At 71.1% G+C, this 112700-nt stretch carries 110 protein-coding genes (2 of these 110 running past the window's edge); 62 read left to right on the plus strand and 48 right to left on the minus strand.

The genetic code is table 11. The annotated features are described in order from the left end of the window. A protein-coding gene (locus tag BMZ92_RS12385; RefSeq protein ID WP_091506410.1) for a bifunctional metallophosphatase/5'-nucleotidase crosses the window boundary here: on the minus strand, window positions 1-980 show its 5' portion. Its footprint begins 721 nt before the window's first position; the window shows 980 of its 1701 coding nt (coding positions 1-980); the start codon lies at window positions 978-980; its stop codon lies beyond the left edge, outside the window. 178 nt (window positions 981-1158) lie between these two features. On the opposite strand from BMZ92_RS12385, the gene BMZ92_RS12390 reads away from it, so the two are divergent. Beyond that, the gene (locus tag BMZ92_RS12390; protein WP_091506411.1) at window positions 1159-1788 is read left to right on the plus strand and encodes a VanZ family protein; all 630 of its coding nucleotides are present in this window, start codon (window positions 1159-1161) and stop codon (window positions 1786-1788) included. Between the two features lie 178 nt (window positions 1789-1966). On the opposite strand, the gene BMZ92_RS12395 is transcribed toward BMZ92_RS12390, so the two are convergent. Next, a complete protein-coding gene (locus BMZ92_RS12395) occupies window positions 1967-2599 on the minus strand; it encodes a class I SAM-dependent methyltransferase (RefSeq protein ID WP_091506414.1) in 633 nt (210 codons plus the stop codon). A 12-nt stretch (window positions 2600-2611) separates the two neighbouring features. After that, window positions 2612-2965: a VOC family protein gene (locus tag BMZ92_RS12400; RefSeq protein WP_091506415.1), complete on the minus strand. Its 354-nt coding sequence runs from the start codon at window positions 2963-2965 to the stop codon at window positions 2612-2614. Here BMZ92_RS12400 and mug point away from each other — a divergent pair. The 4 genes from mug (at window position 2964) to BMZ92_RS12420 (ending at window position 6865) form a co-directional block, all read left to right on the plus strand. Next, the gene (gene mug / locus BMZ92_RS12405; protein ID WP_091506418.1) at window positions 2964-3518 is read left to right on the plus strand and encodes a G/U mismatch-specific DNA glycosylase; all 555 of its coding nucleotides are present in this window, start codon (window positions 2964-2966) and stop codon (window positions 3516-3518) included. The two genes, BMZ92_RS12400 and mug, sit on opposite strands and share 2 nt — an antisense overlap. A 198-nt stretch (window positions 3519-3716) precedes the next feature. Beyond that, window positions 3717-4493, plus strand: a complete 777-nt coding sequence (locus BMZ92_RS12410) for a response regulator transcription factor (protein WP_091506419.1) — start codon at window positions 3717-3719, stop codon at window positions 4491-4493. 134 nt (window positions 4494-4627) lie between these two features. Continuing rightward, a complete protein-coding gene (locus BMZ92_RS12415) occupies window positions 4628-6469 on the plus strand; it encodes an acyl-CoA dehydrogenase (protein WP_091507041.1) in 1842 nt (613 codons plus the stop codon). Window positions 6470-6589: 120 nt separating this feature from the next. Continuing rightward, on the plus strand, window positions 6590-6865 hold the full coding sequence (locus BMZ92_RS12420; RefSeq protein WP_091506422.1) for a GlsB/YeaQ/YmgE family stress response membrane protein: 276 nt from the start codon (window positions 6590-6592) through the stop codon (window positions 6863-6865). A gap of 64 nt (window positions 6866-6929) precedes the next feature. On the opposite strand, the gene BMZ92_RS12425 is transcribed toward BMZ92_RS12420, so the two are convergent. From BMZ92_RS12425 to BMZ92_RS12440, 4 genes are all read right to left on the minus strand, one after another. Continuing rightward, window positions 6930-7298 (minus strand): hypothetical protein, encoded by a 369-nt coding sequence (locus BMZ92_RS12425; protein WP_245783024.1) that lies wholly within the window; start codon window positions 7296-7298, stop codon window positions 6930-6932. A 110-nt stretch (window positions 7299-7408) separates the two neighbouring features. Then, a complete protein-coding gene (locus BMZ92_RS12430; protein ID WP_245783025.1) occupies window positions 7409-9229 on the minus strand; it encodes a VanW family protein in 1821 nt (606 codons plus the stop codon). 18 nt (window positions 9230-9247) lie between these two features. After that, complete coding sequence (locus tag BMZ92_RS12435; RefSeq protein ID WP_091506427.1) at window positions 9248-9541, minus strand: GroES family chaperonin; 294 nt, start codon at window positions 9539-9541, stop codon at window positions 9248-9250. 61 nt (window positions 9542-9602) lie between these two features. Continuing rightward, entirely contained in the window at window positions 9603-10970 is a 1368-nt protein-coding gene (locus BMZ92_RS12440) for a carboxypeptidase regulatory-like domain-containing protein (protein ID WP_091506429.1), read from the minus strand. A gap of 55 nt (window positions 10971-11025) precedes the next feature. Here BMZ92_RS12440 and BMZ92_RS12445 point away from each other — a divergent pair, with 55 nt between their 5' ends. Further along, window positions 11026-11619: a TetR/AcrR family transcriptional regulator gene (locus BMZ92_RS12445; protein WP_091506431.1), complete on the plus strand. Its 594-nt coding sequence runs from the start codon at window positions 11026-11028 to the stop codon at window positions 11617-11619. Here the strand turns inward: BMZ92_RS12445 and BMZ92_RS12450 are convergent. After that, a complete protein-coding gene (locus tag BMZ92_RS12450) occupies window positions 11597-13393 on the minus strand; it encodes an NHL domain-containing thioredoxin family protein (protein ID WP_091506433.1) in 1797 nt (598 codons plus the stop codon). The genes BMZ92_RS12445 and BMZ92_RS12450 overlap by 23 nt on opposite strands. An 85-nt stretch (window positions 13394-13478) precedes the next feature. After that, window positions 13479-13757 (minus strand): YiaA/YiaB family inner membrane protein, encoded by a 279-nt coding sequence (locus BMZ92_RS12455; RefSeq protein WP_091506436.1) that lies wholly within the window; start codon window positions 13755-13757, stop codon window positions 13479-13481. A gap of 53 nt (window positions 13758-13810) precedes the next feature. On the opposite strand from BMZ92_RS12455, the gene BMZ92_RS38665 reads away from it, so the two are divergent. Genes BMZ92_RS38665 through BMZ92_RS12465 form a run of 3 tightly spaced genes read left to right on the plus strand, consistent with a single transcriptional unit; the run spans window position 13811 to window position 14787 of the window. Then, entirely contained in the window at window positions 13811-14113 is a 303-nt protein-coding gene (locus BMZ92_RS38665) for an alpha/beta fold hydrolase (RefSeq protein WP_342743486.1), read from the plus strand. 14 nt (window positions 14114-14127) lie between these two features. After that, the gene (locus tag BMZ92_RS38670) at window positions 14128-14358 is read left to right on the plus strand and encodes an alpha/beta fold hydrolase (protein WP_342743487.1); all 231 of its coding nucleotides are present in this window, start codon (window positions 14128-14130) and stop codon (window positions 14356-14358) included. Between the two features lie 6 nt (window positions 14359-14364). Continuing rightward, window positions 14365-14787: an FxsA family protein gene (locus BMZ92_RS12465; RefSeq protein WP_091506439.1), complete on the plus strand. Its 423-nt coding sequence runs from the start codon at window positions 14365-14367 to the stop codon at window positions 14785-14787. On the opposite strand, the gene BMZ92_RS12470 is transcribed toward BMZ92_RS12465, so the two are convergent. After that, a complete protein-coding gene (locus BMZ92_RS12470) occupies window positions 14771-15322 on the minus strand; it encodes an SCP2 sterol-binding domain-containing protein (RefSeq protein ID WP_425425805.1) in 552 nt (183 codons plus the stop codon). The two genes, BMZ92_RS12465 and BMZ92_RS12470, sit on opposite strands and share 17 nt — an antisense overlap. 50 nt (window positions 15323-15372) lie before the next feature. Between BMZ92_RS12470 and BMZ92_RS12475 the strand changes: the two genes are divergently transcribed. After that, on the plus strand, window positions 15373-16029 hold the full coding sequence (locus BMZ92_RS12475; RefSeq protein ID WP_091506442.1) for a TetR/AcrR family transcriptional regulator: 657 nt from the start codon (window positions 15373-15375) through the stop codon (window positions 16027-16029). Here BMZ92_RS12475 and BMZ92_RS12480 read toward each other — a convergent pair. Both BMZ92_RS12480 and BMZ92_RS12485 read right to left on the minus strand, forming a co-directional pair. Next, a complete protein-coding gene (locus BMZ92_RS12480; protein ID WP_091506444.1) occupies window positions 15986-16849 on the minus strand; it encodes a MaoC/PaaZ C-terminal domain-containing protein in 864 nt (287 codons plus the stop codon). The two genes, BMZ92_RS12475 and BMZ92_RS12480, sit on opposite strands and share 44 nt — an antisense overlap. Then, a complete protein-coding gene (locus tag BMZ92_RS12485) occupies window positions 16849-18192 on the minus strand; it encodes a 3-oxoacyl-ACP reductase (RefSeq protein ID WP_091506447.1) in 1344 nt (447 codons plus the stop codon). The genes BMZ92_RS12480 and BMZ92_RS12485 overlap by 1 nt, the downstream gene beginning before the upstream one ends. A gap of 79 nt (window positions 18193-18271) precedes the next feature. Between BMZ92_RS12485 and BMZ92_RS12490 the strand changes: the two genes are divergently transcribed. After that, window positions 18272-19543, plus strand: a complete 1272-nt coding sequence (locus BMZ92_RS12490) for an acetyl-CoA C-acetyltransferase (RefSeq protein WP_091506450.1) — start codon at window positions 18272-18274, stop codon at window positions 19541-19543. A 4-nt stretch (window positions 19544-19547) separates the two neighbouring features. On the opposite strand, the gene BMZ92_RS12495 is transcribed toward BMZ92_RS12490, so the two are convergent. Further along, complete coding sequence (locus BMZ92_RS12495; RefSeq protein ID WP_245783027.1) at window positions 19548-20051, minus strand: DoxX family protein; 504 nt, start codon at window positions 20049-20051, stop codon at window positions 19548-19550. A gap of 181 nt (window positions 20052-20232) precedes the next feature. Here BMZ92_RS12495 and BMZ92_RS12500 point away from each other — a divergent pair, with 181 nt between their 5' ends. The 3 genes from BMZ92_RS12500 to BMZ92_RS12505 all read left to right on the plus strand — a co-directional run bounded on the left by BMZ92_RS12500 (window position 20233) and on the right by BMZ92_RS12505 (window position 22927). Continuing rightward, a complete protein-coding gene (locus BMZ92_RS12500; protein ID WP_091506452.1) occupies window positions 20233-21429 on the plus strand; it encodes an ATP-binding protein in 1197 nt (398 codons plus the stop codon). A gap of 185 nt (window positions 21430-21614) precedes the next feature. Further along, complete coding sequence (locus BMZ92_RS37350) at window positions 21615-21764, plus strand: hypothetical protein (RefSeq protein ID WP_177228657.1); 150 nt, start codon at window positions 21615-21617, stop codon at window positions 21762-21764. 185 nt (window positions 21765-21949) lie between these two features. Next, window positions 21950-22927 (plus strand): bifunctional helix-turn-helix transcriptional regulator/GNAT family N-acetyltransferase, encoded by a 978-nt coding sequence (locus BMZ92_RS12505; protein WP_091506455.1) that lies wholly within the window; start codon window positions 21950-21952, stop codon window positions 22925-22927. Here BMZ92_RS12505 and BMZ92_RS12510 read toward each other — a convergent pair. Genes BMZ92_RS12510 through BMZ92_RS12520 form a run of 3 tightly spaced genes read right to left on the minus strand, consistent with a single transcriptional unit; the run spans window position 22881 to window position 25364 of the window. Then, window positions 22881-23441, minus strand: a complete 561-nt coding sequence (locus BMZ92_RS12510) for a peroxidase-related enzyme (protein ID WP_091506458.1) — start codon at window positions 23439-23441, stop codon at window positions 22881-22883. The two genes, BMZ92_RS12505 and BMZ92_RS12510, sit on opposite strands and share 47 nt — an antisense overlap. A gap of 1 nt (window position 23442) precedes the next feature. After that, on the minus strand, window positions 23443-25089 hold the full coding sequence (mctP, locus tag BMZ92_RS12515) for a monocarboxylate uptake permease MctP (protein WP_091506460.1): 1647 nt from the start codon (window positions 25087-25089) through the stop codon (window positions 23443-23445). Further along, a complete protein-coding gene (locus tag BMZ92_RS12520; protein ID WP_091506463.1) occupies window positions 25086-25364 on the minus strand; it encodes a DUF3311 domain-containing protein in 279 nt (92 codons plus the stop codon). Before BMZ92_RS12520 ends, mctP begins: the two co-directional genes overlap by 4 nt. A 172-nt stretch (window positions 25365-25536) precedes the next feature. On the opposite strand from BMZ92_RS12520, the gene BMZ92_RS12525 reads away from it, so the two are divergent. Further along, window positions 25537-27135, plus strand: a complete 1599-nt coding sequence (locus BMZ92_RS12525; protein ID WP_091506465.1) for an alpha/beta hydrolase — start codon at window positions 25537-25539, stop codon at window positions 27133-27135. Window positions 27136-27252: 117 nt separating this feature from the next. Further along, window positions 27253-27495 carry a helix-turn-helix domain-containing protein gene (locus BMZ92_RS12530; protein WP_091506467.1) on the plus strand — a complete coding sequence of 81 codons (243 nt, stop codon included), beginning with the start codon at window positions 27253-27255 and terminating at the stop codon, window positions 27493-27495. Here BMZ92_RS12530 and BMZ92_RS12535 read toward each other — a convergent pair. The 6 genes from BMZ92_RS12535 to BMZ92_RS12560 all read right to left on the minus strand — a co-directional run bounded on the left by BMZ92_RS12535 (window position 27492) and on the right by BMZ92_RS12560 (window position 35092). Beyond that, window positions 27492-28313 carry a TIGR03621 family F420-dependent LLM class oxidoreductase gene (locus tag BMZ92_RS12535; protein WP_091506470.1) on the minus strand — a complete coding sequence of 274 codons (822 nt, stop codon included), beginning with the start codon at window positions 28311-28313 and terminating at the stop codon, window positions 27492-27494. The two genes, BMZ92_RS12530 and BMZ92_RS12535, sit on opposite strands and share 4 nt — an antisense overlap. 64 nt (window positions 28314-28377) lie before the next feature. Beyond that, window positions 28378-30201 carry a phosphoenolpyruvate carboxykinase (GTP) gene (locus BMZ92_RS12540; protein ID WP_091506472.1) on the minus strand — a complete coding sequence of 608 codons (1824 nt, stop codon included), beginning with the start codon at window positions 30199-30201 and terminating at the stop codon, window positions 28378-28380. A 343-nt stretch (window positions 30202-30544) separates the two neighbouring features. After that, the gene (locus BMZ92_RS12545) at window positions 30545-31216 is read right to left on the minus strand and encodes a DUF6802 family protein (protein ID WP_091507051.1); all 672 of its coding nucleotides are present in this window, start codon (window positions 31214-31216) and stop codon (window positions 30545-30547) included. Window positions 31217-31314: 98 nt separating this feature from the next. Beyond that, on the minus strand, window positions 31315-33141 hold the full coding sequence (locus tag BMZ92_RS12550) for a dynamin family protein (RefSeq protein WP_091506474.1): 1827 nt from the start codon (window positions 33139-33141) through the stop codon (window positions 31315-31317). Further along, entirely contained in the window at window positions 33138-33590 is a 453-nt protein-coding gene (locus BMZ92_RS12555) for a nucleotide exchange factor GrpE (RefSeq protein ID WP_177228658.1), read from the minus strand. The genes BMZ92_RS12550 and BMZ92_RS12555 overlap by 4 nt, the downstream gene beginning before the upstream one ends. Beyond that, complete coding sequence (locus BMZ92_RS12560; protein ID WP_245783041.1) at window positions 33587-35092, minus strand: dynamin family protein; 1506 nt, start codon at window positions 35090-35092, stop codon at window positions 33587-33589. The genes BMZ92_RS12555 and BMZ92_RS12560 overlap by 4 nt, the downstream gene beginning before the upstream one ends. A 193-nt stretch (window positions 35093-35285) precedes the next feature. On the opposite strand from BMZ92_RS12560, the gene BMZ92_RS12565 reads away from it, so the two are divergent. From BMZ92_RS12565 to trmB, 6 genes are all read left to right on the plus strand, one after another. Continuing rightward, window positions 35286-36428, plus strand: coding sequence for a sensor histidine kinase (locus BMZ92_RS12565; RefSeq protein ID WP_091506479.1), 1143 nt, complete (start codon window positions 35286-35288; stop codon window positions 36426-36428). Beyond that, complete coding sequence (locus BMZ92_RS12570; RefSeq protein WP_091506481.1) at window positions 36425-37075, plus strand: response regulator; 651 nt, start codon at window positions 36425-36427, stop codon at window positions 37073-37075. Before BMZ92_RS12565 ends, BMZ92_RS12570 begins: the two co-directional genes overlap by 4 nt. Window positions 37076-37498: 423 nt before the next feature. Beyond that, a complete protein-coding gene (locus BMZ92_RS12575) occupies window positions 37499-38440 on the plus strand; it encodes an ABC transporter ATP-binding protein (RefSeq protein ID WP_091506483.1) in 942 nt (313 codons plus the stop codon). 14 nt (window positions 38441-38454) lie between these two features. After that, entirely contained in the window at window positions 38455-39222 is a 768-nt protein-coding gene (locus BMZ92_RS12580; protein ID WP_143249855.1) for an ABC transporter permease, read from the plus strand. Between the two features lie 274 nt (window positions 39223-39496). Then, on the plus strand, window positions 39497-40072 hold the full coding sequence (locus BMZ92_RS12585) for a hypothetical protein (protein ID WP_091506486.1): 576 nt from the start codon (window positions 39497-39499) through the stop codon (window positions 40070-40072). A 20-nt stretch (window positions 40073-40092) separates the two neighbouring features. Further along, window positions 40093-40794 carry a tRNA (guanosine(46)-N7)-methyltransferase TrmB gene (trmB, locus tag BMZ92_RS12590; RefSeq protein ID WP_091506487.1) on the plus strand — a complete coding sequence of 234 codons (702 nt, stop codon included), beginning with the start codon at window positions 40093-40095 and terminating at the stop codon, window positions 40792-40794. 56 nt (window positions 40795-40850) lie between these two features. Here the strand turns inward: trmB and BMZ92_RS12595 are convergent, their stop codons facing one another. Together BMZ92_RS12595 and BMZ92_RS12600 are read right to left on the minus strand one after the other, a co-directional pair. Next, entirely contained in the window at window positions 40851-43064 is a 2214-nt protein-coding gene (locus tag BMZ92_RS12595) for an FtsX-like permease family protein (RefSeq protein WP_091506490.1), read from the minus strand. Then, window positions 43061-43759 (minus strand): ABC transporter ATP-binding protein, encoded by a 699-nt coding sequence (locus BMZ92_RS12600; RefSeq protein WP_091507057.1) that lies wholly within the window; start codon window positions 43757-43759, stop codon window positions 43061-43063. Before BMZ92_RS12600 ends, BMZ92_RS12595 begins: the two co-directional genes overlap by 4 nt. Before the next feature lie 109 nt (window positions 43760-43868). Here BMZ92_RS12600 and BMZ92_RS12605 point away from each other — a divergent pair, with 109 nt between their 5' ends. From BMZ92_RS12605 to BMZ92_RS12615, 3 genes are read left to right on the plus strand one after another with little or no spacing between them, the layout of a single operon-like run. Continuing rightward, entirely contained in the window at window positions 43869-45635 is a 1767-nt protein-coding gene (locus BMZ92_RS12605; protein ID WP_245783028.1) for a sensor histidine kinase, read from the plus strand. Next, entirely contained in the window at window positions 45632-46282 is a 651-nt protein-coding gene (locus tag BMZ92_RS12610) for a response regulator (protein WP_091506495.1), read from the plus strand. Before BMZ92_RS12605 ends, BMZ92_RS12610 begins: the two co-directional genes overlap by 4 nt. Continuing rightward, window positions 46282-47589 (plus strand): amidohydrolase family protein, encoded by a 1308-nt coding sequence (locus tag BMZ92_RS12615; RefSeq protein WP_091506497.1) that lies wholly within the window; start codon window positions 46282-46284, stop codon window positions 47587-47589. Before BMZ92_RS12610 ends, BMZ92_RS12615 begins: the two co-directional genes overlap by 1 nt. Here BMZ92_RS12615 and BMZ92_RS12620 read toward each other — a convergent pair. The 5 genes from BMZ92_RS12620 to BMZ92_RS12640 form a co-directional block, all read right to left on the minus strand. Next, window positions 47586-48095 carry a pyridoxamine 5'-phosphate oxidase family protein gene (locus BMZ92_RS12620; RefSeq protein WP_091506499.1) on the minus strand — a complete coding sequence of 170 codons (510 nt, stop codon included), beginning with the start codon at window positions 48093-48095 and terminating at the stop codon, window positions 47586-47588. The two genes, BMZ92_RS12615 and BMZ92_RS12620, sit on opposite strands and share 4 nt — an antisense overlap. Before the next feature lie 30 nt (window positions 48096-48125). Further along, complete coding sequence (locus BMZ92_RS12625; RefSeq protein WP_091506501.1) at window positions 48126-48809, minus strand: SDR family oxidoreductase; 684 nt, start codon at window positions 48807-48809, stop codon at window positions 48126-48128. 31 nt (window positions 48810-48840) lie between these two features. Beyond that, window positions 48841-50850, minus strand: coding sequence for a PhoX family protein (locus tag BMZ92_RS12630; RefSeq protein WP_091506504.1), 2010 nt, complete (start codon window positions 50848-50850; stop codon window positions 48841-48843). 84 nt (window positions 50851-50934) lie between these two features. Further along, on the minus strand, window positions 50935-52152 hold the full coding sequence (locus BMZ92_RS12635; RefSeq protein WP_091506506.1) for an MFS transporter: 1218 nt from the start codon (window positions 52150-52152) through the stop codon (window positions 50935-50937). Beyond that, the gene (locus tag BMZ92_RS12640) at window positions 52142-52600 is read right to left on the minus strand and encodes a MarR family winged helix-turn-helix transcriptional regulator (protein WP_091506508.1); all 459 of its coding nucleotides are present in this window, start codon (window positions 52598-52600) and stop codon (window positions 52142-52144) included. The genes BMZ92_RS12635 and BMZ92_RS12640 overlap by 11 nt, the downstream gene beginning before the upstream one ends. 66 nt (window positions 52601-52666) lie before the next feature. On the opposite strand from BMZ92_RS12640, the gene BMZ92_RS12645 reads away from it, so the two are divergent. After that, a complete protein-coding gene (locus BMZ92_RS12645; protein ID WP_091506511.1) occupies window positions 52667-53302 on the plus strand; it encodes an HAD family hydrolase in 636 nt (211 codons plus the stop codon). Here the strand turns inward: BMZ92_RS12645 and BMZ92_RS12650 are convergent. The 3 genes from BMZ92_RS12650 to BMZ92_RS12660 all read right to left on the minus strand — a co-directional run bounded on the left by BMZ92_RS12650 (window position 53299) and on the right by BMZ92_RS12660 (window position 55837). Further along, on the minus strand, window positions 53299-53949 hold the full coding sequence (locus tag BMZ92_RS12650) for a TetR/AcrR family transcriptional regulator (RefSeq protein ID WP_091506512.1): 651 nt from the start codon (window positions 53947-53949) through the stop codon (window positions 53299-53301). The genes BMZ92_RS12645 and BMZ92_RS12650 overlap by 4 nt on opposite strands. Window positions 53950-54111: 162 nt before the next feature. Beyond that, window positions 54112-55203 carry an inositol-3-phosphate synthase gene (locus BMZ92_RS12655; RefSeq protein WP_091506515.1) on the minus strand — a complete coding sequence of 364 codons (1092 nt, stop codon included), beginning with the start codon at window positions 55201-55203 and terminating at the stop codon, window positions 54112-54114. Window positions 55204-55273: 70 nt separating this feature from the next. Beyond that, entirely contained in the window at window positions 55274-55837 is a 564-nt protein-coding gene (locus BMZ92_RS12660; protein ID WP_091506518.1) for a PadR family transcriptional regulator, read from the minus strand. A gap of 236 nt (window positions 55838-56073) precedes the next feature. On the opposite strand from BMZ92_RS12660, the gene BMZ92_RS12665 reads away from it, so the two are divergent. The 3 genes from BMZ92_RS12665 to BMZ92_RS12675 all read left to right on the plus strand — a co-directional run bounded on the left by BMZ92_RS12665 (window position 56074) and on the right by BMZ92_RS12675 (window position 60765). Further along, on the plus strand, window positions 56074-56472 hold the full coding sequence (locus BMZ92_RS12665; RefSeq protein WP_091506519.1) for a DUF5318 family protein: 399 nt from the start codon (window positions 56074-56076) through the stop codon (window positions 56470-56472). A 63-nt stretch (window positions 56473-56535) separates the two neighbouring features. Beyond that, window positions 56536-59121: a transglycosylase domain-containing protein gene (locus BMZ92_RS12670; protein WP_091506522.1), complete on the plus strand. Its 2586-nt coding sequence runs from the start codon at window positions 56536-56538 to the stop codon at window positions 59119-59121. A 114-nt stretch (window positions 59122-59235) separates the two neighbouring features. Next, entirely contained in the window at window positions 59236-60765 is a 1530-nt protein-coding gene (locus tag BMZ92_RS12675; RefSeq protein ID WP_091506525.1) for a glycosyltransferase family 87 protein, read from the plus strand. On the opposite strand, the gene BMZ92_RS12680 is transcribed toward BMZ92_RS12675, so the two are convergent. After that, window positions 60758-61531 (minus strand): deoxyribonuclease IV, encoded by a 774-nt coding sequence (locus tag BMZ92_RS12680; protein ID WP_091506526.1) that lies wholly within the window; start codon window positions 61529-61531, stop codon window positions 60758-60760. The two genes, BMZ92_RS12675 and BMZ92_RS12680, sit on opposite strands and share 8 nt — an antisense overlap. Window positions 61532-61600: 69 nt before the next feature. Between BMZ92_RS12680 and BMZ92_RS12685 the strand changes: the two genes are divergently transcribed. The 12 genes from BMZ92_RS12685 to dnaB all read left to right on the plus strand — a co-directional run bounded on the left by BMZ92_RS12685 (window position 61601) and on the right by dnaB (window position 71082). Then, a complete protein-coding gene (locus BMZ92_RS12685; RefSeq protein WP_143249856.1) occupies window positions 61601-62320 on the plus strand; it encodes a hypothetical protein in 720 nt (239 codons plus the stop codon). 78 nt (window positions 62321-62398) lie between these two features. Continuing rightward, a complete protein-coding gene (locus tag BMZ92_RS12690) occupies window positions 62399-63277 on the plus strand; it encodes a hypothetical protein (protein WP_091506530.1) in 879 nt (292 codons plus the stop codon). Window positions 63278-63349: 72 nt separating this feature from the next. Beyond that, window positions 63350-64222 (plus strand): hypothetical protein, encoded by an 873-nt coding sequence (locus BMZ92_RS12695; RefSeq protein ID WP_091507060.1) that lies wholly within the window; start codon window positions 63350-63352, stop codon window positions 64220-64222. Window positions 64223-64302: 80 nt separating this feature from the next. Then, window positions 64303-64626 (plus strand): 30S ribosomal protein S6, encoded by a 324-nt coding sequence (rpsF, locus tag BMZ92_RS12700; protein WP_091506533.1) that lies wholly within the window; start codon window positions 64303-64305, stop codon window positions 64624-64626. Window positions 64627-64636: 10 nt separating this feature from the next. After that, window positions 64637-65119 (plus strand): single-stranded DNA-binding protein, encoded by a 483-nt coding sequence (locus tag BMZ92_RS12705; protein WP_091506535.1) that lies wholly within the window; start codon window positions 64637-64639, stop codon window positions 65117-65119. A 36-nt stretch (window positions 65120-65155) separates the two neighbouring features. Then, window positions 65156-65404 carry a 30S ribosomal protein S18 gene (rpsR, locus tag BMZ92_RS12710; RefSeq protein ID WP_027941586.1) on the plus strand — a complete coding sequence of 83 codons (249 nt, stop codon included), beginning with the start codon at window positions 65156-65158 and terminating at the stop codon, window positions 65402-65404. 13 nt (window positions 65405-65417) lie between these two features. After that, on the plus strand, window positions 65418-65876 hold the full coding sequence (gene rplI, locus BMZ92_RS12715) for a 50S ribosomal protein L9 (protein ID WP_091506537.1): 459 nt from the start codon (window positions 65418-65420) through the stop codon (window positions 65874-65876). 150 nt (window positions 65877-66026) lie between these two features. Next, a complete protein-coding gene (locus tag BMZ92_RS12720) occupies window positions 66027-66437 on the plus strand; it encodes a hypothetical protein (protein WP_091506539.1) in 411 nt (136 codons plus the stop codon). Continuing rightward, window positions 66434-67048 (plus strand): DUF3558 domain-containing protein, encoded by a 615-nt coding sequence (locus BMZ92_RS12725; RefSeq protein ID WP_091506541.1) that lies wholly within the window; start codon window positions 66434-66436, stop codon window positions 67046-67048. The genes BMZ92_RS12720 and BMZ92_RS12725 overlap by 4 nt, the downstream gene beginning before the upstream one ends. A 14-nt stretch (window positions 67049-67062) precedes the next feature. Then, window positions 67063-68439 carry a PPE domain-containing protein gene (locus tag BMZ92_RS12730; protein WP_091506543.1) on the plus strand — a complete coding sequence of 459 codons (1377 nt, stop codon included), beginning with the start codon at window positions 67063-67065 and terminating at the stop codon, window positions 68437-68439. Window position 68440: 1 nt separating this feature from the next. Continuing rightward, window positions 68441-69223: an ESX secretion-associated protein EspG gene (locus tag BMZ92_RS12735; protein WP_091506545.1), complete on the plus strand. Its 783-nt coding sequence runs from the start codon at window positions 68441-68443 to the stop codon at window positions 69221-69223. 455 nt (window positions 69224-69678) lie between these two features. Next, complete coding sequence (dnaB, locus tag BMZ92_RS12740; protein ID WP_091506548.1) at window positions 69679-71082, plus strand: replicative DNA helicase; 1404 nt, start codon at window positions 69679-69681, stop codon at window positions 71080-71082. A 7-nt stretch (window positions 71083-71089) separates the two neighbouring features. Here the strand turns inward: dnaB and BMZ92_RS12745 are convergent, their stop codons facing one another. The 3 genes from BMZ92_RS12745 to BMZ92_RS12755 are packed head-to-tail and all read right to left on the minus strand — an operon-like array spanning window position 71090 to window position 73169. Further along, window positions 71090-72082: a HEAT repeat domain-containing protein gene (locus tag BMZ92_RS12745; RefSeq protein WP_091506551.1), complete on the minus strand. Its 993-nt coding sequence runs from the start codon at window positions 72080-72082 to the stop codon at window positions 71090-71092. 4 nt (window positions 72083-72086) lie between these two features. After that, window positions 72087-72746, minus strand: coding sequence for a HEAT repeat domain-containing protein (locus BMZ92_RS12750; protein ID WP_091506553.1), 660 nt, complete (start codon window positions 72744-72746; stop codon window positions 72087-72089). Window positions 72747-72785: 39 nt separating this feature from the next. Continuing rightward, window positions 72786-73169 carry a hypothetical protein gene (locus tag BMZ92_RS12755; RefSeq protein ID WP_091506556.1) on the minus strand — a complete coding sequence of 128 codons (384 nt, stop codon included), beginning with the start codon at window positions 73167-73169 and terminating at the stop codon, window positions 72786-72788. A 126-nt stretch (window positions 73170-73295) separates the two neighbouring features. Between BMZ92_RS12755 and BMZ92_RS12760 the strand changes: the two genes are divergently transcribed. Continuing rightward, window positions 73296-74069, plus strand: a complete 774-nt coding sequence (locus BMZ92_RS12760) for a dioxygenase family protein (RefSeq protein WP_091506558.1) — start codon at window positions 73296-73298, stop codon at window positions 74067-74069. Window positions 74070-74123: 54 nt separating this feature from the next. Here the strand turns inward: BMZ92_RS12760 and BMZ92_RS12765 are convergent, their stop codons facing one another. The 3 genes from BMZ92_RS12765 to BMZ92_RS12775 form a co-directional block, all read right to left on the minus strand. Continuing rightward, window positions 74124-77120, minus strand: a complete 2997-nt coding sequence (locus BMZ92_RS12765) for a beta strand repeat-containing protein (protein ID WP_091506561.1) — start codon at window positions 77118-77120, stop codon at window positions 74124-74126. Window positions 77121-77288: 168 nt separating this feature from the next. Beyond that, the gene (locus BMZ92_RS12770) at window positions 77289-78206 is read right to left on the minus strand and encodes a hypothetical protein (RefSeq protein WP_091506563.1); all 918 of its coding nucleotides are present in this window, start codon (window positions 78204-78206) and stop codon (window positions 77289-77291) included. Window positions 78207-78475: 269 nt separating this feature from the next. Further along, window positions 78476-78724: a hypothetical protein gene (locus tag BMZ92_RS12775; RefSeq protein ID WP_091507063.1), complete on the minus strand. Its 249-nt coding sequence runs from the start codon at window positions 78722-78724 to the stop codon at window positions 78476-78478. 469 nt (window positions 78725-79193) lie between these two features. Here BMZ92_RS12775 and BMZ92_RS12780 point away from each other — a divergent pair, with 469 nt between their 5' ends. Genes BMZ92_RS12780 through BMZ92_RS12795 form a run of 4 tightly spaced genes read left to right on the plus strand, consistent with a single transcriptional unit; the run spans window position 79194 to window position 82813 of the window. Next, complete coding sequence (locus tag BMZ92_RS12780) at window positions 79194-80366, plus strand: AI-2E family transporter (RefSeq protein ID WP_091506565.1); 1173 nt, start codon at window positions 79194-79196, stop codon at window positions 80364-80366. Next, entirely contained in the window at window positions 80363-81508 is a 1146-nt protein-coding gene (gene macS, locus BMZ92_RS12785) for a MacS family sensor histidine kinase (protein WP_091506567.1), read from the plus strand. The genes BMZ92_RS12780 and macS overlap by 4 nt, the downstream gene beginning before the upstream one ends. Continuing rightward, window positions 81505-82149 carry a response regulator gene (locus BMZ92_RS12790; RefSeq protein WP_091507065.1) on the plus strand — a complete coding sequence of 215 codons (645 nt, stop codon included), beginning with the start codon at window positions 81505-81507 and terminating at the stop codon, window positions 82147-82149. The genes macS and BMZ92_RS12790 overlap by 4 nt, the downstream gene beginning before the upstream one ends. A gap of 52 nt (window positions 82150-82201) precedes the next feature. Next, entirely contained in the window at window positions 82202-82813 is a 612-nt protein-coding gene (locus BMZ92_RS12795; protein WP_091506570.1) for a DUF1707 SHOCT-like domain-containing protein, read from the plus strand. Here the strand turns inward: BMZ92_RS12795 and BMZ92_RS12800 are convergent. Further along, window positions 82749-84143 carry an MFS transporter gene (locus BMZ92_RS12800; protein ID WP_177228659.1) on the minus strand — a complete coding sequence of 465 codons (1395 nt, stop codon included), beginning with the start codon at window positions 84141-84143 and terminating at the stop codon, window positions 82749-82751. The two genes, BMZ92_RS12795 and BMZ92_RS12800, sit on opposite strands and share 65 nt — an antisense overlap. Window positions 84144-84222: 79 nt before the next feature. Between BMZ92_RS12800 and BMZ92_RS12805 the strand changes: the two genes are divergently transcribed. Next, window positions 84223-84528 carry an ArsR/SmtB family transcription factor gene (locus BMZ92_RS12805; RefSeq protein WP_091506574.1) on the plus strand — a complete coding sequence of 102 codons (306 nt, stop codon included), beginning with the start codon at window positions 84223-84225 and terminating at the stop codon, window positions 84526-84528. Here BMZ92_RS12805 and ptsP read toward each other — a convergent pair. Both ptsP and BMZ92_RS12815 read right to left on the minus strand, forming a co-directional pair. After that, window positions 84525-86156: a phosphoenolpyruvate--protein phosphotransferase gene (gene ptsP, locus BMZ92_RS12810; protein WP_091506577.1), complete on the minus strand. Its 1632-nt coding sequence runs from the start codon at window positions 86154-86156 to the stop codon at window positions 84525-84527. The genes BMZ92_RS12805 and ptsP overlap by 4 nt on opposite strands. 40 nt (window positions 86157-86196) lie before the next feature. Next, window positions 86197-87063 carry a ribokinase gene (locus BMZ92_RS12815; protein WP_091506579.1) on the minus strand — a complete coding sequence of 289 codons (867 nt, stop codon included), beginning with the start codon at window positions 87061-87063 and terminating at the stop codon, window positions 86197-86199. 331 nt (window positions 87064-87394) lie between these two features. Here BMZ92_RS12815 and BMZ92_RS12820 point away from each other — a divergent pair, with 331 nt between their 5' ends. Then, window positions 87395-88141 (plus strand): TetR/AcrR family transcriptional regulator, encoded by a 747-nt coding sequence (locus BMZ92_RS12820; RefSeq protein ID WP_091506581.1) that lies wholly within the window; start codon window positions 87395-87397, stop codon window positions 88139-88141. Here the strand turns inward: BMZ92_RS12820 and leuS are convergent. Continuing rightward, window positions 88138-90969, minus strand: a complete 2832-nt coding sequence (gene leuS, locus BMZ92_RS12825; RefSeq protein ID WP_091506583.1) for a leucine--tRNA ligase — start codon at window positions 90967-90969, stop codon at window positions 88138-88140. The genes BMZ92_RS12820 and leuS overlap by 4 nt on opposite strands. Before the next feature lie 54 nt (window positions 90970-91023). Here leuS and BMZ92_RS12830 point away from each other — a divergent pair, with 54 nt between their 5' ends. Further along, window positions 91024-91425 (plus strand): SdpI family protein, encoded by a 402-nt coding sequence (locus tag BMZ92_RS12830; protein WP_091506586.1) that lies wholly within the window; start codon window positions 91024-91026, stop codon window positions 91423-91425. A 49-nt stretch (window positions 91426-91474) separates the two neighbouring features. Here BMZ92_RS12830 and BMZ92_RS12835 read toward each other — a convergent pair whose 3' ends face one another. Continuing rightward, the gene (locus BMZ92_RS12835) at window positions 91475-92056 is read right to left on the minus strand and encodes a YqgE/AlgH family protein (protein ID WP_091506588.1); all 582 of its coding nucleotides are present in this window, start codon (window positions 92054-92056) and stop codon (window positions 91475-91477) included. Window positions 92057-92345: 289 nt separating this feature from the next. On the opposite strand from BMZ92_RS12835, the gene BMZ92_RS12840 reads away from it, so the two are divergent. From BMZ92_RS12840 to BMZ92_RS12850, 3 genes are read left to right on the plus strand one after another with little or no spacing between them, the layout of a single operon-like run. Next, the gene (locus tag BMZ92_RS12840; protein WP_091507067.1) at window positions 92346-93578 is read left to right on the plus strand and encodes an MFS transporter; all 1233 of its coding nucleotides are present in this window, start codon (window positions 92346-92348) and stop codon (window positions 93576-93578) included. 34 nt (window positions 93579-93612) lie between these two features. Continuing rightward, entirely contained in the window at window positions 93613-94677 is a 1065-nt protein-coding gene (locus BMZ92_RS12845; protein ID WP_091506590.1) for a TNT domain-containing protein, read from the plus strand. A gap of 36 nt (window positions 94678-94713) precedes the next feature. After that, window positions 94714-96552: a TNT domain-containing protein gene (locus BMZ92_RS12850; protein ID WP_091506593.1), complete on the plus strand. Its 1839-nt coding sequence runs from the start codon at window positions 94714-94716 to the stop codon at window positions 96550-96552. Here the strand turns inward: BMZ92_RS12850 and BMZ92_RS12855 are convergent. From BMZ92_RS12855 to BMZ92_RS12865, 3 genes are all read right to left on the minus strand, one after another. Beyond that, window positions 96549-96869 carry a hypothetical protein gene (locus BMZ92_RS12855; protein WP_091506596.1) on the minus strand — a complete coding sequence of 107 codons (321 nt, stop codon included), beginning with the start codon at window positions 96867-96869 and terminating at the stop codon, window positions 96549-96551. The genes BMZ92_RS12850 and BMZ92_RS12855 overlap by 4 nt on opposite strands. 67 nt (window positions 96870-96936) lie before the next feature. After that, window positions 96937-98181 carry a sensor histidine kinase gene (locus tag BMZ92_RS12860; RefSeq protein ID WP_091506599.1) on the minus strand — a complete coding sequence of 415 codons (1245 nt, stop codon included), beginning with the start codon at window positions 98179-98181 and terminating at the stop codon, window positions 96937-96939. A 94-nt stretch (window positions 98182-98275) separates the two neighbouring features. Further along, window positions 98276-99697 carry a CCA tRNA nucleotidyltransferase gene (locus BMZ92_RS12865; RefSeq protein WP_091506602.1) on the minus strand — a complete coding sequence of 474 codons (1422 nt, stop codon included), beginning with the start codon at window positions 99695-99697 and terminating at the stop codon, window positions 98276-98278. A 132-nt stretch (window positions 99698-99829) separates the two neighbouring features. Between BMZ92_RS12865 and BMZ92_RS12870 the strand changes: the two genes are divergently transcribed. The 9 genes from BMZ92_RS12870 (at window position 99830) to BMZ92_RS12910 (ending at window position 110449) form a co-directional block, all read left to right on the plus strand. Further along, window positions 99830-100354 (plus strand): NUDIX hydrolase, encoded by a 525-nt coding sequence (locus BMZ92_RS12870; RefSeq protein WP_091506605.1) that lies wholly within the window; start codon window positions 99830-99832, stop codon window positions 100352-100354. Continuing rightward, window positions 100351-102483 carry a DUF6049 family protein gene (locus tag BMZ92_RS12875; protein WP_091506608.1) on the plus strand — a complete coding sequence of 711 codons (2133 nt, stop codon included), beginning with the start codon at window positions 100351-100353 and terminating at the stop codon, window positions 102481-102483. The genes BMZ92_RS12870 and BMZ92_RS12875 overlap by 4 nt, the downstream gene beginning before the upstream one ends. 305 nt (window positions 102484-102788) lie before the next feature. Continuing rightward, on the plus strand, window positions 102789-104630 hold the full coding sequence (gene murJ, locus BMZ92_RS12880) for a murein biosynthesis integral membrane protein MurJ (protein WP_091506610.1): 1842 nt from the start codon (window positions 102789-102791) through the stop codon (window positions 104628-104630). 59 nt (window positions 104631-104689) lie between these two features. Beyond that, a complete protein-coding gene (locus BMZ92_RS12885; RefSeq protein ID WP_177228660.1) occupies window positions 104690-106291 on the plus strand; it encodes a protein kinase family protein in 1602 nt (533 codons plus the stop codon). A gap of 10 nt (window positions 106292-106301) precedes the next feature. Further along, complete coding sequence (sigM, locus tag BMZ92_RS12890) at window positions 106302-106907, plus strand: RNA polymerase sigma factor SigM (RefSeq protein WP_091507070.1); 606 nt, start codon at window positions 106302-106304, stop codon at window positions 106905-106907. After that, window positions 106904-107641, plus strand: coding sequence for a hypothetical protein (locus tag BMZ92_RS12895; RefSeq protein WP_091506614.1), 738 nt, complete (start codon window positions 106904-106906; stop codon window positions 107639-107641). The genes sigM and BMZ92_RS12895 overlap by 4 nt, the downstream gene beginning before the upstream one ends. A 96-nt stretch (window positions 107642-107737) precedes the next feature. Next, window positions 107738-108730, plus strand: a complete 993-nt coding sequence (gene trxB, locus BMZ92_RS12900) for a thioredoxin-disulfide reductase (RefSeq protein ID WP_091506616.1) — start codon at window positions 107738-107740, stop codon at window positions 108728-108730. 37 nt (window positions 108731-108767) lie between these two features. Further along, the gene (gene trxA, locus BMZ92_RS12905; protein ID WP_091506619.1) at window positions 108768-109094 is read left to right on the plus strand and encodes a thioredoxin; all 327 of its coding nucleotides are present in this window, start codon (window positions 108768-108770) and stop codon (window positions 109092-109094) included. 209 nt (window positions 109095-109303) lie between these two features. Continuing rightward, window positions 109304-110449 (plus strand): N-acetylmuramoyl-L-alanine amidase, encoded by a 1146-nt coding sequence (locus BMZ92_RS12910; RefSeq protein WP_091506621.1) that lies wholly within the window; start codon window positions 109304-109306, stop codon window positions 110447-110449. A gap of 347 nt (window positions 110450-110796) precedes the next feature. Here BMZ92_RS12910 and BMZ92_RS12915 read toward each other — a convergent pair whose 3' ends face one another. Next, on the minus strand, window positions 110797-111444 hold the full coding sequence (locus BMZ92_RS12915; protein ID WP_091506624.1) for a GNAT family N-acetyltransferase: 648 nt from the start codon (window positions 111442-111444) through the stop codon (window positions 110797-110799). Window positions 111445-111616: 172 nt separating this feature from the next. Here BMZ92_RS12915 and BMZ92_RS12920 point away from each other — a divergent pair, with 172 nt between their 5' ends. Continuing rightward, window positions 111617-112700 carry the 5' portion of an aminotransferase-like domain-containing protein gene (locus BMZ92_RS12920; RefSeq protein WP_091506626.1) on the plus strand. The gene runs 230 nt beyond the window's last position, so 1084 of the gene's 1314 nt are visible here — the first part of the coding sequence; its start codon is at window positions 111617-111619; its stop codon lies off the right edge, out of view.

Here is a 112700-nt window from a genome sequence, read left to right on the forward strand (position 1 = left end):
TCCCGCGTCCGCGTGTCGATCTTCAGGTCCACGACCGAAAGCAGGCGCCCGAACGACGAGCCCTGGATGACCGGCCGCGGTTTGCCCTTGGGGTCGTTGATCACGCAGTTGTACTGCTGGTGGCTGTGGCCCGTGAAGATCGCGTCCACGCTCGCCGAAACACCCTTGGCGATCTGCGTCGCCGGACCCGGGGTGACCTTGCAGTCGTCCGGACCGCCGCCGCCGGTGTTGTCGCCCTGGTGCAGCAACACGACCTGGGCCTTGATCCCGAGCCTGTCGAGCCAGCCCGAGGTGCGGTTGATCGCCTCGACCTCGTCGCCGAACTTCAGCCCCTCGATCGCGGTCGGGGTGACGACGGTGGGCAGGTCCTCCAGCGTCGCGCCGATGACGCCGATCGGCACGCCACCGGAGACCTGCACCGTGAACGGCAGCAGCGCGGGCACCCCGTTGTCGAAGTACACGTTGCTGCCCAGGAACGGGAACTTCGCGCCACGGAAGGAGTTCTCGTACTGGCAGCCGTCGGTGGGGTGGCAGCCGCCGAACTGCATGCGCTGCAGTTCCCGGTACCCCTCGTCGAACTCGTGGTTGCCGACGACGGAAGCGCGCACCCCGATCTCGTCGAGGAAGTCGATGGTCGGCTCGTCGTGGAACAGGGCCGAGGTCAGCGGGGACGCGCCCACGTTGTCGCCCGCGGACAGCAGCACCGAGTTCCGCACCTGCGCTTCGAGCTGCTTCACGTGCGTCGCGAGGTACGCGGCGCCGCCCGCGTCGACGGTGGTGCCGTTGGACAGCGTGATGCGCCCGGACGAACCCGACGGCGGTTCGAGGTTGCCGTGGAAGTCGTTGAAGGCGATCAACCGGACGTCGGTGGTGGGGACGGGTCGTTGTGCGGACGCCGGCGTGGCGGTGGCCACGGCGGCGGCGAGCACGGCAGCGGTGACGGCTACCGAGCGTCGCACAACGCGGGATGAAGAAGCCATTTTTCCTCCGTAACGGGCAGAACCCGCAGGATCTTGCCTGCGCGGAGCGACAGAAACCAGAGCCGATAGGTGGAAGGTGGGTGAACGAACACGGATCGGCCATCCGGCCGATGCGGGGCGCGGGCTTCCGGCTGCTCGACCGATCCGCGGCGCCACCCGGCCGACCTAGCGTCGGGGTATGACATCAGCGCAGGTCAACGCACTCCAGGCCGGGTTGCTCGGCTTCCTCGCCAGCTGGGCCGTCGTGCTCGTGCCGCAGCTGATCGTGCACCACGCCCGGTACGGCCGGGTGGTCGTGCGGCGGGTCGTCGCGACGGGAGCCGTGCTCTGCTACGGCTGGCTGGCGTTCGCGGTGGTCTTCCTGCCGCTGCCGGGGCCGAGGGCGCGGCACCTCGTGCAGAGCGTCCAGCTGGTGCCGTTCCAGTGGATCGCGGACGTGCACCGGGACGCGGCCGGCTCCGGGCTGCTCGCGGAACTGAGCACCACGGCGTTCGAGCAGATGGCGCTGAACGTCCTGCTGTTCGTGCCGTTCGGGCTCTTCGCGCGGCTGCTGTGGCGGCGCGGTTTCGCCGGGACGGTGCTGCTGGGCTTCGCGGCCTCGTTCGCCGTCGAGGTCACGCAGCTGACGGCGAACTGGGGGACGGCGCCGTTCCAGTACCGGATCTTCGACGTCGACGACCTGATCACCAACACCAGCGGCGCGGCGCTGGGCTGGATCGCCGCGGCGAGCTACCTCGCGCTGCGGACTTCAGCGGTCCGTGCGGAGACGCGACGGAGCGAGCGGGTCCACCTCACCGAGGCGCGCTAGACGCGCCGCGCGCTGCACAGCGCGGCGATGAGCGGCCCGCCGGTCCTCGAGCGCCACCACGAGCGTGGCGATCGCGAAGAACAGCACTACGAGGCCCAGGACGATCGCGAGTTCCACGCCGCCTCCCTTGGCGTCGTCCTTGTGTGGCAGATCACACAGAGTACGCCTGTGGTGTGCTTTACGCCACCTTTGCCGCGAACCAGGACTCCTCGGGCGAGAGGAAGCCGTCGAACGCGAGCCCCGCGTCGGCGAGCAGAGCTGTGAGCTGCGGTTCGGTGAGCCGCCTCGCGGTGAAGGCCTGCGTCCACGTCGAGGCGCCTGCCTCGTACCGGACCGCCGCGCTCAGCAGGTCGCCCTGGCGCTCGACGCCGGACAGCTCGACCCGCACCTCACCGAAGTAGCCGCCCATCCCGTCCGCGACCGTGTCGAACCAGGACGGGGGGTGCCACTGCACGACCGCCCGGCCCGTCGGTGACAGGTGCCGTGCGACCGCCGCGAGCAGCGGCGCGCCGTGCGGCTGGTTGACCAGGTGGCTCGCGAGCAACACGGCCTCGAACCGCTGGTCCAGCCGCAGGTCCTCGATCCGGGAGAGGACCGCCTCGGTGCGCACGTGCGCGAGCATCTCGGGCGAATCGTCGACGGCGACGACCGGGTGGCCGAGCTCCTGCAGGCGGTGGGCGATCCGCCCGGTCCCGCAGCCGAGGTCGAGCACGGCGGCTCCCGACGGGACCGCGGCGTGCACGATCTCCGCCTCCCCGTCGGGCGGGAGGAGCCGGTAGAGGTCGACGGAACAGCCGTCCGCGGTGGTCATGCCCCCAGAGTGTCACCGCGGGGGCAGCACGCAGAACTCGTTGCCCTCCGGGTCGGTCAGCACGACCCACGGGAAGTCCGGCTCGTCCGACACGACCTCCGCGCCGAGGTCCACGAGGCGGCGCACCTCGTCGGCCTGGCTGCCCTCGTCCGGGCGCAGGTCGAGGTGCAGGCGGTTCTTCACCACCTTGTCCTCGCCGACCGGCTGGAAGAGCACGATCGGCTCGCCCTGGAGCTGGACGTATTCGACGCCTTTCGCGTCCTGCCAGCGCTTCGTCTCGCGGTGGCCGAGCGCCTCGCGCCAGAACGCGGCGAGCGCTTCCGCGTCGTGGCAGTCCACCGCGACGGCTACGATCCGGCTGCTCATGACTTCCTCCCGACCGACCAAGGACCAGCTGGCCGCCGCGCACGGCACGACGATCCCGGACGTCATCGCCCCCGGCCTGCGCGTGCTGTTCTGCGGGATCAACCCGGGGCTGTACTCCGGCGCCACCGGGTACCACTTCGCCCGTCCGGGTAACCGGTTCTGGCCCGCGCTGCACGCGAGCGGCTTCACCCCGCGCCGCTTCGACCCCAGCGAGCAGGCGGAACTGCCGGCACTCGGGCTCGGCATCACGAACCTCGTCGCCCGCGCGACCGCCCGTGCCGACGAGCTGACCGCCGACGAACTGCGCGAGGGCGGCGAGATCCTCGTGCGGAAGATCGAGCGGTACCGGCCGCGCTGCCTCGCCGTCGTCGGCGTCACCGCGTACCGCACGGCCTTCGGTCACCCGAAGGCGCGAGTGGGCCTTCAGCCGGATTCGGTTGGCGAAACCGCCGTTTGGGTACTGCCGAACCCGAGTGGCTTGAACGCCCACTGGACGCCCGCGACGCTCGCCGAGGAGTTCGCTGAACTCCGTTCAAATTTCTACTCAGAGTAGTCCCGTTCTCAGCTGGGTGAACCCGCGTCACACCTGACGGGTTGGCTACTCCCACAATGGACGAGGTGTCAGGCTCGGCCGGTCCCAGCAGGGGGGATCGGACTGTGGCGCCGGTGCAGCCCGGGAGGGCCGTCGAGGGGGCGGCCGTCCCGGGGCGGCGCGCACCCCGGGGACTGACCGTGCGAGACGGAGTTGTTCATGACGCGCAGTAACGAGCCCAGCCGGGCACCGCAGGGCTCGCCACCGGTCCGCAGCCTCGGCATCGCCGCCGTCGACCCGGTGCCGTTCTGCCGCGAAGGTCTGTCCGCGATCGTCCAGCGGACCCCGGGCCTGCACTGGGCCGGGCACGCCGGGAACCCGCACGCCGCGCTCCAGCTCGCCGAGCAGGTGCACCCCGACGTGATCCTGCTCGACTCCGGCCTCGACCCGCACGGGCACCTGACGAAGTTGCTGGTCAACGGCGACGCGTCGCTCCTGGTGGTCCTGCTCGTCCGGGAGTCCCACCGCACGGCGCCGTTCCTGCAGGCCGCGATGCTCGCGGGCACGCACGGCGTCCTGCCGCGGACGGCCGAGGCACGCAGGCTGGTCGAGGCGATCCGCCGGGTGCAGCTCGACCGGCGCTACCTCGACCCGGCGCTCGCCCCGCTCGTGACCCAGCGCCAGGGGCTGCGGCCGGGCGAACCCGTCGTCGCGACGCAGCGGCCGCGGATGCCGTTGTCGCGCCGGGAGTTCCAGGTGCTCCAGCTGGTCGCGGAGGGCCTGGAGAACGCGGCGATCGCCAAGATCCTCTACCTGTCGGTCGAAACCGTGCGCACCCACGTCAAGAGCATCCTGCGCAAGCTCTCCGCGCGGGACCGCACGCACGCCGTCACGATCGCGTTCCGCGGCGGCATCCTCATCGCGCAGCCCGACGACGGCACGGAGGGCCAGACGCCCGCACCCCCGTCCGGGATGGTGGAGCAGCGCGCCCGCTGACGTGCTCCGCCGGTCACAACCGGCTGGATCTCCTTGCCCCAGTTACCCACAGGTAATATCCTGAAGTTACCGGCCAGTAGGGGACACCAGCATGCGCCCAGCCGGAAGACCCGATGACCAACGGAGCGAACGACATGGGCCACTACAAGAGCAACGTCCGAGACCTGGAGTTCAACCTCTTCGAGGTGCTCGGCGTCCAGAACCGCCTCGGCAAGGGCGTACTCGCGGACTCCGACGAGGAGACCGCGCGCGGCGCGCTGCACGAGCTGAACAACCTGGCCGTGGGCCCGCTGGCGGAGTCGTTCGCCGACGCGGACCGCAACCCGCCGGTGTACGACCCGAAGACGTTCTCGGCGAAGCTGCCCGAGTCGTTCAAGAAGAGCTACCAGCAGCTGTGGGACGGCGAGTGGTGGCGGCTGGGCCTGACCAACGACCTCGGCGGCCTCGGCCTGCCGCCGACCGTGCAGTGGGCGGCCTCCGAGCTGATCCTCGGCGCCAACCCGGCCCTGTTCATGTACATGGCGGGCCCGAACTTCGCGATGATCCTCGACCGCAACGGCACCGAGGAGCAGAAGCGCTGGGCGCGGATCATGATCGACCGCGGCTGGGGCGCCACGATGGTGCTCACCGAGCCCGACGCGGGTTCCGACGTCGGCGCGGGCCGCACCAAGGCCGTGCGGCAGGAGGACGGCTCCTGGCACCTCGACGGGGTGAAGCGGTTCATCACCTCGGGTGACCAGGACATGACCGAGAACATCATGCACCTGGTGCTGGCCCGCCCCGAGGGCCCCGGCATCGAGCCCAAGCCCGGCACCAAGGGCCTGTCGCTGTTCCTGGTGCCGAAGTTCCACTTCGACACCAACACCGGCGAGCTGGGTGAGCGCAACGGCGTGTTCGTCACCAACGTCGAGCACAAGATGGGCCTGAAGGTCTCCACGACCTGCGAGGTGACCTTCGGCCAGCACGGCACCCCCGCCAAGGGCTGGCTGCTGGGCGAGGTGCACGACGGCATCGCGCAGATGTTCCAGGTCATCGAGTACGCCCGGATGATGGTGGGCACCAAGGCGATCGCCACCCTGTCCACCGGCTACCTCAACGCGCTGGAGTTCGCCAAGGAGCGCGTGCAGGGCGCCGACCTGACCCAGATGACGGACAAGACCGCGCCCCGGGTCACCATCACCCACCACCCCGACGTGCGCCGCTCGCTGATGCTGCAGAAGGCCTACGCCGAGGGCCTGCGCGCCGTCTACCTCTACACGGCGTCGTTCCAGGACCAGGTGTGGACCGGCGAGGGCGACGAGGAGACGCTCAAGCTGGCCGAGCGGGTCAACGACCTGCTGCTGCCGATCGTCAAGGGCGTGGGCTCGGAGCGCGCGACCGAGCAGCTGGTGCAGTCGCTGCAGACCCTGGGCGGCTCGGGCTTCCTGCAGGACTACCCGCTGGAGCAGTACATCCGCGACTCGAAGATCGACTCGCTGTACGAGGGCACCACCGCGATCCAGTCGCAGGACTTCTTCTTCCGCAAGATCATCCGCGACAAGGGTGTGGCGCTGGGCTACATCGCGGGCGAGATCACGAAGTTCATCGACTCCGAGGCGGGCAACGGGCGGCTGAAGAACGAGCGGCAGCTGCTCAAGCAGGCCCTCGAGGACGTGCAGGGCATGCTCGGCGCGATGATCGGCTACCTGACCTCGGCGCAGGAGGACATCACCAACCTGTACAAGGTCGGCCAGCACACCGTGCGGCTGCTGATGTCCGCCGGTGACCTGCTCGTCGGCTGGCAGCTGCTGCGCCAGGCCGAGATCGCGCTGGCCAAGCTCGACACCGCCTCCGCCAAGGACCAGGCCTTCTACCAGGGCAAGCTCGCGGTGGCGTCGTTCTTCGCCAAGACCGTGCTGCCCGAGCTGACCGCGCGCCGCGCGGTCGTCGAAGCCGCGGACAACGACCTCATGGAGGTTCCGGAAGCCGCGTTCTGACCGGTCCCCGTGGGAAGGGCCCCGTCCTCGTGACGGGGCCCTTTCTCATTTCCACAACAGGAGGTTTGCCGGAGGAACCGCCGCGGTACCCCCTGGGGGCCAGCGACATAAGGAGTTTCGATGACCATTGGCGGAATCATCTCGGCGATCGTCGTCGGTCTGATCATCGGTGCGCTCGGTCGCCTGCTCGCCCCCGGCAAGCAGAGCATCCCGATCTGGCTGACGATCGTGATCGGCATCATCGCCGCGTTCATCGGTACGGCGATCGCGCGGGGCATCGGTTACGCGGACACCGACGGCATCGACTGGCTGGAAGTGCTCACCCAGGTGGTGCTGGCCGCGATCGGGGTCTCGCTGGCGAGCGGCATGTACGGCCGCCGCAACTTGACCAGGTAGAAGGACCAACCCTCCGGTAACCGGGTGGGGAGGGCGCGGCGGGGCGCCCTCCCCACCCTTTTTTTCATTTCCGGAACACCGCGCAGGCCACTGCGACGTAGGACTTCTGCGGCGTCCGCCAGGCCACCTCGGCCCAGCGGTTGTCCTTCACCTGCTTGCCGTCCGCCCCGACGCAGCTGTACTCGCCGCCCGTCACGTACGGCCCGCACGGCACGTCCGTCGCGCTCACGCACGTCGTGTAGTTGTTGCAGGTCAGCGTGCCCAGCAGGGCGGAGCCGGGATCGGCCGCCGCCCGCACGTTGAGCCTGCAGTCGTTCGCCGGCGAGGCGTGCACCAGCGCCGGTTCGGCTTCCGCGGCACCCGCCGCCTGCGGCACGGCCAGCACCGCCCCCGCCACCCCCGCGCACACGACGAACACCTTGGCGGACCTCAAGACACCAACCTCCCAGAAACACTCCGTGACACCAGGACGACGGTGAGTATGGCCCCGCGGGCACCGCGTTCCGCCAGGGTTCCGGGGCGATTTCCCCCGGACGTGCTGCCCTAACAGATGACGGCGGACCTGGCCGAGTACGTCGTGCTGGTGCTGTCGCGGCGGACCTCGGCGCCGGTGGCGGCGTCGTAGAGCACGCGGGTGTCGCTGACGCTGAAGCCCGGCGACCCCGCCGACCACTGGCAGCCGGGCGGACCCGGTTCGACGCCGGGTGGCGTGAAGTTCGTCCGCGGTCCCGTGTCGCTCTCCACCCGGTACTGCCGGGCGCCCCAGATCCGCACCGTGACCGTCGAGCCGGTGACGTTCGCCTGGACGATCACGGCGCCGTTGAGGCTGTTGGTGAACTTCAGGTCCACCGGGGAGCCGTCGTCCCGGATCGCCGCGGCGTCCCGGCCCACCGGGTAGCGGTCGAGGTAGTAGGGCTGCGGCGTGTGCCCCGCGTCGGTCAAGCCCGCAAGGTAGGCGGCGTTGTACAGCGTGGTGGCGAACTGCGAGACGCCACCACCGCGGACCGTGGGCCCGGTGCCGTCGTCGTTCGCCGGGGCCGGCACGAACGCCGCGCCGTAGGAACCCGTCCTGCCCAGCAGGCTGAAGGTCTCACCGGGTTTCACGAGCGCGCCGTCGACCTTCGCGGCCATCGCGCGGACGTTCGCCGCGGAGGGTTCGGCCAGCCCCCCGGTGCTGAACTCGCCGACGACCTCCCTGATACCCAGCGCGTTCGCGGCTTCGGTGGTCAACGCGGGCTTCGTGGTGCGGTACCGCACGGGCAGCTCGCGACCATCGGCCTTGACCAGCACGCCCATCAACGGCGAGAAGGTGCCCGCCCAGTCGACGCGACGCCCGTCCTCGGACGGCCGGACCGTCGGCGCACCGCTGGTGAACACGATCTGCGCGTCCCTGCCCTCCTGCTCGGTCCCCGCGAGCTGCGGCTGCAGGTTCTGCCGCAGCTTGGCCGGGTCGACGCGCACGTCGAGGCTCCCGTCGTCGCGCGGCGTGATGGTCATCGCGGCGGAGATGGCCAGCGGCGTGAGGATCGCGTCCGTGCCTTCTCCGTGCAGGACAACGGGTTTCGCGACCGCCGGGCGCACGATGTCGTCGAGCGCCGCCTGCACCCCCGCCGCGGTCGCCTTCACGGGCGTGAGCGCCATCGGCAGCTGCACCCCGCTCTTGTCGAGCCAGCGGGCCTTCACGAGGTTCACCGCGCCACGCAGGTCGGTCAGCTGCTGGCCCCAGCGGGGCTCGACGGCGTACGCGCCGACGCCGTCCCCCGCCGCGCGGAACACGATGCCGCCCTCCGTGGCGGGGTGGTCGAGCTGTTCCGCCGCGAGCCTGTCGACCGCCTGGGTCAGCGCGTCGGCGTCCACCGTGGTCACGACGTCCACCGTGCGCCGGGTGAAGAACGAGGTGAGGCGGTCGAGCGGGTCGAGCGGCTGGTGCCCGGCCTGGGCGAGGGTGGAGGGCCAGTCCAGGCCGAGCCCCGAGCGCTCCGGGTCCAGCGTCGTCCGGACGTCCCCGGCGAGGACCGGTACCGGTTCGGTGAGGCGGGGTTCGAGCTCGCGGCGCAGCTTCGCCTCGGCGTCGGCACGGCTGAGGCCACCCACGTCCACGCCCGCGACGACGACCCCGCGCGGCACCTCACCGGCGCTGAGCACCAGGTCCACGGTGTAGAGCACGACACCGGCGGCGAGCACGCCGCCGACCGCCATCAGGACCTTCGCCAGCAAGCGCTTTCCGGGCGAGGGCGGCACGGGCGAGACGCGGTCGCCGTCGAGGAGCTCCTCGACCAGCGCGGGCTGCTCGTCGAGGGGTCTGTCGAGCTGTTCCGTGGGCGGGGCCTCGGAGTCCCAGCCCGGCCAAAGCTCCTCCCGCACACACCCCTCCCCGCGCAGTTACAGGTACAGCCCCGTTCCGTGCTCCGTGCGTTCGGTCGCCACCGCGTGGATGTCGCGCTCCCGCATGACGAGGTACGCCTCGCCCTGGACCTCCACCTCCAACTGGTCCTCCGGGTTGAACAGCACGCGGTCGGAGACCTTCACGTTGCGCACGTTACTGCCTACCCCGAGTACATCGCCCCAGGCAAGCCGGCGCGCGACCTGGGCCGTCGCGGGGATCACGATGCCGCCGCTGCTCCGCCGCTCGCCCTCCTCGGCCGCCAACCGGACCAGTACCCGGTCGTGCAGCATCTGAATCTCGAGTTTGGGTCCCGGAGCTGGGACACTGGTGGGTTCGGACACCTTGGTAATGCTACGCACCCGCCACCGCGGACACCGGCTGGCGCCTGCCGCTCAGCTCGAAGTCCTCGCGGCGTGTTTCACCCTCGCGGACGAGGATCCGCCGCACCGTCGAATGCCGACCCGGCGCGGACACGACCAGGTCCACGAACTGGTCCGGCAACCCCGCCACGGCGTAGGAACCGGACTCGTCCGCGACCGTCCGCACGAGCTGCTGGCCACGCCCGTCCATGACCGTCACCACGGCACCGGGCACGGGTTCGCCTTCGCTGCCGCGGACCGCACCGCTGACCACGGGCACCGGCTCGCCGAAGTGGCGGTGGCGCGCCGGAACCGCCGTGGGCTGGGGCATCTCGAACACCGGGTCCTCGACGGGCGGCTCGGCGACGGCCTGTTCGGGGGCCGCCTTCCGCTTCTGCCACAACGCGTGACCGGCGACCAGGGCGACACCGACCAGCACCCAGGCGCACAACATGAGAATGGGCCGCAGGACGCCGACGCCGTTGAAGTAGAAGATGCCGCGGGCGGCCTCGATGAGGTTGCCCATGGGCATGAACGGGTGCAGCGCGCGGAAGAAGCCCGGCACGAGCTGGACCGGCACGGCCCCGCCGCTGGAGGGCATCGACAGCAGCACGAACAGCCCCATCGCGACCCCGGGGAAGTACTGCTTGGCGATCGGCACGAAACCGAACGAGGTCAGCGAGATGCCGAGGCTGAGCAGGAACGCCAGCGGGATGACCGCCGGGTGGTTCGGGATGACGTGCATCGCGAGCCCGCCGAGGTAACCGGCCACACTGAGGAACGCGGCCCAGCCGACGAGCAGCCACAGCTTCGTGCGACGGCTCATGGTGACGGCCCGCAGCAGCATCATGACCACGATGTAGCTGGGGATGTTCCACGCCAGCACCAGGTAGAACATGCCGGTGCCCATCGGGTCGCCGCTCGCGGTCGGGGCGAGGTCGACGACGGCCATCGTGCCGCCGCTCCGCGCGGCGATCGGCGTGAAGGTCTGGGTGAGGATCGACTCGAGCATGTAGCCGTCGGCCTTGGCGACGTACAGCGTCGGGTGGGCCGGGTCGGCGGAGAAGCCGGCCGTCGCGTCGCGGTCCAGGACGGCCTGGCGGGCCGCGTCACCGCTGGCGACGGGGAGGACGTCGAAGGCGCCGGGGCTCGCCTGGCCCAGCGCGGCGTCGATGCGCGCGGCCGCGGCGGGATCGGCCACGGCGACCTTCACGTGGTGCGGCGTCGGCTGGTGGAACGCCAGCAGGTAGCAGACCAGGAAGCCGGTGAAGAAGAACACGGGGAACCACAGCGTCTCCGCCAGTGTCCGGGTCAGGGGCTGCTTCGATTCGTTCGTCTCGGTCTCCACTCCATCCGCCATATGGTCCATCGTACGCTTTTTTGCAGCAGTGCAAAAATGCAGTACTGTAAGAAGTATGACAGCGACGGGGCTTCGCGAGCGGAAGAAGGAAGCGACGCGGCAGGCGTTGCGGCACGCGGCGATCACCCTCTACCGCGAGCACGGGCCGCAGTCGGTGACCGTCGAGGACATCTGCGCGAAGGCCGGCGTCTCGCCGAGGACCTTCTTCAACTACTTCGAGTGCAAGGACGACGCCGTCCTGTCGCTCGACCTCAGCATCGCCACGCTGGGCCGGCGGATCATCGAGCGCCCGGCGGAGGAGAACCCGCTCACCGCGCTGCGGGCGGTGTTCGCCGCGCGCTTCGCCGAGATGACGGGGAGCGAGACGTTCCGGGAGCGCACGCTGCTGCTCCGCGAGTACCCCGAGCTGATGAACCGGCTGGCGCACACCAACAAGACCATCGAAGAGACCGTCGTGCGGGCGATCGCGGACCGCACCGGGCTGCCCGCCGACGACGTCTACGTGCGCACGACGGCGGCGGCCGCGTTCGCCGCGAACCGCACCGCCATCGCGTCCTGGCAGCCCGGCGAGGGTCCCGACCTGGTGACACTCCTGCACCAGGCCATGGACGTCCTCGAACGGGGCCTTACCCCGCCCCCGCCAGGATGAGCCGCAGCTCCGCCGGACCGTCGGCGGCCAGCCGCACCGGCACGCCCCAGTCCTGACGCGTCACCCGGCACACCGGGTGCTCGGCGTCGGAATCGCAGCTCGCGGCCTGCGCCACGACCTGCAGCACACCTTCGGGCACACCCTCGGCGAGCCGGATCGTCCGCGTCAGCTCGGTGCCCGTGCCACCACCGTCGACGAGCAGTTCGGGCGGGGAGGCGCTGATTTCCAGGCGCGTCGACGGACCGAACCGGTCGTCGAGCTTCTCCCCGGGCGGCGGCGTGAACACCACCGTCAGCTCCACCTCGCCCGGCGCGAGCACGCTCGGCGGGCGGCGGACCTCGTGCGCGTCCCCGGCGACCTGCGCGGCGTCCGGCGACAGCGGCAGCGCCGTGAGCCGGTGCCCGGCGGACTCGACGACGATCAGCGCCTCGTCGGTGACCAGCAGCCCGGAGGGCTCGGCCAGCCCGCTCGCGATCGTGCCGACCTTGGTGGTCTCGGGGTCGTAGCGGCGGACCGCGCCGTTGTAGGTGTCGGCGATGGCGATCGTCCCGTCGGGTAGCACCGCGACGCCGAGCGGGTGCTGGAGCAGCGCGTCGGCGGCGTCGCCGTCCCGGTGGCCGAAGGTGAACAGGTCGTAGCCGACGGCCGTGTGCACCTCGCCGTCCTCGATCCAGCGCAGCGCCGACGTCTCCGCGTCGGCCAGCCACAGCCGGTTGCCCTGAACGGCGAGACCGGACGTCTGCGCGAAGAACGCCTCGGCGAGCACGCCGTCCCGCAGGCCCTCGACCGTCGTGCCCGCGTACCGGGTGATGGTGCCCTCGACGGGGTCGAACAGGCCGAGCGTGTGGTTGCCCGCCATCGCGACGACCGCGCCACCGGCGGGTGCGAACCAGACGACGTCCCAGGGGCTGGTGAGGTCGATCTCGCGGGCCGGGCCACCGGTCTCGCCGTCGCGCCACTGCCTGCCCGTGCCCGCGACGGTGGAGACCATGCCGTTGCCGAGGTTCACGCCCCGCAGCAGGTGGTTCGCCGTGTCTGCGACGAGCAGGTGGTAGCCGACGCGCTCGGCGACCTCGGCGGGCAGCAGCGCCAGGCCCGACGGCTCGGCGAAGGTCGCCACGTCGAAGGCGCCGTCCGCGGAGCCGCGCTCGCCGCTGCCGAAGCGGCGCACCACGGTCTCCCCGTCGGAGGCGAACTCGACGATGGAGTGGTGCGCCGTGTCTGCGACGAGGATGCGCCCCTCCGCGGTCGCGATGGCCTTGCTGGGGAACTTCAGCTCGGACTGCTGTTCTTCCACCGGCACGTAGAGGCTGCCGCCGCGGCGGAGCGTGCCCTTGGCTTCGTGCTCGGCGACCAGCCCCGAAATGACGCGGCGCAGCGCCTCCGCGTGCCCCTCCCCGGCGGCGACGTGCACGACGTAACCCTGCGGGTCGATGACGACCAGGGTCGGCCACGCCTTCACGGCGTACTGCGACCAGAGCTCCATCTTCGGGTCGCTGAGCACGGGGTGGTGCACCTCGTACCGGCGCACCGCCGCCTCGACGGACGCGGCCTCGCCCTCGTGCAGGAACTTCGGCGAGTGCACGCCGATCGTCACCAGCACGTCGGCGAACTCGGCCTCCAGCGGGCGCAGCTCGTCGAGCACGTGCAGGCAGTTGATGCAGCCGGACGTCCAGAAGTCGAGCAGCACGATCTTGCCGCGCAGCTCGGCGAGCGTCGGCTGCGTGCCGCCGGTGTTGAACCACCCGTCGCCGGACAGCTCGGGCGCGCGCACCCGGGGCGTGCGTTGCACAGAAGTCACGTCAACGCACAACGAGCGGTTCGCGGCGGGTTGTTCCCGGTGTCCGCCATGTGGAACTTCACAGTGCGGGCTCCTTGTAGGGGTCGTGCTCGGCGAGGAGCTTCTCCAGTCGTGCCTGGTCGACGCGGTTGGTGAGCGCGCTGTCCTCCTGCCGGTCCCGCACGCACTTGGCGAGGGTGAAGGCGGAGGTGACGGTGTAGAGCAGGCCGAGCGCGAGGAAGGCCCGCACCCACCCGCTGACGGGCAGGAACACGATGCCCGCCGCGACGGCGACGAGCGCGACCCCGAAGGAGATCGCGGCCTGGGCGAAGAAGGCCCCGGTGGTCGATTTCGTCATGAGCGCAACCATGCGCCTGTGCAGCGGGTCCTGTCTTGAGTACACCTACTCATATGCGACTGGTGTTCGTGCACGGCGCCCTCGTCCGCGACGGCGCGTGGTGGTGGAGCCGGCTGGCTCCACTGCTCGCGGAGGCGGGGATCGACAGCGTGGCGGTGGAACTGCCGAGCTGCGGCGGGGGCGGTGACCTGCACGACGACGCCGCTGCGGTCCGGGCCGCGCTCGAGGCCTCGGACGAGCCCGCACTGCTGTGCGGACACTCCTACGGCGGCATGGTGATCACCGAGGCCGCGGCTCCTCCGGCACGGCGGCTGATCTTCATCGACTCCTTCCTGCCGGAGCGGAGGCACGGCTGACAGCGCAGTCTTCGGTGGTCTTCGGGCAGTCGCCGCACTCCGTGGGTTGGCGGACGCTGCCCTCGACGTACGTCGTGTGCGCCGAGGACCGCGCGACACCTCCGGCGCTGCAACGCGCCCAGGCACGCCGGGCCAGCGAGGTGGTGGAGCTGGCGGCCGGGCACCACCCGTTCCTGTCCCAGCCCGCGGCGCTCGCCGAGTTGATCATCCGCTGCGGGGAGCAAACGGACCTGCCCGTCCGTTGAACCGGTATGGCTGTCGTGTTCCTGCTCTACGTGGTCGCCGAGGTGGCCGCGGTCTGGGCGGTCGGTTCCGTCGTCGGGGTGTTCGGCACGCTCGGGTTGCTGCTGGCCGGCGCCGTGCTCGGGTCCTGGCTCGCCCGCCGGGAGGGGGCGCGGGCCGCCCGCGCGTTCCTCGACGCCGCGCGGGCCGGGCGTTCACCGCAGGCCGAGGTGACCGACGGGATGCTCGTCGCGCTCGGCGGGGTGCTCATCCTCGTGCCCGGGTTCCTCAGCGACCTCGCGGGCCTGCTCCTGCTGCTGCCCCCGACCCGTGGCGTGGTCCGGCGCGCGTGGCTGCGCCGCGTCGAGAGGCGGACGCCGCCGAGCGTGATCGTGGTGGACAGCGAGGTCGTGCCCGACGACCGCGCGCACCCGGTCATCGAGGGGCGCTAGGGATGTCGAAGTAGCCGGACAGCCGCACGGCGGGGGCGTACTCGCCCTTGACGCGGACCTTGCCCGTCACGAACATCGCCGCCACCGCCGCGTTTCCCGTGGCGATGCGGAAGAAGTCGTCGGCGGCCAGCGTGATCGTGGTGTCCGGCTCGCGGCCGAGATCGGCGCCGGAGACACACCGCCCGTCCTCGATCACGGTCTGGAAGCGGTCGTACCCGCCGTCCCCTTCACCGCCGGAGAACCGCCAGTTCACCACCACCGACGAATAGCGTGCCTTTTCGGGCAGGAAATGCCGCGACATGCGGCGGAAGATCTCCTCCAGGAACACCCTGCGCAGTTCCGGGTGCTCGGCCACCGCGCGCAACTGTTCCTTCGACGCCCTGGCCACGACGTCGACCAGTGTTTCCGTGGACATCTCGCGCATTTCCACGCCCGCGCCCGCGACGCCGAGCATGTGCAGGGTTTCCAGCAGCCGGATGAACTGCCCGGCATCGAGCTTCGCGAGGTCGAGTCGCCGCGCCAGTGCGTCGATCACTTCGGAAGACACCCGATGATCGTACCGGTGGAAAAGGGTAGCGTCTTGCTGTGACCGACGACGTGAAAGCCCCGCCGCCCCGGTCCCGGCGCCTGCCGAGGGCCGTGCGGGAACGGCAGATCTTCGACGCCGCCGTGCAGGTGTTCTCCCGCCACGGCTACCACTCCGCGTCGATGGACGAGATCTCCGAGGTCGCCGGCGTCTCCAAGCCGATGATCTACTCCTACCTCGGCGCGAAGGAGGACCTGTTCGCCAAGTGCGTCCAGCGCGAGTCCACCAGGCTGCTGGAGGCCGTGCGCGAGGGCGTGCGCCCGGAACTGCCGCCGGACATGCAGCTGTGGCACGGCCTGCGCGCGTTCTACCGCTTCGTCGCCGAGTACCGCGACTCCTGGACGGTGCTGCACCGCCACGCGCTCACCACCGGCGGGCAGTTCGCGGACGAGGTGAACCTGTTGCGCAGCAAGGCGATCGACATCGTCGCCGCGCTCGTCGTCAACGCGGGCACCAAGAAGGGCCTCGGCCAGGTCGCCGAGTTCTCCGGGCCCGCGCTCGCCGCGTCGCTCGTCGGCGCGGCCGAATCGCTCGCCGACTGGTGGCTCGACCACTCCGACGTCTCCGACGGCGTGCTCGCGTCGTGGCTGATGAACCTCGTGTGGCTCGGGTTCAACGATCTCGTCGAGGGGCGGGTGTGGCGCCCGGCGGACTGATCGTGCCTTCCAGGTGCGGCTTGGGTTTCCGCGCGTTCCACAGCTCGAACGCCCAGCCCGTCTCGGTTTGCCACGACGTAAAGGCCACCTTCGCCGGAAGCAGCACGGGAAGCTTGAACCGCACGTCCACCGTGTAGGCGTCGGGCAGACGGCCTTCGAACGCGGCGAGCACCCGCGCCTTCGTCCACATGCCGTGCGCGATCGCCGACGGGAAGCCGAACAGCTTCGCGGTCAACGGGTGCAGGTGGATCGGGTTGCGGTCGCCCGACACCTCCGCGTACCGGCGGCCGATGTCGCTCGGCACACGCCAGATCGCGTTCGGCGACGGCGCCGCGAGCTGCTTGCCCGGCGCGGACTTCTCGCCGCCACCGCCACGACGCAGGTACGTGCTCACCTCCGTCCACACCACACTGTCCGAAGTGGACACCTCGCTCAGCACGTCGAACTGGCGGCCCTTTTCGTGCGGGCGCAGGTTCTCCGCCCACACCCGCACGGACACGGTGTCGCCCAGCCGCACCGGCCGGTGCTGCGTGATCCGGTTCGCCACGTGCACCATGCCCAGCAGCGGGAACGGGAAGTCCGGCCGCGTCATCAACGCCATCTGCAGCGGGAACGCGAGCATGTGCGGGTACGTCGCGGGAAGTTCGTCACCGAAGCGGAATCCACACACCTGGTCGTAGGCGGCGACGTGCCGTGGATCGAATTCCACGTCCCGGCGCACGTATTCGGCATCGGGCAGCGTGTCGCCGCCACGGGACGGCAACAACGCCTTCGCGTAGAGCGGCGCCAGTCGCGGCGCGGCCTTCAGTTCCTCCACCATCACGCCCCCAGCAGCGCCTGGCCGCACACGCGGACCACGTTGCCGTTCACCGCGGCGGACGCGGGATTCGCGTACCAGGCGATGGTTTCCGCGACGTCCACCGGCAGCCCGCCCTGACCGAGGCTCGACAACCGCCGCCCCGCCTCGCGGATCACCAGCGGGATCGCCGCCGTCATCTGCGTCTCGATGAAGCCCGGGGCGACGGCGTTGATCGTGCCGCCGTACTCGGCGAGCTTCGGCGCGGCGTCGTTGACCATGCCGATCACGCCCGCCTTGCTGGTGGCGTAGTTCGTCTGCCCGACGTTGCCCGCGATGCCCGCCATCGACGAAACGCCGATGATGCGCCCGTTCGGGCGGAGCACCTTGTCCGCGAGCAGCTTGTCGTTGACGGCGAGCTGCGCGGCGAGGTTGACGGTGAGCACGGCGTCCCACGCGCCCTCGGTGAGGTTGCCGAGCGTCTTGTCGCGGGTGATGCCGGCGTTGTGCACGACGATGTCCACCCCGTCGTGCCGTTCCTTGAGGTGGTTCGCGAGCTTCTCCGGTGCGTCGGCCGCGGTGATGTCGAGCTGCAGCGCCGAGCCGCCGATGCGGTTCGCGACCTTCGACAGGTCCGCACCCTGGGCGGGGATGTCCAGCGCGACGACGTGCGCGCCGTCCCGCGCGAACACCTCGGCGATCGCCTCGCCGATGCCACGGGAGGCACCGGTCACGAGCGCGACCTTGCCGGCGAGCGGCTTCTCCCAGTTCTCCGGCGTCGGCACGGCCGGAATCCCTTCGGTGCCGACGCGGACGACCTGGCCGTCCACGAACGCCGACTTCGCCGACAGCAGGAAGCGCAGCGTCGACTCCGCGGCCTCCTCGGCCCCCGGCGCGACGTACACGAGCTGCACCGTCGCGCCCCGCTTCAGCTCCTTGCCGACCGAGCGCGTGAAGCCCTCCAGCGCGCGCTGCGCGATCCGCTCACGGCCTTCGGCCAGCTCGGGCGGCGTGCCGAGCACGACGACCCGGCCGCACGCGCCGACCTTGCGGATGACCGGGTGGAAGAACAGGTACAGCTCGCGCAGCTGCGCGGGGTCGGTGATGCCGGTGGCGTCGAAGACGAGCGCGCCGTACCGCCGGTCCTCGACCGGGGCGGTGAGCACCTCGATCCCGGCACCGGACAGCTGCGTGCGGACGGTCTTCTCCAGCCGTCCACCGGGCGCGGCGCCGAGGAGTGCGGGACCATCGAGCGGAGGCTGCCCCGGCCGGTAGCGGCGCAGCGTGGCGGGGTTGGGCAGACCGAGCTTCGGCACCAGGAACCTGCCGACGGGCGTCTTGGTGAACTGCTGGTAGCGGTCGGCCATCGGGACCCCTCCTTGCTTCGCACGCAACCTACTCGCGAGTAGGTTACACTGTTCCCAGCGATCCACCAGGAGGCAAGTCATGGACGTCCGCAAGGTCGCGATCCTCGGCGGCAACCGCATCCCGTTCGCGCGCTCGAACGGCCCCTACGCGAGCGCGTCCAACCAGGACATGCTCACCGCCGCGATCGACGGGCTCGTCAGCCGGTTCTCCCTGCAGGGCGAACGCATCGGCGAGGTCGCCGCCGGCGCGGTGCTCAAGCACGCTCGGGACTTCAACCTGGCGCGCGAAGCCGTGCTCGGCAGCAAGCTCTCGCCCGAGACACCGGCCTCCGACGTGCAGATGGCGTGCGGCACCGGCCTGCAGGCGATCGTCAACGTCGCCAACAAGATCGCGCTCGGCCAGCTCGACTCGGCGATCGCCGGTGGCGTGGACACCACGTCCGACGCGCCGCTCGCGGTGAACGACGACCTGCGCCGCATCCTCGTCCGGCTCAACTCGGCGAAGTCCCTCGGCGAGCGGCTGCGGCTGCTGACGAAGCTGCGCCCGGGCCAGATCGTGCCCGAGATCCCGCGCAACGCCGAGCCGCGCACCGGGCTGTCGATGGGCGAGCACGCGGCGCTGACCGCGAAGGAGTGGGGCATCACGCGCGAGGCCCAGGACGAGCTGGCCGCGACGAGCCACCAGCGCCTGGCCGCCGCGTACGACCGCGGCTTCTTCGACGACCTGATGACGCCGTTCCTCAGGCTCACACGCGACCAGAACCTGCGCCCGGACTCGACGGCGGAGAAGCTCGCCAAGCTCAAGCCGGTGTTCGGCGGGCCGGACGGGACGATGACCGCGGGCAACTCCACCCCGCTCACCGACGGCGCGTCCACCGTGCTGCTCGCGAGCGAGGAGTGGGCGAAGGCGCACAAGCTGCCGGTGCTGGCGTACCTGACGTTCGCCGAAACCGCGGCGGTGGACTACGTGCACGGCCGCGAGGGCCTGCTGATGGCTCCCGCGTACGCCGTGCCGCGGATGCTCGCCAAGGCCGGGCTCTCGTTGCAGGACTTCGACTTCTACGAGATCCACGAGGCGTTCGCCTCCCAGGTGCTGGCGACGTTGAAGGCGTGGGAGGACCCGGGCTTCGCCAAGGAGAAGCTGGGCCTGGACGAGCCGCTGGGCTCGATCGACCGCGCGAAGCTCAACGTCAACGGGTCGTCGCTCGCGGCGGGCCACCCCTTCGCGGCCACCGGCGGGCGCATCGTCGCCACGCTGGCGAAGCTCCTGCACGAGAAGGGCTCCGGCCGCGGGCTGATCTCGATCTGCGCCGCCGGTGGCCAGGGGATCACGGCCATCCTGGAGAAGTAACGCCTCAGCCGGGCAGCAGGTCCTTCGCCGCGCCCGCCGTGCTGGCCACCTGCTTGGAGGCCTTCGCGGCGGCGCGGCGCGTGCGCCAGCCGACGGACGGCTTGCCCTCGGTGTCGGCCGCCGCGATGAGCAGCCCGCCGACGAGGGCGAGGTTCTTCAGGAAGTGGATGATCTGCTCCTGCTTGTCGGCGTCCTTGGCCTCCCAGAACGCGTGCCCCGCCACGGTGGTCGGCACGAGGCTGCCCACCAGCGCGAGCGAGGACAGGCGCGGGAACTTGCCGAAGGCGAGCGCCGTGCCGGCGGCGATCTTCACGCCCGCGTCGATCTTGACGAGGCTCACCGGGTCGGTGGGCACCTGGTCGGGCAGCTTGTCCTGCTGTTGCCCGACCGTCTTGTCGATCAGGGGTTTCGCCACCTCGGCGTGCCCTTCGGCCTGACGCAGCGCGTTGATGCCGCCGTAGATGAAGATGGACGCCAGCATGGGGCGGGCCAGTCGACGCAGGATCACGGTCGTCGCCTTCCTAGGTTGCCTTCCGGATGCCGCCGAAGTACCCACTAGCCCCCTCTTCAAAGCTCTACAGCTTTATTGGCTCAACACTAGAAAGCGCTAGAAAGCCGTAGCGACACGCCGATAGCGGTCTCTCGGCAAATATCAGAGCAGCACTAGAAACCCCGATACCGTCGTAGGGATGGACCCCATCCGCAACCCCTTCGCGCCGGGTGCCGGGCAACGGCCGCCGGAACTGGCCGGACGGGAACGCGAGCTGTCCGCGTTCGAGGTGGTGCTGCAACGCGTGGCGCGGGGGCGGCCGGAGCGGAGCCTGATCCTGACCGGGCTGCGTGGTGTCGGCAAGACCGTGCTGCTGGGCGAGCTGCGGTCGATGGCGGTCAAACACGGCTGGGGCGCGGGCAAGATCGAGGCCCGCCCGGACGCGGAGCTGCGGCGGCCACTCTCGGCGGCGTTGCACCGCGCGATCCGGGATCTCGCGGTGCGGCACCGCGCGCCGGACCGCGTCGACGAGGTGCTGGGCGTGCTCAAGGCGTTCGCGCTGAAGGCGAGCAAGCCCGACGCGAAGCTGCGTGACCGGTGGCAGCCGGGCATCGACGTGCCCGCCGCGCAGGGGCGGGCGGATTCCGGCGACATCGAGATCGACCTCGTCGAGCTGTTCACCGACGTCGCCGAGTTGGCCGCGGACGTGGGCACGGGCGCGGTGATCCTGATCGACGAGATGCAGGACCTCAAGGCACCGGACGTGTCGGCGTTGTGCGCGGCCTGCCACGAGCTTTCGCAGTCGGGTGCGCCGCTCGTCGTGGTCGGCGCCGGGCTGCCGCACGTGCCCGCGGTCCTGTCGGCGTCGAAGTCCTACTCCGAGCGGTTGTTCCGGTACGCGCGGATCGACCGGCTCGACCGCGACGACGCCGACCGGGCGGTGATGGCGCCCATCGAGCGCGAGGAAGCCGGAATCGAACCGGAGGCGCTGGACGCGCTGTTCGACGCCTCGGGCGGCTACCCGTACTTCATCCAGGCGTACGCGAAGGCGGCCTGGGACGCCGCGCCCGCCGATCCGATCACCGTGAAGGACGTGCAGGTCGCCGCCCCGGAGGCGGAGCAGGAGCTGGCCGTGGGCTTCTTCGGTTCGCGCTACGAGCGCGCGACGCCCGCCGAGCGTGAGTACCTGCTGGCGATGGCGGAGCTGACGCAGGGCCGCGACGAGGGTGCCGGTACCTCCGACATCGCCGTCTACCTGGGCCGGAAGCCGTCGTCGTTGTCCCCGGCGCGCGACAGCCTGATGAAGAAGGGGCTCGTGTACTCCGCCGAGCGGGGGCTCATCGCCTTCACGGTGCCGCACTTCGGGCACTACCTGCTCAGCCGCCGCGAGGACTGATCGGGGCTTCTAACGCTTTCTAGCTTTTCAGCTAGAGATCGCGATCGTCCGCGATACGCCTTCTCTGCCGATGATTCGTCGGCGAGTGCGCCAAGTCACCGGAGGATCGTTGGCAAGCTTGTGAAAAAAGGTGCATACTGGAGGAGTCACCACGAGAGACTCCACCTGAGGGGATGCGAGAACCCATGAGCAACTTCGCCGCCAAGCTTCGTGCCCGCCGCGCGCAGGCCCGGACCCGTCGCGCGGTGAACCGTGCCATCGAGACCGCCGCCAGCCCGACCGTGCGCCAGGAGCTGATGGCGATCGCGCAGGCGCACCAGTCGCACATGCGGTAAGAAGTGAGCTGGAACACAAACGAGCCCGGGTGTAACGCCACCGGAAGAGTCGGCGATACCCCTTACGACCCCGTGATGCTGGCGGACCCCCGACCTGGCAGCATCACGGGGTTTTCCATTGCCTGAACCCGGTTGACGCGCGCGTTATTCTTTGACGCAGTCAACGAAGTGGTTGAGGTGAGCAAATGAACGATCGCCAGCTGCTCGACCGGGTCTCCCGCGTCCGCGCGTTCAACCGGCTCTACACCGGCGTCATCGGCGTCCTCGACGAAGGGCTCGTCGGCACGGAGCACTCGCTCAGCGAGGCCCGCGTGCTCTACGAGCTGGAGCAGCAGGGCGTCACGGAAGTGGCGGAGCTGCGCCGCCGGCTCGATCTCGACGCCGGGTACGCCAGCCGCCTGCTCGGCCGCCTGGAGAGCCGCGGTCTGCTGGTCCGGGAACGCTCGGAAACCGACGCCCGGCGCCAGCTCATCCGGCTCACCGAAGCCGGCCGGGAAGCCCAGCATTCGCTCGAACAGCGCACCATCGAACAGATCGGCAAGCTCCTCGGCCGGTTCACCGACGAGGACCAGCAGCGGCTCCTGCGCTCCATGCGGGTGATCACCGAGCTCGTCGGCGACCGGCCCCGTGACGCCACCGTCGTGCTGCGCCCGCCCCGGCCGGGCGACTTCGGCTGGGTCGTGGCGCGGCACGGCGCGTTGTACGCGCAGGAGTACGGGTGGGACGCCACGTTCGAAGCGCTCACCGCCCGGATCGTGGCCGACTACGTCGAGAACCACGTGCCCGCGAAGGAAGCGGCGTGGATCGCCGAGGTCGGCGGGGAACGCGCGGGTTGCGTGTTCTGCGTCCGCGGTTCTGACGAGCGCACCGCCAAGCTGCGGCTGCTGCTCGTCGAGCCGGGTGCGCGCGGGCAGGGCCTCGGCAAACGGCTCGTCGACGAGTGCCTCGCGTTCGCCAAGGCTCAGGGCTACACCGCGATGGAGCTGTGGACCAACGACGTGCTCACCGCGGCCCGCCGCATCTACGCCAGCGCGGGGTTCCAGGTCGTCGGCCGGGAACCGCACCACAGCTTCGGCGCGGACCTGGTCGGCGAGACCTGGCGGCTGGAGTGGGGAACTACCGGCCCATCCCGTAGAACTCCGGGTTCGGCCGGAGCGCGGTGAAGTGGGCCAGCCGGTTGGACATCGCGAACAACGCCGTGATCGCGCCGATGTCCCAGATCTCGTCCTCGGTCAGGCCCGCCTCGCGTGCCGCCTCGACGTGCCGCTCGCCGAACAGGTGCGAATCGCGGGCCAGCGCGAGGGCGAGCTCGACGATCGCCCGCCCCCGCCGGTCCAGCTCCACCTGCCACGGGTTGCTCGACACGCGGTCCGCCAGCTCCGGGTCCTTCGCCCGGATCCGCAGGATCGCCCCGTGCGCCACCACGCAGTACGTGCAGTGGTTGGCGCCCGAGGTGGCGACCACGACCAGCTCCCGCTCGGCCTTGCTCAGGCCTTCGGAGCGGTCCATCAGCGCGTCGTGGTAGTCGAGGAACGCCCGCAGCTCCGCCGGACGGTGGCCGAGCGCCCGGAAGATGTTCGGCAGGAACCCCGACTTCTCCGCGATCGCGCCGACGCGATCGCGGAGGTCGCCGGGCAGGTCCTCCAGCTCGACCACCGGGAAGCGGCTGACGGGCACGTCAGTGCGCCCCGATCGGCCGGAGGTCCTCGTCGTGCTCGTCGGCGTGGTAGTCGGTGCCCTCGGTGTCGTCCGTGCCGTTGAAGATCTTCAGCTGCCGGGCGATCACCGTGACGACGACCGCGACCACGAGGTTCGCCACCAGCGCCACGAAACCCGGGTAGATCTGCGTCGCCACGCCGTCGAAGGGGTGCCAGCCGAAGATCGACAGCTTGCCCAGCGGCATCGCCGAGCCACCGAAGTGCGCCTTGCCGTTGGCCGGGTTCGGGATGTTGTAGAGCATGATCAGGCCCCACGCCATGCCGACGGCCCAGCCCGCGATGAGCCCCCAGCGGTGCAGCCAGCGCGTGTACAGCGCGATCGCCACCGCGGGCAGCGTCTGCAGGATCAGCACGCCGCCGATCAGCTGCAGGTCGATGGAGAACTGCGGGTCGATGAACAGGATGAACGCGACCGCGCCGAACTTCACCACCAGCGAGGCCAGCTTCGCCTGGTTCGCCTCCTGCTTCGGCGTCGCGTCCCGCTTCAGGTACTCCTTGTAGATGTTGCGGGTCCACAGGTTCGCCGCCGCGATCGACATGATCGCCGCCGGCACGAGCGCGCCGATCCCGATGGCCGCGAACGCGATGCCCGCGAACCAGGCCGGGAACTGGATGTCGAACAGCACCGGGATGACGGTGTTCGAGTCCGGCCTGCCGGTGGCCGCGTTGGTGATCGGCTTGACGCCCGCCGTGATGGCGACGTAGCCGAGCAGCGCGAGCAGGCCCAGCAGGAACGAGTACGCGGGCAGCGCCATCATGTTCCGCTTGATCACGTTGCGGCCGCGCGAGGCGAGCACGCCCGTGAGCGAGTGCGGGTAGAGGAACAGCGCCAGCGCCGAACCCAGCGCCAGGGTGATGTACTGCAGCTGGTTGGTGCCGGTCAGCAGCACCGAACCGGACTTCTTCTGCGCGAACGTCGCCGCCGAGGTGTCGATGATGTGCGACCAGCCGCCGAGCTTCGCGGGCAGGTAGAACACCGCGACCAGGATGACGACGTAGATCAGCCCGTCCTTGACGAACGCGATCAACGCGGGCGCGCGCAGCCCGGACTGGTAGGTGTAGAGCGCCAGGATGACGAACGCGATCAGCAGCGGCAGGTGCCCGACGATGCCCGAGCCGTTGAGGCCCATCGTGCGCAGCACCGCCTCCAGGCCCACCAGCTGCAGCGCGATGTAGGGCATCGTCGCGACGATGCCGGTGATCGCGATCAGCAGCGCCAGCGTCGGCGAGCCGTACCGGCCGCGCACGAAGTCCGCCGGCGTCACGTAACCGCGGGAGCGGGACACCGACCACATGCGCAGCGCGGGCAGGAAGACGATCGGGTACAGGATCACCGTGTACGGCAGGGCGTAAAAGCCGAGCGCTCCGGCACCGAACACGAGCGCCGGCACGGCGACGAACGTGTACGCGGTGTAGAGGTCACCGCCGACGAGGAACCACGTGATCCAGCCGCCGAACTTGCGGCCGCCCAGTCCCCATTCGTCGAGGTGGTCGAGCGAGGCCGCCGCCTTCCAGCGGGCCGCCACGAACCCCAGGACCGTGACGAACAGGAAGAGCACCACGAAGATGCTCAGCTCGGTCCACTGCAGGCCGTTGCCCGGCGTCATCGCTGCTCCCCCTCGTCCAGCTCGTCGACGGCGAGCCGGTCCGGCTTGCCCTTCACGACGGGCGTGTCCTTCGTGGTCAGGTAGACCACGGCCACCGAGGCGACCCCGATGATCACGTAGACGAACTGGAACCAGTAGAAGAACGGCAGCCCGAACAACCTCGGCCTGTCGAAGTTGAACCACGGGGTGACCAACATCAACAACGGGATCAGCAGGAACAGGTTCCACGGGCGGAACTGCAGCCCCGTGACCTTCCCGGCGGCTTTGCCAGACATCGGACCTCGCTAGCACGTTCGGACGACCGAGCAGCACCTTATGTCCTGCCTCCCGGCTCCGTCACGACCACCCGCGATATCGATTCGGGCAGGGAACGCCCGACTAAGGAGGGTTGCCCGGATCGCCCTCGGCGGATAGGAAGGTGCGACCGCTGAACCGAAGGGGCGAAGCATGAAGTCGAAGCGCTACGCGGTGGTGATCCCGGCACTGGCCGGCGCCCTGCTGGCGGCCAGCACGGTCGCCGCGGCGGCCCCGGCACTGCCGTTGAACTCCACGGGCATTCCCGCCAAGTACGCGAGCCAGACGCTGAGCTGGCACACCTGCACCTCGGACGAGCTGTCCGGCCAGACGCCGCCCGCGGGTGCGGAGGGTATCGAGTGCGCGACCTACCGCACCCCGCGCGACTGGTACCACCCCGGCGCGAACGTCGACCTGACGATCGCCGTCAGCAGGCTCAAGGCGACCGGCGATGCGACCGCGAGCGTCCTGGTCAACCCGGGCGGGCCGGGCGCGCCCGGCCGGATCTTCCCCGCCCGGCTGCGCAACCAGGCGAAGCTGCGCGCACACCAGGAGATCGTCGGGTTCGACGTGCGCGGCACGGGCAAGAGCACGAACATCACATGCGGTGGCGCGATCGGCACGGGCAACACGCTCGACCCGCGTGACCGCAGCAGGCCGAACCTGAACCTGATCCTCGACGCGACGAAGTACGCGGCGGACTCGTGCCAGGTCAAGTCGGGCGAGCTGGGCCCGTTCATCAACACCGACCAGACCGTGCACGACCTGGACCTGCTGCGCGTGCTGCTGGGCAGGCAGAAGGTCAACTGGGTGGGCTACTCGGCGGGCACGTGGCTGGGCGCGCACTACGCGCAGGCGTTCCCGAACCGCGCCGAGCACTTCGTGCTGGACTCGAACACCGAGTTCACCACCACGTGGCAGAAGTCGTTCGACTGGCAGCCGCTGGGCTTCGAGCGCCGGTGGCGCGAGGACTTCCTGCCGTGGATGGCGAAGTACGACAAGCTGTACCACTTCGGCACCACGGGTGAGGCCGCTCGGCAGACGTACGAGCAGGTCCGCGCCGCGCTGGCGAAGCAGCCCGTGGACGTCGACGGCGCGCCGCTGTCGGCCAACGAGCTGGACTCCTACATCGCGTCGAACATCTACAGCAAGCGCTCGTTCCCGTCGCTGGCCGAGTACCTGGTCAACGTCCGGACGCTGACGCAGAACGCACCCGCCGACCAGCAGGTCGCGGCGAAGCGCGAGGTCAAGGCGGAGCACGCGGAGGACAAGGCGCTCGGCCCGCAGCCGCTCGTCGTGCCGACCGACTACGACGACGCCTACGACGCGAGCTTCTGGACGATCCCGTGCAACGAGGGCCCGTGGTTCGGCAACCGCCAGACCGCGATCCGGCAGTCCGACCAGCTCGGCCCGCAGTACCCGCTGCTCGGCTGGGGCTGGCTGATCCAGCCGTGCATCTTCTGGCGCAACCAGCCGGTGCCGCTGCCCGTGCTCAACGGCAAGGGTGTGGCCCCGGTGCTGATGGTCCAGTCCACCCACGACCCGGCGACGCCGATCGAAGGGGCGCAGCGCGCGCACCGGGCGTTCCAGGGCTCGCGGATGATCACCGTGACCGGTGAGGGCGACCACGGCATCTACGCCGGCGGCAACGCGGCGGTGGACAAGGTTGTGGAGGACTACCTGGTGGACGGCATCGTGCCGAACGACCAGACCCTGCCGGGGATGCCGCTGCCGGTGCCGCCCGGCGCCTGAGTCCCCGCAGTTCGAAGGCCCCGTCGCGCGGTCGCGCGGCGGGGCCTTCGTTTTGCCCACAACCTGTGCACAGAGTTGTCCACAGGTTGTGGAGGATTTGGCGGATAGACTGGGGACATGGTGCGTGTCCCGCTGACCGAAGCCGAGCGTGCCCGTGGTGAGCGGCTGGGTGCCGTCCTCCGGGAGGCGCGGGGCTCGCGCAGCATGGTCGAGGTGGCCGCGGAGGCCGGGATCTCGGTGGAAACGCTGCGGAAGATCGAGACGGGCCGCATCCCGACGCCGGCGTTCTTCACGGTCGTCGCGGTGGCCGACGCGGTCGGCCTGCCGCTCGAGGCCCTGCGTGGCGCCGTCCCGGCTTAGCGGAGCAGTTCGATCACCGGGGCGAAGGTCTCGAAGTCGCGTTCCATGACGCTGATGTAGGTCAGGCCCAGCTTTTCGCGCTGCTCGCGCAGTTGCTCGGCGATCTGCTCCGCCGTGCCGACGAGCAGCGTCGGCAGCTCGCCCAGTTCCTCGGCCGACAGCTCCGGCGCGTACGGCCGCAACCGTTCCAGCGAGCCGCGGCGGTCGGCCGTCACGTCGACGAACTGGATCAGGACGTTCAGCTCGGCTTCGCGCTCGCCCAGCGCGGCACGCACGAACTCGACGCGCTCGCGGAACGCCGGCGCCCCCGCCAGCGTCGACAAACTCCCGTCCGGCTGCGCGCCCGCGCCGGTGAAGGCGACGATGTCGGCCCGCTCGGCCGCCAGCCGGAGCATGCGGTCGCCCCAGCCGCCGATGAGCAGCGGGCAGCCGGGCGCACCGAGCGCGTCGAGCGCGGCCACCATCCGGTCGATCCGCCTGCCGCCGCTCTCCCACGGGATACCGGCCTCGTCGAACTCCGGCTTCGCGTAGCCCGCGCCCAGCCCCAGCTCCAGCCGCCCGCCCAGGAAGTCCCGCACCGTCGTGATCTCGCGGGCCAGCAGCACGGGGTTGTAGAACGCCGCGTTCAGCACGAACGGGCACAGTTTCGGGCGCTCGGTGACCTCCGCCGCGAGCACCAGCGCCGGGAACGGCGCCGGCATGCCGAGGTGATCGGCCACGCACACCACGTCGTACCCCAGGTCCTCGGCCCTGCGGCACTTGTCCACCCACCCGGCGCGCTCGCCGGGCGCCATCATGTTGACCCCGAACCGGAACACGCCACTCACAGAAGCAGCCGGTTTTCCCTTCTGTCAAGGGAAAACCGGCTGCCTCCGGCATACCTCAGCCGAGCCGCTGCCTGAGCAACTCCAGCTCATCCCGCAGGTTGGACGGGACCCTGTCGCCGATCTTGGCGAACCACTCCTCGATCAGCGGAATCTCCTGGCGCCACTCGTCGGCGTCGACGTCCAGCGCCGCCTGGATGTCGGCCAGCGGCTCCTTCAGGCCCTCGGTGTCGAGGTCCTCGGCCCGCGGCACGAGACCGATCGGCGTCTCGACGGCGTTCGCCTTGCCCTCGATGCGCTCGACGATCCACTTGAGCACGCGCGAGTTCTCGCCGAAGCCCGGCCACAGGAACCGCTTGTCGTCGCCGCGACGGAACCAGTTGACGTAGAAGATCTTCGGCAGCTTCGTGCCGTCGGCCGACTTGCCGAGCTCGATCCAGTGCTTGAAGTAGTCACCGGCGTGGTAGCCGAGGAACGGCAGCATCGCCATCGGGTCGCGGCGCACCTCGCCGACCTTGCCCGCCGCGGCGGCCGTCTTCTCCGACGACATCGTGGCGCCCATGAACACGCCGTGCTGCCAGTCACGCGCCTCGTTCACCAGCGGCACCGTGGTGGCGCGGCGGCCGCCGAACAGGATCGCCGAGATCGGCACGCCCTTCGGGTCGTCCCACTCGGGCGCGAGGATCGGGCACTGCGACATCGGCGTGCAGTAGCGCGAGTTCGGGTGCGCGGCGGGCTCGCTCGACTCCGGCGTCCAGTCCTGCTTCTTCCACGACGTCAGGTGCTCGGGCTTGGAGTCCATGCCCTCCCACCACACGTCACCGTCGTCGGTCAGCGCGACGTTGGTGAACACCGTGTTGCCCTGCTCGATGGTGCGCATGGCGTTCGGGTTGGTGTGCCAGTCGGTGCCCGGCGCGACGCCGAAGAAGCCGAACTCCGGGTTCACCGCGTACAGCCGGCCGTCCTCGCCGAAGCGCATCCACGCGATGTCGTCGCCGAGGGTTTCCGCGCGCCAGCCCGGGATCGTCGGCTGCAGCATCGCGAGGTTGGTCTTGCCGCACGCACTGGGGAACGCCGCGGCGATGTAGTACGCCTTGTCCTCCGGCGAGATCAGCTTGAGGATCAGCATGTGCTCGGCCAGCCAGCCCTCGTCGCGGGCGATCACCGAACCGATGCGCAGCGAGTAGCACTTCTTGCCCAGCAAGGAGTTCCCGCCGTAGCCCGAGCCGTAGCTCCAGATCTCACGCGTCTCCGGGAAGTGCGAGATGTACTTCGTGTCGTTGCAGGGCCAGGGCACGTCCTGCTCACCCGGCTCCAGCGGCTTGCCCACCGAGTGCAGCGCGGGCACGAACGGGCGCTCGGTGCCGTCCTCGGTCACGAACTTCTCCAGCGCCGCCTTGCCCATCCGCGTCATCACGCGCATCGACGCGACGACGTAGGCGAAGTCGGTGATCTCGATGCCCAGCTTCGGGTCGTCCGCACCGAGCGGGCCCATGCAGAACGGGATCACGTACATCGTGCGGCCCCGCATGCAGCCCCGGTACAGCTCGGTCATCGTGGCGCGCATTTCGTCCGGGTGCACCCAGTTGTTGGTCGGCCCGGCGTCCTCCTCGCGCTCGGAGCAGATGAACGTCCGCTCCTCCACGCGCGCGACGTCGCTGGGGTCCGACGCGGCCCAGAACGAGTTCGGCTTCGCCTCCAGCGGCACGAACGTGCCCGCGTCGACGAGTTCGGAATTGATCCGCGCGGCCTCTTCCTCGGAGCCGTCACACCACACCACTCGGTCAGGAGTGGTCAGCTCGGCGACTTCACGAACCCACGCGAGCACTCCGCTGTGTGAGGTCGGCGCCTTGTCCAGTCCCGGGATGGCTACTGCAGTCATTCCTTCTCCTGACTTCGACGGGAGGAGCCCGCACCCGGACGCGACTGGTTGTCCGGATGCGGGCTCCATCGCCGGCGACCGAATGGCTTCGCGCACCGGCTGGCGACCGGTGTGCTGGGAAATGGGATTCCTTGAGGGTAGCCAAGGCGAAGGCCGGTAACCGAGCCCTGAGCTGTCGGTTCTCTCACAAGAACGATCAGGGAATCGATTCAGATATCGCTGAGACGGCGTAGCCGAGAAATTTTTCCGGCGTCACCGTGATCTGGCCGATACCCGATTCGCGCGTAACGGACAGCAAAAAGCCGGCTCCCCCGCGGGGAAGCCGGCTTGGGGTGCCGGCCCCTCAGTTCTGCGAAATCCACTGCCCGGTGCCGGAGTCGATGCGCGCGACCCCTTCGACGGTGTCCCGGCCCGGCGTGCCCCACAACGCGTCGCTGTCGGCGCGGACGCCGTTCACCTCGGTCCACTCGCCGGTGCCGCTGTGGTCGTACGTGTGCGACTCGCCGCCCGGGGTGATGACCGTCTGCACGTCGGCACTGCCGTCACCGTCGGTGTCGGTGAACAGGCGGGTGTTGCCGTCGGCGTCGGTGACGACCGCGGTGTCGGCCGTGCCGTCGTTGTCGCTGTCGACGGTGGCGGGCCCGAGCTCCACCGTGCCGTCCACCAGGTCCGCGGTCAGCTCGCCCTGGTGCCCGGCGTCACTGCCCGAACCGGTGCCGCCGGGCTCGCCGGAGGCGATCCAGTCACCCGTGGTGGAGTCGAAGCGGGCGGCCTCGACGACGTTGCCCTCGGTGTCGGTGTGCAGGTACTCGTCGGCGTGACCGTCGCCGTCCGTGTCGACGTACGCGGTCATCGTGCCGTCGGCGTTGTCGAGGCGGACCGTGTCGTCCTGCCCGTCGTGGTCGATGTCGAAGTTCTCATCCGCGCTGTACGTCTGGCCCTCGACGGAGATCTCCAGCTCGCCGTCGGGTGCGGTGCTCGTCGCGTCGGCGCCACCAGTCTCATCGATCCACACGGCCCGCTCTTCCCCTTCCGAGGTCACTGATCTCGGGAACTTGGACTCACCGTATGCCGGTTCGGTTCCCCGGCACAACCAGCCAGACCCGATCGGCATCAGCCCTGGTCGCGGATGGTGCGGATGTGGGACAACAGCTGTTCGGCCCGGTCACGGCCCTCCGCGGTCTCGCGGATCCGCCGGTTCAGCTCGGCGAGCCGGCGGGACCGTTCCTGGGTGTCCATCTTGATCGCCTTGTCGACTTCCTTCAGCTCGGTCTCGATGGCTTCGATGCGCCTGCCCAGCGCGTCGTCGAGCGCGAGCGACAGCTGCTGCTCGGCCTCGATGAGCTGCTCGGCGACCAGCTGGTCGAGCGTCGAGCGCGCGTCGGCGATCGACTCCACGAGCCACTGCTTCATGTGCTGCTTGTCCGCGGCGTGCCGGCGCGTGCGCGCCATCCACCAGCCCGCGCCGAGCCCGATGACGATCGTCGCGGGCAGCACCACCGGGTTCAGCAGGGCCACCCCGGCCAGCGGCAACGCGGCGATCTTGCCGGCGCCGACACCACCCGAGACGCCCATGAACACCAGCAGCTTGTCCTCCGGCGTCGGCGGCCGCTTGTCCGGCGGGCGCAGCACCACCTGCGGCCCGCCCGCACGCAGGAACTGGGCGCGGATGACGTCCAGCTCCTCGGGCGAGAACAGGTCGGCGAGCGCGACGTCGGTGACGCGGTTGAGCCGGAACGCCAGCGTCGCCGAGACCCGCTGCGAGATCATCCTCAGCGCCGCGTCCACCTGCTGCGGCAGCGCCTGCAGCTGCTCGCGCTTGGCCGCCTCGATCTGCTGGCGGAACCAGGACTGCGCGTCCCGCATCTGCCTGCTCGACTCGTGCCCGAGGTCGACGCGCGCCCGCTGGATCTCGCCACGCAGCTTAAGCTGCCAGCCCCGCGTGGAGGAACGCCGTTCCACCGCGAGCTGGTCACGGCGCTCGCGCAGGGCTTCGGCCTCGGCTTCGCCGGAGGACAGCGCACGCTGCTCCGCCTGCAGCCGCGCGTGCTGCTCGCCCAGTGCCGTGGCGAGGGCGCGCAACGTGTTGGCCTCGCCGAGCATCGCCGACCGGCCGAGCAGCTGCTCCTGCACGGCGGTCTGCAACGCGATGACGCCCGACTGCTCCCGCAGCAGCACGGCCGCCTGCTCGTTCGGCGCACGGCCGGCCATCTCGAACATGCGTGCCGACACGGGGTGGAACGCGCTGTCGGCGAACCGCGGGGCGTGCTCCGCCAGCAGCCTCCGGTCGGCTTCGAGCACCTCGCGCCAGCCGCGGAACTGGTCCGTTTTGGACAGTGCGAACAGGACGGTTTCGACGCGGTCACCCGCCCGGCGCAGGAAGTCCAGCTCGCCCGCGGTGAAGGGGGCCGACGCGTCGACCACGAACAGCAGCGCGGTGGCCCCGGCAGCGGCCTCCATCGCCAGTTCACCGTGTGCGGCGTCGAGCCCGCCGACGCCGGGAGTGTCCACAATGGAGACCCGTTCGAGGATCGGCACCGGGCCCGTGACCTCGACGTACCGGGGCGGGAGCTGGCCCTCGGGCAGCTCGTGCGCGGCCGAGACCCACCGGACCAGCTCGCCGAGCGGGATGCCCACCGGCGCGAGCTGACCGGGGTAGCACGCCTGCGCCGACCAATCCTCCGCGTGGTCGAACACCAGGTACGTCGCCGTGGCCACGTCGGCGTCGACCGGGGACAGCCCCGGCGTCGCGAGCAACGCGTTGACCAGCGAACTCTTGCCCCGGTTGGTCTCGCCGACCACGACGACCGACGGTTTGCGCGGCCGGGCGCGGCGGACGTCCTCCACCCACTGCGCCGCACGCGGGTCGTTCTCCCGCAGCAGCGCCAGCAGGGCTTCGCGCGCCTGCTTGACCTGCGCGGGCAGGCTCGTGACCGTCATCGCTTCGTGTACACCGTGACGACCGGGGCCCGCAGCAGCTGGTCGCGGTCGGCGAACCCGACCACCTCGGTCTCGGCGACCACGCCGTCCAGCGCCGGGTCGTCGGTCAGCACCGCGCCACCCGCCTCGTGCCGCGACGGGTCGAACCGCTGCCCGTCCGGGCGCACCGCCGTCACGCCGATCCCGGCAAGGCCCTGTTCGATGCGCTCGACCACGCCGCCGCTGCGCGCCCGGTCGAGGGCGTAGAGGCACAGCTGAATGAGCGCCTGGCGGTCGGCCAGCGCCCGCTCCAACAGCGAGTTCACGTCGTCGTTCGACGCGCCGCCGCCCGCCCCGGTTCCGTCGGCCTCCTCGATTAACTTCGCCATGTGCTCGGCCGGGATCTGCCCGGTCGGGTCCTCGGTGTCCGGGTCGGGTTCCCGGCGAAACCACGAAGGCACTGCACTCACCCCCGGTTCTCGCGCAGCTGTTGCCAGATCAGGAAGTACGCGCGGTGCACGACGTGGGCGACGCGGCTCTGCGCCGGGGTCGCGCCGAAGGACGCGAACGAACGCCACCAGCCCGCCCGCTCCAGCGCGTGCGCCGCCAGCTCCGCCCTCGTGCCGCCGGGCAGGCCCAGCTGGGCGTCGAGGTCGGCGTTGCTGCCCACCCGCAGCACCTCCTCGGCCAGGTCCTCGGGCAGGTCCACCGCCCCGCCCGCGACCAGGGTCAGCGCCTCCAGCAACCGCAGCTGGTGCGCCTCCGGCCGGGCGAGCAGGACCTCGATCGCGTCGTGGACGCGCTGCCGCTCCGCCGGATCACCCGACGCGTGCGCGAGCGCGGTCACCGAGGCGAGCGCGGCGGCGGCCTTGATGCCGTCGGCGCGGGCGGCGAACACGACGTTGAGCCTCGCCCGCACCGCGGCGAGCCCCGACGCGTCGAGCAGGATGCGGCGCAGCGACCCCGCCGGGATGTCCGGGTCGGCGCGGATCGCGTCGAGCGCGCGGCGCACGCCGTGCAGGTCGAGCTTCTCCAGCAGCCGCAGGCGCGTGCCGGCGGGCACGTCGCACTCCCAGCCGGTGAAGATGTCCGCCGCCATCAGCATGGTTTCGAGCGTCGCCTCGTCCAGCGCCGCCAGCCTGCGCAGCGCCTCGGCGTCGGCGGAGGTGAACTGCCCGGACTCGGCCGTCTCGGCGAGCAGACCGATCACCGGCAGCACGTCGGCGACACGGGGTTTGAGCAGGGCGGCCTGCTTCTCGGCGAGGATCGTGGCGGCCTTCCACACGTCGTCGCCCGCGCCCTCCACGGACTCCGGCGCGATCGTGTCCGCCTTGTTCAGCACGGCGATCGCGTTGACGGGCCCCGCCTCGCGGCTCGCCGTGGCGGCCGTGAACGCCGCCAGCGCCTGGTGGTCGTCGGCACGCACGCCCTGTGTCACGACGTACAGCACGGCCTCGGCGCCGGCGACCGCGTTCCGCGAGGTGTCGTCCAGCTCGTCGGAGCCCTGGTCCTGCTTCGCGGCGCCCAGCAGCTCCTCCGTGCGCGACACCGACGCCGCGTCGAGCGAGCCGAGCCCCGGGGTGTCGATGACGGTCATGCCCTGCAGCACCGCGCTCGTCAGGTACGCCTCCAGGTGCGAGACGGCGGCGATGTCGAGGCCGAGGTCGGCGGGGATGCTGCCGTCCGGCGCGAAGGGCAGCACCTGCTTGCGGCCGTTGCGGAACACCACCTCGATCCGGTCGACCGTGCCGTACTGGAAGCGGGTGACCAGCCGCGTGCACTCGCCGACGTCGGTCGGCGCGACCCGGCGCCCGATCAGGGCGTTGACCAGCGTGGACTTACCGGACTTGATGCGCCCGGCGACCGCCACCTGCAGCGGGGCACCGAGCCTGCGGACCACCTCCGCGAACCCGGCCGCGGTGCGGGCGGACACCTGCGGCTGCAGCCGGCGGCACAACGCGGCCACCGACATCGACAGCGGGCCAGCCAGACGGCCCTGGTCCGGCACGACGCGCCCCCCTCCGCAGTTCTCCGGAACCGGATACTGCCACGCATCGTCCCGGAGTCCCATCGAAGGTGCTACCGCCGGCTGACGCGGGTGCGGCCCGCCCGCGCCTACCGTGGACCCCGTGCGCCGACTGAGTCTCTGGATGCGCGCGCATCCGATGGTGGGCGACAGCCTCCTCGCCGCGCTGCTGGCACTGCTGGACCTGCTGGTGTTCGTGATCGCCGCGAACCAGCAGCAGCCGGACGGCCACCCGTGGTACGTCGCCGTACCGCTGGACCTGGCGATGGTCGTGCCGCTGGCGTTCCGGCGGCGAGCCCCGCTCACCACCGCCTACGTCGTGCTGGCCGTGAGCATCCCGCACAGCGTGCTCCAGCTGGGGTTCGGCAGCCTGTTCGCGAGCGTGATCGCGTTGTACACGCTGGTCGTCTACGTCGGGCGCAGGCAGGGGGCCTGGTACCTCGCGGCGCAGCTGGTCACGATCGTCGTGCAGACCGCGGTGACCTGGTCGACGCAGTGGGTGGTCGCGCTGATCGTGGTCACGGTGGCCTTCTCGTTCTGCTGGCTCATGGGCGAGTTCGTCGGCGCGCGGCGGGCGTACCACGCGGAGGTCGAGGCACGGCTGCACCTGCTGGAGACCGAACGCGACCACGCCAGCCGCATCGCCGTCGCCGTGGAGCGGGGGCGCATCGCGCGTGAACTGCACGACGTGGTGGCGCACGCGGTCAGCGTGATCGTCGTGCAGGCGGACGGCGCGTCGTACGCGCTGCGCTCGAACCCGGAGCTGGCGGAACGCGCCGTGCAGACGATCTCGGCCACCGGCCGGGAGGCGCTGGCCGAGCTGCGCAGGCTGCTGCAGGTCCTGCGCGACGAGGACGCCGGCGTGCCCCGCATCCCGCAGCCCGACGCCGAGTCGCTCGCCGAGCTGGCCGAACGCGTGCGGCAGGCGGGGGTGCCGGTGCGACTGGAGATCGAGGGCACGCTGACCGGGCTGCCCGCCGGGGTCTCGCTCGGGGTGTACCGGATCGTGCAGGAGTCGCTGACCAACACGCTCAAGCACGCCGGGCGCGGGGCGCGGGCGCACGTGCGCGTCGAACGCGGTGAGGACGTCGTCGAGGTCGTGGTCACCGACGACGGGGCGGGCCGGCTGCTGGTGCCCGCGGAACGGCCGCTGCCGGGCGGCAACGGGGTGATCGGGATGCGCGAGCGGACCCACGTCTACGGGGGCTCGCTCGAGGTCGGCCCGGTGCCCGGCGGTGGGTGGCGGGTGCACGCGACGCTGCCCGTTAGGTTGACGCCGTGATCAGGGTGGTGGTGGTCGACGACCAGGAGCTGATGCGGGCCGGGTTCCGCATGGTGCTCGGCGCGCAGGAGGGCATCGAGCTCGTCGGGGAGGCCGGTGACGGCGCGGAGGCGGTGCGGCTCGCCGAAGAACTGCGGCCGGACGTCGTGCTGATGGACGTGCGGATGCCCGTGCTCGACGGCGTCGAGGCGACGAAGCGGATCGTCGCGGCCGGGACCGCCCGCGTGCTCGTGATGACGACGTTCGACCTGGACGAGTACGTGTACGCGGCGCTGCAGGGCGGCGCGAGCGGGTTCCTGCTGAAGGACACGCCGCCGGCGCACCTGGTGTCCGCCCTGCACGCCGTGGCCAGCGGGGACGCGGTGGTCTCGCCGTCGGTGACCCGGCGCCTGCTGGACCGGTTCGTCAGCGCGGGCGCGCCACGGGACGAATCGGTGCTGGACGTGCTGACCGACCGGGAGCGCGAGGTGCTCGTGTTGATCGGGAAAGGCCTGTCGAACGTCGAAATCGCGGAAAAGCTGTTCCTCTCCGAGGCGACGGTGAAAACCCACGTCGGCCGCATTCTGGCGAAACTCGGACTGCGCGACCGCGTGCAGGCGGTCGTCCTCACGTACGAGACGGGCCTGATCCGGCCCGGTCAGGGCTGACGAACCCGGTTCTGATCTGTCCCGCGTGCGGGGCTCCTGGCTGCACCAGGTGTTCGACTGCCTGCACTGCGGTGCGGAAATGAGCGTCCCCGAGCGCGCTTTGGTCCCTGGCCAGGCCATGCACGTCGCTTGTGGCCGCTGCGGCGGGAGCACGGAGATCCCCAGCAGCGTCTGGTGCCCCGAATGTGGCCGGAACATCCGCAAGGAGGGCGTCGCCGCGCATTTGCGGAACATCTCAGGGCGCGGATGACGAAAGCTCAGGGGTCACTCAGGGTCATTCCCGATCGCGGGGGAGGGCCGGGCAGGGGAAGCTACTACCGCAGTCGGGTGGAAGTTCGACCTCCAGGATGACGCGCCGGCACCGCCCGATCCGAAAAGATGTGGCACGAGGGGCAATCGAAGGCCTGACACAGGGGAGCAGTCATGATCGAGGCACAAGGCCTCACCAAGCGATACGGCAAGACGCTGGCCGTGGACAACCTGTCGTTCAGTGTCGAACCAGGCCGCGTCACCGGCTTCCTCGGCCCGAACGGCGCCGGGAAATCCACCACCATGCGGATGATCCTCGGGCTCGACAACCCGACCGCGGGTTCCGTCACCATCGGCGGAAAGCGCTATCACGACCTCAAGTTCCCGCTGCGCACCGTCGGCGCGCTGCTCGACGCGAAGTGGGTGCACCCGAACCGTTCGGCGCGCTCCCACCTGCGCTGGATGGCGATGTCGAACAAGATCCCGATGCGCCGCGTCGACGAGGTGCTGGAGATCGTCGGTCTCACCAGCGTCGCGAACAAGCGGGCGGGCGGGTTCTCGCTGGGCATGTCGCAGCGGCTGGGCATCGCGGGGGCGTTGCTCGGCGACCCGGAGGTGCTGCTGTTCGACGAGCCGGTGAACGGGCTGGACCCGGAGGGCATCCTCTGGATCCGCAAGTTCATGCACCGCCTCGCCGACGAGGGGCGGACGGTGTTCGTGTCCAGCCACCTGCTGTCGGAGATGGCGCTGACCGCGAGCAACCTGGTGGTCATCGGCAAGGGCAGGCTCATCTCGCAGAGCACCACCCAGCAGTTCGTCGCCCGCGCCGCGGACAACACGGTGAAGGTGCGCAGCCCGCACCTCGATCGGCTGCGGCCCGTGCTCGAACGGGCGGGCGCCTCGCTCACGGACAACGACGGCGGCGTGCTCGTGTCCGGAATGGACAGTGACAAGATCGGTGAGCTGGCCGCGGAGAACGGCGTCGTGCTGCACGAGCTGAGCCCGCAGACGGGCTCGCTGGAGCAGGCGTTCATGCAGATCACCGGCGATTCGGTGGAGTACCACACCGGCCTCGAGGCCGAAGCGCAGCAGGTGCTCCGGACGAGCGCCGAATAGGGGAGACGAGAACAATGACTCTGCTCGCAGTGGAACGCATCAAGCTGTTCACCACCCGCTCGCCGTGGTGGTGCGCGCTGATCGCGCTCGTGATCACGATCGGGTTCTCGGCGCTGGTCGTCGGCAACTCCGGCGACGAGTTCCCGGCCACCGTCGCGTCGACCCAGTTCGGCTACAGCTTCGGGATGGCCGTGATCATGGTGCTGGCCGCGCTGTCGGTCACCACCGAGTACCGCTTCGGCACCATCCGCACCACCTTCCAGGCCGTGCCGCACCGGGCGTCGGCGCTGCTGGCCAAGACGACCGTCGTCGCGCTGCTCGCGCTGGTCATCGGGGAGATCAGCGCGTTCGGCTCGTGGGCCATCGGCACGGTGCTCAAGCCTAACGCGGACCTGGCGCTCGACAGCGGGGCCGACTGGATCAACGTGGCCGGGGTCGGCGTGGTCTACGCGCTGGCCGCCGTCATCGCGGTCGCCGTCGGCATCCTGCTGCGGCACAGCGCCGGTGCCATCGCGCTGCTGCTGATCTACATGCTCGCGGTGGAGAGCCTGGTCCGGCTGATCCCCAGCATCGGCGACGACATCTACGAGTGGATGCCGTTCAACGTGGCCAACAAGTTCCTCACCGGCAGCGGCGGCGCCAACGCCGGGCGGGACGCGGCGGCGGGCGCACCGCTGTCGACGTCGCCGCTGGACCAGGGCTGGGCGCTGGTGTACTTCGCCGGGGTGGCCGCCGTCCTGTTGATCATCGCGATCAGCACCGCCAAGCGGCGCGACGCGTAGGAACTCCCACAGGGGACTCCGGCGGACAGGCGCTGAAAAATTCGGGGAGCGCCCAGCCGGACAGGGGAAGAAAGGCCCGGGCCGCCATTCGGGGGGCGGCCCGGGCCTTCGCCATTCCGGGGGGCCGGTCATCGATTAATCCCTGGTGACCGTTAGCCGAATCAGGTTAAGACGTCGTTAATGATCTGTGTTGGGGGCCACAGGAAGCAGACATGGGGGGATTGACCAGGGAATATGGGTGTCACCACGTCAGGAAACCCGATGGAGGTGACCCTTGACGGTGGAAATCGGACGAGAGATCGCCATTCCCGTTCCCGCTCCGCGCACTGCCGCGCACCCCCCGCTTCTCGAACCGCTGGACGGCCTGCAGTGGTCCCACGCGATCGAGCTGCCCCGTGACGCCGCGATGGCGGCCAGACCGGCGGAGATCCGCCGCGCCTGGATCCACCGCGCCCCGGAGAGCGAGGTGCTGAGCCTCTACCGCGCGGTGTCCGCGAGCGGGGAGCAGATCCCCTGTCCGTGGTGGCTGCGCGCGCTGGCCGAGGGCAGGCTCGCCACCCGCGCGGACGGGTTCCGCGTCGAGGACCGCGTGGCGCAGCTGCTGGCGCGGCGCCCGGGCTGGGAGTACGTGCCGTGGGTCGCCGACGGCGAGTCCGGGTACTGGGAGTTCGTGCCCTCCGAGCGCGGCCGGTCGGGGCACCACATCCCCACGACGTTGCTGCACACCAGCAGGCACGACGGCTGGATCGACGTGCTGCCCGCGCACAGCGGCACCACCCCGGCACCGATCGCGGTCGCGGGCCTGGCCGGGCTGCGCTCCCGCCTGGGGGAGTTCGAAGCGGTGCGTTAGGGCCCGGCTAGTTTGGGCCTGTGGAGAGCGAGCAGCAGCCAAGACTCCGGAGCGTGGTCAGCTACGTGCAGCGCGGCGGGCGGATGACCGTCGGGCAGCAGCGGGCCTGGGAGCAGCACTGGCCGGAGCTGGGCCGCGAGGTGGCGGAGCTGCCGCCGGGTCCGCTCGACTTCGCCGGGTGGTTCGGGCGGTCGGCGCCGGTGCTGCTGGAGATCGGGTCCGGCATGGGCGAGACGACGGCGCAGCTCGCCGCCGCCGAGCCGGAGGTCAACTACGTCGCCGTCGAGGTGTACGAGGCGGGGCTCGGGCAGCTGATGCTGCGGGCCGAGAAGCTCGCGCTGCGGAACCTGCGGCTGCTGCACGGGGACGCCGTCGTCCTGCTGAACGAGCACATCGCGCCCGAATCGCTCTCCGGGGTGCGCATCTTCTTCCCCGACCCGTGGCCCAAGAAGCGGCACCACAAACGGCGGCTGGTGCAGCCGCCGTTCATCGAGCTCGTGGCGTCCCGGCTCGCGCCGGGCGGGATACTCCACCTCGCCACCGACTGGGCGCACTACGCCGACCAGATGCTCGAGGTGTGCAGCGCGGAACCGTTGCTGCGCAACCGCTTCCCCGACTGGGCACCGCGCCCCGGCTGGCGCCCCAGGACCAAGTTCGAGCAGCGTGCCGACGAAGAAGGCCGGGTCAGCCGCGACCTGATCTTCGAGCGGCTCCCGGCCTGAGAAAATCCCGGGAGCGCCGCCCTTCCCCCGACGAAAGGCGGCGCCCCCGGCCCCCGTCACTCGTCGGCCAGTGGTTCGGCTCGCACCCGCTTCAGCGCGGGGGTGCACACCGACGCGGCGAGCACGGCCACCCCGAGGCCGAGCACCACCGGAGCCAGCAGCCACGGCGTCAGCACCGCGGACACCCCTTCACGCCCCTCCCGAACGAGTCCGAACAACCCGATGCCCACGAGCATTCCCACCACACCGGCACCGATCGTCGCGGCGAGTGCGGGCAGCGCCGCCTCCGCCCGCAACGCCCGTGACAGCGTGCCGACCCCCGTGCCGGCCGCCATCAGCGCGCCGAACGTGCGGCGGCGGTCCATCACCGATCCCGCGGTGGCGATCGCCGCGCTGCACCCGGCGAGCACGGCCGCCGCGACCAGGCCGATGACCGTCACGCGGCGCAGGTCGGCCAGCTGGGTCTGCTGCTCCGCCAGGTAGATGTCGCGGTTGTAGACGCTCACGCCCTCCGCGACGAGCGCCGTGCGCACGACCTCGGGATCGCTGCCCTCGGTCGGCACCGCCACCCTGGCGTAGGACGGCACGACACCCGGCGGCACCGCTGCCGGGTCGACGACCGCGGACACGTTCACGGCCGCGTCCAGCGAGAACATCGGCGCGCTCCTGGTCCCGGCCACCAACGGCACACCCGGCGAGTCCCAGTCGCCGCTCACGCGGTAGCCGGTCAGCTCGTCGTCGCCGTACACCACCGGTCCCGGTACACAGCTGAGCTGGACGCGCAGCAACCGCACCGCGTCCTCGCACTTCGCCACGTACGCCTGCACCTTGCTGCCGTTGACCGACGTGAGCACCACCGAGTGGATCTCGGTCGCGCGCGCCTGCTGGCCCGAAGCCGCGAGCCGCTCGTTGATCCGCGCGATGGCCGGCCCGGCTTCCTTCGGCGACGTCGAGTAGGACAACGCCGAGTCGCGGAAGTCCCCGCCACCGCCGGACATCCGGTCGAAGCTGGGCAGCAGCGTGAGCGCCATCGAGCCGATCAGCACCGCGAGCACGACCCCGGCCGACGCCCGGTACGCGCCACGCGGGTCGTCCAGCAGCCGCCGCCCGGCGAGCAGGCCCGCCGGTTTCCGCCAGCGCTGCACGAAGACCCGCCCGACCGCGAACGTGAGCCACGGCCCGACGACCACCGCCGACCCGACCACCAGCAGCAACCCGAACAACACCATCGCCACGCTCGACGACTTGCTCGTCACCGCGAAGAAGAACACCCCACCCGCCACCGGCAGTGCCAGCAGCCGCCACGCCCGCAGCGGCTTCGGCGTGTGCCCGGCGACCGCGCCGACCGGGTTGCTCACCACGCGCCGCAACCCGGCCACCGCCGCGACCAGCACGAGCACCGGCATCGCGGCCACCAGCAAGGCCGTCATCACGGGCGGCAGCCCGAAGTCGCTCGCCAGCCACGTCCCGCCGCCCCACGGCACGTACGTCGCCAGCTGGTGCAGCACCGGGCTGATCGCGAGCCCGAGCAGCGCACCGGCCACCGCGGCGACCCCCGTCTCCGCCGCGACGATGCCGGTGACCTGACCCGGGGTGGCGCCGGCGAGCCGCAACGCGGCCAGCCGCCGTTCCCGGCGCGCGGCGGTCAGCCGCGCGGACGACGCGACGAGCACGAGGCTCGGCACGACCAGCACCACGACCCCGACCCCGGCGAGCAGCGACAACAACGGGTCCACCCGCGCGCTGGAGGGGCTGCTGAAGCCCGCGACGTGGTAGGCGTCGCCGGGCATCTCACCGGGCGCGTGCCCGACCACCGCGACGAACTGCTCCGGGTACTGCAGCGCCTCGTCGCTCAGCGTGCCGACGACCCGCCCGGGGAACCGGTCCGCGAGCGCGGGCGCGGGCAGCTCGTGCATGCGCTCGAACAACGCCGGGGACACGAGCACCTCGCCGGGAGCGGGGAACTTCGGCATCCCCTGCGGCAGCGCGATCGCCGAAGGGTCCGAGGTGGACGCCACGTCGAGTCGCGTGATCATGGTGCCCCTGCTGAAGTCCTCCGCCGAGGTGATCAGCATCGACTCGCCCTGCGAGCCGTAGTAGGGCTGCTGCCAGATCGCCCGCTCGGCCCTCGCCTTCGTCGCGTACGGCAGGCTCGCCAGCAGCAGCACGAGCCCGGTCGCGACGGCGACGCCGACGGCCATGAGGATGGTCGACGCCCGGGTGCGCCCGTCGACGCGCAGCACCCGGAACGCCAGGCGCACGGGGTTCACGCGACCGCCTCCACGGGCGACGAGATCTTGCCGTCGCGGATCGTGACGGTGCGCGGCAGTGACGCCGCCAGCTCGCGGTCGTGGGTCACGATCAGCACCGCGGCCCCCGCGTCCGCCGCCGCGACGAGCAGCGCGTCCATCGTCTCCTTGCCGGTGCGGGTGTCGAGAGCGCCGGTCGGCTCGTCGGCGAAGATCACCTTCGGCCGGTGGGTGAGCGCCCGCGCGATCGCGACGCGCTGCGCCTGCCCGCCGGACAGCTCACCGGGCCTGCTGCCACCGCGCTCGCCGAGCCCCAGCCGCCGCAGCCACTCCCGCGCCGCGGTCAGCGCCTCCTTGCGGGAGGTGCCGCCCAGCAGCATCGGCAGCGCCACGTTCTCCTCCGCGGTCAGCTCCGCGACCAGCATGCCCTGCTGGAACACGAACCCGAACTCGCTGCGGCGCAGCTCGCTGCGCTTCTTCTCGGACAGCTGGTCGATGCGCTGCCCGCCGAGCGAGATCTCGCCTTCGTCGGGGCGCAGGATGCCGGCCAGCACGTGCAGCAGCGTGGTCTTGCCGGACCCCGACGGCCCGACGATGGCGATCGCCTCGCCGGGCCGCACCTCGATGTCCACTCCCGCCAGTGCGAACTGCGTGCCGTACCGCTTCACCAACCCCCGTCCGGACAACACGGCCCGGTCGTTCCACTGTGGATTCATGCCGATCAGGTTCACAGCGGGGCGGGGGTGTCCGGATCGGCCGATCGGCCGATGTGGGGTGGCCGCCCGGCCAGGGTGCGCGAGCCCGCGAATCCTCTACCGTTCGGTTGTGCCGTTCTCCGATCGCGCCCGCGCGGCCTGGCGCTGGCTGGGCCTCGAGGGCGTCGTGCTGCTCGCGGCACTGCTGTGCGACGTGTTGATCATGCTCCCCGCCGCGTTCGACGACATCGGCCCGCGCGGGCGCGATCTGCTGTTGCTGCCCGGCATCGTCGCGATCGCCGGCTGCGCGCTGTGGGGGCGGGCGCACCCCGCGCGCGGGGCGTTCGGCGGGGCCGCCGCGCTCGTCGGCTCGACGGTGTTGATCCGGGCCACCGAAACCCCGCCGTTCTCCACGCTGCTGACCGACATTTCGCTGACCGAGACGATCGCCGGGGTCGAGCTGGTGTACCTCGCCGTCCGGTGGCTGCGGCCGGGCCTCGCGTTCGCGGCGGTGACCAACCTGGTGATCGCCGGGCTGTTCGCCTCGACGCTGCGCGGTGACACCAGGTTCGGTTCCGACCGGACGCTGCTGACCCTGCTGATGGGGGCGACACTGCTCGTCGCGGCGGTCGTCGCGGGGATGCGGTTGCGGCGCGAGTCCGCACCGAAGCACACGAACGCGCTCACCCGGCTGGTGCGGGACCAGTGGCCGCTGATCGGCGTGCTGACCCTGCCGCTGTTCCTGGAGCTGACCCAGGCACTGCAGCGCGGCCCGCGGGATTACCTGATGCTGCTGTGCTCGATCGCGAGCGCGGCGCTCGCCGTCTACGGCACGGTGCGGCCGGTCGTCGCCGGGGTGCTGACATCGGGCGTGTTCCTGCTGTCCGGGTTCTTCGGCTGGGTCGCCCCGGTGCGCTACAACCTGCCGTTCCAGGCCATGCCGCTGACCGAGATCGTCGCGGGCATCGTCCTCGTCGTGCTCCTGGTGCGCACGGCACGTCCGGCACAGGCGTGGACGGTCATCGGCGTGATGTCGGTGGCGGTCGCCCTCACCACGGCGGCCAACGTCTACAGCCGCACCGGTTTTTACTCGCTGGGGCTGCGGTCATTCGCGCTGGCCGCGCTGCTCGTGCTGGGCATCTCGGTGGCGATCGGGCTGTACTTCCGGGCCCGTGACTCCGAACGCGCGAAGGTCGTCGAGGCCGCGGTGACCGAGGCGCAGACCTCGGAACGGATGGCGCTGGCCCGCGAGCTGCACGACGTCGTCGCCCACCACGTCACCGGCATCGTGGTGCAGGCGCAGGCGGCGAAGCTGATCGGCGGCAAGAACCCGGCACTGGCACTGGACGCGCTGCAGCGGATCGAGGAGGCGGGCACCGAGGCGCTCGTCGCGATGCGGCGCCTGGTCCGCAGCATGCGCAGCGACGACGGGCAGACCGAGCAGGCGACCACGGACCTGGAAGCCGATCTGCGCAGGCTCGCCGACACCGCGCACCACGGCGTGCGCACGGACCTGAAGCTGGCGCTGACGCCGGACATCCCGCAGGAGGTCGCGCGGTCGGCGCTGCGCCTGGTTCAGGAGTCGCTCACGAACGTCGGGAAGCACGCCGCCGGCGCGACGCGCGTGGTCGTTCTGGCCGAGGTCCACGACCGCGAGCTGCACATCAGGGTGACCGACGACGGGAGGATGGAGCACGTGCGTCCCGCCGGCGGTGGAGTCGAGACAGCGACGCGCAGCGTCTCCGTTGAGGGTGGCGGTGGGTGGCGGGAGGGAGGATACGGTCTCGTCGGGATGCGGGAGCGGGTCGAGTTGTTGCACGGCCGGCTCCTGGCCGGGCCGGTCGAAGGGGGCTGGGCCGTGGAAGCGTGGTTGCCGCTCGAAGGGGAAGCCGAATGATCCGGGTGCTCATCGCCGATGACCAGAGCATGGTGCGCACCGGGTTCCGGATGATCCTGGAGAGCCAGGACGACATCGAGGTGGTCGCCGACGTCGCCGACGGGGTGGCGGCGGTGACGAAGGCGCGCGAGCTGCGGCCGGACGTGTGCCTGCTCGACATCCGCATGCCCGGGCTCGACGGGCTGGAGGTCACGCGGCAGCTCGCGGGGCCGGACGTCGCCGACCCGTTCAAGGTGGTCGTGGTCACCACGTTCGACCTCGACGAGTACGTGCACACCGCGCTGCGCAACGGCGCGAGCGGCTTCCTGCTCAAGGACGCGGGCCCGGCGCTGCTGATCGAGGCGGTGCGCGCGGCCGAGCGCGGGGACGCGCTGGTGTCGCCGCAGGTCACCGTGCGGCTGCTCAAGCACTTCGACGGCACGACGGCCCGTCGCGAGGTCGACCCGCCCAAGGAACCGTTGACGGCACGTGAACTCGACGTCGTGCGTGCGACGGCCCGTGGGCTGACGAACACCGAGATCGGGGCCGAGCTGTACCTGTCGCTGTCGACCGTGAAGACACACCTGGCCGCCGTCCAGGGCAAGATCGGGGCGCGCAACCGCGTGGAGATCGCGGCGTGGGCGTGGCGCAGTGGTTTGATGGACTGATGTCGTCGAGGTACACCGCTCCCGTTGTCCTGCCCTGTGATCCCGCCTGCACCGTCGTGCGCGACGGAGTCCTGGACGTCGACGACAGCGGGCGCATCACCTACTGCGGCCCGGCCGCCCAGGCACCGGCGACGTCGGCCCCCGTCACCGCGTTGACGGGAATCCTGTTGCCCGGCTTGGTGAACACGCACGCGCACAGCCCGATGACGTTGCTGCGGGGCATGGGCGGCGACCTGCCGCTGCTGCGCTGGCTCAACGAGATCATCTGGCCCGCCGAGGCGAAGCTGCGGGCGGAGGACGTGCGGGCCGGGATGGTGCTGGGCTCGCTGGAGATGCTCAGCCACGGCGTGACCACGAGCGCCGAGATGTACTTCCACCCCGAGGAGATGGCGGACGCGGTGCTCGCCACCGGTGCCCGCGCCGTGCTCGGCGGCCCCATCATCGGGCTGCCCGGGATCGACTGGCACGCGATGGTCCGGTCCACGGAACGGTGGATCGACACCGACGGCCTGCGGTTCGGGCCGGGCGAGCGGATCGAGCTGTCCTTCGCCCCGCACTCGGCGTACATGCTGCCGACGGAGGCGTTGCGGCTGACCGCGGAAGCCGCCGCGGCGCGGGGCGCGCTGGTGCAGATCCACGTCGCCGAGGCGGCGGACGAGGACCAGGAGCAGCGGGCGGAGTACGGCTCGGTGCCGCGGCTGCTCGGCGAGGTGGGCCTGCTCGACGGGCGGTTGCTCGCCGCACACGCCGTCCACCTGTCCGATGAGGACATCCAGCTGTTCGCCCGGCACGGGGTCGGCGTCGCGCACTGCCCCGGCTCGAACGGGAAGCTGGCGTCGGGGATAGCGCGGCTGGCGGACCTGCGGGCGGCGGCGGTCGCGGTGGGCCTGGGCACCGACGGCCCGGCGAGCAACGACGACCTGGACCTGTGGGAGGAGATCCAGCTCGCCGCACTGCTCGCCCGTCTGTCCACAAAGGACTCGACGGCGCTCGACGCACCGAGCGCCCTGCTCATGGCCACCCGCGGCGGCGCCGAGGCGCTGGGCCGGGACGACATCGGCGCGCTGGAACCGGGCCGCTGGGCGGACTTCGTGCACATCGAGACGGACGGCTTCGCCTTCGCGACCGGGCTCGACGTGCCCGACCCGCAGCTGCTGTCGAACCTCGTGTGGGCAGCGGGTTCCCGCCGCGTGCGGGACGTGTGGGTCGCAGGCGAACAGGTACTCGCCGACGGCGAATCCCCCCGCGTGGACCGGGAAAAGGCCTACGCCGCCGCGAGTGAGTCGGCCGCCAGGATCCGGGCTTAGCGGTCGAAGGTCCAGCGCGTCGCGCCGTAGGGCTCGACGGTGGCGACGCCGACGACCTTGGTGAACGTGAACCGGTAGACGTGCCACGGCGGCGCTCCGGCGCTGGGGGCGCTGTACGGCGCGGTGAGCGCGTCCCCCTCGACCTCGGCGGGCCAGCCGCCCGCGCGGTACCCCGCGGCGACCGCTTCGAGGGTCTCGCCGTCGGTCACGCGCTCCGCGGTGCCGTCGAGCACCAGGTCGATCCCCGGCAGCCGCGCGGAGATCGTGCAGCGCGGGTTGACCGCGAGGTCGCGGGCCTTGCGCGCCCTGGGGTTGCTGGTGAAGTACAGGTAGTCGTCCAGCCACTGCGCGCCGATGCCCGCCGCGTGCGGGATGCCGTCGCGGCAGGTGCCGAGGAAGTGGGTGACGTCGGGCGTCGGGTCCTGCGCCAGCGCGTCACGCGCCCGGCTCCAGGGCAGTGCGTCGCTGCCGTAGCGGTCCAGGTTCTTGGTCTCGGAAGGAGTCATACCGGTACAGACCGCGGACGCGGCCAGAACTCATCGGCGCCGGGGACGCACCACGACCTCCGTCGGGTGCGCGTCCGGCGTCGCCGTCACCGCGCCGAGCACGGCGGCGGCCACGGACTCCGGGCGCAGGTACTCCTCCGGCCGGTACTCGGTCCCCTCGGCCGCGGTCACGGCTTCCTGCATCTCCGTCGCCGTGCGGCCGGGGAAGACCGACGTGACGCGGACGCCGTGGGGTTCCTCCTCCAGCCGCAGGGTGTCGGCGAAGGCGCGGGCGGCGAACTTGCTCGCCGCGTACGGGCCCCAGCCCGCCTTGGCGTTCATCCCCGCACCGGAGTTGATCACCACGACGTGCCCGCGCGCGGCCCGCAGCGCCGGCAGCAGCAGCCGCGTGAGTTCCACCACCGCGAGCACGTTGACCTCGTAGTCGCGGCGCCACGCGTCGCTCGGCGCCTCCTCGACGGTGCCGAGCTCGGCCACGCCCGCGGAGTGCACCAGCACGTCGAGCCGGTCGATCCCCGCCGCGGCCTCCGCCAGTGCGGCGAAGTCGGTCAGCTCCACCGGCCACGGCCGCGCGTCCCGCAGCTCGGCGGCCTGCTTCTCCAGCGCCGACGCGTCCCGTCCGCCGAGCAGGAGGCGGTAGTGCGGCTGGAGGGCGACGGCGGTGGCGGCACCGATGCCACGCGAGGCACCGGTGACCAGGGCGAGCGAAGACATGCGCCCACGGTAACCGGTGCCCCGCCGGGCTTCAGTCCCGCCAGACGGAGACCACCGCGGGACGGGCGAGCGAGTTCCCGCCGTCCGGCCAGTGCGAGGTCGGCGCGGCCGGCGTGCCGTTCTCACCCGGGTGCTGCACGGCCACGACGACGAAGTCGTTCGTGACCACCGGGCCGCACGTCTCGGCGCCGACCGGCACGGTGAGGAACTGCTTGACGTGCCCGCGTTCCGGACCCGCGACCGGCACCGAGAACAGGCCGTCGTTGGAGCCGAGCGCATTGCCGTCCGTGGAGATCCACAGGTTGCCGTACGGGTCGAACGCCACGTTGTCCGGGCAGGAGATCGGGCTGACCTGGTCCTTCGGGAACCCACCGAAGTACGTGTCAGCCGTCTTCGGGTCCCCGCAGACGAGCAGCAGGCGCCAGGCGAACTTCGTCGACGCGGCGTCGCCCCAGGCCTCCTCCCACTCCAGCACGTGCCCGTTCTTGTTGCCGTTGCGCGGGTTCGCCTCGTCGGCGGCGGCCTTGCCCGCGGCACCGCGGTCGGTGTTGTTGGTCAGCGCGGCGTAGATGCGGCCGTTGACGGGGTTCGGCTCGATGTCCTCGGGCCGGTCCATCTTGGTCGCGCCCGCCTTGTCCGCCGCGAGCCGCGTGAAGACGTACACCTCCTCGGCGGTGAAGCCCTCCACGAAGGACTTGTCGCCGCTGGCGAGCGGGATCCACTCGCCGGTGCCGTCGAACTCGCCGTCGGCGGGCAGCTTGCCGGTGCCGTCGATGTCGCCGGGGTTGTCACCGGTGAACTTCGCGACGTACAGCGTGCCCTCGTCCAGCAGCGCCATGTTGTGCCTGCGGGCCAGCGCGCTGTTGCCCGGCTTGTACTTGCCCTTGGAGACGAACTTGTAGATGTAGTCGAAGCGCTCGTCGTCACCGGAGTAGACGGCGACCCGGCCATCCCTGGTGATCTTGACGTTGGCGGCCTCGTGCTTGAACCGGCCGAGCGCGGTGTGCTTCACCGGCGTGGAGTTCGGGTCGTTGGGGTCGATCTCGACGACCCAGCCGAACCGGTTGGGCTCGTTGGGCTCCTGCGCGACGTCCCACCGCTTGTCGAACCGCTCCCACTTGCGGGTGCTCGTGCCGGTGCCGACGCCGTAGCGCTTGAGCCGCGCCTGCGCGACCGGGTCGGTCACCTTGTCCGCGTTGGCGAAGTACTGGTGGAAGTTCTCCTCACCGGACAGCACGGTGCCCCACGGGGTCACGCCACCCGAGCAGTTGTTCTGCGTGCCGCGCACGCGGCGGCCGGTCGGGTCGGCGGAGGTCTTCAGGTACTTCGAGCCGGCGGCGGGACCACGCACCTCGAACTCGGTGTTCAGCGTGATCCGGCGGCCGTAGCGGCTCGGCACGACCTTCAGCCCGCCACCGCGCTGCTTCTCGACCTGCACGACGGACAGCCCGTGTGCCGCCCACGCGACCTCGACCTGCTCGCGGGTCGGGTTGTTCGCGTCGTACTGCGGGAACATCTGGACTTCGGTCGTGTACTCGTGGTTCACGACCATCAGCCACCGGTTGTGCCCGCAGCCGATGAGGCCCACGAAGTCGTTGTTGTAGCCGAACTGCTTGGCCTGCGCGGCCGCCGTCTGCTTCGCCGGGTCGAACTTCGGCGCGCCGGGCACCACCGGGTCGCCCCAGCGGATCACGACGTTCTGCCGGAAGCCGCGCGGCACGACGAGCGCGTCAGCGGTGTTCGGCGCGACCGGCGTGAAGTCCGTGCCGGGCACGGGACGGCCGGGCCGGGTCAGCGCGACCGGGGACGCGGCGGCCTCCGGGGCGGCGGTGCCGGACAGGGCGGCGAACCCGCCCGCGGCGGCGGCCATCACGGCACCGGCCTTGAAGGCGCCACGCCGGGAGAGCACGTTCTTCGCGACGTCGCCGAAGTACTCGTTGTCGGAGGTGTTCGGCGCCTCGTGGGCACAGGCGTTGCCGCAGCGGTACTCGCAGGTCACCGGCGATCTGCCGGAGTGCGCGAACAGGGGCAGAGACAGCACAAGGCCTCCATCACTCAGTCAGGGGAACGCCCGTGACGTTAAGCAACGAAGGCCAGGTACCGACAAACTCCGGGTAAACAGCTCCTAAAGCTCTTCGCCCACCAAAGCCGCCCCTTCCGGCAGTTCCCGGACGTCAGCGGACTTTTCGCGCACGAACAGCAGCCCGCCCGCGATCACGCACAGCACCGCCGCGACGAGGAACGGCGAGTGCGGCGAACCGAACCAGTCCGCGACGTGCCCGACCAGGGTCGCGGCGACCGCACCACCGAGCCAGCGGCAGAAGTTGTAGCCCGCGCTGGCCACCGGCCGCGGCGCGTCGCTGATCGACATCGCGGTCCCGGTGAACAACGTGTTCAGCAGGCCGGAGATCAGCCCGGACACGATCACCCCGACCACGACGACCGGCTTGCTCGGCACCGCGAGCACGAGCATCAGCACCGCGTACCCGAGCACCGAGACCGCGGTGGCGTGCCGCTCGCCGAGCCGGTGCGCGAGTTTCGGCGCGAGCACCACGCCCGCGATCGCGACGCACAGGCCCCAGCCGCAGAAGACCAGGCCGACGGCCACCGCACTCCACTCGAGCACGAACGGCGTCCACGCCAGCACCGTGAAGAACGCCGCGGTGTAGAGCGCCGAACCGATCGACGTGCGCAGCAACCCCTTGTGCGCCAAGGCGCGCAGCGGGTCGGCCAGCCGGATCTTCGGCCGTTCCTCGTCCGCGTCGCGGTTGAGGAAGATCGAGCACAGCACCAGCGCCGCGGCCATCAGCACCGCGGTGCCCATGAACGGGCCTCGCCACGAGATGCTGCCCAGCAGAGCGCCGAGCAGCGGCCCGACGGCGAGTCCGACGCCGAGCGCCGCCTCGTACAGCAGGATCGCGCCGGCCTGCCCGCCGGTCGCGGCGCCGACGATCACCGAGAGCGCGGTCGCGATGAAGAACGCGTTGCCCAGCCCCCACACCGCGCGCAGCGCGACGAGCTGGGTGATCGACCCGGCGGCGGCACACAGCGCCGTCGCGAGCACGATCAGCACGAGGCCGGTCAGCACTGTCCTCTTCGGACCGAACCGGGCGCTCGCGGCGCCGGTGATCAGCATGGCCAGCACCTGGACGCCGAGGTACGACGAGAACAGCAGGGTGACCTGAGACGCGGTGGCGTGCAGGCCCTCGGCGATGGACAGCAGGATGGGGTCCACCAGCCCGATGCCCATGAACGCGATGACCGCGGCGAACGCGGTGATCCAGACCTGTTTGGGCTGGCCCTTCACCGCGTCCAGCAAGCTTCCGTGAGCGTTACCGCTCATCGAGCACTTCCTCCTTCTTCTTGGCTGGATCGATCAGCCGTCGCAGTGCCGGCAGCGCGGTGTCGATGGCCGCGCGCTCGGCGGGGTCCAGAGCGGCGAGGCGCTCCCGCAGGAACTCCTCGCGGGCCACGATCAGCGCGTCGATGTACTGCCTGCCCGCCTCGGTGGCCTCGACGAGCACCGCCCGGCGGTCCTCGGGGTCGGCGGTCCTGGTCACGAGCCCGAGCCGTTCGAGCCGGCGCACCAGGTCGGTCATCGACGGCTGCCGCACCCCCTCCAGGTCGGCGAGCGCGCTCATGCGCCGCGGGCCGTTCGTGACCAGCTCGCCCAGGACGGAACCCTGGGTCAGGGTGAGCTGGTGTTGCGGGGTGAGGCGCCGGACCATGTAGTACAGGCGGAAGACGAGGGGCCGCAGCTCGTGGGCGAGTTCGTGCACTCCGGATGTCACTTAGCCAGTCTAAGCAATTTTATTTAGGGTGTCGAAGTAATTGGCCTCACAGGTACCGTGCTGGGCATGGAAGCGGTGGTTTTCGACCTCGACGGCGTGCTCGTCGACTCCGAACGGACGTGGGACGAGGTGCGGCGCCACGTCGTCGCCGAGCACGGCGGGCGGTGGACCGAGGAGGCCACCCGCGCCGTCCAGGGGATGAGCACCCCGGAATGGGCGCGGTACCTCGTCGAGGAGCTGGGCGCGAAGCTCACGCCGGAGCGGCTCGCCGAGGTGGTGGTCGACGAGATGGCGCGGCGCTACGCCGACGGCCCGCCGGTCCTGCCCGGCGCCCCGGAAACCGTCCGCGCGGTGGGTGAGCGGTACCCGGTCGCGATCGCCAGCTCGTCGCCGCCGGTGCTGATCAAGGCGTTCCTCGAAGCCACCGGACTGACCGGGCTGGTGCGCGTCGCCGTGTCGAGCGAGCAGGTCGCGGCGGGCAAACCGGCGCCCGACGTCTACCTCAAGGCCGCCGAGCAGCTGGCCGTCCGGCCGGAGACGTGTGCCGCGGTCGAGGACACCACGAACGGACTCCGCGCCGCGATGGCGGCGGGCATGGCCGTCTACGCCGTGCCGAACCCGCACTTCCCGCCGGACCCGGCGGTGCTCGCCGAGGTGGCGTTCGTGCTCAAGGACATCGCGGAACTACCCGGAAAGCTCTAGAAACCCCGGTCCGACGCACGCAGCCGTCCGACCGGCGCGGGCTCCTCACCGGACAGCGTCGTCTCCGGCTCCGGCAGGCCGTACGTGCGGTACAACCACCGCCGCACCTGCTCCACCGGGTACTGCGGGCCGTACACGACAGCCTTGTAGATCACGCCTTCGAGGACGCTGCGCAGCATGACCTCCTCGACTGCCGGGTCCTCGGCGCCGCGCCCCGCGAACAGCTCCCGCAGGCTGTCCTCCAGCAGGCTCAGCCGTTCGTCCTTGCGGGCCTCGACCTCGGCGAAGATCGGGTGCGTCGACGGTTGCACCACGAGGCTGAGGATCACGCCCTGCACCGGGAGGTTCTCGAGCAGCCCGCCGAGCACGCCGTCGATGATCCCGGCCAGCCGCTCGTCCGGCGTCCCCGGCACGTCGACGACCGCCGCGACCCCGTCGAGGTAGGCGTCGATCAGCTCGTCGACCAGCAGGTGCTTGTTGGGGAAGTAGTAGGAGGCGAGCCCGCGCGAGACCCCGGCCCGCCGGGTGATCTCCGTGATCGTCGCGCCGTGGTAGCCCTTTTCCGCGAACACCTCCAGCGCCGCGGCCAGGATCTTCTGCCGCGACTCCGCCCGCATCTCCTCGTTCAGGCTGGCCGACCGGGCCACCGCACTCCTCACACGCGAAAAAACCGGCGCTCGCCGGCAGACCCCCTCTACTCTGCCTGCCGGAGAGCACCGGAACCCGAGTGACTTTGACTGTACGTACATCCAGTCGAGCACGCCGCAGCCCTCCCCCGGCCGGGTGAGGGCCGGAGGAGGAAGCGGGGATCAGCGCTCGATCTCGCCGCGGATGAACGCCTCGACCGAGTCACGGGCCTGCGAGTCGTTGTACTGCACCGGCGGCGACTTCATGAAGTACGAGGACGCCGACAGCAGCGGACCGCCGATACCGCGGTCCAGCGCGATCTTCGCGGCGCGCACGGCGTCGATGATGATGCCCGCCGAGTTCGGCGAGTCCCACACCTCGAGCTTGTACTCCAGGTTCAGCGGCACGTCACCGAACGCGCGGCCCTCGAGCCGGACGTAGGCCCACTTGCGGTCGTCGAGCCACTGCACGTAGTCCGACGGGCCGACGTGGACGTTGGCCTTGCCCATGTCGCGGTCCACCTGGGAGGTGACGGCCTGCGTCTTGGAGACCTTCTTGGACTCCAGCCGCTCCAGCTCCTTCATGTTCTTGAAGTCCATGTTGCCGCCCACGTTGAGCTGCATGGTGCGGTCGAGCTGGACCCCGCGGTCCTCGAACAGCTTCGCCAGCACGCGGTGCGTGATGGTGGCGCCGACCTGGGACTTGATGTCGTCCCCGACGATCGGCAGCCCGGCGTCGGTGAACTTCTGCGCCCACTCCGGGTTCGACGCGATGAACACCGGGATGGCGTTGACGAACGCGAGACCCGCGTCGATCGCGCACTGCGCGTAGAACTTCTGGGCCGCCTCCGAGCCGACCGGCAGGTACGACACCAGCACCTGCGCGCCCGACTCCCGCAGCGCGGCGACCACGTCGACCGGCGCCTCGTCGGACTCCTCGATGGTCTCCTGGTAGAAGCGGCCGAGCCCGTCCATCGTGGGCCCGCGCAGCACCGGCACGCCCAGCGGCGGCACGTCCGCGATCTTGATGGTGTTGTTCTCGCTGGCCAGGATCGCCTCGGACAGGTCGCGGCCGACCTTCTTCGCGTCCACGTCGAACGCGGCGACGAACTCCACGTCGCGGACGTGGTACGGGCCGAACCGCACGTGCATCAGGCCGGGCACGCGGGACGTCTCGTCGGCGTCCTGGTAGTAGTGCACCCCCTGCACCAGTGATGCCGCGCAGTTGCCGACGCCAACGATGGCCACCTTCACGCGGCCGCTGTTGTCGCCCATGCCGGTTTCTCCTTCGGTCGTTTCTTGACAGGTCAGTGCTGCTCGTCAGCAGGAAAAGAGGTGCGGCCGCCTAGTTGTGCAGGCCGCGCTGTTCGGCTTGCTCGTGCGCGATCAGCTCGTTGAGCCAGCGGACTTCGCGCTCGCTGCTCTCGAGGCCGAGCCGGTGCAGCTCGCGGGTGTAGCGGTCGATCTTCTCCTCGGCTCTGGCCATGGCCGCCCGCAGGCCTTCCCTGCGCTCCTCCACGCGACGGCGGCGGCCCTCGAGGATGCGCATCCGGACATCGGCCGGAGTCCTGGAGAAGAACGCGAGGTGCACCCCGAAGCCTTCGTCGTCCCACGTCTGCGGGCCGGCGTCACCGAGCAGCTGGGCGAAGTGCTCCTTGCCTTCGGCAGTGAGCTTGTACACCCGTCGCGCGCGCCGGACCCTCGACCTGGACTGTGGCTTCGCGTGCTCACCGACCTCATCGGCTTCCTCGACGATGAAGCCAGCCCGCTGCAACCTCCGCAGGGTCGGGTACAGCGAGCCGTACGAGAACGTGCGGAACATGCCGAGCGTCTCGTGCAGCCGTTTGCGCAGCACGTATCCGTGCATCGGCGCCTCGTGCAGCAGCCCCAGGATGGCGAACTCCAGCACGGTGCACCCCCTTCCGGGCGACAAACGACGTCATGCCGTCAACCTAACGCCCGATTATATCGAGCCGATACATCGAAGTGGCGCAGATAACGATTCAGAACACCTGGGGTTCACTCGAACAGGGTGGTGAAGTTCACGCAGGAGTTATCGAACCGTCGGCGTGTTCCTCCAGCCCGCCCAGTTCTTTACCCAGAACAGCTCATGGCACCCCCACACGGGCCACGTACTCTGTCAGCGTGCAGAAGCAGCGACACGTCGTGGACTACGGCTTGCAACGCCGCGCGTTGCTGACCGATTTCCGCGCCGGTCGCCTCGGTAGGAAGGACGTCTGCGACGCGGACCCGTACCTGCTCAGGGCGGCGAAGTTCCACGGAGAGCCGGCCACGGCCGAGTGCCCGGTCTGCCTTTCGTCGTCCCTGATGGAGGTGTCCTGGGTCTACGGCGACGAGCTCAAGCACGTCGCCGGATCCGCGAGGACGCCCGCCGAGCTGTCCCGGATGGCCGGGCTGTTCGGCGAGTTCACCGTCCACGTCGTGGAGGTCTGCCGGGCGTGCCGATGGAACCACCTGGTGCTGTCGTACGTCCTGGGCACGGGAACACCACACGGCCCGAGCAAGAGGACCGCCGGGCAGTGACCGCAGGGAAACCGTGACCGCACCAGCGGCGTACCCCGAACCGCCGTTCTGGGAGGCTCATCCGTGAACGACCAGTACAACCGCTCCTGGCCAGGTCAGGAGCCCGACGATCCCCGGCAGGGGCAGTGGCAGGGTGGCGGCGCGCCGCGCCGTCCGCAGGGCCGCCCCCAGTGGCCCGGGGAAGGGCAGCAGCCGCAGTGGCCCGGCGGGGGAGACCCCGACGGCGCGCCCGGACAGCGGCGTGTCCCGCCGGCAGGCCGTCCGGTGCCGCCGCGCCGTCCCGGGCCCCCGCCCGGTCCGCCCAACGGCGGCCACCGCACGCCGCCCCCGTCCTCGGGTCCGCCGGACCGCGAGCCGGGTCTGCTCACGCACAACCCGCTCGGCGGCGGTCAGCCCGAGGACGACTACGACGGGTACGACGACGAGCAGGCCCGGTTCGACGAGTACGGACCCGAGGACGAGCTTCCCGCCGAGGACGAGGGCGGGAAGAAGGGCAAGGCCGCGCTGACGCCCCGGCAGCGGAAGAAGCGCCGGTGGAAGATCGTGCGCCGCACGCTCTACGCCCTGTTCGGCCTGTTCGTCATCGTGCCGGCGATCGCGTTCACGATCTCGTACTTCCTGGTCGACGTGCCCACCCCGGAAGAGGTGCTGGCGCAGCAGAGCCAGGTGGTCACGTACTACTACGCCGACAACTCGGTGATGGGCAAGGAGGTCCCGGACACCGGGAACCGCGAAATCCTGAAGCCCGGGCAGATCCCCGAGACGGTCAAGCACGCCGTGTACGCGGCCGAGGACGCCACGTTCGAGACCAACAACGGGTTCGACGTGCTCGGCATCGCGCGCGCCGTCTACAACAACCTCACCGGCGGTACCGGTGGTGGTTCGACCATCTCGCAGCAGTACATCAAGAAGGCCACCGAGAACGAGGCGCCGACGCTCACCCGCAAGGCCACGGAGCTGGTCAAGTCGTTCAAGATGAACCAGACCCAGCCCAAGGAAGACATCATCACGGCGTACCTCAACATCGTCTACTTCGGACGGAACGCCTACGGCATCCAGGCGGCGGCGCACGCGTACTTCAACAAGGACGCCGCGCAGCTCAGCCCGTCGGAGGCGGCGCTGCTGGCCGGTCTGATCCAGGGCCCGAGCAAGTCGGAGAACACCACGTACGCCCAGTGGCGCTGGAACTACGTGATGGACAACATGGTCAAGTACAACTGGCTGCCCTCCGCGGAGCGGCAGGCGGCGCAGTTCCCGGCCCCGCTGCCGAAGGACCAGACCAAGCCGCAGGCGATCAAGGGCCCGGCGGCGTTCATCCAGTCCGAGGTCGAGGACGAGCTGGACGCGGCGGGCTACTCCAAGGAGAAGCTGCAGGCCGGTGGCTACAACATCTACACGACCATCGACCCCGCGGCGCAGAAGCTGGCCGAGGACATCTCGCACAAGTACATGGACGACCAGCCGGACTCGCTGAAGAGCGCGCTGGTCGCGGTCGACCCGAAGACGCGCGGGGTGATCGCCTACTACGGCGGCCCGAACGACAAGAGCGACCAGCGGGACTGGGCGTCCACACCGCACAACCCGGGTTCGTCGTTCAAGGCCTTCGACATCGCCGCGTTCCTCAAGATGGGCAAGGGGCTCGGCGAGACCTTCAACGGCACGTCACCACGCCAGTTCGGCTCCCGCACGGTCCGCAACGCGGGTGCGTCGAACAGCTGCGGTACGGACTGCACGGTCGCCGAGGCGACGATGCGCTCGACCAACACGGTGTTCTTCGACATGGTCGCGAACCAGACGGGCTGGCAGGCCGTGCGCGACGCCGCCGAGGAAGCGGGCGTGCAGAGCCTGAAGAACAGCAAGGCCGCGCTGGACAACAACATCTCGCTCGGCGGTGGCACCACCGAGGCCACCCCGCTGGACATGGCCTCGGCGTACGCCACGTTCGCCGCCGACGGGATCACGATGGACCGCCACTTCGTCACGAAGATCACCGATCCCGGCGGCAACGTCGTCTACCAGGCGCCGAGCAACCCGCAGCCCGCCTTCGCGGAGAACAACGCCGACAAGAGCAAGCAGATCGCGGGCAACGTCACGACCGCGCTCAAGCCCGTGATCGGCTTCTCGAAGCTGAAGTGCCCCACGGGTCACGAGTGCGCCGGCAAGACCGGTACCCAGCAGTACGACTCGAGCGACCCGGACCTGGCGAGGTTCAACTCGCAGGTGTGGATGATCGGCTACACCCCGTCCATTTCGGTCGCCTCGTGGGTGGGTTCGGATCCGAGCAAGCCGCTGAAGGACAAGAACGGCGAGTCGGTCGGCAGCACCGGGCTGCCCGCCCAGATGTGGCAGGAGTTCATCAACTCCTACCTGCAGGGCAAGCCGAGCGAGAAGTTCTCCACGGTCCAGCCGATCGGGAAGTCGGCGACCGCGGCCGCCAACGACGACTCGTCGAGCAGGAAGTCGACGCCGCCGACCTCGACGTCGTCCTCGGCGCCCCCGCCGCCGTCCACGTCGAGCACGCCGAGCAGCTCGTCGGAGGCGCCGAGCTCCAGCAGGTCGAAGCCGAGCTTCCCGTCGGGCATCTCGTGGCCGCCGTCGGGTCGCGACAACTTCGGCACCGGTGACTCGACGGGGCAGCCGGGCGGCTGATCCGGACGAGGACCGGCAGGGCGGTGGGTATCGGACGATGGCCACCGCCCTTTCGCTGTACCCGACCGGGCGTCTTCAGCCGGAACCCACTCCACTGCCCGTAACATCGCCCGGGTGTCCAGCCCGACCGACCGAGAACCCCTGCCCACGTCCCTGAGCGCGGAGGAGCGGATCGCCCCCAGCCGCACCGAGCCGCTCGTGGCCGCCGCGAGCAGAGCGATCGGCGGGCCGGTGGGCGAGCACGCCGCCGTGGGCAGGCACTGGTTCTGGTCCCCGCAGCGCGTCGGGCTGGCGATGGCGACGCTCGCGCTGCTGCTGTGCTGGTTCGGCAAGGCGAGCTGCATCCAGCAGTACACGGACGACAACGGGCAGAACCAGCTCGACTGGCGGGCGGGCCGCCCGTACGTCGCGATGTGCTACACGGACATCGTGCCGCTCTACAGCGCCGAGCGGCTCGACCAGGCCGGCACGTTCCCGTACCGCACCGGCTGGGTCGACAACGCGGGCACGCCGGACGCGCAGCAGCGGTACATGGAGTACCCGGTGCTCACCGGCCTGTTCCAGTGGGTCAACGCGAAGCTGACCGCCGGGTGGCTGGCGGTGCACGACGCGGGCTGGCTGCCGGGCGCCCTGCCCGTCGCCGTCTACTTCGACATCACCGCGTTCTGGCTCGCGGTCGCGTGGCTCGTCACCGTCTGGGCGGTGGGCCGCACCGCGCGCCGCAGACCGTGGGACGCGGCGCTCGTCGCGTTGTCCCCGCTGGTGCTGGTGCACGCGTTCACCAACTTCGACGCCGTGGCGACGGCGTTCGCCGCCACCGGCCTGCTGGCCTGGGCACGCCGGAAACCCGTGCTGGCCGGCGTGCTGCTGGGCGTCGGGGCCGCGGCGAAGCTGTACCCGCTGCTGTTCCTCGGACCGCTGCTCGTGCTGTGCCTGCGGGCCGGCCGGTTCCGGCAGTGGGCGCAGACGGCCGGGGCCGCCGTCGTCGCGTGGCTCGCGATCAACCTGCCGGTCGCGCTCGCGTTCAACGCGGGCTGGCGGGAGTTCTTCCAGCTCAACGTCGAACGCGGGATGGACCCCGACTCGCTCTACAACGTCGTCTCGTACTTCACCGGCTGGTCCGGTTTCGACGGTGCGCTGCAGCCGGGCCAGGTGCCGACGTGGCTGAACGTCGTCAGCGGCGGCCTGTTCGTGTTGTGCTGCGCGGGAATCGCGTACGTCGGGTTCACCGCCCCGGTGCGGCCGCGGGTCGCGCAGCTGTGTTTCCTCGTCGTGGCGGCGTTCCTGCTGGTGAGCAAGACGTGGAGCCCGCAGTATTCGCTGTGGCTCGTGCCGCTGGCGGCGCTGGCGATCCCGCGCTGGCGGCTGTTGTTCGGCTGGATGCTGCTGGACGCCCTCGTCTGGGTGCCGCGGATGTTCTACTACCTCGGCGTGGACCACAAGGGACTGCCGCAGGACTGGTTCCTCGGCTTCGTCGTGGTCCGCGACCTCGCCGTGGTGGGGCTGTGCGTGCTGGTGCTGCGGGAGATCTACCGCCCGGCGCTGGACAAGGTCCGCCTCGCCGGCGACGACGACCCGGCGGGTGGCGTCCTCGACGGCGCGCGGGACGTCCTCGCCGCCAAGCCGCGCGTCGCGGTCAGCTGAGGGCTTCCCGCAGGTACGCGATGTCGTCGGCCTGGCCCTCGGACGGGGTCTCGACGACGACGGGCGCCTGGGCCTCCTTGGCGACGGCGGCCAGGAGTTCGGGCTCGATCGTGCCGCCGCCGTGCACGACGTTGGCGTGCCGGTCGCGGGTCGAGCCGAACTCGTCCCGCGAGTTGTTCAGGTGCACGAGGTCGATCCGGCCGGTGATGGCCTTGACCTTCGCGACGAGCCCGTCCAGTTCCCAGCCCGCCGCGAACGCGTGGCACGTGTCGAGGCAGAACCCGGCGCCGTGGTCGCCGACGACGTCCCACAGCCGCGCCAGCATGTCGAGGTGACGCGCCATCGCGCCGTCGCCGCCCGCGGTGTTCTCGATCAGGATCGGCACGCCGAACCCGCCCTCGTCGGCCTGCCGCTCGAACAACTTGCCCCAGTTCGCGAGACCTTGCTCCGGGTCCTCGTCCTTGCGCACGTGCCCGCCGTGCACGATCAGGCCCTTCGCGCCGATCTCGGCCGCGGCCGCCGCGTGCTGCGTGACAGCCTTGCGTGACGGGATCCGGATGCGGTTGTTGAGCGAGGCCACGTTCACCACGTACGGCGAGTGGATGAAGACCGTGACCCCGGCCGCCTCGACCTCGGCCGCGCTGGGCGCGGGCACCGGCTTCTTCCAGCCCTGGGGGTCGGCGAGGAAGAACTGCACGACCTCGGCATTCCGCTCGCGAGCGGCGGACAGCGGGTCGTCATCCCGGACGTGGGCACCGATCTGCATGACGCCACGCTAGCGCGTTGCTCCGAATGCAGTAGCGTGAGCGCGAGCCGCCGACGCCCAGGGGGAGTGATGAGGAAGACCGCGCAACGGGTGCTCGCCGTAGGCCTCTTCCTCGGCGCAGCAACGGGTTTCGCCTCCCCGGCCGTCGCCGGTCCGGTGTTGCCGGGGGACTGCGCGGCGACGCTGGGCGGCTCCGGGCACGCGCTCGCACTGGACGTCGCCGGGCTGACGGTCGGCACAGGCCCGTCCTCGCCGGGTGACCCGCTCGCCACCGTCGACGTCGCCGACGCGGCCAAGGCGCTGCACGTCAGCAGGGTCCCGGGCACCGGTGCGGTCCGCGTGCTGTGCACCGACGCGCAGGGCACGGTGAACACCCTGCTCAGCGGCGCTCCGGCTCCGGCGGACCAGCCGACACCTCCGCCCAGCACCTCGCCGAAGCCCCCGGCGCCGTCAGAGCAGCCCGCACCGAGCACGCCGATCGCGGTGGAGCCCGTCGACGTGCGGCCCATCTCGTTCCCGCTCGACGCGACCTCCCCGCTGACGGTGGACGCGCTGCCGCTGGGCGACCTGTCCGGTCTGCTGCCCCCGGTCGCACTCGCGCCCGACGCGCCGGGAGTCATCCCGCCCGCCGGTACGAGCCCGACCGTGACCACGCAGAACTCCGGCTCCGCGCAGGCGCTGCCCGCCCCGGCGCAGCCGGCGCGGCTGCCGCTGCTGCTGGCCGCGATCGCGTTGGCCGCCGTGGGTGCGGGGCTGGCGCACAGCTGGCTGCGCCGCAGGCTCGGCTGAATTTCGCGCCCTGCACGCGTCACTCCACTCGGTTACCTTCGTTATCTCAGTGAGTGACGCCGCCACTGGAGGGCTCCGATGCAGGGTCGAACGCGCAAGGTCGCGGCGGTCGGTGCGGCCGCCTTCGCACTGGCCGGATCCGCGGTGCTGGCCACGCCGGGCACCGCGAACGCGGCGGAAACGGTCACCGCGAAGTGCGGGGACACCGTCACCGTCCACCCCGGTGACACCATCAAGAGCCCACTCGGCCTGCAGACGGTCACCGACGGACTGACCTCGATCGTCGGCGGGCTGCTGTCCGGCCTGTGCAAGATCACCGTGAACGTCGTCGACACGGTGGTCGCGCCGGTGCCGGTGGTCGGGGCCCCGGTCGCGGGCGCGGTCGACAACACCGTCGCGGGCGCCACCAACGGGGCCGCGTCCGTCGTCCAGGGCGTGACAAGTGCGCTCCCCGGTGGCGGGCAGCCGGCGCAGCAGAAGCCGCCGAGCAACGGGGGTTCCCCGCAGACCGGTCCGACGGGCGGCACCCAGGGCGGTGCGGCCGGCAGCCCGAACCCGGGACTGGCGAACCTCATCCCCGGCCCCAGCAGCCCGGTGCTGCCCGGGAGTGACGCGGCGATGTTCGACCTGCTGCCGTTCGGCTCCAGCGGCTACGCCCCGATGCGCGACTACAGCGACGTCCCGTACGCGCTCGCCGGGTTGTTCGCGCCGTCGCCCGGGGTCCGCTACGGCGGCCAGATCCCGGGCTACGCGCCGGAGGTCGGCGCGCTCGGCAACGGTTCCGGCCAGCAGAACCGCGCGGTGCAGAACGCGGGCGAGGCACAGGCGATGCCCGGTGGCACCAGCGGCGGACTGCCCGGTGACCTGGGCCTGCCGATGCTGCTGGCCGTGCTGACGTTGTCCGGGGTCAGCGCCGCACTGGTACGCACTTGGGTGCTGCGGACGGCTACTCCTTAGTATCTTCGTGGCCTGCTTCTCGTTGTCCCCTCGGACGACGCTCGCGACCACTGGAGGACTGCACCCGTGCGGATGCCAACGCGGACCGACCTGACCAGGACGACGCGACGGGTACTCACCGCCGGCGCGCTCGCCGCCCTCTTCGGCGGCCTCGCGTTCCAGGGCACGGCCTCGGCGAGCACCGTGCTCGCGCAGGGTTGCACCGGCAGCGTCGTCGGCAACATCGGCGACCAGGTCGCCGTGCAGGGCAAGGACCTCGCCGGGGTCGTGAAGGCCGGCGCGAAGGAGCAGGAGATCTTCCTGCACTTCAACGGTGTCGACCCGGACGCGCTCGCTGACGCGATCACGAAGGCCGGCGCGCTGACCGTCGGCTCCGTGCCCAACGCGCCCAACGGGTCCATCACCGGCGAGAACGTCGCCGCGGCCGTGAAGCAGGCGCTGCAGGACGCGAGCGGACTCGGCGTCACCGCCGACCAGAAGCAGAAGACGCTCGGCTCGATCACCACCAAGGTCGCGGGCAACTGCGGCATGACGACCTACGCGGGCAACTACTCGTCGGTCACGGCGCTGCCCTCGGGCGGCACCGGCGGCGCGATGCCCGTCCAGCCGACCACGCAGCCCGGCACGACTTCGACGGGCACCTCGACCGCGCCCCCGCGTGACTACGGCAACGTCCCCGCCGCGCTCCCCGGCGTCGGCGTCGCGGTCTCGCCGGGTGCGCGTTACCCGTCCAGCGCGCCCGTCGCCGGACTGCCCACGCCGGAGGTCCTCGGCGGCAGCGCGGCCGGCGGGCAGAACGACGTGCGCAACACCGGCAACGCCGACGCGCTGGCCTCCGCACCGTCGTCGAACACGGTGCAGCTGCCCATGCTGCTGGCGGTCGTCGCACTGGCCGGGGTCAGCGCCGCGCTGGTCCGGACCTGGGTGCTGCGAAAAGTGTCGTAGCGGCCGGTTACCCTGGTAGCCGACAAACCCTCCTGCCACGGACAGTCCGTGGCCGCGAAGCCCACAGGAGGTGAGTGGTTGTGTCACGCCATTACGAGGTAATGGTCATCCTCGATCCCACGCTGGACGAGCGCACCGTCGCTCCGACGCTGGACAACTTCCTCAACGTGATCCGCCAGTCCGGCGGCAGCGTGGAGAAGGTCGACGTGTGGGGCCGGCGGCGCCTGGCCTATGAGATCAAGAAGCACGCCGAGGGCATCTACGCCCTGCTGGACGTGAACTCCGAGCCGGACGCGGTCAAGGAGCTGGACCGGCAGCTGTCGCTGCAGGAGAACATCCTGCGCACCAAGGTCGTGCGCAAGGTCGCTCCGCGCAAGGCCGCCAAGGTCGCGGCGAAGGCCTGAGGCGGCGACCATGGCCGGAGACACCGTCATCACGCTCGTCGGCAACCTGACCGCCGACCCGGAGCTGCGGTTCACCCCCTCCGGGGCGGCCGTCGCGAACTTCACCGTGGCGTCCACGCCTCGCACCTTCGACCGCGCCAGCGGTGAGTGGAAGGACGGCGAGGCGCTGTTCATGCGCTGCAACATCTGGCGCCAGGCGGCGGAGAACGTGGCCGAGAGCCTGACCCGCGGCGCGCGCGTCGTGGTGCAGGGCAGGCTCAAGCAGCGTTCGTTCGAGACCAAGGAAGGCGAGAAGCGCACGGTCGTCGAGCTCGAGGTCGACGAGATCGGCCCGTCGCTGCGCTACGCCACCGCGAAGGTGAACAAGGTCAGCCGGGGCACCGGCGGCGGCGGTGGCGGCGGATACGGCGGCGGCGCGCCCGCCGACGACCCGTGGGGTTCGGCCCCGCCTGCCGGGGGCGGCGGCGGTTTCGCGGACGAGCCCCCCTTCTAACCAACCACTCTTTTCGGAATTCCCAGGAGCATCACCGTGGCCAAGCCACCCATTCGCAAGCCCAAGAAGAAGGTCTGCGTGTTCTGCAAGGCGGAGCAGAAGGGCCGTCCCGAGCTGATCGACTACAAGGACACGAACCTGCTGCGGAAGTACATCTCCGACCGCGGCAAGATCCGTGCCCGCCGGGTGACCGGCAACTGCAGCCAGCACCAGCGTGACATCGCCATCGCGGTCAAGAACTCCCGCGAGATGGCGCTGCTGCCCTACACCTCGACCGCGCGCTAAGGGAGGCACGTCAATGGCGAAGATCATTCTGACCACCGACGTGGCCAACCTGGGCGGTCCCGGTGACATCGTCGAGGTCAAGGACGGGTACGCGCGCAACTACCTGCTCCCGCGGGGCTACGCCATCGTGGCCACCAAGGGTGCGGAGAAGAACGTGCAGACCATCCGGCGCACCCAGGAGGCCCGCCGGATCCGCGACCTCGACCACGCCAAGGAGGTCAAGAACCAGCTCGAGCAGCTCGGCACGGTTCCGCTGACCGCGAAGGCCGCGGCGGGTTCGAAGAAGCTGTTCGGCTCGGTGACCACCGGCGACATCGCCGCGGCCATCAAGGCGGCCGGCGGCCCGCTGCTGGACAAGCGCATCCTCGAGACCGAGGGTCACATCAAGACCGTCGGCAAGCACCAGGTCAGCGCGCGCCTGCACCCGCAGGTCCAGGCCTCGGTGCGGATCGAGATCAAGGCCGGGGAGTAGTCCTCCCGCGCCCGCAGCCCGGAAAAGCCCCCTTCCGCCCGGAAGGGGGCTTTTCCCTTTCGGACACGGGAACCGGAGCGGCTGCGCTAGCATCCAACATGCTGCTTCCCCAGGACGGGACGCGACACGTAGCGAAGGGGGTTCGTCACGATGACGCAGCCGGCTCCGTCCAACGCGCCGGTCGACACGCTGACCTCGGTCCCGCCACCGGCCCCCATCCAGGTGGGCAAGAACGGCACCCCGGGCGGATACCAGTTCGACCCGGACGAGGTGCAGGGCGTGATCCAGAAGTGGCAGAAGCTCTACGACGAGCTCCAGGACGACATCGCGAAGGCGAGGACCGTGGCGAACGTGCGCCCGCCCGGCCAGGAGTTCGCCAGCAGTGACTTCGTCCAGCGTGGCGCGGGCCCCTCGGGGGACACATTGCTGCAGCAGCACGAGCGGATGCGGGATTACGTGCAGAACTACATCACCGCGCTGCAGAAGGCGAGCGGGCAGATCACGCAGTCGGAAGATGACGCACAGCAGGCAGCCGCGAAGCAGGGACAGGGAATCGTATGAGCAAGACCCGGGCGTTCCAGCTCGGCGCGGCCGCTCTGGCGGCTGCCGGTGTGCTGTCGGCCTGCTCCGGCGGGAGCGGTGGTGGGGGTTCGATCCCACCGCTGAGCTCCACGCCCGGCTCGACTGCCGCGAGCAGCTCCGCCGAGCAGCTCGCCCCCGCGGTCGCCAACCCGCTGCCGACAGACGCGTTGGTCAGTGACCCGTGCAGCGCGCTCTCGGCCGAGCAGGTCCAGAACATCGGGCTTTCCGGTCCCGGCACCAGTGAGCAGAGCGACGCGGGGCCGATGTGCAAGTGGAAGTCGGCCACCTCCCAGTTCAACGCCGTGTTCATCTCGCCGATCACGGCGAACAAGAACGGGCTCAACGACATCTACGCGAACAAGCCGAAAGACAAGTACTTCGAGCCGACCACGGTGAGCGGCTACCCCGCGGTGTACGCGGACATCCTTGACAGCCGCGCCAACGGTGACTGCTCGCTGTGGGTCGGCGTGACCGACCAACTCGCGGTATCGGTGTCCACCCAAATCGGCAGTGGACAGAACAAGTCCAACCCCTGTCCGGTCGTCGAGCGGGTGGCCACCGCGATGATCCAGCACCTGCAGGGCTCATAGGAGGGGATGAGCAGATGGGGAACGGCGCGCTGATCGGGCAGACCGTGGGCACCGCGATCATGCCCGGGACCGGCACCATCATCGGCACGGTGGCCGGCGGGTTGTACGACCTCTTCTCCGGCCCGGAGGCCCAGCAGCGGCAGGCCAGCGTCGGCGGGCGGACCATCGACGCGCGGCAGATCTGGGAGCAGATCCACCCCGGCAGCGCCGACTCCCTGCACCAGGGGGCCGGCGCGGCGGGCCAGCTGCAGTCGGTGCACGACCAGCGTGCCCAGCTCATCGACGAGATCAACAAGGCGATGGACGCCGCCTGGCAGGGGGACGCTTCGCAGCAGGTGCAGGCCGGGGCGCACCCGCTCGGCATCTGGCTGCGTGACTCCGCCAGCAACCTCACCAAGAGCCAGGGCTACCTCACCTCCCAGGCCGACGCCTTCGACGCCGCCCAGCGCAAGGTCCAGGAAATCGCCGCCACCCCGCCGCACGCGGGGTTCGTCGACCACATCAACCCGTGGAGCGACAAGGACGACGAGATCCGCAAGTACAACGAGCAGGGCCAGACCAACGTCGAGGCCTTCAACGCCTACTACCAGGCGAGCGCGCAGAACGCGGCGGGCATGCCGCAGTTCAGCGCCTGGCAGGGAAACACCTTCTCCGACGGCAACGGCAAGGGCGACACGGGCGACACCAACGGCAACGGCCACATCGGCAACACGCCCAGCACTGGCAACGTCGGGGGCTACCAGCCGTCCAACGTCGGCAGCATCCCCGGTGGCGGTGTCGGCAGCATCCCCGGCGGGTCGACCGGGAACCTCCCCGGCACGTCCGGCTCGCATTTCGGCACCGGCACGGGCACCGGCAGCGGGACTGGTCACGACCCCGGCTACCAGCCGAACGTGCCCGGCTCCACCTACCCCGGCTACCAGTCCCCGAAGTGGGACGACAGCACCTCCGCCGCGGGGTACCGGCCCAGCACCTCCGGCACGGACTTCAGCAGCGACTTCGGTCCGACCGGCTCGGGTTACGGGCTCGGCGGCACCGGCGGCGGTTCCGGTTCCGGTGGTGGGTTCGGCCCCGGTGGCGTCGGCTCGATCGGTGCCGCCGGTTTCGGGCCCGCCGGTTCGGGTTCGCTCGGCGCGGGCTCCAGCACCGGCGCCGGGGCGGGCAGTGGTGCCGCCGGCGGCGCCGCGGGTGCCGGGCGCGGTCTGGCCGGCGCGGGTGGCGCGGGCGCCGCGGGCCGGGCCGGGACCTCCGGCATGGCCGGTATGGGGCACGGCGGCCGCGGCAAGGGTTCCGAGGACGAGGAGCACCAGACGAAGTACCTGGTCAGCGAGGACCCCAACGAGTTGTTCGGCACCGACGAGCTGACCGCCCCGCCGGTGATCGGCGAGTGACGTGCTGACCACCCCGATCAAGCTCGCCACCCCGATCCTGCTGAACCTGATCCGCCGTCGCGGTGGCGAGCCGCACCCGACGCTGTCCAGCATGCCCGTCTGGTTCGACGAGAGCGCCCAGCGCGGCGTCGACCAGGAGGTCAACTCCCTGCTCACGCAGCACGGGCTGATGGGGCCGCGCGGTATGGACCGCGGCCTGCTCAACGCGGTCGAGTCGATCTCGCGCCCGGACGTCGAGTACTACGGCTGGTTCGAGGGACAGTTCCCCGGCACCCCGGGCAATTTCACGGTGTACGCGGGCAGCGGCAGCGGAGGCGCGTTCGTGCTCGTCCGCGTGCTCACCGACGACACGGTGATCCTCGCGCCCGAGCGGCCCGAGGAACTGCTCGACGGGTTCGTCAACCAGATCCCCGCGGCACGACCCGCGCCCGGGCAGCCCCTCGTCACGACGAAGGCCGAGTTCGAGTCCGGGCGGGACGCGCTCCCCGAGGGCGAGTACACCGTCATGCGCTCGGGGCGTGACGCCGCACCGGCGCCCGCGAAGGAGATGAAGCGGATCATGGAGGCGCCGCGCACCGGTGCGGGCAGCCTCTACGTCGCCGCCCGCACGCGCAGCGGCACCCGCCGCCGATGTGAACGGCCGCTGAACTTCGTGGACACCGCCGAAGGGCGCTGGCTGATGGAGGAGCGGCCCGGGCGCGGCGAATCGCTCGTCGTCTTCACCCCCGGTGCCCCCCAGGTGCTCGCCGAGCGGTTACGGAACGCACTGAGCGCGCTCGGCTGAACGCGGCCGGTATCACCCGATCAGCCCAGGCGCCTGCCTGTCTACCGTCCGTAGCAATCATCCACAGGCCGACCTGCCCCGTCGTGCACAACCGTCAGCGCGACACGCCGAAGAACCCTGTCGTCGCGACACGCCGACGAGTTTTCCGCAGAGTTGTCCACAGCTTGCCCACAGGGTCTGACCAGCGCTTTTCCCGGGTCACCTCACGGCTGTCCCCAAGTTGTACACAGTCGCGGGGCCACCTGTGATTCGTTCGGCCTGCTCTTCCACAAGCTGTCCACAAGGTGTCCCCAAGCGATCAACAGGCAGGTTTGCCTTGCTCCTTCCGAGCGATCTAGCGTGCCCGGGAAGCAGTAGCGCGCAGTGCGCGACACGCCCGCCCCCAGAGGTGGGCGCCGAGCCGGTGAGACGGCATAATCGAACTGGTGTTCGCTTGACGAGGAGGTGTCCGCGCGGTGGCGCTGACGGACGACCGCGGTCCCGCCTACGCATCCGATCCCGGTCCGGAGGACCCGGGGCCGCGACGCGGTGAGTTCGACCGGCAGCCGCCACAGGACGTGGCGGCGGAGCAGTCGGTGCTCGGCGGCATGCTGCTGTCGAAGGACGCGATCGCCGACGTGGTCGAGGCCCTCGGCCCGAGCGACTTCTACCTGCCGAAGCACCAGGCGGTCTACGACTGCATCCTCGACCTGTACGGCCGCGGCGAGCCGGCGGACCCGATCACCGTCTCCGCCGAGCTGGAGCGCCGCGGCGAGCTGGCGCGCGTCGGCGGCGCCCCGTACCTGCACACGCTGATCGCGACGGTGCCGACCGCCGCGAACGCCGGGTACTACGCCGAGATCGTCGCCGAGAAGGCGATCCTGCGGCGGCTCGTCGAGGCCGGCACGAGGATCGTGCAGTACGGCTACGGCGCCGCGAACGAGGGCGGCGAGATCAACGAGGTCGTCGACCGCGCGCAGGCGGCGATCTACGAGGTCACCGAGCGGCGCACCAGCGAGGACTACATCGCGCTGGAAGAGCTGCTGCAGCCCACGATGGACGAGATCGACGCGATCGCGTCCCGCGGTGGCACCGCGCAGGGGGTGCCGACGGGGTTCGCCGACCTCGACGAGGTCACCAACGGGCTGCACGCCGGTCAGATGATCATCGTCGCGGCCCGTCCCGGTGTCGGCAAGTCGACACTGGGGCTGGACTTCGCCCGGTCCTGCTCCATCAAGCACGGCATGACCAGCGTCATCTTCTCGCTGGAAATGAGCCGGATCGAAATCGTCATGCGCATGCTCTCGGCCGAGGCGCGCATCCGCCTCGCCGACATGCGTGGTGGCCGCATGTCCGACGACGACTGGACGCGGCTGGCGCGGCGGATGAGCGAGATCAGCGAAGCACCGCTGTTCATCGACGACTCGCCGAACATGACGATGATGGAGATCCGGGCGAAGGCGCGGCGGCTCAAGCAGCGCAACGACCTCAAGCTCGTCGTGGTCGACTACATGCAGCTGATGACGTCCGGTAAGCGCGTCGAATCGCGGCAGCAGGAGGTTTCGGAGTTCTCGCGGCAGCTGAAGCTGCTGGCGAAGGAGCTCGAAGTCCCGGTGGTCGCGATCAGCCAGCTGAACCGTGGTCCCGAGCAGCGCACCGACAAGCGGCCGATGCTGTCGGACCTGCGTGAGTCCGGTTCGCTGGAGCAGGACGCCGACATGGTCATCCTGATCAACCGCCCCGACGCGTGGGAGCGGGACGACCCGCGTGCCGGCGAGGCGGACCTGATCCTGGCGAAGCACCGTGCCGGCCCGACGAGCACGATCGTCGTCGCGCACCAGCTGCACTACAGCCGTTTCGCGGACCTCGCCCAGACCTGAGCCGGGTTCAGCGCTCGTCGAGGACGCCGAGCAGAGCCGAGGCGACGCGGGCGACCGACTGGTCGTTGTCGTGGGCCAGCTGCGCCAGGAGTTCCCGCGCGGCGGCCTTCGGCAGCTCGAGCAGTGCCTGGGTCACGCGGATGCGCGCGGCGGAATCCGCGGTTTCGGCGAGCGCGCCGGTCAGCGCGGTGATGATCCGGTCCGCCACAGCCGGGTCCGACGCGAGCGTGCCCAGCACCTCGGCCGCTTCGACGTCGTTCGCACCCTCGATGATCATTTCGACGAGCGTCGGCACGGCCGTCGGCGCGCCACGCCGCGCCGAAGCGAGGGCGGCCTGCCGGCGCACGCCCGGGTCCGGGTCGTCCAGTGCGTCCGCGAGCGCCGCCGTCGCCTCGTCCCCGGGCAGCTCCGCGAGAGCCAGCACCGCCCGGCGCCGGATGCCGGCGTCCTCCGACCTCAGGCCGGACGCCAGGCTCGCCACACCGTCACCCGTGCGCGCGAGCGCCCACCGCAGGGCGCCCGCGACGTTCGCGTCGGGTTCGGTGAGGACCGCGCTGGCCAGCAGTTCGGCGGGTACCGGCAGGTCCTCGGCCAGCACCGCCTGCTGCCGCCGGGCGGCGAAGGGTGAGCCGAGGCCGTGCAGGAGTTCGACGGTGCGCAGGACGTCCTGCCAGCCGGAGGGCGCCGAGGCGTCGATCGCCCGCAGCCGCTGGAGCAGTTCCTGCTCCCGCTTCAGCCGCTCCTCTGTCCGCCGGATGAGGTCGCCGACCAGCGTGGACGGGGTGAAGGCGGGGTCCTCCAGCGCCCGTCCGATCTGGCGCAGCGACAGCCCGAGCGACCGCAGACCTTCCACGTGGAAGATCCGCCGGATGTCCTCCTCGGAGTACTCGCGGTAGCCGCCCACGGTCCGGCCGGTCGGGCGCACCAGCCCGAGTGAGTCGTAATGCCGCAGCATCCGGGTGCTCACCCCGGACCGGCGCGCCACCTCGCCGATCAGCATCCGGTCACGCGCCCCGCTCCGGGCCGAGCGCGACGATCCGCTTCGCCTCGTCGACGTCCAGGTCGAAACCGGCGTCCGGGTCCTGGAGCAGGCGCCGCGTCGCCCTGGCGTGGGCGCGCACCTCGGGGTCGGCGTTCGTCATCGCCTCCCGCAGGGCCGGCTCGATCACGTCCCCGAGCGCGACGAGCGCCCGGCTGAGGCTCAGCCGCACGGCCCGGTCGCCACGGCCGAGTTGTGCCGCCAGCTGCGTGGCCAACTCCTTCTCCTCCCCGGCGGGCACGAGCACCACGGCCGCACGCCACGCGCTCCGCGCGACCTCGTCGTCGGCGTCGTGCAGCAGCGACCGCGTGATCGCGGGCCAGGCCGTCCGGTCCCCGATCTTGGACAACGTGTGCAACGCCTGGCTGCGGGCCTGGGCGCGCTCGGAGCGGAGCTCCGCCAGGAGCCTGGGCACCGTGAGCTCCGCGGGCAAGCGGGTCAACGCCCAGGTGAGCATGTCACGCACGAAGAAGTCCGGCTCGACGGCGCACCGCGCGAGGAGTGCGTCGACCAAGCCGGGGTCGGGCTGCGTACCCGCCGCGAGAGCCGCCTTGAGCCGCACCGACGAGTTGTCCGCCCGCAGTGCGTCCAGCAGCCGTGTGGATGTCGGGTTGATGGGGACCACCTCCTCCCCACCAGTGAAGACCTTGTCACGGTGTCAAGGTCAAGAACCGAGGACGCCGCAGCGGTGCAGGCTCTCCTCGACCCGCAGGCGCTCGATCTCCCGTTCCAGCCCGGGCGGCAGCGTGTCGAGCCACTGCTCCTCGCCGACGGCGCGGCACGCCTGTGCCAGCAGCTCGTCGTAGGCCTGTTCCGTCGCGAAACGGCGCACGGCCGGGGCGTGCGGGGGCAACCGGTCCAGTGCCCGGCGGACGCGGCGCAGGTCGGCGGCCAGGCGTTCGATGGGCGGGCCGGCCGGGGCCGGCGGGCGCCGTCGTTCCCGCCAGGCGAAGGCGACGCGGGGGAGCTTGGCGAACAGCCAGAACACGAGCAGCGGTCCGAGGCAGACCGCGAAGTAGGCGAGCACGTTCCCGATGGGGACCGTCATGCCTGAGGATAGGCGCGGGCCCCACGGCCTCCGCCACTCTTGACCGGTTCCGGGCACGTGGAATATCTCCCGCCCCGCGGACGTCGGTTATCTTCGTAGTTGAACATTCAACCGATGGAGGCTGCGATGGGTGCGACCCCCGTGCTGTACCTGAGCCACGGCGCGCCGCCGCTCGCCGACGACGCCACGTGGACCCGCCAGCTCGCGGACTGGTCGGCGGAACTGCCGCGCCCCAAGGCGATCCTGGTCGTGTCGGCGCACTGGGAGGAGGCGCCGCTCACCCTCGGCGCCACGACGACGGTCCCGCTCGTCTACGACTTCTGGGGCTTCCCCCAGCGCTACTACCAGGTGACCTACCCGGCGCCGGGAGCACCGGAACTCGCCGAGAAGGTCCGCAAGCTGCTGCACGGACCCGGTACGCCCGTGCACGACGCACCCGACCGCGGCCTCGACCACGGCGCCTACGTGCCGCTCGTGGAGATGTACCCCGACGCCGACATCCCGGTGCTGCAGCTGTCGATGCCCTCGCTCGACCCGCGTGAACTGTTCACGCTCGGGCGCAAGCTCCGGCCGCTGCGCGACGAAGGGGTGCTGATCATCGGCAGCGGTTTCTTCACGCACAACCTCGCCGCGATGCGCCAGGTGGACGGCACCGACGGCCGCCCGCCGCTCTGGTCGGCCGAGTTCGACGCGTGGGGCGACGAGATGCTCCGCACCGGGAACGTCGACGCGCTGCTGGACTTCCAGCGCAAGGCCCCGGCCGCCACGCTCGCGCATCCGCGCATCGAGCACTTCGCGCCGCTGTTCGTGACCCTCGGCGCGGGTGACGAAGCCGCACCGGAGACCGTCATCGACGGCTACTGGTACGGCCTCGCCAAACGCTCCGTGCAGCTGGGCTGACACCCGGACGCGGGTTCGGGGCGCCGTTGCCCCGGACCCGCGTCCGGTTCCGCGTCAGTGCTGGAAGGGCAGACGCAGCCCCTCGCCGCCGGTCAGCTTGTCGACCAGCGACGCCGGGCTGGCGTCCAGGTTCGGCAGCGCGGGCAGCTGGGCCTGCGGCAGCACCCCGCCGACGTTCTCCGGCAGGACGTGCTGACCGGCCAGTGCGTCGGCACCCGGGGCCAGCGGCAGCTTCGGCAGCACCGCGGTGACCGCCTCCGCGCCCGGCACCGCGTCCACCGACGGCAGCGCGCCGTTCTTCGGGAGCAGCGACATGTTGGTGGCGATGTCGGTCAGGTCCGTGCGGGCCGACCGCTGGGCGGGCAGGCTGCGCAGGTCGGGCAGCTTCGGCAGGCTGGTCGCCGACAGCTCCGAGGTCCTCGCGGGCAGGTCGATGACCGACGCCTCACGGTCGGCCACGAGGACGTCCGTGACGTTGCGCGTGTCCGAGTCCGCCACGGCGAGCAGGCCGGGCGAGATGTCGAAGATCTGCGCCACGACGCCCAGCGGGACCTGCTTGTCCAGCCCCGACAGCGCCTTGTGGTGGCCCGCCGTCTCGGTGTCACCGCTGACGGTGCCGACGGTCGTGTTGTCCGCGACCGCGTGCGCGACCCCGCCGAGCGAAGCGGCGACGCCGAACACCTGAGCCACGGCCGCGACCGGCACGTCGAAGATGTCGCCGGACAGCGCACCGTCCACACCGGACGTCGTGGAGTCACCGCCCGAGGTGGCCTCGGTGTTGTTCAGCCCGGTGCCGCGCGCGACACCGACCAGGCTGGCCGCGTCGCCGAAGACCTGGGCGACCGGCAGCGCGTCGGCGCTGACCACGTTGCCCGCGATCGAGCCACCGTCGCCGTTCGTCGCGGAGTCACCGCCCGCCGTGGACACGACGTCGTTGACCGCCTCGCCGGAGGCGACACCGCCCCACACCGCACCGAGGCCGAACACCGAAGCGGCCGAGCCCACGGGCACCCGCACCAGGTTGCCCGCCAGCGAGCCGCCCTCGCCGGTCGAGTGGCTGTCGCCACCCGCGGTCGAGTCGGTCAGGTTCTCGCTCGCGCCGAAGCCGTTCCCGATCCAGGCGGCGCCGAGGCCGTGGACCTGCGTGGGCAGCGACACCGGGACGTCGCCGATGTTGCCGGCGAGGAAGCCCTCCTTGCCGTTGGCCTTCAGGTCGCCGCCGGCCTGCGAGGTGGTGTCGGTCGTGGCCGCACCGTGGCCCTGGCCGATCCAGGCGCCGCCGATGCCGAACACCTGCGCCGGCAGCGAAACCGGCGCGGCGATCAGGTTCGCGCTGCCCGCACCGTGGTCGTCCTGGGTGTTGCCACCCCCGCCCGCGGTGACGTCCTTGGTCTCCTCGGCCGCACCGGTGCCCTGGCCGATCCAGGAACCGCCCACGCCGAACACCTCGGCGGGCACGGCCACCGGGACCTGCACGACGTTGCCGGCGCCGGTCGAGTCGTTGCCGAGGCTGCCGTTGTAGCCACCGGCGGTGACGGTCTTGTCCTCGGTCGCCGAGCCGGACGCGTTGCCGATCCAGGAACCGCCCACGCCGAACGCCTCGACGGTGCCCGCGGGCTGCGGGTGCACGCTGTTGCCGCCCAGGAACGACCCGTTGCCGTTGGTGTAGGTGTTGCCACCGGCGGCGGTGTCGACCTCGTTGTCGCAACCGGTCGCGTGAGCGTTGCCGATCCAGGTGCCGCCGACGCAGAACGCCTCGACGGGCAGCGCGACCGGAGCGTCGACGATGTTGCCCGAACCCGCACCGTTCTGGCCGGTGGTGGACGTCGTACCGCCCGCCTGCGCGTCCGTGCTGATGATGTTCCCGGCGCGCTGGACGTCGGAGCCCGCCACCGAGTTCCCGATCCAGGCCGCGGCGTTGCCCACGACGGTGGCGGGCACCGCACCCTGCGGCTGGACGACGTTCCCCCCGAGGAACGCCTCCTCACCCTGCGTCTGGATGTACTGGTCGCCGTGCGGACCCGCCTTGGTGTCGCCGGCGGCCGCGGCGGAAGCCGCGCTGCCTGCCGCGTCGGCGTCGCCGCCCCAGGACACGGCGTTGTTCGAAGCCTTGACCGGCAGGGCGATCGGCAGCGCCGCCACGTTGCCGGTGCCCGCGCCGTGCGAGCCGGCCGTGTCGACGTAGCCGCCCGAGGTGGCTTCGCTGGTGCTGTCGAAGTCGGTCTCGGCATGGCCGAGGAACCAGCCGAGCGCGTTGCCCGACACCTGCACGGGGGTGGCGCCCTGCGGGCTCACCACGTTCCCCGCCACCGCACCGTTGGTGCCGTCGGTCGTGGTGTCACCGGTGGTGGCGGCGGACTGCGTCGCGCTGCCCGAGGTCCGGCCACTGCCGACGAGGCCGAGCGCGTTGCCGGAGATCTGCACCGGCAGCGCCCAGTCGAGGTTCACGGCGTTGCCCGCGAGGCCGCCGCGCTCACCGCTGGTGCTGACGTCGCTGTTGTGCTCGTAGACCTGCGTCGAGTCGGACTGGACCGCGGCGTCGCCGAGCACGCCGACAGCGTTGCCGGTGATCTGGATCGGCAGCGCGACGTTGCCGACGACCTTGTTGCCCATCACCGGGTCGCCGGTGGACTCCACCGAAGGGCGGGTGACCTGGTCGGTGCGCTGCCCGCCGCCGGCGTGCGACAGCGACTGGCCGACCTGGCTCGCCGCGCCGGTGACCTTGGTCGTGACCCCGTTGGTCGCGCTCAGCGCGGGTGACGCGGGCTTGAGGGCCCCGGTCTTGCTGACCGGCGCGAGCGCGCGGTTCAGCTTGTCCGTGACGGGCTTGGTGCTGATCTCCTTGTGGACATCCGGCAGGTTGACCTGCTTGCCGAGGGTTCCGACGGCGTTCTGCGAGATGTCGACGGGGATGCTGGCGTTCAGGTCCAACGGTCCGGCGGGGGTGTCCGGGTTGACGTTCTCGTCGGCCGAGGCGATGCCGGTGCCCAGCATCAGCAGGCCACCCGTGACCAGCGCGGTCTGGAATCCGCGCTTTGCCCAGGTCTGCATTGAGAGTTTCTCCTTCTTCGTTGGGTTCCCTTGCGGGGCTTGTGGGGTGGGTGAAGTCACCCGAGGTCGCGGCGGAGGCGCGACGAGGACAAGCGGGGTGCGAGGGAACACGCGACCGGCACAGGAGAAACCGGCGAACAGGGCGCGTTCCGCTACCCCGCTCGCGACTCAGTCAGGCGTGACGCCGGGCTGCTCGCCCGGCTGGACCGGCGTGTGCCGGATGCCGAAGCGCACGGCACGCAGGCCGGTGGCTCCGACGACGGTCAGCGGGCCGGCGGGAACGCCGAACAGCGGACCGTCCACATGACCACCGGTGACGGAGCCACCGGGGCCGAACGGAAGGCCGGAGGGGGCCAGCGGGCCGCGCTCCGGCGAGAACGGGAACCGGTCCGGCTGCGTCGCGTGCGACTGCCGGCCGGACTGGTCCCGCGCATCGAGGTGCTGCGCCGCCGCGGCGTGCGCGTCGGGCAGCACGGCCGCGACCGGGCCCAGCGGCCCGGCGGGCAGCGCCGGCGCCACGGGGTTCGCGGCGGCCGGGGCGGAGGCCTGCGTCTGCTCGTCGGCGTCCGTCCTGCCGGGCAGGCCGGGCAGCTTGATCAGCTCGCCGGTGGCGGCGGGGCGCAGGAAGTGCAGGACGTCGTGCGACGGGGTCAGCGCCTCGCTGAGCACGCGCGGCGCCGACTGCGGTTCGAGCGTCACCCGCACCGCGGTGTCGACCACCTGCCGCGCGGGCTCGACGACGGTGCGCTGCGTGAACCGCTGCACCGACTCGGCGACCTCGGCCGTGATGCGGCGGCTCTGCTCGAGCGCGTCGGCCGCGACCTGCTTGCCCTGCGAGAGGCGGAACTCGGTGTGCTCCGCGCGCTCGGCTTCCGTCGCGTCGGCGGCCGTCGCCTGCTCGTCCTGCTGGACGACGGCTTCGGGGCCGGACACGGGGGAAGCGGTTTCCGCGGAGGCGCTGGCCGTGGACACGGCCCACGCGGCGGCAGTACCGGCGACGGCGCCGCCGACCACGAACAGCGCGCGCGTCAGCCAGCGACGGGCACGTGCTGTGCCCCGCTGCGCGGACGCGTTCTGCTGCTTCACGGTTCTCCTGCCGAGGAATTCGTCCGTTCGTCCCGCGATTTCCGAAAACGGTTCGCATTGCTGTCCGAACGGGCTTGCAGTGGAGAGGTAATCAAAGGTGACACCGGGCTCGCATCCCGGAGAGACCTTGATCGCTCGATGGTGTGAAGATCGCTCAGTGTCCGGCGGACTCACCGACCGTCACCGGAACAGGCGTTTCACACAGGCGGGGCCTGCCGGGAACGACTACCCGAGACAGACCCCACCTGACGACGAACCACTCGATCGAACTAGTCGACCACGCCTTCGAGGATGGACGGGATGGCGCCCGCCCAGGCGGAGCTGATCAGGCCGGCCGCACCGGCACCCAGCAGCGCGCCGGACTGGTTCCAGGCGTTGACGTAGTCCGCGCCCGTCGGGTGCTGCGGCACGACCACGGGCGCGGTCAGCTCGTCGGCGGAGGCGATGCCCCCGGCCAGGCCGAACGCGCCGGCGGACAGCGCGATCACAGCGACCGTGCGGGTGAGGGTCTTGCGCATGGGACGGTTCCCTTCGTGTGCGTTGGTTGCCGATGGATGGAGGATCATCGGTGCGGGCTCGATTTCGACCAGAAGGTCGAAATCCTTTCCGCGGTTCCCGAGGGTCGTTTGTTCGCCCTCGTTGATCACTGTAAACAGCAAGGTGAGTAATTTTCCACCGGTGCCACCCAGTCGTGTAATGCCTGCTCCGCGCGGTGAGAAAACGCTTTCCGGACATGCGGAAGGGCGCTCCGAAATACACTTCGGAACGCTCCGCGAAATGGGGATGGGCCGCCGAACCTCCCCAGCCCGGCGGCTCCTGTCGAACCTCTTCGCACTCCCGGAAATGAGATAACCAAAGCAGCGGACGGCTGTACACAGTGGACACACCAGGAGCACTCGATCGTGTGGATTGAGCGGTGTGCCAGTGGGTACGCGCCACGCTTCCGGGCGTACCCGTCCGTTTCGCCGGAGTCGCTAGGGTGATGCCGTGACCGACCGCCCCAAGACGCACCCCTTCGGCGAGGACGCCGGCACGACCGCCGCCGTGCCCCGCGGGCTCCGCATCGCCGCGGCCTTCTCGTGGCGGTTCCTGCTCGTCATCGCCGCGCTCTACGTCGTCGTGTGGCTCATCGGCAGGCTGTCGGTGGTCGTCATCCCGGTCTCGATCGCGCTGCTGCTGGCCGCGCTGATGGCCCCGGCCGTCTCCCACCTCGTCACCATCCGCGTACCCCGCGGGCTCGCCACCGCGCTCGTGCTCGTCGGGGGGCTCGCGATCCTCGGTGGCCTGCTCGCGTTCGTGATCATCCAGTTCACCGACGGGCTGCCGCAGCTGCAGAAACAGCTGAACAACAGCCTCGACCAGGTGCGGGACTGGCTGATCAACGACCTGCACCTGCGCCAGGAGCAGATCCAGCAGTTCATCGACAACGCCATCGGCTACCTGCAGCACAACCAGGCGGCGCTGACCACCAACGCGCTCACCACCGCGGGCACCGTCGGCGAGATCCTCACCGGGTTCCTGCTCACGCTGTTCGTGACCATCTTCTTCCTCGCCGGCGGCGAGCGGATCTGGCACTTCCTGATGCTCGGTGTGCCCGGCCAGGTCCGGGACCGGGTCGACGTCGCCGGGCGGCGCGGGTTCGCCTCCCTCGTCGCGTACGTGCGCGCGACCGCGGCGGTCGCCGTGGTGGACGCCGTCGGCATCGGCATCGGGCTGTGGATCGTGCGGGTGCCGCTGGTGGTCCCGCTCGCCACGCTCGTGTTCCTCACCGCGTTCGTGCCGATCATCGGTGCGGTCGTCGCCGGCGCGGTCGCGGTGCTGGTCGCGCTCGTCACCAACGGGTTCGTCACCGCGCTCATTGTGCTGGGCATCGTGATCCTGGTGATGCAGCTGGAGAGCCACATCCTGCAGCCGCTGCTGCTGGGCCGCGCGGTCCGCCTGCACCCGCTGGCCGTCGTGCTGGCGATCGCCGTCGGCCTCGTCGTCGCCGGGATCGCGGGCGCGCTGCTCGCGGTGCCGCTGCTGGCCGTCCTCAACTCCGGGATCCGCTCGCTGCTGCACGAGACCGACCCGCACCCGGAGGAGGTGGACGTCCTGCACGACCAGGAGGCGGCCGCGCCGGACGGCGACCCGGGGAAGGTCGAGGACGAGGATCGATGAGGCAGCGCTTCGGCCCCACGGCCGTCGAACCCGCGGCACCACTGTGGTGGGGCGGGATCGGGCTGCGGGTGGTGACGTGGCTGTTCGCGCTCGGCGCCGTCGTCGTGCACGACCGCGACTACGCACGGCCCGCGCTCGCCTGGGTCGTACTGGGCTGCATGGCGGTGTGGACCGTGCTGACCGGGCTCGTCTACTCGCGCGAGGCGTTGCGCTGGCGGTGGCGCTGGTTCGTGGTGCTCGACGTCGTGGTGGTGTGCGGGCTGATGCTGACCTCGCCGCTGATACTCAGCCCCGAGCAGCTGGCCAATGTGGACCCGCTGATCACGACCGTCTGGGTCGCCGGGGTGCCGGTGGTCGCGGGGACGCGGTTCGGTGGTTACGGCGGGATGGCGGCCGGGCTCGTGGTCGGCGCGGCGACGGCGGTGGCGCGCCAGGCGTTCACGCTCGACGTCGCGCGGGACGGGGTGCTGCTCGTCGCGACGGGGCTGCTCATCGGCATGAGCGCCACGACTGCCCGCAAGTCCGCGGCCGCGCTCGCGGAGGCGTGGCGCAAGGAGGCGGCGACCGCCGAGCGTGAACGGCTCGCCCGCTCCATCCACGACAACGTGCTGCAGGTGCTGGCCCGGGTGCGCCGCCGTGGTGCGGAGGTCGGCGGCGAGGCCGCGGAGCTCGCGGAGCTGGCCGGGGAGCAGGAGATCGCGTTGCGCGCGCTCGTCACCACCGAGCCCAGCACGACCGGCGCGGGGGAGACCGACCTGCGGGCCGCGCTGCAGCTGCTCGCCTCGTCGAAGGTGCAGGTCGCCGCGCCCGCCGACGACGTGCTGCTGCCCGCCCGCGTCACCGCCGAACTCGTCGCCGTCGTCCGCGAGGCCCTGTCCAACACGGCCAAGCACGCGCCAGGCGCGAAGGCGTGGGTGCTGCTGGAGAACCTCGCCGACGAGGTCGTGGTCACCGTCAGGGACGACGGCCCGGGCATCCCCGAAGGCAGGCTCGCCGAGGCGGAGGCGCAGGGACAGCTCGGCGTCGCCCGGTCGATGAAGGGCCGGGTACTTGAGCTGGGTGGGAGCATTTCCCTGGAGACCGCTCCGGAGCGGGGGACCGAATGGGAGGTTCGGGTGCCGAAGGCGGGCAGGAAGCGATGATCTCGGTGATGGTCGTCGACGACCACCCCATCTGGCGGGACGGCGTGGCCAGGGACCTGACGGAGCACGGGTTCGAGGTGCGGGCCACCGCGCCCGACGCCGACGCGGCGGTGCGCATCGCCAGTGCCGTGCGGCCCGACGTCGTGCTCATGGACATCAACCTGGGCCAGTCCTCCGGCGTGGACGCCACGCGGGAGATCACGATGGCGCTGCCGGACACGCGGGTGCTGGTGCTGTCCGCCAGCGGGGAGCACAGCGACGTGCTGGAGGCGGTGAAGGCAGGTGCGTCGGGCTACCTCGTGAAGTCCGCGTCCGCGCAGGAGCTCGTCGAGGCCGTGCACCGGACCGCCGCGGGTGATCCCGTGTTCACGCCCGGGCTGGCGGGCCTCGTGCTCGGCGAGTACCGGCGGATGGCGGAGGGCCCGGCGACCGACAACCCGGTGCCGCGGCTGACCGAGCGCGAAACCGAGGTGCTGCGCCTGGTCGCGAAGGGCCTCACGTCGCGGCAGATCGCCGAACGGCTCGTGCTGTCGCACCGCACGGTGGAGAACCACGTGCAGTCCACCCTGCGGAAGCTCCAGCTGCACAACCGCGTCGAACTGGCCCGGTACGCGATCGAACACGGGCTGGACAAGGAGTAAGTCCGGGTTTTTCCCGGATCCGGGCCGGGGTCCGCCGAATTACGCTGCCCCCATGGGCGAAGAGACCGAGACCGCGACGCTCAGCCCGCGGGACCTGCGGGTGTCCGACGAGGAGCGCGAGCACGTCGTCGCGATACTGCAGAAGGCGATCGGGCGGGGGCTGATCGACCTCGACGAGTTCACCGAGCGCACCGACATCGCGCTCGCCTCCCGCACCCGCGGCGAGCTGAACGCCGTGCTGGTGGACATCCCCGGCACGGTCAACCGCGATCTCGGCGCCCCGCCGCCGAAGGCCACCGATCCCTCGCAGCGGCTGGAGCTGTCGGCGAAGTACTCCTCGCTCGTGCGCAACGGGCGGTGGATCGTGCCTGCCGAGGTCGTCGTGCACAGCAAGTACGGCTCGACCAAGCTGGACTTCAGCGACGCCCAGGTGACGAGCCCGACGGTGCAGATCGAGCTGGACTGCAAGTGGGGTTCGGTCGAGGTGATCGTCCCCGAGGGCATGGCCGTGGACCTCAACTCGATCACCGAGCTCAAGTACGGCTCCCTGGACGACAAGACCGGCAGCAACGGCCTCCCGGGTACGCCCCGGCTGGTGTTCACCGGACGCGTGCACGGCGGTTCAGTGGTCGTCCGGCGTCCCCGTCGCGGGCTGTTCTCCTAGCGGCTGTCCGCGCGAACGCGACGAGGACGGCGCCCACGGCCATGCCCGCCGCGGCGACCAGCACCGCCGCCCGGCTTCCGGACGCCCCGGCGAACGCGATGAGGACCGCGAGCCCGACGGCGTTGCCGAGGTTGAGGGTCGTGGAGGCCATGCCGTTGGCCACGCCCTGTTCCTCCGGCACGACGCCGGTGGCCGCGGTGATCCACATCGCCGTCCACGTGACGCCCTGTCCGACGCCGGAGACGACCAGCCCAGGCACGACGGCGCCGTAGCCGCCACCGAAACCCACGGCGAGCACGACGGTGCCGACCGCGCCCACGCCGAAGCCCGCGACCAGCGTGGTGCGTGCGCCGAAGCGGCCGGTGAGGCGCTCGCCGAGCTGGGTGCCCGCCGCGATCGCGAGCGAGGGCACCAGGAACGCGAGCCCGGTCTGCAGCGCGCTCATCCCGCGGACGGTCTGGAACAACACCGTCAGGAAGTAGGGCAGCGTGCCGAACGTCGCCATGTAGAGCGCGGTCACGCCGATCCCCGTGAGGAGCGCGCGGTTGCGGAGCAGGCTCGGCGGCAGCAGCGGGTCCGCGCCGCGTGCCTCGACCACCGCGAACACCCCGAGCAGGACCACGGCCAGTGCCGCGGCGAGCACGACGCCGGGTGAGGTCCACCCGGCGTCCGGGCCTTGGACCAGTGCGAACACGAGGAGCGTCGCGCCCGCGGTGGCGGTCAAGGCGCCGGGCAGGTCGAAGCGGCGTCCGGTGGCGCGCGGCGGGTCGGCGGGCACCACGGCCAGCGCGGCCACGGCGACCAGCCCGGCGAGGGGCACGTTGACGAAGAACACCGCGGACCAGCCGAAGGCCTGCGTGAGCACGCCGCCCAGCAGCGCCCCCACCGTGAGGCCGCTGGCTCCCGCGCCGCCCCACACCGCGAACGCGCGGTTGCGCTCGCGCCCTTCGGGGAAGAGCGTGCCGATCAGCGCGAGGGTGGCGGGCAGCAGCAGCGCGCCGCCGATCCCCTGCACGGCCCGCGCGACGACGATCATCAGCTGCCCCGTGGCGAGGCCTCCTGCCAGCGACGACAGCGCGTAGAGCACCAGCGCGAGGACGAACACGCGACGGCGGCCGAGCAGGTCCGCGGCGCGGCCACCGAGGAGCAGGAACCCGCCGGCGAACACCACGTAGGCGCTGACCACCCACTGCTGGGTCTGGCCGGAGAAGCCGAGGTCCGCGCCGATCTCGGGGAGCGCGACGAACACGATGTTGAGGTCGAGCGCGTAGATCAGCTGGGCGAGTGCGAGGAGGACGAGCACCCAGGCGGGGCGAGTCGAGGAAGTCACGGTAGGAATGTACGCGTATATACGTACAGTCAGTCAAGAGGAAAGTTCGTCTCTACGCGTACTGATCTACACTGGGCCCATGCTCGCGCAGCACCCGGAACCGCACCAGATCCGCCTGGAGAACGTGCTGACCGCACTCGGCAACCCGCTGCGGATGAAGATCGTGCGGCGGCTCGCGGACGAAGGGGAACGGCCCTGCGGCACGATCCTCACGGGCGTGTCGAAGTCCACCCTCACCCGGCACTGGCAGGTGCTGCGCGACAGCGGCGTCATCTGGCAACGCCCGCACGGCAGGGAGAACCTGCTGTCCCTGCGCCGCGAAGACCTCGACGCGCGGTTCCCCGGCCTGCTGGACGCGGTGCTGGCCGCCGCCGAGGAGGACTAACCCCTCGCGACCGCGCGCGCGGCCTTCGCGTCCCCGGTCGCCAGCACGGCTTCCGCGAGCGCTTCGCACTGCGCGAGCGTCACGGCGGCCAGGCTCGCGCCCACCGCCCGCACCGCCGGTGCGTTCATCGACAGGCTGGTCACCCCCAGGCCCGTCAGCACCCGCGCGAGGAGCGGGTCCGCCGCCGCCTCGCCACACACGCCGGCCGGTTTGCCGGTGGCCTTCGCCGCGTCGCCGACGAGCTTGATCAGCCGCAGCAGCGCGGGCTGCCACGGGTCGTTGAGCGCCGCGACGGCGCCGAGCTGCCGGTCGGCGGCGAAGGTGTACTGCGCCAGGTCGTTCGTGCCCAGCGAAACAAAGTCGACCGCGTCGAGGATCTCTCCGGCGGACAGGGCCGCGGCCGGGATCTCGATCATCACGCCCGCGCGTGCGATGCCCGCCGCGCGCACGCGCTCGGCGAACCACGCGGCCTCTTCTGCGGTGGCGACCATCGGTGCCATCACCGAGACCTCAGCGCCGGAATCCTGTGCCGCGCCCGCGATCGCTTCGAGCTGGCGGTCCAGCACCTCGGGCCGGTCGAAGGCGACGCGCAGGCCGCGAACACCCAGCGCGGGGTTCGGCTCGTCCTCGGGGGACAGGAACGCGAGCGGTTTGTCGGCACCCGCGTCGAGGGTCCGGACGACGACGGGCTTTCCCGCGAACGGCGTGAGCACGGCCGCGTACGCCGCGCGCTGGTCGGCGACGGACGGTTCGTCGGCGGCGTCGAGGTAGCAGAACTCCGTGCGGAACAGGCCCACTCCTTCGGCACCGGCTTCCGCGGCGGCGCGGGCGTCGGCGGGTTTGCCGACGTTGCCGAGCACCTTGACGAGGTGACCGTCCGAAGTGGTCCCGGCGCCGTTCCACTCGGCCGGTCCGCCCGCGACCGCCGTCAGCACCGGTTCCGCGGCGTCGGCGACCTCGACCTCACCGGTGTCACCGTCCACGAGCAACGCGGCGGCGTCGAGCGCGAGCACGCCGCGGACGGCGACGACCGCGGGAATTCCCAGTGCCCGCGCCAAGATCGCGGTGTGGCTGGTCGGCCCGCCCTCCTCGGTGACGAGGGCGAGCACCTTCGCCGGGTCGAGCCCGGCCGTGTCCGCGGGGGCGAGGTCGCGGGCCACCAGGACACTCGGCGTGGTCAGTTCGGGCACCCCGGGCGGTTCCACGCCGAGCAGCTCGGCCACCACGCGGTCCCGCACGTCCTCGATGTCGCGCACGCGCTCGGCCATGTACCCGCCGGCGGCGGCGAGGGTCTTGGCGAAACCGTTCGCGGATTCGTACACCGCGCGCGGGGCGGGAAGCCCTTCGGCGACCACGAGCCGCTCGGCCTCGCTGATCAGCGCCGGGTCCCCGGCCATCGCGGCGGTGGTGATCAGGATCGTCGCTGCCTCGCCCGACGCGGTCGCGGAAAGCGCTTCCAGACGGGCGGCGACGGCCTGCGTCGCCGGAGCGATCCGCGCCGCTTCGGCCTGCGGGTCCTCGGGTTTCGGCGTGCCGGCGGGCTCGCCGAGCGGTTCGGCGACCCGGACGACGGGACCGCGGGCGCGGCCGGGGCTCACGGCGACTCCGGTCAGCCTCGTTTGCGACATGGTCTAGACCATACCCTTTCCCCGACCACGACGGACAGTGTCAGCGGCCCTCGAGTTCGGCAGCGGACGGATAGGACGGCTGCGCACCCCGGCGGGTCACCGAGATCGCCGCGACCCGGACGGCCATGCGGGCCGCCGTCTCCAGGGTGACCCCGGTGGCCAGCGACGCGGCGAGCGCCCCGGTGAACGCGTCCCCGGCGCCGGTCGTGTCCACCGGCTCGACGGGTGGCGCCGGCACCTCGGTCTCCCCGTCCCCGGTGAGCACGAGCGCGCCCCGCGCGCCCAGGGTCACCACCGCCGAACGCGGCCCGAGTTCCAGCAGTTTCCCGAGTCCGACGCCCTCTCCCAGCAGGGCGGCGGCTTCGTGTTCGTTGACGAGCAGCACGTCCAGCGCGGCCAGCGTGCGCGGCGACAGCTCCGCGACCGGCGACAGGTTGAGCATCGTCCGCACCCCGGCCGAAGCGGCCTCGGCGATCGCCCATTCGACCGTCGGCAGCGGGATCTCCAGCGACGCCACCAAGACCTTCGCCCCGGCGAAGTCGAGCGCGCCGGGTTCGAGCGCGCTGTTGGCGCCGGGCGAGACGAGGATCGAGTTCTCGCCGTCGGGGGTCACGGTGATGTAGGCGATGCCCGTCGGCCGGCCGACTTTCCGCACGAGCTCGGTGCGCACCCCGGCGTCGCGCAGGGACTCGGTGAGCATGGCCCCGTAGGCGTCGTCGCCGATCGCGGCGAGCAGCGCGACGTCCGCACCGAGCCTCGCGGCGGCCACCGCGGTGTTGGCGCCCTTGCCGCCGGGCAGGACGGTGGTGTCGCCGCCGAGGACGGTTTCGCCGCTGCCCGGGCGGCGTTCGGCCGGGACCACCAGGTCGGCGTTCGCGGAGCCGATGACGAGGACTTCGGTGTGCACACCCCGAATCTAGTGGCGCGCGGCGCCTCCCCCAGAATGGGCGGGAAGTTCGGTTGGCAAATGTGAAGATCTTTGTAACTTCTCGGCCGGGAGATGCGACACTAGGGTGAGTGCCCGGTCTGGATCACCCGAATGGGGGAATTAGCCGTCTGACCGTCCCGACGGCACCATTCCGGACTCTCCTAAGCTGTCCGTGCCCGGCCCCGCCGGAAACGGGCATCGGGTCGCCGGTACCGATCGCGTAGCCCCCCGAGTGATCGGTACCGGCGGCGCCCCTCTCCTTCCGCGGAAACCGCGTTCCGCGGGCGCACCCCCGACCTAGAATGCGGGAATGGACAAGCCGACGCGCCGAGGGCGCGTGCGGGTCGCGACCGACCAGGACATCCGGCGGACCGCCCGCACGCTGCTGGTCCAGCGCGGCCCGGAAGCGGTGACGCTGCGCGCGATCGCCCGCGAACTCGGGATCACGGCGCCGGCGCTCTACCGGTACTACGGCTCCCGTGACGACCTCGTCGAGCACCTCCGCCTCGACGTCATCGCCGACCTCGCCGCCGAACTGACCGAAGAGGTCGGCGCGCTCGCCGCGGACGGGGCGGCCCAGCTGTTCGCGATCTGCCGCGGGTTCCGCCGCTGGGCGCTGACGCACACCAAGGAGTTCACGCTCGTCTTCGCGTCACCGACCGGCGAAACCGGGTCCGCCGCCGGCAGCGTCGCGACCCTCCAGCGCGCGAGCGAACCCTTCGGCCGCATCTTCCTCCTGGCCGCGGGCCGGATCCTGGCCACGCACCAGCTCACCATCCCGCAGGCCGACGCCGTGCCGCCCGAACTGCACGACGACCTCATCGCCTTCCAGGACGAGCTGCTCACCGTGCTGCGTGAGTCCGGCGCCGAGTTCCCGCCGGACAAGCTCAACCTCGGCACGACGTACGTGATGATCCAGTTCTGGGCGCGGCTCTACGGCCACATCACGCTCGAGGTGTTCGGGAACTACCCGATCCCACTGTCCAAACCGGACGCGGTGTTCGACGCGCTCCTGGCCGACCTCGCGCGGGAGATCGGCCTGGAGCCCGCCCTCTAGAGGACCACGTTCACCAGTCGCCCCGGTACGACGATCACCTTGCGGGGCTCGCCGCCGTTGAGCAGGGCCTGGATCTTCTCCTCGGCCAGCGCCGCCGCCTGCACCGCGTCCTTGTCGGCGTCCGCGGCGACCGTGATGCGGGCCCGCACCTTGCCGTTGACCTGGATCGGGTACTCGACCGTGTCCTCGATCAGGTACCGCTCGTCCGCCACCGGGAACGGCCCGTGCACCAGCGTGTCCGTGTGGCCCAGCCGGTGCCACAGCTCCTCCGCGATGTGCGGGCACAGCGGCGCCAGCATCAGCACCAGCGGCTCCACCAGCTCACGCGGCGTGCCCTCGGTCGCGCCGTACACCTTCGTCAGGTGGTTGTTCAGCTCGATCAGCTTCGCGCCGGCGGTGTTGAAGCGCATCTCCGCGTAGTCCTCGCGGACCCCGGCGATGGCGCGGTGCAGCTGCTTGCGGTCCTCGGCGGTGGGTTCCGCCGACGTGACCCGCAGCTCGCCGGTCTGCTCGTCGACCACCAGGCGCCACAGCCGCTGCAGGAACCGGTGCGCGCCCACGACGTCCTTCGTCGCCCACGGGCGCGAGACGTCCAGCGGGCCCATGGCCATCTCGTAGAACCGGAAGGTGTCGGCCCCGTAGTCCGCCGCCATCTGGTCGGGCGTGACCACGTTCTTCAGGCTCTTGCCCATCTTCCCGTATTCCTGCTTGACCTCCTGGCCGTGGAAGAAGAACTTGCCGTCCTTCTCCTCGACCTCCTCGGCAGGAACGTAGACACCACGGGAATCGGTGTACGCGTACGCCTGGATGTAGCCCTGGTTGAACAGCCTCCGGTACGGCTCCTTCGCGGAGACGTGGCCCAGGTCGTACAGCACCTTCTGCCAGAACCGCGCGTACAGCAGGTGCAGCACCGCGTGCTCGACGCCGCCGACGTACAGGTCCAGACCACCCGGGTCCGCGACGCCGTGCTCCGCCGGGCGCGGGCCCATCCAGTACTGCTCGTTCTCGGGGTCGACGAACGCTTCCGAGTTCGTCGGGTCGACGTAGCGCAGCTGGTACCAGCACGAGCCCGCCCACTGCGGCATCACGTTGGTGTCGCGGCGGTACTGCTTCGGGCCGTCACCCAGGTCCAGCGTCACGTTGACCCAGTCCGTCGCCTTCGCCAGCGGCGGCGACGGTTCGGAGTCGGCGTCCTCCGGGTCGAACGTCTGCGGCGAGTAGTCGTCGACGTCCGGCAGCACGACCGGCAGCTCGCTCTCCGGCAGCGGGATCGGCCTGCCGTCGGAGTCGTACACGATCGGGAACGGCTCGCCCCAGTACCGCTGCCGCGCGAACAGCCAGTCCCGCAGCTTGTACTGCGTCGTGCCCTTGCCGTGGCCGTGTTCCTCCAGCCACTCGATGATCGCCTTCTTGGCCTCGTCGACGTCCATCCCGTCCAGGAAGCCGGAGTTGATCGCGGGGCCGGCACCCGTGTACGCCTCGCCGTCGAAGCCCTCCGACGGCTGCACCGTGCGGATGATCTCCAGCCCGAACTTCTCCGCGAAGTCCCAGTCACGCTGGTCCTGGCCCGGCACCGCCATGATCGCGCCGGTGCCGTACCCCATCAGCACGTAGTCGGCGATGAAGACCGGGATCTCCTTGCCGTTCACCGGGTTCACCGCGGTGGCGCCGATGAAGACGCCCGTCTTCTCCTTGCTCTCCTGGCGGTCCAGTTCGGACTTGCGGGAGGCCGCCAGCCGGTACGCCTTGACCGCCTCGGCCGGGGTCGCCGCGCCACCGGTCCACGCCTCGTCCACATCGGACGGCCACGACGCGGCGGTCAGCTTGTCCACCAACGGGTGCTCCGGCGCCAGCACCAGGTACGTCGCGCCGAACAGCGTGTCGGGCCTGGTGGTGAACACCTCGACCCGCTCCTCGCCTACGGCGAAGGTGACCTGGGCGCCCCGCGAGCGGCCGATCCAGTTGCGCTGCATGGTCTTGACCTTCTCGGGCCAGTCCAGCAGCTCCAGGTCGTCCAGCAGGCGGTCCGCGTACGCGGTGATCCGCATCATCCACTGGCGCAGGTTCTTGCGGAACACCGGGAAGTTGCCGCGGTCGGTGCGGCCCTCCGCGGTGACCTCCTCGTTGGCGACCACGGTGCCCAGGCCGGGCGCCCAGTTCACCGGCGCCTCGGAGATGTACACCAGCCGGTGCGAGTCGATGACCTCCCGCTGCTCCGAGGAGGACAGCTCACCCCACGCGCGGCCGTCCGGGGTCGGGCGCTCGCCCGCGGCGAACTCCGCCTCCAGCTCGGCGATGGGCCGGGCCTTGGCCTGCTCCTCGTCGTACCAGGCGTTGTAGATCTGCAGGAAGATCCACTGCGTCCACTTGTAGTACTCGGGGTCGATCGTCGCGATGCGGCGCCGCTCGTCGTGGCCCAGGCCCAGCCTGCGGATCTGCCGCAGGTAGGTCTCGATGTTCTCTTCGGTGGTCTTGCGCGGGTGCTGCCCGGTCTGCACCGCGTACTGCTCCGCGGGCAGGCCGAACGCGTCGAAACCCATGGTGTGCAGGACGTTCCGCCCGATCATCCGGTGGTAGCGGGCGTAGACGTCGGTGCCGATGAAGCCCAGCGGGTGCCCGACGTGCAGGCCGGCGCCCGACGGGTACGGGAACATGTCCTGGACGAAGAGCTTGTCCGAGGGCAGCGGCGTCTCGGCGAGGGGGCCGACGGGGTTCGGCGCGTGGTACGTGCCGTGGTCGGCCCAGTAGTTCTGCCAGCGCAGCTCGATCCGGCCGGCCAGGTCCGCGTTGTAGCGGTGGCCGGGGATCTCCTCGGTTGCCTCACTCACACCTGCAATGGTATGCCGCCGGTCCGAATCGTTTTGACCCGTATCCTTACCCCCGTGTTCGTACTCGCGCTGATTCCCGTCGTGCTCGGTCTCGTCGTCGGCTGGGGCGGGGTCCTCGGCTGGCAGGAGAAACTCGCGGACCGCGGCGCGGGGGTGCGCACGGAGGCGACGCTGCGTTCCGCGCAGGCCTTCCGCACGGCGAACAAGGTCGCCGGACTGCCCACGATGGTCGCCGGGGCGGTGGGGATCGTCGCCGGGCTCGCCGGACTGTTCATGCCCACCACCGCGGGCGTCGTCGTCGCGACGCTCGTCGGGCTGATCGGGATGTTCGCGCTGGTCACCGCCGGCGGGCTGCTCGGGCACCGCGCCGCGCTCGCCGTGCCGGAGCCCGTCGCTCCCGGTGGGGGCGGGTGCTCTGGTTGTGCGTGCGGGGGTTGTTCGCTCCAGAAGGCCTAGCGGCGCGAAGCGCCTCCGCTGGGGGTGGTGGTCGGGCGAGGGGCTGGCCTTAGTTTCGTTGGAGGTCGCCGGGGTGGGTGGCCAGTAGGGCCGTCGGCACGCCCTGGCGCCGCAGCACCTGCGCCCACAGGTCGCGATCCGGCGTCGCCAGCACGTCACCGGGCAGCGCGGGCACGATGAGCCAGTCGCCGCGGTCGATCTCGCCCGCCAGCTGACCCGAGTCCCAGCCCGCGTACCCGGCGAACACGCGCAACCCGCGCACCTTCGGCACCAGCAGGTCCGGATCCGCGTCGAGGTCCACGAGCGCCACCGGACCGCGCACGCCGATCAGCCCCGGCACGGCCGCCGCCGTCTCCCCGGCCCGCAGGGCCGCCAGGCACAGCGCGGTCTTCTTCTCCACGGGACCGCCGACGAACACCGACTGCGGTTCGACCACGTGCCTGCCCCAGCTGGGCAGCACGTCGTCCACCGGCACGTCACTCGGCCTGTTGAGCACGACACCGAGCGTCCCCTCTTCCCGGTGGTCGATGATGAAGACGACCGTCCGGCGGAAGTTGGGATCGAACATGGTGGGGGCGGCAACCAGGAGCGAGCCCGGTTCAACCTCGGCGTCCGCTGGCACGCCCGTCATGATCCCACTCACGTCCCCGGCAATTCGCACGGAGCGGGAACAACACGCCGCCGGGGCCCGTTGGACGTGGTGGCCGGCGCACTCCGTGTCCCCCGGGCCCACTTGAGAAGAGCCTTTGTGGAATACCGTTCGGCTGGAGCCACACTGCGCCACGCCGCCGAGAGGCGACCAAGTGCGCCGGCCCCTTTCGTTCACCCTGAGATCTTGATCCGGCACCGTATGCTGTCGTGTTGTGACGGCTAGCGCGGAACCTGCGACGGTGAAGCTGGGGCCTCGCGCGTTCTTCCGCATGCCGGGTTTCCGCAGGCTGCTGTTCTCCCGCTTCGCCGCGCAGTGGTCCGACGGGGTCTTCCGCGCCGGGCTCGCCGGAGCGGTGTTGTTCAACCCCGAACGCGGCGCCGACCCGCTGACCATCGCCGGCGGGTTCGCCGTCCTGCTGCTGCCGTACTCCGTGATCGGCCCGTTCGCGGGCGCGCTGCTGGACCGGTGGGACCGGCGGCGGGTGCTCGTGACCGCCAACTTGTTGCGCGGGCTGGCGATCGTCCTCGCCTCCGCGGCCGTCGGGTTCGGGCTCGCCGGTACGGAGTTGTTCGTGCTGGCGTTGCTGGTCGAGGGCGTTTCGCGGTTCGTCGGCTCCGGTATGTCGGCTTCGCTCCCGCACGTCGTGCCCCGGCACTCGCTGGTGACGGCGAACGCGGTCGCCACGACACTCGGCGCGATGGTCGCGGTCGTCGGCGGTGGTTGCGCGATCGGGCTGCGGGCGGTGATCGGCTCCGGTAACACCGGTTCGGCCTGGACCACGGCGACCGCGGTGCTCGGCACGATCGTCGCCGCCTTCACCGCCTCGCGTTTCACCGCGGGGAGCCTCGGCCCGGACTCCGTCGACGAACCCGAGGACGCCTTCGTCGCCGTGGCACGCGGGCTCGCCGACGGCGGGCGCGCCGCGCTGGGTGCGCCCACGGTCACGGCGGGGTTCGTCGCCCTGTTCGCGCACCGGGCGTCCTACGGCATCTCGCTGCTGCTCACGGTGCTGCTGCTGCGCTACTCGTTCACCGACTCCGGACTGCTCAAGGCCGGGCTGCCGGGGCTGGGACAGCTCGCGGTGATGGGCGCCGCGGGCATCCTGCTCGCCGGGTTCGCCACGCCGCGGCTGGTCAACCGGTTCGGCAGGCACCGCGTCGTGCTCAGCTGCCTGCTGCTGGCCGCCGCGAGCCAGGCCGGGCTCGGGCTGCCGATGCGGCTGCCCACGATCCTGCTCGCCGCGTTCCTGATCACCGGTGCCGGCCAGGTGCTCAAGCTGTGCGTCGACTCGGCGGTGCAGCGGGACATCGGGGACGAGGCCCGCGGCCGCGTGTTCGCGCTCTACGACACCCTGTTCAACATCACGCAGGTGGTCGCGGTGGCGGCCGCGGCGGCCTTCGTCCCGCTCGACGGGCGGTCGCCCGCACTGCTGCTCGTCGCGACGGCCGTCTACCTGCTCGGCGGGGGTGGCTATCTCCTGGCCATCCGCCGCAAATCGTGAGTCCGGCCGGAGCTTCTCGCTTACAGTGAGCGCGATGGACGCCACGGCAGGACAACCGCTCGCCGTGACCTTCCGGCACGCCCGGGTGGTCGACGCGCCCGGCTCGCCGCTGCCCGAGGACGAGGTGCCGCGGGTCCTGCGGTACCTGGAACGCCAGCCCGCCGTCCTGGTCGGCAGCGGCTTCGGACCGGACAGGTTCACCGGCGAGGTGGACGTGCCGGAGAGCTACCACACGGACGGCACGTGGGTCTGGCACGCGTCGGTGCCGCACTACCTGCGCAAGCACGGCATCCCGCCGGAGCCGGACTTCCTCGCGCACATCCGCGCCCAGGACCACCGGCCGCCGTATGTCGACAAGTTGCTGCGCCGCACGGCGGCCGCCGACCTGCTCGGCCGTCCCCGGCCCCGCGCCGACGCCCGCGACCTCGGCCCCACCAGCGGGGACGTCGCCGCGGCGCTGGAGACGCAGACCGACCCGAAGCTCGACGACGCCGCGCTGCTCGTCGTGCTCGCGGAGCGGCTCGGCCAGCAGGGGGTCTGGCCGGAGGCGTACCGGATCGCGGCACGCGCCGACCACGCGTGGTGCCTCAACGCGACCGACCGGGGCTGGGAGGTCGCGTGGTACGAGAACGACGAGCCCGTCGAGGCGCACCACTTCGAGCAGGCGCAGGACGCGGCGCAGTTCCTGCTCGGCACGCTGCTGCTGCACCCGGCGCGGCGCACGGCCGGTCAGGAGACCCCGCTGGAGACGTCGGCGGAGCTGGCCGACTGGCCCATCCAGCCCACCGAAGGCGAGCCACCGCTGACGTTGTTGCGCAACAAGCGGATCGTGCGCCTCGCGGCGGGCACCGTGGTGCTGCGCTTCGGCGGTGACGGCGGGAACCTGGTGCACCACGACGAGACCCGGTTCCCCACGACGTCGCTGCCGATCGAGCGGGAACGCGACGAGCGGAAGTACCGGGTGTGCCGCCCGCTGTCGGTGATCCTCGGCATCGCGGTGCCGTGGGCGGGGCTGCCCGGCGGCGCGGTGAGCTACGTCCTGCCGCGGGCGGTCCGCGACCACGTCACCGATGGCAGTCTCGAGCGATTTGTCGGTTAGGTTCTACGAGTCCGTGACACAGGCACAGGGGGAGAAGTGCGTTACCGAGTAGAGCTGGCGGCCCGTCCGGACGGGTTGTACGGCGTGTGGCAGGGCCGGGCGTTCCAGGCGGAACGCTCCACGACGGACGGCACCCTGCTGCTCGTCGCGGCCCCCGACGAGGACGCGCCGGAGGACTTCGACACGGAATGGCAGTCGCGTCCGGCGAAGGTCGTCCCGGAGGACCAGGCCGAGGGCACCTTCACCCTCCAGACGCACTGCCTGTTCGACGACGAGATCTTCCGCATCGCCCCCGACCCCGACCCGCGCGTGCTGACGCTGCGCTGGTCCGGGACGGACGAGGAGCGGGCCCGCCAGCTGGGGCTCACCGAGCTGACCGCGACCGCGGCCCCGGACGAGATCACCGCGCTGTGGCAGGAACGCCACGACTTCCCCGGCGCCACCCGGCCCCAGCCGGGGCAGGGGGACCCGGAGGAGCTGGTCCGGTCGATCGCGCTGACCGTGCGGGCGGTGCTGCCCGAGGGCTGGCAGCGGGTCGCGGCCCAGTTCCGGCAGGTGGGGGACTACGCCGAGATCGAGATCCGGTCGCTGGGCGAGGCGGAGTCGGTGTCCCTGCCCGCGCCGCCGCGGCTCGGCCAGCTGTTCTCGCAGCTGCGGTCCGCGATGTACCGGTCCGACACGGGCACGTGGTTCCAGGGCACGCTCACGCTCGAAGCGCCGTCGTCGTTCTCCTTCGACTACGACACGACGAGCGAACCGAACTGGCGGCAGTCCCCGCGCGACCGGCTGACCGCCCGGTCCTACGACGCCGAGCTGGAGCGGTTCCCGCGTGAGCGCAGGCAGGTGCCGGAGTGGCTGGCCGGCAAGGCCGGGCTGCCGCTGGACATGCCGTTCCGGCAGGCGCGGCTGCCCGAGCAGCCGCAGCCGCTGGCGCAGGACGAGGTCCGGCCGGTGCTGGACTACCTCTACCGCGCGCCGGTCGTGGTGAGCAGGCCCGGCTGGCTGCCCGACACGGTCAACCCGGGCGGTCCCGCGGACGTGCCGGACGCGTTCCACACCGACGGCCTGTGGATCTGGCCCGCCGCCGTGCCCCACTACCTGCGGAAGTACGGCATTCCGCCGGAGCCGGAGCTGCTGGAGCGCATCAGGGCTGCGGCCTACCGCGTGCCGTACCTGTCGTCGCAGGTCCGGGCCGCGGCGGAGGCGGAAGTGCTCGGCCGCCCGCGGCCGCCGGTGCCCGCACCACCGGAGCCGGACCCGGTCGCGGTGGTCGACCGGGGCGGCGAGCCGCCCATGGGGCTGCGGGCGTCGCAGGTGCTGACGGTGCTGGAACGACGGCTGGGGGAGTACGGCATCCCGCAGTCGGCGTACCGGATCGGCGAGGCCGTCGAAGGCGCGTGGTGCCTGGTGCGGACGAAGGCGAGCTGGGAGGTCAGCGGCCCGGGCGGTGGGGAACCGGCGGCGTTCTCGCACGTCGAGGAGGCGGCGCGGTTCCTGCTGGGGTCGCTGCTGCTGTACCCGGCGCGCACGGAGGAACCGCAGCAGCTGGACTGGCCAATCGTGCCGCTGCGGGGTGAGCCCCCGCTGAACTTCTTCCGCGCGAAGCGGATGATCGTCCTCCCCGCGGGGACGACGGTGCTGCGCTTCGGGAACGACACGGGGAACCTGGTGCACGAGCCGGGAACGCGGTTCCCGGAGGCGTCGCTGGCGCCGGAACGGGAGCAGCTGCAGCAGCGGTACCGCCTGGTCCGCGGCCTGCCCGCGCTCACCGGCGTGACCCTCCCGTGGGGCCCGATGCCCGGCGGCGCGATCGGCTACCTCCTGCCGCGCCCCATCGCGCAGCACGTGGAAATGGGCGCCCTGGAGCGGCTCTAACGCTGGAGATTGGTGATCAGCGCGACGATCTGCGACATGCCGAGGGAGATCTTGGTGAAGCCCTCGTCGACCTTCCGCTCCAGGCGGTCGACCTTGCGCTCCAGCTGCTCGAGGCGCCTGCCGTGGTCCTCGAGGATCTTGCTGTGCTCCAGCTGGGTGGCGCGCAGGGAGTTCAGCAACGCGTTGTCCATCCGCTGCCGTGCTCGCCACGCTTCGGTCGCCATGCGGGCATCCTCCCTCGCGGTCTTGGCGATCTCAAGCGCTTCCTTCGCAGTGGCCTCAGCGACGACCACGCGGCTCTCCAGTTGTTCGGTCATGGCGCCACCGTAGGACCCGCCAAAACCGCCTCTGACCTGCGGACGCGCTGTATCGCGGCATCGCGGCCTAGCGCGGCATCCAGAGGGTCACGCGGGTGCCGCCGCCGGGGCTGGACTCCACGCGGGCGCTGCCGCCGGCCTCCGCGAGCCGGGCCGTGATCGACTCGCTGATGCCGAAGCCCGCCGGGCGGTCCGACTCGTCGAAGCCGGTGCCGTGGTCGCGGATCACGACGGCGATGCCGCCGCGTTCCTCCGCGACGCGGACCACCACCTGGTCCGTGCCGGCGTGCTTGAGGGTGTTGCGCATCGCCTCGCGGGCGGCGTCCCTGATGGCCAGCTGGCGCACTTCGTCGAGGGTGTCCTCATCGAGCTCGGCCATCACGAGCTGGGCACGCAGCCCCTCCCTGGCCATCTCCGCCGCGAGCGCCGTCAGCTTCTCGCCGAGCGGGCGGGCCGCCTCCTCGTCCGCCTCGCGCTGCGCCGACTCCAGCAGCTGCCGCACCTCCAGCGCCTGCGCCCGCGCGATGCCCCGCAACTCCGCCAGCTGCCGCTCGGGGTCGCCGCCCCGCGGCAACGCCATGCTCTCCAGCGTCTGCAACACCGTGTCGTGCAAGGCGCGGTGCTGCCGCGCGCGCTCCGCGAGCCGTCCGTGCCGGATGCCGTACGCCAGCGCGAGCCGCGTGCCGAGGCCGAGCAGCACGAGGGCGCCGGTGGCCGTGAGCAGGACGCCGAGCATCGTGCCGAGCGCGGCGAAGCCTTGTTTCACGTTGAACACGCCCGTGTTGAGCTGCCAGGCGAGCATGCTCAGCGGGATGCTGAGCAGCATCAGCCCGCCGCCGTAGCCGATCCCCAGCGCCAGGGTCAGCACCGCGATCCCGCCCAGCAGCTCCTTGTCCGGCACCTGCATCGCCGCGGCGAACGACGACTCCGGGACCGCCACGGCCACCACGAGGTACGCGGCGAGCGTGAACACCACGTCAAGCAGCAGCAGCCTGCCCGCGTTGCCGTTCTCGAACGGCGCCGACCGCAGCAGCCAGCGCAGCCCGAACACGTTCAGCGCCACGCACAGCACCGCGACGACGACCACGACGGGCGAGCTGCCACCTTCGGCGAAGAACGCCACCAGCGCGCCGACCACGGCGACGATGCGGTACAGCAGCGGCACCATCGCCACGTACCGCGTCGCGCGCAGCAGCAGGTTGTCGCGCACCCCGGTGTCGACCGGTCCGGCCATCCGCCGCATCCGGCGCAGCGCCGGCACGGGCGTCGGGTCGGCGATGCTGTCGTCCAGCTCGCTGGACGCCGTCGCCATCGCCGGGGCACCCCGGCGGAGGAGGGTCAGGAGGAACCCGGCACGTCGCTGTTCCGAACTCACGCCTGTTCAGTCCCCCTCGGGCCGCCGGAAGTTACGAAATCCCGTTTTCCTCGGCCCAGCGCCGCAGCTCCGCGACAGCTTCTTCGTGGGACAGGGGCCCGCGGTCCAGCCGCAGCTCCTTGAGGTACCGCCACGCCTTGCCGACCAGCGGACCCGGCGGCAGGTTCAGCAGCCGCATGATCTCGTTGCCGTCGAGGTCGGGGCGCACCTTCGCGAGGTCCTCCTCGGCCTGCAGCCGGGCGATCCGCTCCTCGAGCTCGTCGTACGTGCGCTGCAGCGCGGCGGCCTTGCGCTTGTTGCGCGTGGTGCAGTCGGCACGCACGAGCTTGTGCAGGCGCTCGAGCAGCGGCCCCGCGTCGGTGACGTAGCGCCGCACCGCCGAGTCCGTCCACTCGCCCTTGCCGTAGCCGTGGAACCGCAGGTGCAGGAACACCAGCTGGCTCACGTCGTCCGCGATCTGCTTCGAGTACTTCAGCGCCCGCAACCGTTTGCGCGCCATCTTCGCGCCGACGACCTCGTGGTGGTGGAAGCTCACGCCGCCACCGTCCTCGAACCGCCGGGTGGCCGGCTTGCCGATGTCGTGCAGCAGCGCGGCCAGGCGCAGCACGAGGTCCGGCCCGTCCTGCTCCAGCGCGATCGCCTGCTCCAGCACGGTCAGCGAGTGCTGGTAGACGTCCTTGTGCTGGTGGTGCTCGTCGATGGCCAGGCGCATCCCGGGAACCTCGGGCAGCACGTGCTGGGCCAGCCCGGTGTCGACCATCAGCTCCAACGCGCGGCGTGGCTGGGCGCCCAGCAGGAGCTTCGAGATCTCCGTCTGCACGCGTTCGGCGGTGATGCGCTGGATCTCGCCCGCCATCTCCGTCATCGCCTCGACCACGCGGGGCGCGGGCGCGAACCCCAGCTGCGACACGAACCGCGCGGCCCGCAGCATGCGCAGCGGGTCGTCGGCGAAGGACTCCTGCGGCGTGGCCGGGGTGTCGAGGAGCCGCTGGGAAAGCGCTTCCAGCCCGTTGTGCGGGTCGACGAACTGCTTCGTCGACAACTCGATCGCCATCGCGTTGACCGTGAAGTCCCGGCGCAGCAGGTCACCCTCGATGGTGTCGCCGAAGGTGACCTCGGGGTTGCGGCTGACCCTGTCGTAGCTGTCGGCGCGGAACGTGGTGATCTCCAGCGTCGCACCGCGCTTCGTGACGCCGACGGTGCCGAACTCGATCCCGGTGTCCCACACCCCGTCCGCCCAGCCGCGCACGATCTCGAGGATGCGCTCGGGCCTGGCGTCGGTGGTGAAGTCGAGGTCGCTCGACAGCCTGCCGAGCAGCGCGTCGCGCACACTCCCGCCGACGAGGTAGAGCCGGTGGCCGGCGTCGGCGAACCGGCCGGCCAGCTCGTCGGCGAGCGGGGAGATCCGCATCAGCTCGACCACGGCGTTCCGCTTGGCAGCGAGTTCGTTCACTGGGACACAACCACCTGCAGGATCTCCTGTTGCCGGACGAGACACGAGTAGCCAGCGTACCCATCGACCGAAAGTGAGGGCTCAACTACGCGTTCGCAACCGCTGAGCACCGGCAACCACTAGCATCGCAGCATGTCTGGATCGGCCGGTCGTTCCGACGGCGGCAAGCCGCGACGCAGGTCGCGACGGCGCCGCGGCCGGAAGATGACCACGGTCGACGAGACGTCCGCCGGCGGCCTCGTGGTGGACGCCGGGCGCGAGCGGGCCGTGTTGATCGGCAGGCTCGACCGGCACGGCAAACTGCTCTGGTCCCTGCCCAAGGGGCACATCGAGGACGGCGAGACGGTGGAGCAGACCGCACTGCGCGAAGTCAAGGAGGAGACCGGCATCTCCGCGCGTGTGCTCTGCCCGCTGGGGACGATCGACTACTGGTTCGTGGCCGAGCGCCGGCGGGTGCACAAGACCGTGCATCATTTCCTGCTGGAAGCCGTCGGTGGCGAGCTCTCCGACGAGGACGTCGAGGTCACCGAGGTGGCCTGGGTACCGGTCGCGGACCTGGAGCGCTGGCTCGCCTACACCGACGAACGCGCCCTGGTGCGCAGGGCCCGAGAGCTGTTCGCGGACGAAGAGCCGGCGACCGAAGGAGTCGGAGAGTGAAGCGGTTCGCCGCCGTGGTGTCGGTCGCGTTCCTGATCGTGCTGCTCGCCCCGCTGTCCGCGGCCGCGCAGTCGGTGACGGACACCCCGAACCGGCTGCGGCTGGACGTCACGCAGATGAACCCCCGCGTGCTGACGTCCACCTCCACCACGCTCAACATCACCGGCACGGTGGCCAACGTCGGCGACCGGCGGATCACTGACCTGCAGGTGAAGCTGGACCTCGGCGAGCGGCTGGGCACGGAAAAGCAGGTCCGCTCCGCGATGTCCGGTACGCCGGCCGCGGCGGCGACCAGCACGAAGTTCCTCGACATCGACCCCGGCACGCTCGAACCGGGGCAGACCGGGCAGTTCACGATCACCGTGCGGCTCGACGGCACCGCGGGCGGCCTGCGCGTGCCGAACGCCGGGGTGTACCCGCTGCTGGTGAACGTCAACGGCACGCCCGCGTACGGCGGGCAGGCGCGGCTGGCGTCGCTGAGCCTGCTGCTGCCCGTCCTCGGCGCCCCCGGCAAGCCGCAGGCCCAGCCACCGGCTGATCCCTCGGAGGTCACCGTCGTGTGGCCGATCGCCGACACGCGGCCGCGGATCGTCGCGGCCCCGTTCAACGGCAAGGTCGTGCTGGGCGAGGACGTGCTGGCCGGGGACCTGCGGCCCGGCGGGCGGCTCGACGCGCTCGTGTCGTCCGCGCTGGCGGTCCGCGACGACGCGCAGCTGTCCCGGTCGATCTGCTACGCCGTGGACCCCGACCTGCTGGACACCGTGGACACGATGAGCCGCGGGTACGAGGTCCGCACGCCGACGGGGAACGTGCCCGGCAGCGGCGCCGACGCGGCGAAGGCGTGGCTGGGCTCGCTCAGGCAGCTGGTCGCGAACCAGTGCGTGATCCAGATGCCCTACGCCGACGCGGACCTGTCCGCGCTGGCGGGCGTCCGCGGCGGTGACCTGATGGCGTACGCGCTGAACACCGCGCAGCACGTGCAGCAGCTGATCGGCACGCAGCCCCTGCCGGGCGTGCTGTGGGCGGACGGCCCGCTCGACTCCGCCGCGCTCACCGCCCTGCAGAACGCGGGGATCAGGACGCTCGTGGCCGACCCCGCCGACCTGTCGGGAGACGCGGAGGACGCGGCGACCGTCAAGGGCACCTCGCTGCGGGCCCAGCCTGCCGACTCCCTCGTCGCGACCGGGCTGGCCGGGGCGCGGGGCCGCTCGGCGTCGGCCGCCGCGACCCCGCCGGACGACCCGGCGATCGGTGCGCAGAACGGCCTCGCCGCGCTCGCCTTCCGCGGGCTCACGGGGTCGACCGGCTCGGTGCTGGTCACCCCGCCGCGGCGCTGGTCGCTGCCCGAGGCCGAGCTGACGCGCCTGTTGCAGGGGGTCGGCGAGCTGATCAGCAGGCGGATGCTGACCGCGCTCCCGCTGAACCAGCTGCTCGCGACCGCGCCCGCCGAGACGACGACGATGAACTACACCGCGGAGGACGTCGCCGCGGCCACGCCCACGTCGGTGACCGGCACGATGTCCTCGATCGAGGCGACGATGGCGGACCTGCGGAGCGCGATGGCGATCGACCCGGTGGCGCAGGTCGACCCCGACCAGCTGCTGATGCCGCTGCGGTACGCGCTCGTGCGCAACACGTCGACGGCCTGGCCGCCCGGCACGGACGCCGCCGAGGTGTCCGCGGCCGACTCCCGCACCCAGCTGCAGGCGCTGCTCGGCCAGGTCACGGTGGACACCCCCGGCGTGCCGATCTCGCTGGCCTCGGGTTCGGCGCCGCTGCCGGTGTTCCTGCACAACTTCCTGCCGGTGCAGGTCAACGTGCGGGTCACGCTCAACAACAGCACCGGGCTGCGCACGGGTGACATCGGCGACGTGCTGCTGCCCGCGGGGCTCGGCAGCAACAACAAGATCACCATCCCCGCGGAGGCGCTGCGGGCGGGCCGGTTCAGCGTGACCGTCGCGCTGAGCACGCCGGGCGGCACCCAGCTGGGCAGCCCCGCCCGGTTCGAACTCCGGTCCAACCAGTACGGCGTGGTGACGCTCGTGCTGACGATCGCCGGCGGTGTCGCGCTGGTGCTGCTTTCGGGTCGGCAGATCTATCGCCGGGTCCGTGGCCGGGGGAAGCAGTGATTACCCTGGAGTGACGATATCGACCGCCGAGGATTGGGCACGCGTTGGACAGAGAGCCGGGGTGGCCACCCGAGCGTCCCGCCGAACGTGTGGCGAGGCGGCCACCGACTGACCGCCAGCCGCCGTCGGAGCAGCCCACCCGGCGGGTGCCGCCGGTCAACGGCCGCCGCCGGCAGCCGCCGCCCCCTCGGGCCCAGGTCCCGCCGCCGCCCGTGCGGCAGCAACCGCCGCCGCGCCAGCCGCAGCCCCCGCGCCGCCAGCCGGTGCGGCCGTGGCGCCAGGAACGCGAGCGCCAGCAGGACAGCATGCCCTTCGGGGCGCCGCCGCTGCCGCCGAACGACCCCGACGCGACGATGTTCATCCCCCGCATCGGCGGGGTGCCCGCGAGCTCGAAGTGGCCGGTCGCCGACCCGGACTCGATGCGGCCGTACGACACGCTGGCCACGCGGATGCTGCCGCGGCTGCCCAGCCCGCCTCCCGCCGCGAGCACGTTCGGCGCGGGGCCGGGCCTCGACGCGACGGGCTACCTGCCGAAGGTCGAGCCGCCGGCCAAACCGGCCGCGCCGTCGCTGGCCAAGTCGAGCAGCCGGATCGCGATCGCCTCCCTGATCAGCCGCATCACCGGCTTCTTCTGGAAGATCATGCTGGTCTGGGCGGTGGGCACCGGCATCGTCAACGACTCGTTCAACATCGCCAACACGCTGCCGAACATCGTGTTCGAGCTGCTGCTCGGCGGGGTGCTGAGCAGTGTCGTGGTGCCGCTGCTGGTCCGTTCGCAGGACGACCCGGACGGCGGTGAGGCGTACACGCAGCGCATGCTCACGGTGGCGTTCGTGCTGCTGCTGGTCGGCACGGTGATCGCCGTCATCGCCGCGCCGCTGTTCACGTCGCTGTACCTGGACAGCGGCAGCGGCAAGGCGAGTCCCGAGCTGACCACGGCGTTCGCCAGGCTGCTGTTGCCCGAGATCCTGTTCTACGGCGTGTTCGCGCTGCTCTCGGCGGTGCTCAACGCGAAGCAGATCTTCGGTCCGGCGGCGTGGGCGCCGGTGGTGAACAACCTGGTCGTGATCGCCACGCTGGCCGTGTTCATGGTGCTGCCCGGCCAGATCAGCCTCGACCCGGTGCGGTTGGGCGAGCCGAAGCTGCTGGTGCTCGGCATCGGCGTGACGATGGGCATCGTCGTGCAGGCGCTCATGCTCGTGCCGCCGCTGCTGCGCACCGGGTTCCGGTTCAAGTGGCGCTGGGGCATCGACCGGCGGATGCGGGAGTTCGGCGGCCTGGCGCTGTGGATCCTCGGCTACGTCGCCGTCAGCCAGATCGGTTTCACGATCAACACGCGGGTGCTGACCAGCGGCGACGCCGGTGGCGTGACGATCTACTCGAACGCCTGGCTGCTGTTCCAGCTGCCCTACGGCGTCATCGGGGTGTCGCTGCTGACCGCGATCATGCCCCGGCTGAGCCGCAACGCCGCCGACGGCGACACCCGCAAGGTCGTCGCCGACCTGTCGTACGCCTCGCGCATCTCGACCGTGATGCTCGTCCCGATCGCGGCGGTGCTGAGCGTCATCGGCTCCCCGGTCGGCGTCGCGTTGTTCAGCGGCGGCGAGAACTCCGCCGCGCAGGCGCAGCGGCTCGGCGAGGCACTGGCGATCTCGGCGTTCGGCCTGCTGCCGTACGCGCTGGTCATGCTGCAGCTGCGGGTGTTCTACGCGATGAAGGACGCCCGCACCCCGACCCTGATCATGATCGTGATGACGCTGGTCAAGATCCCGCTGCTGTACCTGTGCCAGGCGCTGCTCTCCGACGAGAACATCGTGCTGGGCGCCATGATGGTCAACTCGCTGACGTTCGTGGTCGGCGCGATCATGGGCCAGGTGTGGCTGTGGGTGAGCCTCGGCAACCTCCGCAGCAAGCGCGTGCTCGGCGTCATCCTGTTCACCGTCGTCGCGAGCGTGCTGGGCGTGGTCGCGGCGGTGCTCGTCGGCACGGTCGTGCCGGACTTCGGGCCGCGGCTGACGGCGTGGATCAAGCTGGTGCTGCAGGGGATCGTCGGCCTCGGCGTCTCGTTCGGCGTGCTGGCTGCCCTCAAGGTCGAGGAGCTTGCCCCGGCAACCAAGCGGTTCACCCGTTTGGTGAAGCGCCGGTAACAATCGACACACCGATAACCCTGAATGACCCGTCGTACTCGCGTACGCTCGTCTCTTGAATGGGCGAAAAGAGAGAGCGTGGGGTGGACGAGAAGCGGAGCGAGCACGTCGGTGTCCGCGCGCGGGGTGGTTCCCTCGCGCCCGGCAGTGTCGTCGGTGATGGCAGGTACCGGCTCCTTGCCCAGTTCGGGATCGACGAACGCGCCGGTGCGCACCTCTGGCGGGCCCGTGACGGGCAGCTCCGCCGTGACGTCGCGCTGACGCTGCTGGTGGGTGACCCGGCGGACGCCGAGTCGGCCCGCATGGCGCGCCGCACCCTCGAACGAGCCGCGCACGCCGCGAAGTTCACGCACGAAGGCGTCGCCCGCGTGCTCGACGTCCTCAGCCTCGGCAACGGCATCACCTCCAGCGAGGGGCTGCTCGGGGTCGTGGTCACGGAGTGGACCAAGGGCACCGACCTGATCGACCTGGTCGCCGAGCACCCGGTCGCCCCGCTCACCGCCGCGCGCATGGTGCAGAAGCTCGCCGGCGCGGTCGAGCGCGCCCACCACGCGGGTCTCGTGCTCGGCCTCGACCACCCGCAGCGGCTGCGGCTGACCACGGACGGCACGCTGCGGCTCGCGTTCCCCGGTCCGCTGCCGGACGCGACGCTGCGTGACGACGTCAAGGCGATCGGCGCCGTGCTGTACCTGCTGCTCACCGGCCGGTGGGCGCTGCCGGGCGGTCCGGCGGCGATCCCTGCGGCCCCGCACGCGCCGAACGGCAGACTCGTGCCGCCCCGTGCGCTGGTGCCCTCGGTGCCCGCCGAACTCTCGTCGCTGGCCGTGCGGACGATCGAGGACGGCGGGCACGGTGGTATCCGGACCAGCGCCGCCATCCTGCAGGCGCTCGAACTGGCCGCCGAGGCCGAGGAACGCACCCAGCTGATCAACGCCTCCGGCGTCAAGCCCGACGACGACGGCACGATCTGGACCACCAAGAAGCCGGTCAAGGACAAGGCCAGGCGGCGCAAGCTCGCGCTCGGCGTCACGGTGCTGGTGGTCGCCGCGGTCGCGATCCTCGCGTGGCTCGGGATGCTCGCGATCAGCTTCTTCCAGGACAGCCCCACGGCCGGTCCGCCGATCAACGTGGCCCAGCCGACGTCGACGGCCGCCCCGCCGCCCACGTCGTCGGAGGTGCCTCCACCCACCAGCGGCAGCCCGAGCGGGCAGGCGCAGCTCGGCGCCCCCGTCAAGCCCGCCAGTGCCAGCGTCTACAACCCGGACGGCGACGGTGACAACACGAGCCGGGCGAAGAACCTGATCGACGGTGACCCGGGCACCACGTGGCGCACCGACCAGTACCGGCAGCAGTTCCCGACGATCAAGCAGGGCGTCGGGATCATCGTGAACTTCGACAACCCGATCAACCTGGGCAAGGTGACGATCGACGGCGGCAGCGCGGGCACGGTCGTCGAGCTGCGGGCGGCCGACTCCAAGGAGCCGCCGCTGAGCTCCACGCGCGTGCTGGGCACGGCCACGCTCAACGGGCCGACCACGGACATCACGCTGCCCCAGCCCCAGCAGGGGGAGTACTTCGTGCTGTGGATCAGCCAGCTGACGAACAGCTCCGGGAAGTACCAGTCCCAGATGGGCGAATTGACGTTCCTGCCTGCCCAGTAGTGTGTCGCGGGTGACCGCAGCCGTACCGACGGACGCCGAGCTCATCGCGGCGCATGCCGCGGGGGACCCCGCAGCGTTCAGCGAACTGGTCCGGCGGCACCGGGACCGGATGTGGGCCGTCGCGTTGCGCACGCTGCGTGACCCCGAGGAGGCGGCCGACGCGCTGCAGGACGCCTTCATCTCCGCCTTCCGGGCCGCCGGCAACTTCCGTGCCGAGTCCCAGGTGACCACGTGGCTGCACCGCATCGTGGTCAACGCCTGCCTCGACCGCATGCGCCGCAGGCAGGCCCGCCCGACGGTGCCGCTGCCGGAGACCGGGTTCAACGAACCCGCCACCCCGCGTGACTCGATGGCCGACCGCGAGACGCGGCTGGTCATCACCGCCGCGCTCGACCAGCTGCCCGAGGACCAGCGCACGCCGATCGTGCTGGTCGACGTCGAGGGCTACTCGGTGAGCGAGACCGCGAAGCTGCTCGGCATCGCCGAAGGCACCGTGAAGAGCCGCTGCGCCAGGGGCCGCGCGAAACTCGCCAAGGTTCTCGGTCATCTGCGGAACCCGGATGCGATTGCGAACGTCCCAACTTCCGAAAGCAAACGCCGACGGGAGGCTCGATGACGGACGAGAGTCGGGGGATCGCCGGCCGGCCGTGGTCTGTCGACCTGCTCGCGGACCTGCAGGCGGGCGCGCTCGACGAGCACGAGGCGGCCGGGTTGTGGCCGCGCGTCCAGGCCGACCCCGAGGCCCGCGCGATCCTCGGCGCGCTCGAGGCGACCACGGCAGACCTGGCGAGCCTGGCCACCGCGCCCGCGCCGCCGATGCCCGCCGAAGTGGCCGCCCGGATCGACGCCGCCCTGGCACGGGAGGCGGGGCAGGCCCCGCCCGCTCCGGTGGTGGACCTCGCGGCCGCACGGCGCAGGCGGAACAAGCGGATCGGCTGGGTCAGCGGTGTCGTCGCCGTGGCCGCCGCCGCGGTGGCCGCGATCGCCGTCGTGGTGCCGAAGTCCGCGGACACGACGGGTACGCCGGTGGCCCAGCCGCCCGCGAGCAGCGCGCCTTCCGCCGGCTCCCTCGCCGTGCGCAGTGACCAGCCGCAGGCCGCGGTCGGGCAGCTGAGCACCGGGGTCAAGGACTACGGCCCGCTCGGTGACGCGCAGCGGCTGAGCACGTGCCTGCAGGAGGCCGGGTTCGCGCCGACCGCCGCGCCGATCGGGGTCCGCCCCGGCACGGTCGACGGCAGGCCCGCGGTGCTGGCGCTGCTGACCACGGGCAAGCTCGCCGAGTTCCGGCTCGTCGGGCTGGCCCCGGAGTGCGGGCCGCGGGCGCTGCTCGACAAGGTCGTCGGCAAGTAGCCTTCCACCCCGCGCGACGGGCGTCACCCCCGGGAACAGCTGACCCTACGATCGTGTTGAGCCTGGTACGCAGGTCACGACGAGCGGAGGTCACGGGTGGCAGCGGAAAACGTTCGGAACCTGATCATCGTGGGATCCGGACCGGCTGGGTACACGGCGGCGGTCTACGCCGCGCGCGCCCAGCTCGAGCCTCTGGTGTTCGAGGGTTCGCAGTTCGGTGGCGCGCTGATGACGACCACCGAGGTGGAGAACTACCCGGGCTTCTCCGGCGGCATCCAGGGTCCGGACCTGATGGACGAGATGCGCAAGCAGGCCGAGCGCTTCGGCGCGGAACTGCGTGCCGAGGACGTCGAGTCGGTCGAGCTGACCGGCGACGTCAAGTACGTGACCGCGAACGGCGTCCGGTACGCGGCGAAGGCCGTCATCCTCGCGATGGGTGCCGCCGCGCGCTACCTCAACGTGCCCGGTGAGCAGGAGCTGCTCGGCCGCGGTGTGTCCGCGTGCGCCACCTGTGACGGGTTCTTCTTCCGCGAGCACGACATCGCCGTCATCGGCGGTGGCGACTCCGCGATGGAGGAGGCGACGTTCCTGACGAAGTTCGCCAGGTCGGTGACGATCATCCACCGGCGCGAGGAGTTCCGCGCCTCCAAGATCATGCTGGAGCGCGCGCGGTCGAACGACAAGATCCGCTGGGCGCTGAACAAGCAGGTCACCGAGGTGCTGGGGGACGGCAAGGTCCAGGGCGTGAAGCTGCGGGACACCGTCACCGGCGAGGAGTCGACCCTCGACGTCACCGGTTTCTTCGTCGCGATCGGCCACGACCCGCGCAGCGCGCTGGTCCGCGGCCAGGTCGAGCTCGACGACGACGGGTACGTCGTGACCAAGGGCCGGACGTCGTACACCAACCTCGACGGGGTGTTCGCGGCCGGTGACCTGGTCGACCGCACCTACCGCCAGGCGATCACCGCCGCCGGCTCGGGCTGCAGCGCGGCCATCGACGCCGAGCGCTGGCTCGCCGAACACGCCGGCACCGAGCAGGCCGAGACCGCCCCCGAGCTGGTCGGCGGCGGCTACGGTCCGGCCAACTGACCACCTGACGTCGCATCCCACAGGTAAGGAGAGAGTCATGTCCAACACGGTGAAGGTGACCGACAAGTCGTTCGCCGACGACGTGCTGACCAGCGAGACCCCGGTCCTCGTCGACTTCTGGGCCACCTGGTGCGGCCCGTGCAAGATGGTCGCCCCGGTGCTCGAGGAGATCGCGGGCGAGCACAAGGACAAGATCAAGGTCGCGAAGCTCGACATCGACGAGAACCCGGGCACGGCCCGTGACTACCAGGTCATGTCGATCCCGACGCTGATCCTGTTCAAGGGCGGCAAGCCGGTGAAGCAGATCGTCGGCGCGAAGCCGAAGGCCGCACTGCTTTCGGATCTTTCCGACGTTCTCGCCTGAGCGAGGCAACCTGGACCCGGGGGCCTGCGTCTTCTCAAGACGGCCCCCGGGTTCTGTGCTGCCCATCCCACGCGCGGGTGACGTACTGACCGGCCCTGCGCGGTCACGGAGAGTCCACAGGGCAGAATAAGGATCCGGGTCAGCTACCCGGAACTGTTTGCGCCGCACCGGATTCCCCCCGCCGGTGCCCAAGGAAGAGCGAGGAGTGCATGCGGGTACTCCGCCGCGGTGACGCCGGTGAAGACGTCGCTGAGATCCGGTCGATGCTGGTGTCGTTGGGCCTGCTCACGGCGCCCGGCGCCGCCGACGGACACGCACTCTTCGACCAGGAGGTCGAGCGAGCCGTCCGCGGTTTCCAGCAGCGCCGGGGCCTGATCACGGACGGCGTGGTCGGCCCGGCCACCTACCAGGTGCTGCGGGGCGCGACCTTCCACCTCGGGAGCCGTCCGCTCGCGTACCTGATCTCCTCGCCCGTCTCCGGTGACGATGTGTTCGCACTGCAGGACAGGCTCACCGAGCTGGGGTACGACGCGGGTCGCCCGGACGGGTTGTTCGGTCCACGTACCGAGAAGGCCCTTCGGAACTTCCAGCGCGACTACGGGCTCACCGTCGACGGCATCTGCGGCCCGGCGACCGTGCGCGCGCTGCGCCAGCTTTCGCCGCGGGCCCGCGGCGGCCGCCCGGTGTTCCTGCGTGAGCAGGAGCAGGTGCGGCAGGCCGGCCCCCGGCTGCGTGGCAAGCGCATCGTGATCGACCCGGGTCACGGCGGTCCGGACACGGGTGTCGTGGTCGAGGGCGTGCGGGAGGCCGACCTGGCGTGGGACCTCGCGCGCCGGCTCGAAGGCCGCATGAAGGCCACCGGCATGGAGGCCCTGATCTCGCGTGGCCCCGACCAGGGCCCGACCGAGGCCGAGCGGGCCGCGTTCGCGAACGAGGCGGGGGCGGACCTGTTCCTGTCCCTGCACTGCGACTACAACCAGTCGCCGCACGCCCAGGGCGTGGCGACGTTCCACTTCGGCAACGGCTACGGCACCACGTCGACGGTCGGGGAGCTGCTCGCGGGGTACATCCAGCGGGAGCTGGCCGCGCGGACGGGGCTGCTGGACTGCCGCACGCACGCGAAGACGTGGGAGATCCTGCGGCTGACGCGCTGCCCCGCGGTGCGCGTGGAGATCGGCTACCTGAGCAACCCGGGCGACCGGGCGCGGATGTCGGACCCCGCCTTCCGCGATGTCGTGGCCGAGGGCATCCTCGTGGCGGTCAAGCGCCTGTACCTCCTCGGCGAGGGCGACCAGCCCACGGGCACCTTCACCTTCGCGGACGTGCTGGCCCACGAGCTGGCGAAGGCCGAGTAGCTAGGGTTCGGCAAGAGAACGGCGATCCCGGCGGCCGCGTCGAGGGTTTCGCCGTCCGGCCTGCCCCGTCCAGGAGCCACTTCGGCGATGACGGTGGTGCTGCCGCGGCGGTCGGAGGCGTAGTGCAGCCCGTCGAACCGAACGTCCGCGTACCCCAGTGCGGCCGCCCCGAGCGGGGACACGTTGCCGGTCCCGTCGGTGTCGGCTGCTGTTCGTCTTGGCGCGCAGGCTCCCGACCACGTCGCTCGCTGCACATGGACCGAAACGAGCAGGAACCGCCCGAAGAGAGCAATCCACTCACATGGCTGTGTACAACTCTGCCCATCTGTCCACAGAACTGTGGACAACTAGGCGCGCAGGGTGCTCGGTTCCGCCGTGCGGATGGTGACCTGGTCGAGCAGCCGCTCCAACGCCGCCTCGACGTCTTCCTTCCACGAGATCGCCGAGCGCAGCTCCAGCCGCAGCCGCGGCCACTTGGGGTGCGGCCGCACGGTTTTGAAGCCCACGGCGGTGAGGAAGTCCGCCGGCACCACGCACGTGTGCCCCAGCGCGTCGTTCCCCGGCTCCTCGGGGTCCGCGTCCCCGAACGACTCGATGGCCCGCACACCGCGGCGCGTGAGGTCCTTCGCCACGGCCTGGACGAGCGTGCGCCCCAGCCCGCCACCGCGGAACTCCGGCAGCACGTGAAAACCCGTCAACAACACGGCGTCCGCGCTGGGCGGGGACGTGGGAAAGGCATTGGCGCGCGGCACGGCGTTCGGCGGCGCGTACAGCACGAAGCCCACGGGCAGGTTGTCGCTGTAGATCAGGCGGCCGCAGGAACCCCATTCCAGCAGCACGCTGGACACCCAGGCTTCCTTCTCGACCTCCGTCGACCCGAACTCCTCGGCCTGGGCCCGCAGGTGCGGCGCCAGTTCCCAGTAGACACACCGGCGGCAGTGCTTCGGCAGCTGCTCCAGGTTGTCCAGCGTGACGCCCACGACGCGACGCGACACCCGACCTCCCAGATCGCCGTGCAGGACCGGCCGACGGGCGTGACGTATCGTCACTAGATTTCGGCCGCTTCTGAGGATAGGCGTCTGTGACGCACGCCGAAAGGCCGCGAACGTCACAAGGAAGGGTGGTTACACTCGACTGACTGACCGCCGACACGCTTGCGAAGTGCTGATGACTGCCTCGATGCCCGAACGCTCCGGCCGCCACAACCTCGATCCGCACCTCGACCGGTACGCAGCGCGCACCGCGGGGATGACCGCGTCGGAGATCCGAGCGTTGTTCGCCGTGGCGAGCAGGCCGGAGGTCGTCTCGCTGGCCGGCGGCATGCCGAACCTCGCCGCGCTGCCGCTCGACAGCCTCTCGGCGCAGATGGCCGAGCTGATCGCCGAGGACGGGCTCGTGGCGCTCCAGTACGGCTCCGCGCAGGGCATCCCGGTACTCCGGGAGCAGATCTGCGAGATCATGGCCCTGGAGGGCATCTCAGCCCACGCTGACGACGTCGTGGTGACCGTGGGCTCCCAGATGGGCCTCGACATGGTCACCCGCATCTTCTGCGACCCCGGTGACGTCGTGATCGCCGAGGGCCCGTCCTACGTCGGGGCGCTCGGCTCGTTCGCCGCGTACCAGGCGCAGGTCGTGCACGTCGCGATGGACGACAACGGGCTCGTCCCCGAGGCGCTGCGTGACGCGCTCGCCCAGGCCGAAAAGGCCGGCCGCCGCGTCAAGTTCCTCTACACGATCCCCAACTTCCACAACCCCGCCGGCGTGACGCTCGCCGTCGAGCGGCGCGCGGAGATCCTGGCGATCTGCCGCGAGCACGGCGTGCTGGTCGTGGAGGACAACCCGTACGGCCTCCTCGGCTTCGACGGGCAGACCTACCCGGCGCTGCGCTCACTCGACCCGGAGAACGTCGTCTACCTCGGTTCGTTCTCGAAGACGTTCGCCTCGGGCCTGCGGGTCGGCTGGGTGCTCGCGCCCCACGCGGTGCGCGAGAAGCTCGTGCTGGCGGCCGAGTCCGCAACGCTGTGCCCGCCGACGCTGAACCAGCTGGTGGTCTCGCGGTACCTGGCGACGCACGACTGGAAGGGCCAGATCAAGACCTTCCGCGAGAACTACCGGGAGCGCCGCGACGCGATCCTCTCCGCACTGGAACAGCACATGCCCGCCGGCTGCAGCTGGACCCGGCCTGACGGCGGCTTCTACGTGTGGGTGACCGTCCCCGAGGGCGTGGACACCAAGGCGATGCTGCCGCGCG

Source organism: Amycolatopsis sacchari, from assembly GCF_900114035.1.
Lineage (GTDB): Bacteria > Actinomycetota > Actinomycetes > Mycobacteriales > Pseudonocardiaceae > Amycolatopsis_E > Amycolatopsis_E sacchari.

Excerpts from the sequence above, each read along its gene's own strand:
- BMZ92_RS12790 (WP_091507065.1), top strand. The coding sequence starts at position 81,505 with ATGATCTCGGTGATGGTCGTCGACGACCACCCCATCTGGCGGGACGGC.
- BMZ92_RS12415 (WP_091507041.1), top strand. The coding sequence starts at position 4,628 with ATGGGCCACTACAAGAGCAACGTCCGAGACCTGGAGTTCAACCTCTTC.
- BMZ92_RS12680 (WP_091506526.1), bottom strand. The coding sequence starts at position 61,531 with ATGCAGATCGGTGCCCACGTCCGGGATGACGACCCGCTGTCCGCCGCT.
- macS (WP_091506567.1), top strand. The coding sequence starts at position 80,363 with ATGAGGCAGCGCTTCGGCCCCACGGCCGTCGAACCCGCGGCACCACTG.
- BMZ92_RS12580 (WP_143249855.1), top strand. The coding sequence starts at position 38,455 with ATGACTCTGCTCGCAGTGGAACGCATCAAGCTGTTCACCACCCGCTCG.
- BMZ92_RS12455 (WP_091506436.1), bottom strand. The coding sequence starts at position 13,757 with ATGACGAAATCGACCACCGGGGCCTTCTTCGCCCAGGCCGCGATCTCC.
- BMZ92_RS12760 (WP_091506558.1), top strand. The coding sequence starts at position 73,296 with ATGGGTGCGACCCCCGTGCTGTACCTGAGCCACGGCGCGCCGCCGCTC.
- BMZ92_RS12525 (WP_091506465.1), top strand. The coding sequence starts at position 25,537 with ATGAAGTCGAAGCGCTACGCGGTGGTGATCCCGGCACTGGCCGGCGCC.
- BMZ92_RS12480 (WP_091506444.1), bottom strand. The coding sequence starts at position 16,849 with ATGGTGGAGGAACTGAAGGCCGCGCCGCGACTGGCGCCGCTCTACGCG.
- BMZ92_RS12755 (WP_091506556.1), bottom strand. The coding sequence starts at position 73,169 with ATGACGGTCCCCATCGGGAACGTGCTCGCCTACTTCGCGGTCTGCCTC.
- murJ (WP_091506610.1), top strand. The coding sequence starts at position 102,789 with ATGCCCTTCGGGGCGCCGCCGCTGCCGCCGAACGACCCCGACGCGACG.
- BMZ92_RS12705 (WP_091506535.1), top strand. The coding sequence starts at position 64,637 with ATGGCCGGAGACACCGTCATCACGCTCGTCGGCAACCTGACCGCCGAC.
- trxA (WP_091506619.1), top strand. The coding sequence starts at position 108,768 with ATGTCCAACACGGTGAAGGTGACCGACAAGTCGTTCGCCGACGACGTG.
- BMZ92_RS12500 (WP_091506452.1), top strand. The coding sequence starts at position 20,233 with ATGGACCCCATCCGCAACCCCTTCGCGCCGGGTGCCGGGCAACGGCCG.
- BMZ92_RS12910 (WP_091506621.1), top strand. The coding sequence starts at position 109,304 with ATGCGGGTACTCCGCCGCGGTGACGCCGGTGAAGACGTCGCTGAGATC.
- BMZ92_RS12775 (WP_091507063.1), bottom strand. The coding sequence starts at position 78,724 with ATGCGCAAGACCCTCACCCGCACGGTCGCTGTGATCGCGCTGTCCGCC.
- BMZ92_RS12600 (WP_091507057.1), bottom strand. The coding sequence starts at position 43,759 with ATGAATCCACAGTGGAACGACCGGGCCGTGTTGTCCGGACGGGGGTTG.
- BMZ92_RS12720 (WP_091506539.1), top strand. The coding sequence starts at position 66,027 with ATGACGCAGCCGGCTCCGTCCAACGCGCCGGTCGACACGCTGACCTCG.
- BMZ92_RS12725 (WP_091506541.1), top strand. The coding sequence starts at position 66,434 with ATGAGCAAGACCCGGGCGTTCCAGCTCGGCGCGGCCGCTCTGGCGGCT.
- BMZ92_RS12845 (WP_091506590.1), top strand. The coding sequence starts at position 93,613 with ATGGACGCCACGGCAGGACAACCGCTCGCCGTGACCTTCCGGCACGCC.
- BMZ92_RS12575 (WP_091506483.1), top strand. The coding sequence starts at position 37,499 with ATGATCGAGGCACAAGGCCTCACCAAGCGATACGGCAAGACGCTGGCC.
- BMZ92_RS12560 (WP_245783041.1), bottom strand. The coding sequence starts at position 35,092 with ATGTCGGTGGCCGCGTTGTGCCGCCGGCTGCAGCCGCAGGTGTCCGCC.
- BMZ92_RS12635 (WP_091506506.1), bottom strand. The coding sequence starts at position 52,152 with ATGAGCGGTAACGCTCACGGAAGCTTGCTGGACGCGGTGAAGGGCCAG.
- BMZ92_RS12610 (WP_091506495.1), top strand. The coding sequence starts at position 45,632 with ATGATCCGGGTGCTCATCGCCGATGACCAGAGCATGGTGCGCACCGGG.
- BMZ92_RS12540 (WP_091506472.1), bottom strand. The coding sequence starts at position 30,201 with ATGACTGCAGTAGCCATCCCGGGACTGGACAAGGCGCCGACCTCACAC.
- ptsP (WP_091506577.1), bottom strand. The coding sequence starts at position 86,156 with ATGTCGCAAACGAGGCTGACCGGAGTCGCCGTGAGCCCCGGCCGCGCC.
- BMZ92_RS12550 (WP_091506474.1), bottom strand. The coding sequence starts at position 33,141 with ATGACGGTCACGAGCCTGCCCGCGCAGGTCAAGCAGGCGCGCGAAGCC.
- mctP (WP_091506460.1), bottom strand. The coding sequence starts at position 25,089 with ATGACGCCGGGCAACGGCCTGCAGTGGACCGAGCTGAGCATCTTCGTG.
- BMZ92_RS12465 (WP_091506439.1), top strand. The coding sequence starts at position 14,365 with ATGGCTGTCGTGTTCCTGCTCTACGTGGTCGCCGAGGTGGCCGCGGTC.
- BMZ92_RS12530 (WP_091506467.1), top strand. The coding sequence starts at position 27,253 with ATGGTGCGTGTCCCGCTGACCGAAGCCGAGCGTGCCCGTGGTGAGCGG.
- BMZ92_RS12490 (WP_091506450.1), top strand. The coding sequence starts at position 18,272 with ATGGACGTCCGCAAGGTCGCGATCCTCGGCGGCAACCGCATCCCGTTC.
- BMZ92_RS12870 (WP_091506605.1), top strand. The coding sequence starts at position 99,830 with ATGTCTGGATCGGCCGGTCGTTCCGACGGCGGCAAGCCGCGACGCAGG.
- BMZ92_RS12615 (WP_091506497.1), top strand. The coding sequence starts at position 46,282 with ATGTCGTCGAGGTACACCGCTCCCGTTGTCCTGCCCTGTGATCCCGCC.
- BMZ92_RS12390 (WP_091506411.1), top strand. The coding sequence starts at position 1,159 with ATGACATCAGCGCAGGTCAACGCACTCCAGGCCGGGTTGCTCGGCTTC.
- BMZ92_RS12485 (WP_091506447.1), bottom strand. The coding sequence starts at position 18,192 with ATGGCCGACCGCTACCAGCAGTTCACCAAGACGCCCGTCGGCAGGTTC.
- BMZ92_RS12645 (WP_091506511.1), top strand. The coding sequence starts at position 52,667 with ATGGAAGCGGTGGTTTTCGACCTCGACGGCGTGCTCGTCGACTCCGAA.
- BMZ92_RS12620 (WP_091506499.1), bottom strand. The coding sequence starts at position 48,095 with ATGACTCCTTCCGAGACCAAGAACCTGGACCGCTACGGCAGCGACGCA.
- BMZ92_RS12505 (WP_091506455.1), top strand. The coding sequence starts at position 21,950 with ATGAACGATCGCCAGCTGCTCGACCGGGTCTCCCGCGTCCGCGCGTTC.
- BMZ92_RS12730 (WP_091506543.1), top strand. The coding sequence starts at position 67,063 with ATGGGGAACGGCGCGCTGATCGGGCAGACCGTGGGCACCGCGATCATG.
- BMZ92_RS37350 (WP_177228657.1), top strand. The coding sequence starts at position 21,615 with ATGAGCAACTTCGCCGCCAAGCTTCGTGCCCGCCGCGCGCAGGCCCGG.
- BMZ92_RS12655 (WP_091506515.1), bottom strand. The coding sequence starts at position 55,203 with ATGGGCGACAACAGCGGCCGCGTGAAGGTGGCCATCGTTGGCGTCGGC.
- BMZ92_RS12410 (WP_091506419.1), top strand. The coding sequence starts at position 3,717 with ATGACGCGCAGTAACGAGCCCAGCCGGGCACCGCAGGGCTCGCCACCG.
- rplI (WP_091506537.1), top strand. The coding sequence starts at position 65,418 with ATGGCGAAGATCATTCTGACCACCGACGTGGCCAACCTGGGCGGTCCC.
- BMZ92_RS12895 (WP_091506614.1), top strand. The coding sequence starts at position 106,904 with ATGACGGACGAGAGTCGGGGGATCGCCGGCCGGCCGTGGTCTGTCGAC.
- BMZ92_RS38665 (WP_342743486.1), top strand. The coding sequence starts at position 13,811 with ATGCGACTGGTGTTCGTGCACGGCGCCCTCGTCCGCGACGGCGCGTGG.
- mug (WP_091506418.1), top strand. The coding sequence starts at position 2,964 with ATGACTTCCTCCCGACCGACCAAGGACCAGCTGGCCGCCGCGCACGGC.
- BMZ92_RS12695 (WP_091507060.1), top strand. The coding sequence starts at position 63,350 with ATGCCAACGCGGACCGACCTGACCAGGACGACGCGACGGGTACTCACC.
- BMZ92_RS12745 (WP_091506551.1), bottom strand. The coding sequence starts at position 72,082 with ATGCTGATCGGCGAGGTGGCGCGCCGGTCCGGGGTGAGCACCCGGATG.
- BMZ92_RS12420 (WP_091506422.1), top strand. The coding sequence starts at position 6,590 with ATGACCATTGGCGGAATCATCTCGGCGATCGTCGTCGGTCTGATCATC.
- BMZ92_RS12435 (WP_091506427.1), bottom strand. The coding sequence starts at position 9,541 with ATGCTGCACGACCGGGTACTGGTCCGGTTGGCGGCCGAGGAGGGCGAG.
- BMZ92_RS12805 (WP_091506574.1), top strand. The coding sequence starts at position 84,223 with ATGCTCGCGCAGCACCCGGAACCGCACCAGATCCGCCTGGAGAACGTG.
- BMZ92_RS12885 (WP_177228660.1), top strand. The coding sequence starts at position 104,690 with ATGGGCGAAAAGAGAGAGCGTGGGGTGGACGAGAAGCGGAGCGAGCAC.
- BMZ92_RS12765 (WP_091506561.1), bottom strand. The coding sequence starts at position 77,120 with ATGCAGACCTGGGCAAAGCGCGGATTCCAGACCGCGCTGGTCACGGGT.
- BMZ92_RS12400 (WP_091506415.1), bottom strand. The coding sequence starts at position 2,965 with ATGAGCAGCCGGATCGTAGCCGTCGCGGTGGACTGCCACGACGCGGAA.
- BMZ92_RS12685 (WP_143249856.1), top strand. The coding sequence starts at position 61,601 with ATGAGGAAGACCGCGCAACGGGTGCTCGCCGTAGGCCTCTTCCTCGGC.
- BMZ92_RS12820 (WP_091506581.1), top strand. The coding sequence starts at position 87,395 with ATGGACAAGCCGACGCGCCGAGGGCGCGTGCGGGTCGCGACCGACCAG.
- BMZ92_RS12860 (WP_091506599.1), bottom strand. The coding sequence starts at position 98,181 with ATGGCGACGGCGTCCAGCGAGCTGGACGACAGCATCGCCGACCCGACG.
- BMZ92_RS12445 (WP_091506431.1), top strand. The coding sequence starts at position 11,026 with ATGACAGCGACGGGGCTTCGCGAGCGGAAGAAGGAAGCGACGCGGCAG.
- BMZ92_RS12795 (WP_091506570.1), top strand. The coding sequence starts at position 82,202 with ATGGGCGAAGAGACCGAGACCGCGACGCTCAGCCCGCGGGACCTGCGG.
- BMZ92_RS12395 (WP_091506414.1), bottom strand. The coding sequence starts at position 2,599 with ATGACCACCGCGGACGGCTGTTCCGTCGACCTCTACCGGCTCCTCCCG.
- BMZ92_RS12440 (WP_091506429.1), bottom strand. The coding sequence starts at position 10,970 with ATGGCGGATGGAGTGGAGACCGAGACGAACGAATCGAAGCAGCCCCTG.
- BMZ92_RS12840 (WP_091507067.1), top strand. The coding sequence starts at position 92,346 with ATGCCGGGTTTCCGCAGGCTGCTGTTCTCCCGCTTCGCCGCGCAGTGG.
- BMZ92_RS12835 (WP_091506588.1), bottom strand. The coding sequence starts at position 92,056 with ATGACGGGCGTGCCAGCGGACGCCGAGGTTGAACCGGGCTCGCTCCTG.
- BMZ92_RS12565 (WP_091506479.1), top strand. The coding sequence starts at position 35,286 with ATGGTGGGCGACAGCCTCCTCGCCGCGCTGCTGGCACTGCTGGACCTG.
- BMZ92_RS12690 (WP_091506530.1), top strand. The coding sequence starts at position 62,399 with ATGCAGGGTCGAACGCGCAAGGTCGCGGCGGTCGGTGCGGCCGCCTTC.
- BMZ92_RS12855 (WP_091506596.1), bottom strand. The coding sequence starts at position 96,869 with ATGACCGAACAACTGGAGAGCCGCGTGGTCGTCGCTGAGGCCACTGCG.
- BMZ92_RS12520 (WP_091506463.1), bottom strand. The coding sequence starts at position 25,364 with ATGTCTGGCAAAGCCGCCGGGAAGGTCACGGGGCTGCAGTTCCGCCCG.
- BMZ92_RS12625 (WP_091506501.1), bottom strand. The coding sequence starts at position 48,809 with ATGTCTTCGCTCGCCCTGGTCACCGGTGCCTCGCGTGGCATCGGTGCC.